The sequence below is a fragment of the Dietzia sp. Alg238-R159 genome, from assembly GCF_900537145.1.
In the GTDB taxonomy this organism is placed as follows: domain Bacteria; phylum Actinomycetota; class Actinomycetes; order Mycobacteriales; family Mycobacteriaceae; genus Dietzia; species Dietzia kunjamensis.
The window spans coordinates 115,344-229,112 of the sequence record NZ_UNRI01000004.1 but is presented as its reverse complement, the minus strand read 5'-3'; the positions used below and the strand labels follow the sequence as shown (position 1 = coordinate 229,112).

Annotated in this window: 100 protein-coding genes, 1 tRNA gene, 1 other RNA gene, 1 pseudogene and 2 riboswitches (2 of these 105 running past the window's edge); of the genes and pseudogenes, 61 read left to right on the top strand and 42 right to left on the bottom strand. The window is 71.4% G+C overall.

The window, feature by feature from the left end:
• The 3 genes from G6R20_RS12130 to G6R20_RS12120 all read right to left on the bottom strand — a co-directional run.
• On the bottom strand, positions 1–282 hold the beginning of the coding sequence (locus G6R20_RS12130; protein ID WP_163376540.1) for an iron chelate uptake ABC transporter family permease subunit. 804 nt of this gene lie to the left of the window's left edge; only the first 282 of its 1,086 coding nucleotides appear in the window; it begins with the start codon at positions 280–282; its stop codon lies off the left edge, out of view.
• Positions 283–286: 4 nt separating this feature from the next.
• Positions 287–1,330 (bottom strand): ABC transporter substrate-binding protein, encoded by a 1,044-nt coding sequence (locus G6R20_RS12125; protein ID WP_159148688.1) that lies wholly within the window; start codon positions 1,328–1,330, stop codon positions 287–289.
• A gap of 54 nt (positions 1,331–1,384) precedes the next feature.
• Positions 1,385–1,564, bottom strand: a riboswitch (cobalamin riboswitch).
• 12 nt (positions 1,565–1,576) lie between these two features.
• Positions 1,577–2,671, bottom strand: coding sequence for an alpha/beta hydrolase (locus G6R20_RS12120; protein ID WP_235027867.1), 1,095 nt, complete (start codon positions 2,669–2,671; stop codon positions 1,577–1,579).
• A gap of 59 nt (positions 2,672–2,730) precedes the next feature.
• Here G6R20_RS12120 and G6R20_RS12115 point away from each other — a divergent pair, with 59 nt between their 5' ends.
• From G6R20_RS12115 to G6R20_RS12100, 4 genes are all read left to right on the top strand, one after another.
• The gene (locus G6R20_RS12115) at positions 2,731–3,684 is read left to right on the top strand and encodes an ABC transporter ATP-binding protein (protein WP_163376539.1); all 954 of its coding nucleotides are present in this window, start codon (positions 2,731–2,733) and stop codon (positions 3,682–3,684) included.
• Complete coding sequence (locus G6R20_RS12110) at positions 3,681–5,261, top strand: hypothetical protein (RefSeq protein WP_163376538.1); 1,581 nt, start codon at positions 3,681–3,683, stop codon at positions 5,259–5,261. The genes G6R20_RS12115 and G6R20_RS12110 overlap by 4 nt, the downstream gene beginning before the upstream one ends.
• Positions 5,262–5,374: 113 nt before the next feature.
• Positions 5,375–6,250, top strand: a complete 876-nt coding sequence (locus tag G6R20_RS12105) for a serine hydrolase domain-containing protein (RefSeq protein WP_163376537.1) — start codon at positions 5,375–5,377, stop codon at positions 6,248–6,250.
• A 202-nt stretch (positions 6,251–6,452) separates the two neighbouring features.
• The gene (locus G6R20_RS12100; RefSeq protein WP_159148118.1) at positions 6,453–6,962 is read left to right on the top strand and encodes a DUF3145 domain-containing protein; all 510 of its coding nucleotides are present in this window, start codon (positions 6,453–6,455) and stop codon (positions 6,960–6,962) included.
• Positions 6,963–7,180: 218 nt separating this feature from the next.
• Here the strand turns inward: G6R20_RS12100 and G6R20_RS12095 are convergent, their stop codons facing one another.
• The 5 genes from G6R20_RS12095 to aceE form a co-directional block, all read right to left on the bottom strand.
• Positions 7,181–8,617, bottom strand: a complete 1,437-nt coding sequence (locus tag G6R20_RS12095; protein WP_096905695.1) for a carboxyl transferase domain-containing protein — start codon at positions 8,615–8,617, stop codon at positions 7,181–7,183.
• 255 nt (positions 8,618–8,872) lie between these two features.
• Positions 8,873–9,124, bottom strand: coding sequence for a meromycolate extension acyl carrier protein AcpM (acpM, locus tag G6R20_RS12090; protein ID WP_163376536.1), 252 nt, complete (start codon positions 9,122–9,124; stop codon positions 8,873–8,875).
• Positions 9,125–9,226: 102 nt separating this feature from the next.
• Complete coding sequence (locus tag G6R20_RS12085) at positions 9,227–10,153, bottom strand: ACP S-malonyltransferase (RefSeq protein WP_163376535.1); 927 nt, start codon at positions 10,151–10,153, stop codon at positions 9,227–9,229.
• Positions 10,154–10,308: 155 nt separating this feature from the next.
• Positions 10,309–11,553 carry a PucR family transcriptional regulator gene (locus tag G6R20_RS12080; protein WP_163376534.1) on the bottom strand — a complete coding sequence of 415 codons (1,245 nt, stop codon included), beginning with the start codon at positions 11,551–11,553 and terminating at the stop codon, positions 10,309–10,311.
• Positions 11,554–11,558: 5 nt separating this feature from the next.
• The gene (gene aceE / locus G6R20_RS12075; RefSeq protein ID WP_159148114.1) at positions 11,559–14,354 is read right to left on the bottom strand and encodes a pyruvate dehydrogenase (acetyl-transferring), homodimeric type; all 2,796 of its coding nucleotides are present in this window, start codon (positions 14,352–14,354) and stop codon (positions 11,559–11,561) included.
• A gap of 306 nt (positions 14,355–14,660) precedes the next feature.
• Between aceE and G6R20_RS12070 the strand changes: the two genes are divergently transcribed.
• Both G6R20_RS12070 and G6R20_RS12065 read left to right on the top strand, forming a co-directional pair.
• Positions 14,661–15,095 carry a DUF3052 domain-containing protein gene (locus G6R20_RS12070; protein WP_096905691.1) on the top strand — a complete coding sequence of 145 codons (435 nt, stop codon included), beginning with the start codon at positions 14,661–14,663 and terminating at the stop codon, positions 15,093–15,095.
• A 97-nt stretch (positions 15,096–15,192) separates the two neighbouring features.
• Positions 15,193–15,265, top strand: a tRNA-Val gene (locus tag G6R20_RS12065).
• 64 nt (positions 15,266–15,329) lie between these two features.
• Here G6R20_RS12065 and G6R20_RS12060 read toward each other — a convergent pair.
• Genes G6R20_RS12060 through G6R20_RS12050 form a run of 3 tightly spaced genes read right to left on the bottom strand, consistent with a single transcriptional unit; the run spans position 15,330 to position 17,562 of the window.
• Positions 15,330–16,361, bottom strand: a complete 1,032-nt coding sequence (locus G6R20_RS12060) for an SURF1 family cytochrome oxidase biogenesis protein (protein ID WP_163376533.1) — start codon at positions 16,359–16,361, stop codon at positions 15,330–15,332.
• A gap of 51 nt (positions 16,362–16,412) precedes the next feature.
• Positions 16,413–16,904, bottom strand: a complete 492-nt coding sequence (locus G6R20_RS12055) for a low molecular weight protein-tyrosine-phosphatase (RefSeq protein ID WP_268817100.1) — start codon at positions 16,902–16,904, stop codon at positions 16,413–16,415.
• Entirely contained in the window at positions 16,894–17,562 is a 669-nt protein-coding gene (locus G6R20_RS12050) for an HAD hydrolase-like protein (protein WP_163376532.1), read from the bottom strand. Before G6R20_RS12050 ends, G6R20_RS12055 begins: the two co-directional genes overlap by 11 nt.
• A gap of 86 nt (positions 17,563–17,648) precedes the next feature.
• On the opposite strand from G6R20_RS12050, the gene cobC reads away from it, so the two are divergent.
• From cobC to G6R20_RS12020, 6 genes and pseudogenes are all read left to right on the top strand, one after another.
• Complete coding sequence (gene cobC, locus G6R20_RS12045) at positions 17,649–18,767, top strand: Rv2231c family pyridoxal phosphate-dependent protein CobC (protein ID WP_163376531.1); 1,119 nt, start codon at positions 17,649–17,651, stop codon at positions 18,765–18,767.
• 2 nt (positions 18,768–18,769) lie between these two features.
• Positions 18,770–19,927, top strand: coding sequence for a Nif3-like dinuclear metal center hexameric protein (locus tag G6R20_RS12040; RefSeq protein WP_096905686.1), 1,158 nt, complete (start codon positions 18,770–18,772; stop codon positions 19,925–19,927).
• Between the two features lie 11 nt (positions 19,928–19,938).
• Positions 19,939–20,670: a C4-type zinc ribbon domain-containing protein gene (locus G6R20_RS12035; protein ID WP_163376530.1), complete on the top strand. Its 732-nt coding sequence runs from the start codon at positions 19,939–19,941 to the stop codon at positions 20,668–20,670.
• Between the two features lie 26 nt (positions 20,671–20,696).
• Positions 20,697–21,332, top strand: a pseudogene (locus tag G6R20_RS12030) (histidine phosphatase family protein); the annotation flags it as partial.
• A 49-nt stretch (positions 21,333–21,381) separates the two neighbouring features.
• Positions 21,382–21,808: RNase P RNA component class A (rnpB, locus tag G6R20_RS12025), an RNA gene on the top strand.
• A gap of 104 nt (positions 21,809–21,912) precedes the next feature.
• Complete coding sequence (locus tag G6R20_RS12020) at positions 21,913–22,080, top strand: SPOR domain-containing protein (protein WP_132061872.1); 168 nt, start codon at positions 21,913–21,915, stop codon at positions 22,078–22,080.
• A gap of 30 nt (positions 22,081–22,110) precedes the next feature.
• Here the strand turns inward: G6R20_RS12020 and G6R20_RS12015 are convergent, their stop codons facing one another.
• Positions 22,111–23,799, bottom strand: a complete 1,689-nt coding sequence (locus G6R20_RS12015) for a CYTH and CHAD domain-containing protein (RefSeq protein ID WP_163376528.1) — start codon at positions 23,797–23,799, stop codon at positions 22,111–22,113.
• Positions 23,800–23,912: 113 nt separating this feature from the next.
• Here G6R20_RS12015 and G6R20_RS12010 point away from each other — a divergent pair, with 113 nt between their 5' ends.
• Together G6R20_RS12010 and G6R20_RS12005 are read left to right on the top strand one after the other, a co-directional pair.
• Entirely contained in the window at positions 23,913–25,421 is a 1,509-nt protein-coding gene (locus G6R20_RS12010; protein ID WP_163376527.1) for an NAD(P)/FAD-dependent oxidoreductase, read from the top strand.
• 62 nt (positions 25,422–25,483) lie between these two features.
• Positions 25,484–26,302, top strand: coding sequence for an SDR family NAD(P)-dependent oxidoreductase (locus G6R20_RS12005; RefSeq protein ID WP_067714319.1), 819 nt, complete (start codon positions 25,484–25,486; stop codon positions 26,300–26,302).
• Positions 26,303–26,329: 27 nt separating this feature from the next.
• On the opposite strand, the gene pip is transcribed toward G6R20_RS12005, so the two are convergent.
• Positions 26,330–27,262 carry a prolyl aminopeptidase gene (pip, locus tag G6R20_RS12000; RefSeq protein ID WP_067714316.1) on the bottom strand — a complete coding sequence of 311 codons (933 nt, stop codon included), beginning with the start codon at positions 27,260–27,262 and terminating at the stop codon, positions 26,330–26,332.
• Between the two features lie 83 nt (positions 27,263–27,345).
• The gene (panB, locus tag G6R20_RS11995; RefSeq protein ID WP_067714199.1) at positions 27,346–28,224 is read right to left on the bottom strand and encodes a 3-methyl-2-oxobutanoate hydroxymethyltransferase; all 879 of its coding nucleotides are present in this window, start codon (positions 28,222–28,224) and stop codon (positions 27,346–27,348) included.
• A 199-nt stretch (positions 28,225–28,423) separates the two neighbouring features.
• Here panB and glnA (G6R20_RS11990) point away from each other — a divergent pair, with 199 nt between their 5' ends.
• The 5 genes from glnA (G6R20_RS11990) (at position 28,424) to G6R20_RS11970 (ending at position 34,845) form a co-directional block, all read left to right on the top strand.
• Positions 28,424–29,764, top strand: a complete 1,341-nt coding sequence (gene glnA, locus G6R20_RS11990) for a type I glutamate--ammonia ligase (protein WP_067714196.1) — start codon at positions 28,424–28,426, stop codon at positions 29,762–29,764.
• An 11-nt stretch (positions 29,765–29,775) separates the two neighbouring features.
• Complete coding sequence (locus G6R20_RS11985; RefSeq protein WP_067714313.1) at positions 29,776–32,865, top strand: bifunctional [glutamine synthetase] adenylyltransferase/[glutamine synthetase]-adenylyl-L-tyrosine phosphorylase; 3,090 nt, start codon at positions 29,776–29,778, stop codon at positions 32,863–32,865.
• A gap of 82 nt (positions 32,866–32,947) precedes the next feature.
• Positions 32,948–33,319: a hypothetical protein gene (locus tag G6R20_RS11980; RefSeq protein WP_240341431.1), complete on the top strand. Its 372-nt coding sequence runs from the start codon at positions 32,948–32,950 to the stop codon at positions 33,317–33,319.
• Positions 33,316–34,281 carry an endonuclease/exonuclease/phosphatase family protein gene (locus G6R20_RS11975; protein ID WP_096905679.1) on the top strand — a complete coding sequence of 322 codons (966 nt, stop codon included), beginning with the start codon at positions 33,316–33,318 and terminating at the stop codon, positions 34,279–34,281. Before G6R20_RS11980 ends, G6R20_RS11975 begins: the two co-directional genes overlap by 4 nt.
• A gap of 15 nt (positions 34,282–34,296) precedes the next feature.
• The gene (locus G6R20_RS11970) at positions 34,297–34,845 is read left to right on the top strand and encodes a DUF732 domain-containing protein (RefSeq protein ID WP_163376526.1); all 549 of its coding nucleotides are present in this window, start codon (positions 34,297–34,299) and stop codon (positions 34,843–34,845) included.
• Positions 34,846–34,941: 96 nt separating this feature from the next.
• Here the strand turns inward: G6R20_RS11970 and G6R20_RS11965 are convergent, their stop codons facing one another.
• A complete protein-coding gene (locus G6R20_RS11965) occupies positions 34,942–35,751 on the bottom strand; it encodes a DUF1206 domain-containing protein (RefSeq protein WP_163376525.1) in 810 nt (269 codons plus the stop codon).
• Between the two features lie 45 nt (positions 35,752–35,796).
• Positions 35,797–36,207, bottom strand: a complete 411-nt coding sequence (locus tag G6R20_RS11960) for a hypothetical protein (protein ID WP_163376524.1) — start codon at positions 36,205–36,207, stop codon at positions 35,797–35,799.
• Between the two features lie 189 nt (positions 36,208–36,396).
• On the opposite strand from G6R20_RS11960, the gene G6R20_RS11955 reads away from it, so the two are divergent.
• Positions 36,397–36,801 carry a hypothetical protein gene (locus G6R20_RS11955; protein WP_163376523.1) on the top strand — a complete coding sequence of 135 codons (405 nt, stop codon included), beginning with the start codon at positions 36,397–36,399 and terminating at the stop codon, positions 36,799–36,801.
• A gap of 117 nt (positions 36,802–36,918) precedes the next feature.
• Here G6R20_RS11955 and glnA (G6R20_RS11950) read toward each other — a convergent pair whose 3' ends face one another.
• Positions 36,919–38,352: a type I glutamate--ammonia ligase gene (gene glnA / locus G6R20_RS11950; protein ID WP_067714185.1), complete on the bottom strand. Its 1,434-nt coding sequence runs from the start codon at positions 38,350–38,352 to the stop codon at positions 36,919–36,921.
• A gap of 219 nt (positions 38,353–38,571) precedes the next feature.
• Between glnA (G6R20_RS11950) and G6R20_RS11945 the strand changes: the two genes are divergently transcribed.
• The gene (locus G6R20_RS11945; protein ID WP_069389424.1) at positions 38,572–39,057 is read left to right on the top strand and encodes an RDD family protein; all 486 of its coding nucleotides are present in this window, start codon (positions 38,572–38,574) and stop codon (positions 39,055–39,057) included.
• 91 nt (positions 39,058–39,148) lie between these two features.
• On the opposite strand, the gene G6R20_RS11940 is transcribed toward G6R20_RS11945, so the two are convergent.
• The 4 genes from G6R20_RS11940 to sucB all read right to left on the bottom strand — a co-directional run bounded on the left by G6R20_RS11940 (position 39,149) and on the right by sucB (position 44,143).
• Positions 39,149–39,904, bottom strand: coding sequence for a DUF4191 domain-containing protein (locus tag G6R20_RS11940; RefSeq protein ID WP_067714310.1), 756 nt, complete (start codon positions 39,902–39,904; stop codon positions 39,149–39,151).
• A gap of 85 nt (positions 39,905–39,989) precedes the next feature.
• Positions 39,990–41,006: a lipoyl synthase gene (gene lipA / locus G6R20_RS11935; protein WP_119193041.1), complete on the bottom strand. Its 1,017-nt coding sequence runs from the start codon at positions 41,004–41,006 to the stop codon at positions 39,990–39,992.
• A 21-nt stretch (positions 41,007–41,027) separates the two neighbouring features.
• The gene (gene lipB / locus G6R20_RS11930; protein ID WP_067714178.1) at positions 41,028–41,705 is read right to left on the bottom strand and encodes a lipoyl(octanoyl) transferase LipB; all 678 of its coding nucleotides are present in this window, start codon (positions 41,703–41,705) and stop codon (positions 41,028–41,030) included.
• A 101-nt stretch (positions 41,706–41,806) separates the two neighbouring features.
• Entirely contained in the window at positions 41,807–44,143 is a 2,337-nt protein-coding gene (sucB, locus tag G6R20_RS11925; RefSeq protein ID WP_163376522.1) for a 2-oxoglutarate dehydrogenase, E2 component, dihydrolipoamide succinyltransferase, read from the bottom strand.
• Positions 44,144–44,455: 312 nt separating this feature from the next.
• Here sucB and G6R20_RS11920 point away from each other — a divergent pair, with 312 nt between their 5' ends.
• Positions 44,456–44,821, top strand: coding sequence for an oxidoreductase (locus G6R20_RS11920; RefSeq protein WP_096905674.1), 366 nt, complete (start codon positions 44,456–44,458; stop codon positions 44,819–44,821).
• Positions 44,822–44,850: 29 nt separating this feature from the next.
• Here G6R20_RS11920 and G6R20_RS11915 read toward each other — a convergent pair whose 3' ends face one another.
• Entirely contained in the window at positions 44,851–46,365 is a 1,515-nt protein-coding gene (locus tag G6R20_RS11915) for a leucyl aminopeptidase (RefSeq protein WP_082923790.1), read from the bottom strand.
• Between the two features lie 142 nt (positions 46,366–46,507).
• Between G6R20_RS11915 and gcvT the strand changes: the two genes are divergently transcribed.
• On the top strand, positions 46,508–47,620 hold the full coding sequence (gcvT, locus tag G6R20_RS11910; RefSeq protein WP_061229909.1) for a glycine cleavage system aminomethyltransferase GcvT: 1,113 nt from the start codon (positions 46,508–46,510) through the stop codon (positions 47,618–47,620).
• A gap of 32 nt (positions 47,621–47,652) precedes the next feature.
• Entirely contained in the window at positions 47,653–48,744 is a 1,092-nt protein-coding gene (locus G6R20_RS11905) for a branched-chain amino acid aminotransferase (protein ID WP_163376521.1), read from the top strand.
• An 11-nt stretch (positions 48,745–48,755) separates the two neighbouring features.
• On the opposite strand, the gene G6R20_RS11900 is transcribed toward G6R20_RS11905, so the two are convergent.
• Genes G6R20_RS11900 through G6R20_RS11890 form a run of 3 tightly spaced genes read right to left on the bottom strand, consistent with a single transcriptional unit; the run spans position 48,756 to position 52,024 of the window.
• Complete coding sequence (locus G6R20_RS11900; RefSeq protein ID WP_120285787.1) at positions 48,756–49,532, bottom strand: adenosylcobinamide-GDP ribazoletransferase; 777 nt, start codon at positions 49,530–49,532, stop codon at positions 48,756–48,758.
• A gap of 6 nt (positions 49,533–49,538) precedes the next feature.
• Positions 49,539–51,287, bottom strand: coding sequence for a nicotinate-nucleotide--dimethylbenzimidazole phosphoribosyltransferase (gene cobT / locus G6R20_RS11895; protein WP_163376520.1), 1,749 nt, complete (start codon positions 51,285–51,287; stop codon positions 49,539–49,541).
• Positions 51,288–51,328: 41 nt separating this feature from the next.
• Entirely contained in the window at positions 51,329–52,024 is a 696-nt protein-coding gene (locus tag G6R20_RS11890) for a DUF3043 domain-containing protein (RefSeq protein ID WP_067714163.1), read from the bottom strand.
• Positions 52,025–52,190: 166 nt separating this feature from the next.
• Between G6R20_RS11890 and G6R20_RS11885 the strand changes: the two genes are divergently transcribed.
• Positions 52,191–52,538, top strand: a complete 348-nt coding sequence (locus tag G6R20_RS11885; RefSeq protein WP_067714160.1) for an iron-sulfur cluster assembly accessory protein — start codon at positions 52,191–52,193, stop codon at positions 52,536–52,538.
• A gap of 73 nt (positions 52,539–52,611) precedes the next feature.
• Entirely contained in the window at positions 52,612–53,589 is a 978-nt protein-coding gene (locus G6R20_RS11880) for a carbohydrate kinase family protein (protein WP_067714157.1), read from the top strand.
• An 18-nt stretch (positions 53,590–53,607) separates the two neighbouring features.
• Here G6R20_RS11880 and asnB read toward each other — a convergent pair whose 3' ends face one another.
• Positions 53,608–55,533 (bottom strand): asparagine synthase (glutamine-hydrolyzing), encoded by a 1,926-nt coding sequence (asnB, locus tag G6R20_RS11875; protein WP_067714154.1) that lies wholly within the window; start codon positions 55,531–55,533, stop codon positions 53,608–53,610.
• A 280-nt stretch (positions 55,534–55,813) separates the two neighbouring features.
• On the opposite strand from asnB, the gene G6R20_RS11870 reads away from it, so the two are divergent.
• Both G6R20_RS11870 and G6R20_RS11865 read left to right on the top strand, forming a co-directional pair.
• On the top strand, positions 55,814–56,881 hold the full coding sequence (locus G6R20_RS11870) for a cytochrome c oxidase subunit II (protein WP_119192995.1): 1,068 nt from the start codon (positions 55,814–55,816) through the stop codon (positions 56,879–56,881).
• A gap of 36 nt (positions 56,882–56,917) precedes the next feature.
• Complete coding sequence (locus G6R20_RS11865) at positions 56,918–57,334, top strand: cytochrome c oxidase subunit 4 (RefSeq protein ID WP_067714151.1); 417 nt, start codon at positions 56,918–56,920, stop codon at positions 57,332–57,334.
• Between the two features lie 101 nt (positions 57,335–57,435).
• Here G6R20_RS11865 and G6R20_RS11860 read toward each other — a convergent pair whose 3' ends face one another.
• Positions 57,436–59,082: an HNH endonuclease signature motif containing protein gene (locus G6R20_RS11860; RefSeq protein ID WP_163376519.1), complete on the bottom strand. Its 1,647-nt coding sequence runs from the start codon at positions 59,080–59,082 to the stop codon at positions 57,436–57,438.
• Positions 59,083–59,224: 142 nt separating this feature from the next.
• Here G6R20_RS11860 and G6R20_RS11855 point away from each other — a divergent pair, with 142 nt between their 5' ends.
• Positions 59,225–59,797: a DUF6512 family protein gene (locus G6R20_RS11855; protein ID WP_205475848.1), complete on the top strand. Its 573-nt coding sequence runs from the start codon at positions 59,225–59,227 to the stop codon at positions 59,795–59,797.
• Positions 59,798–59,882: 85 nt separating this feature from the next.
• Here G6R20_RS11855 and G6R20_RS11850 read toward each other — a convergent pair whose 3' ends face one another.
• Positions 59,883–61,040 carry an acyl-CoA dehydrogenase family protein gene (locus G6R20_RS11850; protein WP_067713690.1) on the bottom strand — a complete coding sequence of 386 codons (1,158 nt, stop codon included), beginning with the start codon at positions 61,038–61,040 and terminating at the stop codon, positions 59,883–59,885.
• Between the two features lie 148 nt (positions 61,041–61,188).
• Entirely contained in the window at positions 61,189–61,713 is a 525-nt protein-coding gene (locus tag G6R20_RS11845; protein ID WP_240341430.1) for a DUF3253 domain-containing protein, read from the bottom strand.
• 135 nt (positions 61,714–61,848) lie between these two features.
• Between G6R20_RS11845 and G6R20_RS11840 the strand changes: the two genes are divergently transcribed.
• A complete protein-coding gene (locus tag G6R20_RS11840; protein WP_163376518.1) occupies positions 61,849–63,417 on the top strand; it encodes an FAD-binding protein in 1,569 nt (522 codons plus the stop codon).
• A gap of 34 nt (positions 63,418–63,451) precedes the next feature.
• Here the strand turns inward: G6R20_RS11840 and G6R20_RS11835 are convergent, their stop codons facing one another.
• The 5 genes from G6R20_RS11835 to G6R20_RS11815 all read right to left on the bottom strand — a co-directional run bounded on the left by G6R20_RS11835 (position 63,452) and on the right by G6R20_RS11815 (position 70,371).
• The gene (locus G6R20_RS11835) at positions 63,452–65,917 is read right to left on the bottom strand and encodes an AAA family ATPase (RefSeq protein ID WP_240341429.1); all 2,466 of its coding nucleotides are present in this window, start codon (positions 65,915–65,917) and stop codon (positions 63,452–63,454) included.
• A gap of 95 nt (positions 65,918–66,012) precedes the next feature.
• Positions 66,013–67,635, bottom strand: coding sequence for a cytochrome bc complex cytochrome b subunit (locus G6R20_RS11830; protein ID WP_120285795.1), 1,623 nt, complete (start codon positions 67,633–67,635; stop codon positions 66,013–66,015).
• A complete protein-coding gene (locus tag G6R20_RS11825; RefSeq protein ID WP_154830749.1) occupies positions 67,632–68,822 on the bottom strand; it encodes a ubiquinol-cytochrome c reductase iron-sulfur subunit in 1,191 nt (396 codons plus the stop codon). Before G6R20_RS11825 ends, G6R20_RS11830 begins: the two co-directional genes overlap by 4 nt.
• Entirely contained in the window at positions 68,819–69,703 is an 885-nt protein-coding gene (locus tag G6R20_RS11820) for a cytochrome c (RefSeq protein ID WP_096905664.1), read from the bottom strand. The genes G6R20_RS11825 and G6R20_RS11820 overlap by 4 nt, the downstream gene beginning before the upstream one ends.
• A gap of 56 nt (positions 69,704–69,759) precedes the next feature.
• Positions 69,760–70,371: a heme-copper oxidase subunit III gene (locus tag G6R20_RS11815; RefSeq protein WP_067713706.1), complete on the bottom strand. Its 612-nt coding sequence runs from the start codon at positions 70,369–70,371 to the stop codon at positions 69,760–69,762.
• Positions 70,372–70,662: 291 nt separating this feature from the next.
• Between G6R20_RS11815 and trpD the strand changes: the two genes are divergently transcribed.
• Positions 70,663–71,721, top strand: coding sequence for an anthranilate phosphoribosyltransferase (gene trpD / locus G6R20_RS11810; RefSeq protein ID WP_096905663.1), 1,059 nt, complete (start codon positions 70,663–70,665; stop codon positions 71,719–71,721).
• Here the strand turns inward: trpD and G6R20_RS19010 are convergent.
• Positions 71,708–73,339, bottom strand: a complete 1,632-nt coding sequence (locus tag G6R20_RS19010) for a DEDD exonuclease domain-containing protein (RefSeq protein ID WP_268091943.1) — start codon at positions 73,337–73,339, stop codon at positions 71,708–71,710. The two genes, trpD and G6R20_RS19010, sit on opposite strands and share 14 nt — an antisense overlap.
• Before the next feature lie 163 nt (positions 73,340–73,502).
• Between G6R20_RS19010 and G6R20_RS11800 the strand changes: the two genes are divergently transcribed.
• The 4 genes from G6R20_RS11800 (at position 73,503) to G6R20_RS11785 (ending at position 77,190) form a co-directional block, all read left to right on the top strand.
• On the top strand, positions 73,503–73,712 hold the full coding sequence (locus G6R20_RS11800) for a hypothetical protein (protein ID WP_240341442.1): 210 nt from the start codon (positions 73,503–73,505) through the stop codon (positions 73,710–73,712).
• A gap of 79 nt (positions 73,713–73,791) precedes the next feature.
• A riboswitch (cyclic di-AMP (ydaO/yuaA leader) is annotated at positions 73,792–73,940 on the top strand.
• Positions 73,941–73,952: 12 nt separating this feature from the next.
• A complete protein-coding gene (locus tag G6R20_RS11795; RefSeq protein WP_119192985.1) occupies positions 73,953–74,564 on the top strand; it encodes a C40 family peptidase in 612 nt (203 codons plus the stop codon).
• A gap of 432 nt (positions 74,565–74,996) precedes the next feature.
• The gene (locus G6R20_RS11790; RefSeq protein WP_227022238.1) at positions 74,997–75,920 is read left to right on the top strand and encodes an NlpC/P60 family protein; all 924 of its coding nucleotides are present in this window, start codon (positions 74,997–74,999) and stop codon (positions 75,918–75,920) included.
• A 136-nt stretch (positions 75,921–76,056) separates the two neighbouring features.
• Entirely contained in the window at positions 76,057–77,190 is a 1,134-nt protein-coding gene (locus G6R20_RS11785; protein ID WP_067713719.1) for a glycosyltransferase family 4 protein, read from the top strand.
• Between the two features lie 34 nt (positions 77,191–77,224).
• Here the strand turns inward: G6R20_RS11785 and G6R20_RS11780 are convergent, their stop codons facing one another.
• Entirely contained in the window at positions 77,225–79,024 is a 1,800-nt protein-coding gene (locus G6R20_RS11780; RefSeq protein ID WP_163376517.1) for a long-chain fatty acid--CoA ligase, read from the bottom strand.
• Between the two features lie 141 nt (positions 79,025–79,165).
• Between G6R20_RS11780 and G6R20_RS11775 the strand changes: the two genes are divergently transcribed.
• The 5 genes from G6R20_RS11775 to G6R20_RS11755 are packed head-to-tail and all read left to right on the top strand — an operon-like array spanning position 79,166 to position 83,243.
• Positions 79,166–79,627, top strand: coding sequence for an SRPBCC family protein (locus tag G6R20_RS11775; RefSeq protein ID WP_096905657.1), 462 nt, complete (start codon positions 79,166–79,168; stop codon positions 79,625–79,627).
• Positions 79,624–80,511: a hypothetical protein gene (locus G6R20_RS11770; protein ID WP_096905656.1), complete on the top strand. Its 888-nt coding sequence runs from the start codon at positions 79,624–79,626 to the stop codon at positions 80,509–80,511. Before G6R20_RS11775 ends, G6R20_RS11770 begins: the two co-directional genes overlap by 4 nt.
• Positions 80,512–80,555: 44 nt before the next feature.
• Positions 80,556–81,296: a lysophospholipid acyltransferase family protein gene (locus G6R20_RS11765; protein ID WP_096907274.1), complete on the top strand. Its 741-nt coding sequence runs from the start codon at positions 80,556–80,558 to the stop codon at positions 81,294–81,296.
• A 6-nt stretch (positions 81,297–81,302) separates the two neighbouring features.
• Complete coding sequence (locus G6R20_RS11760) at positions 81,303–81,800, top strand: polyadenylate-specific 3'-exoribonuclease AS (protein ID WP_067713732.1); 498 nt, start codon at positions 81,303–81,305, stop codon at positions 81,798–81,800.
• Between the two features lie 36 nt (positions 81,801–81,836).
• Positions 81,837–83,243, top strand: coding sequence for a 3-deoxy-7-phosphoheptulonate synthase class II (locus tag G6R20_RS11755; protein WP_067713735.1), 1,407 nt, complete (start codon positions 81,837–81,839; stop codon positions 83,241–83,243).
• Positions 83,244–83,306: 63 nt separating this feature from the next.
• Here G6R20_RS11755 and pknB read toward each other — a convergent pair whose 3' ends face one another.
• Positions 83,307–85,529, bottom strand: coding sequence for a Stk1 family PASTA domain-containing Ser/Thr kinase (pknB, locus tag G6R20_RS11750; RefSeq protein WP_240341428.1), 2,223 nt, complete (start codon positions 85,527–85,529; stop codon positions 83,307–83,309).
• A 131-nt stretch (positions 85,530–85,660) separates the two neighbouring features.
• Here pknB and G6R20_RS11745 point away from each other — a divergent pair, with 131 nt between their 5' ends.
• On the top strand, positions 85,661–86,029 hold the full coding sequence (locus G6R20_RS11745; protein ID WP_067713740.1) for an Rv2175c family DNA-binding protein: 369 nt from the start codon (positions 85,661–85,663) through the stop codon (positions 86,027–86,029).
• On the opposite strand, the gene mptB is transcribed toward G6R20_RS11745, so the two are convergent.
• Together mptB and G6R20_RS11735 are read right to left on the bottom strand one after the other, a co-directional pair.
• The gene (mptB, locus tag G6R20_RS11740) at positions 85,998–87,620 is read right to left on the bottom strand and encodes a polyprenol phosphomannose-dependent alpha 1,6 mannosyltransferase MptB (protein WP_240341427.1); all 1,623 of its coding nucleotides are present in this window, start codon (positions 87,618–87,620) and stop codon (positions 85,998–86,000) included. The genes G6R20_RS11745 and mptB overlap by 32 nt on opposite strands.
• 3 nt (positions 87,621–87,623) lie before the next feature.
• Entirely contained in the window at positions 87,624–88,703 is a 1,080-nt protein-coding gene (locus G6R20_RS11735) for a polyprenyl synthetase family protein (RefSeq protein WP_159148384.1), read from the bottom strand.
• A gap of 96 nt (positions 88,704–88,799) precedes the next feature.
• Between G6R20_RS11735 and metF the strand changes: the two genes are divergently transcribed.
• Positions 88,800–89,777, top strand: coding sequence for a methylenetetrahydrofolate reductase [NAD(P)H] (metF, locus tag G6R20_RS11730; RefSeq protein ID WP_096905653.1), 978 nt, complete (start codon positions 88,800–88,802; stop codon positions 89,775–89,777).
• A 27-nt stretch (positions 89,778–89,804) separates the two neighbouring features.
• Here the strand turns inward: metF and G6R20_RS11725 are convergent, their stop codons facing one another.
• Genes G6R20_RS11725 through G6R20_RS11715 form a run of 3 tightly spaced genes read right to left on the bottom strand, consistent with a single transcriptional unit; the run spans position 89,805 to position 92,700 of the window.
• Positions 89,805–90,533, bottom strand: coding sequence for a DUF3153 domain-containing protein (locus G6R20_RS11725; protein WP_096905652.1), 729 nt, complete (start codon positions 90,531–90,533; stop codon positions 89,805–89,807).
• Positions 90,530–92,116 (bottom strand): NAD(P)/FAD-dependent oxidoreductase, encoded by a 1,587-nt coding sequence (locus G6R20_RS11720; protein ID WP_096905651.1) that lies wholly within the window; start codon positions 92,114–92,116, stop codon positions 90,530–90,532. The genes G6R20_RS11725 and G6R20_RS11720 overlap by 4 nt, the downstream gene beginning before the upstream one ends.
• Positions 92,113–92,700: a GNAT family N-acetyltransferase gene (locus G6R20_RS11715; RefSeq protein WP_163376516.1), complete on the bottom strand. Its 588-nt coding sequence runs from the start codon at positions 92,698–92,700 to the stop codon at positions 92,113–92,115. The genes G6R20_RS11720 and G6R20_RS11715 overlap by 4 nt, the downstream gene beginning before the upstream one ends.
• A 92-nt stretch (positions 92,701–92,792) precedes the next feature.
• Here G6R20_RS11715 and G6R20_RS11710 point away from each other — a divergent pair, with 92 nt between their 5' ends.
• From G6R20_RS11710 to G6R20_RS11620, 19 genes are all read left to right on the top strand, one after another.
• Positions 92,793–93,197 carry an SAV_6107 family HEPN domain-containing protein gene (locus tag G6R20_RS11710; RefSeq protein ID WP_067713753.1) on the top strand — a complete coding sequence of 135 codons (405 nt, stop codon included), beginning with the start codon at positions 92,793–92,795 and terminating at the stop codon, positions 93,195–93,197.
• A gap of 177 nt (positions 93,198–93,374) precedes the next feature.
• The gene (locus G6R20_RS11705) at positions 93,375–93,791 is read left to right on the top strand and encodes a DUF3040 domain-containing protein (protein ID WP_096905650.1); all 417 of its coding nucleotides are present in this window, start codon (positions 93,375–93,377) and stop codon (positions 93,789–93,791) included.
• 460 nt (positions 93,792–94,251) lie between these two features.
• Positions 94,252–94,728, top strand: coding sequence for a division/cell wall cluster transcriptional repressor MraZ (gene mraZ / locus G6R20_RS11700; RefSeq protein ID WP_096905649.1), 477 nt, complete (start codon positions 94,252–94,254; stop codon positions 94,726–94,728).
• Positions 94,729–94,898: 170 nt separating this feature from the next.
• Positions 94,899–95,921, top strand: coding sequence for a 16S rRNA (cytosine(1402)-N(4))-methyltransferase RsmH (gene rsmH, locus G6R20_RS11695; RefSeq protein ID WP_096905648.1), 1,023 nt, complete (start codon positions 94,899–94,901; stop codon positions 95,919–95,921).
• A complete protein-coding gene (locus G6R20_RS11690; protein WP_096905647.1) occupies positions 95,918–96,721 on the top strand; it encodes a hypothetical protein in 804 nt (267 codons plus the stop codon). Before rsmH ends, G6R20_RS11690 begins: the two co-directional genes overlap by 4 nt.
• Positions 96,722–96,750: 29 nt before the next feature.
• Entirely contained in the window at positions 96,751–98,649 is a 1,899-nt protein-coding gene (locus G6R20_RS11685; RefSeq protein WP_132063161.1) for a penicillin-binding protein 2, read from the top strand.
• A gap of 75 nt (positions 98,650–98,724) precedes the next feature.
• Entirely contained in the window at positions 98,725–100,284 is a 1,560-nt protein-coding gene (locus tag G6R20_RS11680) for a UDP-N-acetylmuramoyl-L-alanyl-D-glutamate--2,6-diaminopimelate ligase (RefSeq protein WP_067713770.1), read from the top strand.
• Entirely contained in the window at positions 100,281–101,786 is a 1,506-nt protein-coding gene (gene murF / locus G6R20_RS11675; RefSeq protein ID WP_163376515.1) for a UDP-N-acetylmuramoyl-tripeptide--D-alanyl-D-alanine ligase, read from the top strand. The genes G6R20_RS11680 and murF overlap by 4 nt, the downstream gene beginning before the upstream one ends.
• Positions 101,783–102,877 (top strand): phospho-N-acetylmuramoyl-pentapeptide-transferase, encoded by a 1,095-nt coding sequence (mraY, locus tag G6R20_RS11670; protein WP_069389453.1) that lies wholly within the window; start codon positions 101,783–101,785, stop codon positions 102,875–102,877. The genes murF and mraY overlap by 4 nt, the downstream gene beginning before the upstream one ends.
• A 5-nt stretch (positions 102,878–102,882) precedes the next feature.
• Positions 102,883–104,400, top strand: a complete 1,518-nt coding sequence (murD, locus tag G6R20_RS11665; RefSeq protein WP_163376514.1) for a UDP-N-acetylmuramoyl-L-alanine--D-glutamate ligase — start codon at positions 102,883–102,885, stop codon at positions 104,398–104,400.
• Between the two features lie 4 nt (positions 104,401–104,404).
• Positions 104,405–106,132, top strand: coding sequence for a putative lipid II flippase FtsW (gene ftsW, locus G6R20_RS11660; protein ID WP_163376513.1), 1,728 nt, complete (start codon positions 104,405–104,407; stop codon positions 106,130–106,132).
• Positions 106,129–107,271, top strand: coding sequence for an undecaprenyldiphospho-muramoylpentapeptide beta-N-acetylglucosaminyltransferase (gene murG / locus G6R20_RS11655; RefSeq protein ID WP_163376512.1), 1,143 nt, complete (start codon positions 106,129–106,131; stop codon positions 107,269–107,271). The genes ftsW and murG overlap by 4 nt, the downstream gene beginning before the upstream one ends.
• 137 nt (positions 107,272–107,408) lie before the next feature.
• A complete protein-coding gene (gene murC / locus G6R20_RS11650; protein ID WP_163376583.1) occupies positions 107,409–108,860 on the top strand; it encodes a UDP-N-acetylmuramate--L-alanine ligase in 1,452 nt (483 codons plus the stop codon).
• Between the two features lie 13 nt (positions 108,861–108,873).
• Positions 108,874–109,800: an FtsQ-type POTRA domain-containing protein gene (locus tag G6R20_RS11645; RefSeq protein ID WP_240341426.1), complete on the top strand. Its 927-nt coding sequence runs from the start codon at positions 108,874–108,876 to the stop codon at positions 109,798–109,800.
• Positions 109,801–110,006: 206 nt separating this feature from the next.
• A complete protein-coding gene (gene ftsZ, locus G6R20_RS11640; protein ID WP_163376511.1) occupies positions 110,007–111,215 on the top strand; it encodes a cell division protein FtsZ in 1,209 nt (402 codons plus the stop codon).
• 11 nt (positions 111,216–111,226) lie between these two features.
• Positions 111,227–111,949 carry a peptidoglycan editing factor PgeF gene (gene pgeF, locus G6R20_RS11635; RefSeq protein WP_163376510.1) on the top strand — a complete coding sequence of 241 codons (723 nt, stop codon included), beginning with the start codon at positions 111,227–111,229 and terminating at the stop codon, positions 111,947–111,949.
• Between the two features lie 47 nt (positions 111,950–111,996).
• A complete protein-coding gene (locus tag G6R20_RS11630) occupies positions 111,997–112,725 on the top strand; it encodes a YggS family pyridoxal phosphate-dependent enzyme (protein ID WP_119193277.1) in 729 nt (242 codons plus the stop codon).
• A gap of 77 nt (positions 112,726–112,802) precedes the next feature.
• Positions 112,803–113,498, top strand: a complete 696-nt coding sequence (locus G6R20_RS11625) for a cell division protein SepF (RefSeq protein WP_119193278.1) — start codon at positions 112,803–112,805, stop codon at positions 113,496–113,498.
• A 75-nt stretch (positions 113,499–113,573) separates the two neighbouring features.
• Positions 113,574–113,769 carry the 5' portion of a YggT family protein gene (locus G6R20_RS11620; RefSeq protein ID WP_082923774.1) on the top strand. It continues 104 nt past the right edge of the window, so 196 of the gene's 300 nt are visible here — the first part of the coding sequence; the start codon lies at positions 113,574–113,576; the stop codon falls past the right edge of the window.

Sequence of the window (113,769 nt, the reverse complement as noted above, 5' to 3'; positions counted from 1 at the left end):
CGCCATGAGGGTGCGCGGAAGCCGCAGGTTCCAGATGATCCCCTCCTGGATCCGCGTGAGCCCGGAGTCGGAACCGGTGAGGCGGGCCAGGGCGGACTGGACGACGTCGGTGGCGGTGAGTCCGGACGGGCCGATGGTGATGACGAGCGCCGTCGACACCGCCAGCAGCCCCAGGCCACCGAGCCATAGGGTGACCAGTGCGGACGGTCGCCGCAGAGCCGGCCGCCGGCGCGGTGGCGCCGGGACCACCGGGGCGGTGGTCCTCTCGGGTGCGAGGGTCATCGGGTCAGTTGGCCGGGTCCGGGGCGCCGACCGGGCCCGGCTCGGCGAGTCCCAGCTCGGTGAGCCCCGCCGCGACGGTCTCCACCCCGTAGATCGTGCGCAGCGACGGGTTCATCTCGGCACCGGTGATGTCGATGAACCGCTTCTCCCGGACCGCCGCCATCTCCCGGGTGACGGGGTTGGACTCGAGGTAGGCGATCTTGGCCCCCGCGGTCTCGGCGGTCTGGCTCTTGCGGGTCAGGTCGCCCACGACGATCACGTCCGGGTCGCGCTCGGCCACGACCTCCCAGCTGATCTGCGGCCACTCCTGGGTGGTGTCGTCGAAGACGTTCTCCAGGCCCAGGGTGGTCGAGATGAGGCCGGGGGCACCGCAGCAGCCGGCCAGGTACGGGGACTCGGAGTTGGCGAACCAGTACATCGCGGAGATCCCGCGGGCGTCGACGCTCTCGACGGCCTCGTCGAGCCGGCGCTGCAGGTCCGCCACCAGCTCGTCACCGGCCTGCTCCACGTCGAAGATCGTCGCGAGCTCGGTGATCTCGCGGTAGAGCAGGTCCGGGGTCAGTGGGGTCTCGCGGACGCCGTCCCCGGAGTCGGCGACCTTGCCCACACAGTCGGTGGGGGAGAGGTACGTACCCACGCCGAGTTCGTGGAACTGCTCGCGGGCGGCGACCCCGCCCTCGCCGAGGGTGCTGCCGAAGGAGGCGGTGACGAAGTCCGGCTCCACGTCCAGGACGGCCTCCATCGACGGCGCGTTGTCGGCCAGGCGGGGGACAGACCTGTTCACCTCGGAGAACTCGGGTAGGACCGGGTCTGTCCAGGTGGCGGTGCCGACCATCCGGTCGCCGAGGCCGAGGGCGTACAGGATCTCGGTGGAGCCCTGGTTGAGCGAGACGACCCGTTCGGGCGGGGCGTCGAGCTGCACCTGCTCCCCGCAGTTCTCGATCGGATCGGTGCCCGGGCCGGCGATCGCGGCCGGGTCGTGGGCGGTGCAGGAGGTCAGGGTGAGAAGGGTGACGCCGGCGAGGGCGACCAGGGTGGACGAACGCATGGGTGTGCTCCGAGGTCGCGGGCCTGGAACGCGAAGCCCGGTGATGACCTGGCGGTTGTCACCGCGAGGGCCAGCCGGTATTCGGACTCGGGATCACCTGGACGGAAGCGCCTTCCCAGACCGTGCGGCCCAGTGGCACCGTGCCCCGCCATCACCCTCACCGCTGCGCGTCAGCTCCGGATTCGCACCGGATTCCCGCGACCGATCGGTCTCGCTGGCGATCACAAGGTAACACGCGCTCCAGGGTCAGTACGCCAGCCCCATCCGCATCGCGCCCACCGCCTCGGACAGCGCCGAGCGCGCGAGCGGGGTGGCCCCGACGGCGTTGACGAACGGGTGGACCAGTGTCTCGTGGCGGCGCAGCGAGACCGGGACACCGGCATCGGCCATCTTCCGGGCGTAGGCCTCGCCCTCGTCGCGCAGCGGGTCGAACCCGCCCGTGGCCACGTGGGCGGGCGGCAGTCCCGAGAAGTCCTCCGCAAGCAGGGGGGAGGCGCGGGGGTCAAGCCGGTCCTCGTCGGACCGGATGTAGGTCTCCTCGTACCAGTCCATGTTGGCCCGGGTGAGGAAGAAGCCGTCGCCGAACAGCTCGTACGAGCGGGTCCGCGCGGACATGTTGGTGGCGGGGACGAACAGCAGTTGGAAGTCCGGCATCTTCTCTCCGGCGTCGCGCGTCTGCTGGCAGACCACCGCCGCCAGGTTGCCACCGGCGCTGTCACCGCCCACCGCGATGCGCGTCGGGTCCACGCCGAGTTCGTCGGCGTGGTCGCGGACGTACCGGAACGCGGCGATCGCGTCCTCGACCGCGGTGGGGAACCGGAACTCGGGTGCCAGCCGGTAGTCCACGCTGATCACCTTGAGCCGGCCCGTCTTGGCGATGTAGCGGCAGGTCGCGTCGTGCGAGTCGACGCTGCCGAGCACCCAGCCGCCGCCGTGGAAGAACACCAGTGCGGGCAGCGTCTCGTCACCGTGGACCGGCGAGTACAGGCGCGCGGGCAGGTCGGCCCGGTCCGGGTCGGTGCCGCCGAGCGGGAGGACGATGTCGGTGACGACGGCGAGGTCGATCTTCTTCCCCGAGACGGTGAACGCCGACCGCTCGACGGCCGAACGTGCCTTCTCGACGGTCAGATCCTCGTATTCGCCCTCGGACGTCATCGAGATGACCCGGAGCCCGGCCTGGAAGTGCGGGTCGAGGACCTGGCCGTCCATCCGTCGCGGGGTCCCGCCCACGAGTCGGAGTAGCGGGCCGGGCAGGCACCCGGCAGCGGTCATGACGGCTTTGGTCAGGCGATCCGGGATCGACGGGGAAAAGACTCGGTGGCCGGACATGGGAGAGCGCATGGCCACATTGTGACGCAGATCCCTGGGATGATCGGGGTAATCGGACGAAGGAGCTGATCATGCGTTCAGAACACGAGAGCGTGGTGCGGGTCGAGGGCCTGGTCAAGACCTTCGGCCGCGCCCGGGCCCTGGATGAGCTGGACCTGGACGTGCGCCGCGGCGAGGTCCACGGGTTCCTCGGACCCAACGGGTCGGGCAAGTCCACCACCATCCGGATCCTGCTCGGGCTCATGCGCGCCGACTCCGGGCGGGCGACGGTGTTCGGCGGCGACCCGTGGCGCGACGCGGTCGAACTCCACGCCCGGCTCGCCTACGTCCCCGGCGAGGTGACCCTGTGGCCGCGGCTGACGGGCGGCCAGTGCATCGACCTGCTCGGCCGGGCGCTCGGGGGACTGGACCCGGGCCGTCGGGACGAGCTGATCGAACGTTTCCGGTTGGACCCGACCAAACGCACACGTGACTACTCCAAGGGCAACCGACAGAAGGTGTCGCTGATCGCCGCGCTGGCCTCCGACGCCGAACTGCTCGTGCTGGACGAGCCCACGTCCGGCCTGGACCCGCTCATGGAGCAGACGTTCCAGGAGTGCGTCCGCGAGGCCGTCGATGGCGGCGCCACCGTGCTGCTGTCCAGCCACATCATGGGCGAGGTCGAGACCCTCGCCGACCGCGTGAGCATCATCCGCGACGGCCGCACCGTCACCTCGGGGACGCTGGCCGATCTGCGGCGTCACACGACGACCGAGGTCCACGCCGTCACCGACGCCGATCCGGGTTCACTCGGGCGCGTGACGGGGGTCGACGGCCTGCGGATCGAGAAGGCCGCCGACGGTCGGTTCGAGGTCCGCTGCCACGTGCCGGCCCCTAGGCTCGGCGAGGTCACCGGCCTCCTTCACGCGGCCGGCATCCACACGCTCACCGCGAGCCCCCCCAGCCTGGACGACCTGTTCCTCAACGCCTACTCCGGTGCCGGTGCGGCCACCGGGGGCGAGGAGCGGACAGGGGACCGGCGATGACCTCGCCGTTCGCCGGCACCGGCCTGCTGGCACGCATCGCCCTGCGCACCGGGTGGCGGGCCGCGGCCGCCTGGGTCCTCGGCCTGGCCGCGCTGTACCTCGTCACCGGGCTGTCGATCGCAGCCCTCTACGACACCCCGCAGGAACTCGCCACGTACGGCGCCTCGGTCGGCGAGTCGATGATCATGCTCACCGGCCGGGTGGCCGGGCTCGACACCCTCGGCGGCGTGATGATGAACGAGTACTCGTTCATGGTCGCCTTCGGCATCCCCGTCATGGCGATCGCCCTGACCGCGCGCGCCACCCGCAAGGAGGAGGAGTCCGGACGGTCCGAACTGCTCCTGGCGGGCCGGGTCGGCCGGCTCGCCCCGACGGCGGCCGCCCTCGTCGTCGTCGTCGGGGTCTTCACCGTCCTCGGCCTTGCGCTGTGGGCGGCGACCCTCACCGTCGACCTCGACCGCGCGGGCGCGGCGCTGTACGTGGCCTCCATCGTCGCCGCCGGCTGGGTGTACGCGGCCGGCACCGCCGTCCTCGCGCAGGTGTTCGCCCACAGCCGGACCGTGTGGGCGGCGGCGATGTCCGTGGCCGGACTGACCCTGATCACCCGCGGGATCGGCGACGTCAACCGCAACTGGTTGAGCTGGGCCTCGCCGCTGGGCTGGCACGGCCTGACCCGGCCGTTCGGCGAGTCCTCCGTGGTGCCCCTGTTCGTCGCCGTCGTCGCCGCGGCCGGGCTCGCCGCGGCCGCGCTGTGGCTCGCCGCGCGCCGCGACGTGGGCCAGGGGATGGTCCCGGCCCGGACCGGCCCCGCCACCGCGTCCCGGTGGCGGGCGTCCCGGACCGGGACCGCCGTACACCAGCACCTGGGCGCGCTGACGGGCTGGACGATCGGCGTGGTGGCACTGATGGCCATGTACGGCGCGCTGATGAACGTGGTGGCCGAGACGATGATGTCCAACCCCGACCTCGCCGTGTTCCTCGGCGATTCGGGCACCGTGGTCGACTCCATCGTGCAGATGCTGGTGGCGTTCAGCGGATTCCTCGGGGCCGGGTTCGCGTTGCAGACCCTGACCGGGTTGCGCGGCGAGGAGACCGCCGGGCGACTCGAGATGGAACTGTCCACGGGGCGTTCGCGGTGGTCGTGGCTCGCCGCCCACACCGCGGTCGTCACCGTCGGCACCGTCGTCGTGGTCCTCGCCGGCGCCGCCGCGTTCGGGATCGCCGGGGCCGCCGTGCTCGACGACCCGGACCTGGCGGGACGCATCATCGGCGCCGGGGCGTGGTACATCCCCGCCGCCCTCGTGTTTGTCGCGATCTCGATCGGACTGTTCGGCGTATCCCCACGACTGCAGGTCCTGGCCTGGGCGCCATTCGTCCTCGCCGTCGTCGTGACCCTCATGGGACCCACACTCCGGCTCAGCGAGGACCAGATGCGGCTGTCCCCGTTCGGCGCGGTGGGCACCGCGCCCGTCGGCCCCGTCAACGCGGTCGGCGTGACCGTGCTCCTCACGGTGACGGTCGTGCTGATCGCCGTGGGGCTGGCCGGCTTCCGGCGCCGCGACGTGCCGCGGACCTGACCGCGGCGTCCGACCGGACCTGACAGACTGGCTGGCACGGCCGCCACGCCTCACCGGCGGAGGCCGACACGTCCACCGGCGCCGCCGGTCGCACGCTAACCAGGGAGGAACCGATGTCGGACGAGTTCGATCGAGACAGGCTCTCCACCGCACTGTCGGTGGTCGCGGACTGGCCGGTGGACACCGTCTCGGCCGCGGTGGTCGGCCCCGACGGCGCACTCGCGGTCCATGGTGACGACACCCGCGTATACCGTCTGGCCTCGGTGACCAAGCCCCTCGTCGCGATGGCCGCGCTCCTAGCGGTCGAGGAGGAGGCCATCACCCTCGACGACCCCGCAGGGCCCGAGGGGTCCACGGTCCGACACCTGCTCGCCCACGCCTCGGGACTGGACTTCGCCGACCGCGACAATATTCGCACCGGCCCGGGGGAGCGGCGGATCTACTCCTCGGCCGGGTTCGAGGTGCTGGCCGACCACATCGCCGACGCCACCGGGATCGCGTTCGGCGACTACCTCCACGAGGCGGTGTGCCAGCCGCTCAGGATGACCTCCACGACACTCGAGGGCTCGGCCGGGCACGGGGCCTCCGCCAGCCTGGCCGACCTCATGGCGTTCGCCCGTGAACTCGTGGCCCCGCGTCTGCTCGCGCCGGAGACCCTCGAGGAGGCCGTGACCGAACAGTTCCGCGGCCTCGACGGGATCGTGCCCGGGTACGGCATGCAGAAGCCGTGCTCGTGGGGGCTGGGCTTCGAACTCCGCGACGCCAAGCACCCCCACTGGACCGGGCAGCACAATTCGCCCGCGACCTTCGGGCACTTCGGGCAGTCCGGGACGTTCCTGTGGGTGCAGCCGGAACTGTCCACCGCGCTGATCGTGCTCACCGACCGCGACTTCGGGGACTGGGCCAAGCCGCTGTGGCCCGAGTTGTCCGACAAGGTGGTCGACGCGGCAACCCGGCGTTCGCGCGAAGAGGACTCGCTCGGGGGGTGAGTCCGCCACCCGCGACACGCCCGCACTCGTGCCGGGCGCGGGAATCACCGTGCTGTAACTTTGCTGAGAGTCGAGAAGTGTCGCTGGTGTAATTCAATCACTTCAGGCACAGTGTTAACTACAAACAACAGAAGCAACATCATTCACACGATTTCGTGAGGTCGTTGGGGAAGACGTCCCTCAGTGAGTCGGGAGTGAAGTGATGTCTGACCATAACTATCTCGCGGATACGACGACCGGCGTGGTGTTCATCCATGCCGCGCCTACCGCGTTATGCCCTCACGTCGAGTGGGCTCTCGCAGCCACGCTCGACGCCAACTCAGCCATGCGCTGGGAGGACCAGCCGGCCCAGCCGGGCGCTCGCAAAGCGATCGTCGACTGGATCGGCCCGGTCGGCACCGGCGCGCGTCTGGCCGATTCGCTGGCCAAGTGGTCGATGCTGTCTTTCGAGGTCACCGAGGACCCGAGCGACCTCGTCGACGGCGAACGCTTCTCCCACACGCCCGAACTCGGGATGTGGCGGGGGCAGACGGGCGCCAGTGGCGACGTGGTGCTCAGCGAGAACCGGCTCCGGCATCTCATGAAGGCCGGACCCGCCGCCTTCCATGCCGCGGTGGAGGACGAGCTCGGCGCCGCCTGGGACCGCGCCCTCGAACCGCTGCGCGGCCACCCGGCCGCCGCCGAGGTCACCTGGCTCTCCCGGGTCGGCTGACCCACCGCACCACCGCACTCCCGCACTCCGGACAGCGCCCGCCCCAGTTCTCGGGGCGGGCGCTGACTCGTGTGCGCGACACGCTGGCGGCACCCGGCACCGGCTGCGGGTGGCCACCGCGTCGTCCCGGGACACGACTGCGCCCCCTCCCGTCAGATCGGGGAGGGGGCGCAGTCGTCGGGTGCGGATCTGCCGAAAGTGCTCCGGCCGGGGTCAGGTCACAGCGGGATGTTCTTGTGCTGGCCGCGGGTGTGCGCGGCCGCGTCCAGCGCCTCGGCGATGCGTCGGCGGGTGTCGGTGGGCTCGATGACCTCGTCGACCACACCGATGGAGACCGCGCGCCCCACGCCACCGGCGATGGCCGCGTGCTCATCGGCCAGACGGTCGTGCAGGGCCTCCCGCTCGTCCTCGGGTGCCGCCGCGAGGGTGCGCTTGTGGAGGATGCCGACGGCGGCCTTGGCGCCCATCACCGCGACCTCGGCGTCGGGCCAGGCGAACACGGCGGAGGCTCCGAGAGCGCGCGAGTTCATCGCGATGTAGGCACCGCCGTAGATCTTGCGGGTGACGAGCGTGACCCGGGCGACCGAGGCCTCGGCGAACGCGTGCAGCAGCTTGGCGCCGCGGCGCACCACGCCGTCCCACTCCTGCGAGACGCCGGGCAGGTAACCGGGGACGTCCACGATCACGACCAGCGGCACGCCGAAGGCGTTGCAGAGCCGGACGAACCGTGAGGCCTTCTCCGCGGACTCCGAGTTGAGGCAACCGCCCAACCGCAGCGGATTGTTGGCGATGACACCCACGGTGCGGCCGGACATCCGGCCGAAGCCCACCACGATGCTGGGGGCCCACTTGGCCTGCAGCTCCTCGAAGGTGGTGCTGCCGTCGAGCTCCGAGGAGTCGAGCAACCCGTGGACGAGAGGACGGACGTCATACGCGCGCTTCGGTGAGTCGGGGAGCAGGCCCGCAAGATCGGTGTGATCGCCCTCGAGGGCACGCGGGTCGAACTCACCCTGCGCGGACAGCAGGGTCACGAGACGACGCGCCCGGTGCAGGGCATCACGCTCGTCGGTCGCGGCAATGTGGCACACCCCCGACTTGCGGTGGTGCACGTCCTGGCCGCCCAGGCCCTCCATGTCGACCTGCTCGCCGGTGACTGAGCGGACCACGTCGGGACCGGTGACGAAGATCTTGCCGGCCGGCGCCATGATGACGACGTCGGTCAGCGCGGGGCCGTAGGCGGCGCCGCCGGCGGCGGGCCCGAGCACGACGGAGATCTGGGGCACGTGGCCCGATGCGCGGACCATGGCCTCGAATACGAGGCCGACCGCGTGCAGCGCCTCGACGCCCTCCGCGAGTCGCGCCCCACCCGAGTGCCAGACGCCGACGACGGGCAGATGCTCGTCGATCGCCACGTCGATGGCACGCACGATGTGCCGGCACCCGTCCAGGCCCATGGCACCACCCATCACGGTGGCGTCCGTCGCGTACGCGATGGTGGGTTCGCCGTCGATCAGGCCGCGCGCGGCCATGGCGCCGGAGGCGTCGGGCTCGGTGATGAACTCGAGCGAAGCCGGGTCGAAGAGGTTCTCGAGCCGGACGACGGGATCTCGAGGGTCGATCTGGGTGTTCTGGTCAACAGGGCTGGTGATGGTCATATGTGCAGTCCTTTCCTCGGCGCGTGTCCCTGGAAGGGAGAGCGCGCCTGCGATGGACCCCCGGACTGGCTTGTGGGCGATCGGCGTTCGGATCGGGACCCCCGTCCCGGTCCGGACCTCTCGCCCGGCACCCCGCGGTGAGCGGGGTGATCATTGCTGGGCCCTGTGTGGGGGAGGGGACGCGGGCTCGACGTGGTGCACCGACCGCACCTTCGGCCCTGACTGCGTCCCCGCCCCGGCACACGGGGCCGGATGTCAGCTCTGGTCGAGCTTCTGGATGTAGTCGACCGCATCCTGAACAGTACGCAACTTGGCGAGGTCCTCGTCGGGGATCTCCACCCCGTAGCGGTCCTCAGTCTGCACGGCGATCTCCACCATGGAGAGCGAATCGATGTCGAGATCGTCGACGAAGGACTTCTCCGGGGTCACCTCGGAGGGTTCGATCCCGGTGACCTCCTCGACGATCTCCGCCAGTCCTGCGATCATCTCGGCCTCGGTGCGTGCCATGTGGTGTCCCTTTCTGATGGGTGGTGCCGTGCCCGGCGGGCGCGACGGATGGTCTGGTCGCGATCGCCGGCCGGGGCCGACGATCGGGGGTGGGAGGAGCGGTCAGGCGCCGCTGAGTGTGGGGACCGACTCGAGGGCCAGTTCGAGGTCCTCGGGGGTGGTCACGCCGTAGCGGGGAACGTCACGCATCATGCGCTTGGCCAACCCGACGAGTGAGCCGGAGGGCGGCAGCTCGATGAACGCGTCGACGCCCAACTTGAGCATCGTCTGCGTGCAGAGGTCCCACCGGACGGGATGGGTGATCTGGGAGACGACCCTGTCGAGGGCGTCGCGACCGGAGGTGACGACCATGCCGTCGGCGTTGGAGACCAGCGTCAGCTCCGGGTCGTTGACCTCGATCGTGTCGGCCAGGTCGCGGACCTCGTCGACGGCTGAGGCCATGTGGTGGGTGTGGAACGCCCCGGCGACCTCCAGCCGGCGCAGTCGCGCCCGGCTCGGCGGATTCTGCTCCAGGGCGTCGCAGGCCTCGAGCGGGCCGGCGGCCACGATCTGGCCCGCGCCGTTACGGTTGGCCGGCTGCAGCCCGGCGGTGTCCAGCGACAGCAGGACATCGGCCTCGACCCCGCCCAGCACCGCGATCATGCCGGTGGGGCGCTCGGCACACGCCCGGGACATCGCGGCACCGCGGACGGACGCCAGACTCAGGGCGTCGGCTTCCGACACCACCCCGGCGATCGCCAGCGCGGCGATCTCGCCGATCGAGTGGCCGGCCACCATCGTGTCGCAGGGCACCTGGCCGCGCCGGCGCAACTCGGCGGCACCGAGCAGGGCCGAGGCGACGACGAGCGGTTGGGTCACCGCGGTGTCGGTGATTTCCTGCAGGGTCGCAGTCGTGCCGAGACGCTCGAGGTCGAGTCCGCTCGATGCGGACCACTCGTCGAGACGGTCCGAGGCACCGGGCAACTCGAGCCAGGGCGCGAGCATCCCGGCTTTCTGAGACCCTTGTCCAGGGGCAGTAAGGCAAAGCACGGGTATCAGAGAACACGCCCGGCCCCTCTTAGGATGATGTTCCCCAAGCCAGAAACACAGCCAGGATTTTGTGCGCTTCCCACAAATGGCGAGCTGGCTGGTCGTCCATCTCCGGACGGTTCGGTTTCGTTACACCCTGTTACGGGAGTGATTGATTACGACTCCTGAGTGCTTCGGTCGGCGAACTTCCCGAGGACGAGGGCGATTCTCAGGACAAAAGCGTCCCTCGCGTTAAGTGGATCGAATTTGGTGATTTGACTCACTCTCTTGAGGCGGTATCGCACGGTGTTGGGATGGACGTACAACTCGCGGGCACACGCCTCGACGTGCCCACCGGAGTCCAGATAGGCCCGGAGGGTGTTCTCGACCGAGGTGTCTGCGCCCCTCAGCGGTGTGACGACCCGGTCGACCAACATCGTCGCCGCGCCCAGGTCGCCGGCGAGGACCCGCTCGGGCAGGAGATCGATCGCCGCGACCGGTCGGGGGGCGCCGGGCCAGCCACAGACCGCCGCCACGCCGGAGAGCGCCTCGGTCGCGCTGTCCGGGGCCTCGGCGAGGGAGCTCACCGTGTGCCCGACGACGACCGGCGCGTCGGGTGAGAAAGAGTCGAGGACTTCGGCCGGGACCGCGGAGGAGGACTCGAGCTCCCCGGAGAGGATGACGACGAGGCGCGCGCCCTGAACCACGGCCAGTGCGTGCCGGCCGGCCGCGACCGCGGCTTTGTGGGCGGCGGGCACCGACGCCAGTCCCAGTTCTTCACGGGGCCTGCCGACGATCACCGTCGCCGCAGTGGTGGGGTCCCAGTTCAGGGCCGAGGCCCCGGAGGCGAGGTCGGCATGACGATCGCCGCGGACCACGGCGTCGACCAGCATCGCCTCCATCCGGGTATCCCAGGCTCCCCGGTTCTCCGCGGCGGCGGCGTAGACCGCCGCCGCGGTGAAGCCGAGTTCACGGCCGAACTTGAGCACCGCGGTGATCATGAGTCCGCGTTGGCGCTCGTTGTGGGTGATCCGGGGCATCACCAGCTCGAAGTACTCACACGTCGACCGGACGAGCTGGACCGTCTGCTGCAGGGTCAGCCCCTGGCCGAGCCCCTTGGGGAGCAACTTGAACCCCGCGATGGTGTCCGTGTGCGGAGCCTCGGGGTTGCGCATCCAGGTGACGAAGTCGCGCACCGCGCTCTGGATGATCAGCTGGATCTCGGCCCGCTGGTCGGCGGACAACTCGGCGAAGAACGCCAGATCCTGTTCCAACGCGCGGACCGCCTCGGTCGACAGGGTCCCCGAGTACCGGGTGATGCGCTTGAGCAGGGCATCGGAGACGGGACGATCGTCCGGCGGCGTCGCGGAGCGTCGCCGGACGGGTTGTGCGTCCCTCTCCCCGGTCCCGGGGTCGGCCATGTCTGTCACGCCACTCCGGGGTCCGTCGTCGGCTCGGGGGCGGCCATGACGTCGTCGATCCGGTACAGACGCGCCGCTTCGAGCAGGGTGGTCTTGTCGATGGTCCCCTCGCGGGCCAGGCCCGCGAGGACGGCCACGACGATCGATTCGGCGTCCGTGTTGAAGAAGCGGCGGGCGGCGGGCCGGGTGTCGGAGAACCCGAAGCCGTCACATCCGAGGACGGTGAAGTCCCCGGGGACCCAGGCGCGGATCTGGTCCGGAACCGCCTTCTGGAAGTCGCTCACCGCGACCTTCGGCCCCTCGGCCGACGCCAGTGCCGCGGTGACGAACGGGATGCGCGGCTGCTGATCGGGGTGGCGGAGCTCGTGGCGTTCGCACTCGAACCCGTCACGGGCGAGCTCCGTCCACGAGGTCGCCGACCACAGGTCGGCCGCGACGTCCCACTTGTCGGCGAGCATCTTCTGCGCCTCGACCGCCGCATACATCGCCACGCCGGACGCGAGGATGGAGGCCTTGTGGCTCCCGGCCTCCGCCGCGCGGAAGCGGTACAGACCGCGCAGGAGGGCGTCGACGTCCAGGTCCCCGGGCTCCGCCGGCTGCGGAACGGGCTCGTTGTACAGGGTGATGTAGTACGACACGTTGCGGTCGATGCCGTCGGTCTCGGTCTCGTTGGCCGCGCCGGGGCCGTACATGCGCTCGATGCCCGCGCGCATGATGTGGGCGACCTCGTACGCCCACGCCGGGTCGTAGGAGATGATCCCCGGGTTGGTCGCGGCCAACAGCGGGGAGTGGCCGTCCATGTGCTGCAGGCCCTCGCCGGTGAGCGTGGTGCGGCCGGCGGTGGCGCCCAGCAGGAAGCCGCGGGCGAGCTGGTCGGCGGCGGCCCAGATGCCGTCGCCGGTGCGCTGGAACCCGAACATGGAATAGAAGATGTACAGAGGGATCATCGGCTGGCCGTGGGTCGCGTACGCGGTCCCGGCGGCGGTGAACTCGGCGACGGACCCCGCCTCGCTGATGCCCTCGTGCATGATCTGGCCGTCCTTGGCCTCCTTGTAGCTCAGCATGAGGTCGTGGTCGACCGAGGTGTAGTTCTGCCCGTGCGGGTTGTAGATCTTCAGGGTGGGGAACCACGAGTCCATGCCGAAGGTGCGGGCCTCGTCGGGGATGATCGGCACGAAACGGTCGCGCAGGGACTCGTCGCGCATGAGCTCCTTGGCCGTCCGCACGAGCGCCATGGTGGTGGCGACGGCCTGCTTACCCGACCCCTTGCGGAGTGACTTCAGGGCGTCGATGCCCGGCACGGCCAGGGGGGTGAAGGTCTGGCGCCGCTCGGGGACGTGCCCGCCGAGGGCGGACCTGCGGTCCAGCATGTAGCGGATCTCCGGCGAGTTCGGCCCCGGGTTGTAGTAGGGCGGCTGGGTCGGATCGGCCTCCAGCTCCTCGTCGGTGATGGGGATCTGCTGCTTGTCGCGGAACAGTTTGAGGTCGTCGAGCGTCAGCTTCTTCATCTGGTGGGTCGCGTTGCGGCCCTCGAAGTTCTGGCCCAGTCCGAAGCCCTTGATGGTGTGGGCCAGGATGACCGTCGGCCGGCCGGTGTGCTCGAGCGACGCCTTGTACGCGGCGTGGATCTTGCGGTAGTCGTGCCCGCCGCGGCGCAGCGCCCAGATCTCGTCGTCCGTCATATCCTCGACGAGCTTGGCGGTGCGGGGGTCGCGGCCGAAGAAGTGCTCGCGGATCCAGGCGCCGTCGTTGGCGCGGAAGGTCTGGTAGTCGCCGTCGGAGACCGAGTTCATCAGCGAGACGAGCGCGCCCTCGGTGTCCTTGTCGAACAGGGCGTCCCATTCGCGACCCCAGACCACCTTGATGACGTTCCAGCCGGCGCCGCTGAAGTACGACTCCAGCTCCTGGACGATCTGGCCGTTCCCTCGGACCGGCCCGTCGAGACGCTGGAGGTTGCAGTTGATGACGAAGGTGAGGTTGTCGAGGGCGTCGTTCGCGGCGATCTGCAGCGCGCCGCGCGACTCGACCTCGTCCATCTCACCATCACCGAGGAACGCCCACACGTGCTGCTGCGACGTGTCCTTGATGCCGCGGTTGTGGAGGTAGCGGTTGAACCGTGCCTGGTAGATGGCGTTGATCGGCCCCAGACCCATCGAGACCGTGGGGAACTCCCAGAACTCGGGCAGCGAGCGGGGGTGGGGGTAGGAGGGGAGTGAACGCCCCGGATGGCTCTTCTCCTGCCGGAACCCGTCGAGGTCCTGCTCCCGCAACCGGCCCTCGAGGTAGGCCCGGGCGTACATGCCCGGGGAGGCGTGGCCCTGGAAGTAGATGTGGTCGCCGCCGCCGGGATGGTCCTTGCCGCGGAAGAAATGGTTGTACCCCACCTCGTAGAGCGGGGCCGCCCCGGCGTAGGTGGAGATGTGACCGCCCACGCCGATCCCGGGCCGCTGGGCGCGGTGGACCATGATGGCGGCGTTCCACCGGATCCATCGACGGTAGGTCCGCTCCACCGCCTCGTCGCCGGGGAACTCCGGCTCGAGACTCGTGGGGATGGTGTTGACATAGTCGGTGGACGTGAGGGCGGGCAGCGGAACACGCTGCTTGGAGGCCCGCTCGAGGAGACGCAGCATGAGGTAACGGGCGCGCTCGGGCCCGGCCTCGGCGAGCAGGCCGTCGAGCGAGTCCATCCACTCCTGGGTCTCCTCGGGGTCGGAGTCCGCCAGGTAGGAGGCGACCCCTTCCCGGAGAATCGGCACGTTGGTGGGTGCGGTCCCGTCCCGTGGGCCTTCGTTTCCGCTCATGCGTATCGTCCTCACTTCTGTGATTCGTACCGTGGACGCCCGGTGGGGCCACCACATGTCGTGGTACATCGTCGGGCCCGGGCCGCGGCCCGCAGGTGTGGGCGGATCGCGTCGGGCTCGGGGCGGGCCACCGTAGGCCCACCGGTTCCGATTGTGCCCCAAAGCGTGACGCGCGACACCGTCGCCTGAGCCGACACACCGCCAAATGGGCGGTAGTCGTTTCCCCGGCGGGTGTGCGCGGGTAGTGTTCCTGGTCAGCGAAAGACCCGAGAAGTAGCACGACGGAGTAGAGGGAGGAACACCACGGTGGTCGCCGCGGCGAACCAGCAGGACGGAGCGGACCAGGTAGCTGGTCAGCTCGAACTGACGGAGGGCATGCTCGTTCAGGAGGTCGGATGGGATTCCGACTGTGACGAGTCGATCAGCGAGGCCGTCGAGGACGCCGTCGGATCAGAGCTGCTGGAGGAGGACACCGATGAGGTGGTCGACGCGGTACTGCTCTGGTGGAGGGACGGTGACGGCGACCTGGTCGACCGACTCATGGACGTCATGACCCCCCTGGCGGACGACGGCTCGGTGTGGGTCCTCACCCCCAAGACAGGGCTCGACGGGCATGTGGTGCCCGCAGTGATCGCGGAGTCCGCCCAGACCGCGGGGATGCTGCAGACGCGCACCGCCGCGCTCGGGGACTGGGCCGGAAGCCGGCTCGCCCTGCGGAAGAACAGCATGCCCCGCAAGTGATCGCGGCACCCCGGACCCCTCGTGCGCCCCGGGGTGGGGCGCTGTCCCGGGTGGGATAATCTGACCGCACCGGCGCGATCGACGCGTCGGTGCGCACGCGCGCGTAGCTCAGCGGTTAGAGCTCTGGTCTTACACACCAGCGGTCGGGGGTTCGATTCCCTCCGCGCGCACCGATGATGAAGACCGACCGATGACAACCGACCGCACCCGGTGCCGAGGGCTCGGCGTAGGTGGTCAGGTCCGGAGGCGGTCCGCTCGGCGGAAAGCCCTGCGCTGCTCGGCGTCGTTGCGGTCGCCGTAGCGGGCCCGCATCGCGCGTTCACGGGCGGACGCCTCGTCGAGCTCGGTGGCTCCCCGGCCGCCGCCGTCTGAGCCGCCGCCCGACGAGTCACCGTTCGCGGGATCGCCGCCGCCGTCGCGGCCGAGGTCATCGGTGTCGCCTCCCCGGGCGTCGACCCCCGCGGTGGGCGTGGTGCCGTCATCCGGCGTCCCCGCCCCCTGATCGGCGTCGGCGTCGGCGGCCGCGACCTCGGCGTCGCGCCGCCGGGCCCGGATCTCCGCCCAGGCGAAGTAGATGAGCGCGGCCGGGGCGAGCACGCCGAAGGCCAGCCACTGCAGTCCGTAGGACAGGTACGGGCCGTTCTCGATGCCGGGGATCGGGGCGGGGGAGAGCGATCCTGGCTGGCCCCCGGCCAGCTGCAGGTAGCCCTCCGACACGAGGTCGTGCCCGAGGGTGTCGCCGATGACGACCGGGTCCACCACGCGCACCGCGGGCAGTCCGGCCATCGGGACGGGCTCGGCCTCGCCCGGCTCGGTGACCCGCAACCGGGCGGTGATCTCGACCTCGCCGGCGGGGGCGGCGGGATAGTCCGGGACCGCGTTGTTCTCCCCGACGAGCACGTATCCGCGGTTGACCAGCATGTCCGCGCCGTCCACGGGGTCGAACACCGTGAGAACCTGGTAGACCAGCTCGCCGTCCACCGACCGGAGTCGCAGCAGCGCCTCGGAGTCCGGTCGCCACTCCCCGGTGAGGGTGACCAGGCGCCATTCGCGCTCGGCGTAGGCCTGCGGGCCGTCCACCACCTGCGCCAGCGGCGCGGGCTCGGCCTCGACGGATTCGGCCAGCCGGGCGTTGCGGGCGTCGAGATCGTTGCTCTTGCCCAGCTGCCACGGGGCGAGCAGCGCGAAGCACGCCCAGGCGAACAGGGCCGCGGCGAGGACGCCGATCACCCATCCCGGGGTCAGGAAACGCCGCAGTATCCGCATGCTCCCAGGGTATCCGTCCCGGCGCGGCGGGTCCCGTGGCAGGTGTGCCCGCTACCCCGTGAGCTCGCGCACCTCGGCGACCAGCCCGGGCAGGGCCGCGGTGATCTGCAGGCGGGTGCGGGTGAAGCCGCTGTCGTCTCCGTAGTAGGGGTCGGCCACGTCGGTGCCGTCTGCGCCGTGCTCGTGTGCACGGGGGTCGTAGGACCGCAGCAGCCGGATGCGGCCCGGGTCGACACCCGCCCGACGCAGGTGGTCGCGGTGGCCGGTGTCGAGGGCCACCACCAGGTCGGCGTCGTGGTCGCCGGGGGACAGCTGCGAGGCCACGTGCCCGGTGTCGTAGCCGTGGGCTGCGAGTTCGGCGGCGGCGCGCGCGTCCATGCCGTTGCCGACGTGCCAGTCGCCGGTGCCGACGCTGGAGACGGTCACCCGGTCGCCGAGTCCGGCGTCGTGGAACGCCCGGCGGGCAATGACCTCGGCCATGGGGGAGCGGCAGATGTTCCCGGTGCAGACGAACACCACCCGCACCCGCGACTCACCACCCACGGATGATCTCCTCCAGCGCCGCGGTGTCGACGGCCGACCAGTGGGCGCGGTCCCACTCGTCGGGCCGCCCGTAGCCCCAGCGCACGATCGCGGTCGGGACGCCGTATCGGGCGGCGCCCTCGATGTCGTGTTCGCGGTCGCCGATCATGAGTGCCTGCCCGGTCCCGCCGCCGTCGACGGGCGTCGGGTCGATCCCCATCGCCGAGAGGGAGTGCGCGATGACGTCGGCCTTGGCCATCCGGCCGACGGAGATGTCCGCCCCACCGATGAACTCGAAGGGGGCGGCCAGGTCGAAGTGCCCGAGGATCCGGCGCGCGGCGACCTCGTCCTTGCTCGTGGCGACCGCCATCCGGTAGCCGTCCACGGCGAGCCGGTCGAGCAGCGCGTCCATCCCCGTGAAGACGGCGTTCTCCAGCCACCCCACCTCGTCGTAGCGCTCGCGGTAGGCCGCCACCGCCCGGTCCAGGTCGGACCCGGCGAGGCCGAGCGAGGTCAACGTGTCGACCATGGGCGGGCCGGCGATGGAACGGATGTCGCGGTCGGAGTCCCAGCGCGCGCCCACCACGCCGAGCGCGTGGTGGAGGGACTTGGCGATGCCGTCGAGGGAGTCGGTGATGGTGCCGTCGAGGTCCACGAGGAGGATCGGGCGGTCGGTCATGCCGCCATCCTCCCAGAGTCCGCCGGGCGGGTTCCCCCGCCGGTCCGGGGCCGCGCGCCGTTCGTGGTCGTCCTACGCTTCCGGGAATGAGCGAGATACCCGGAGAGCGTCCCGACCAGGCGTCGTGGGCGGCGCTGCGACACCACGGTGACGCCGAGCTGGTCCCCGGCGCCCTGGACTTCGCCGTCAACGTGCGCGGATCGGGGCCGCCGGGGTGGCTCCGCGACAGGTTGGCGGCCCGCCTCGCCGACCTGGGGGGATACCCCGGGGGCGACGACGACGAGGCCGCCGTCTCCGCCGTGGCCGCCCGTCACGGGGTCGGACGTGACCGCGTCCTGCTGCTGGGCGGGGCCTCGGAGGGGTTCCACCTACTCGCCGCCCACGCGGCCCGGAACCTGCTGCGAGCGGCGGTGGTGCACCCGTCCTTCACCGAACCGGAGCTCGAACTGCGACGGGCCGGCGTGCCGGTGGAGCGGGTCCTCCTGCCGGTTCCGTTCGACCTCGACCCCGGCCTCGTCCCCGAGGAGGCGGACCTCGTCGTCGTCGGCAATCCCACCAACCCCACCTCGGTGGCGCACCCCCGGTCCACCGTGGCGGCGCTGTGCCGGCCCGGACGGGTGACGGTCGTCGACGAGGCGTTCTGCGACATCCTCGCGGACGAGGCGGCCCACACCCTGGCCGGTGCCGACCTGCCGGGCCTCGTGGTGCTGCGGTCGCTGACCAAGACGTGGGCGCTGGCCGGCCTGCGCGTGGGGTACGCCGTCGGGGACCCGTCGGTGTTGGCCGATCTCGCCGCGCGCCGTCCGCACTGGCCCCTGGGCACTCTCCAACTGGAGGCCATCCGGGCGTGCGTCGGTCCGGCGGCCGATCCGGAACTCGAGGCCGCGCGGGCGCAGGTCGTCTCCGATCGGGACACCATGGTCCGCGCCCTCGACGCCGCCGGGATCGAGGTGGTGGTGCCCCCGTCCGCACCGTTCGTCCTGGTCCGCACTCCGGCTGGGATCGACCCGGTCGCGTTCCGGACCGGGCTCGTGCGCCGGGGGATCGTCACCCGCCGCTGCGACACGTTCCCCGGCCTCGACGCCACCTACCTGCGACTGGCGGTGCGGCCGGGCACGATGGTGGACGAACTCGTCGGAGCCTGGCTCGGACAGGTCGCGGGACGGACAGGTCCCGCTGCGGCGGGTGAACAGGAAGGGGAGTGACCATGACCACCGGCAGGCCCACCCTGGCCGACGTCATCGACCTGTTGGAGCACGCCTACCCGCCGCGGCTGGCCGAGTCGTGGGACCGCGTGGGGCTGGTCGCCGGGGACCCGGCGGCCGAGGTCGGACGGGTCGTCGTGGCGGTGGACGCCACCGACGCCGTGGTCGACCACGCGCTCGCCGAGGGCGCCGACCTGCTGCTGGTCCACCACCCGCCGCTCATGCGCGGCGTGCACTCCGTGGCCGCCGACACCCCCAAGGGCCGGCTGCTGCACAAGCTCATCGCCGGCGGGTGCGCGCTGTACTCCGCGCACACCAACGCCGACTCCGCACGGCCCGGCGTCAACGATGCCCTCGCCGACGTGCTCGGCCTGGTCCCCGGCCGCCCCCTGGCCCCCACCGGTGACGGCACCGTCGACCGGTGGGTGGTGACCGTGCCCGACGACGACCTCGACGACCTGCTGAACGCGGTGTTCGCCGCCGGGGCCGGACGGATGAGCGGCTACACCGAGTGCTCGTTCTCCGTCCAGGGCACCGGGCGGTTCCGTCCCGGCGTCGGCACCGACCCGACGATCGGCACCGTCGGCGAGCCCGAGCGGGTCTCCGAGACGCGGGTGGAGTTCGTGGCGCCGCCCGAGCTGCGGTCCGCGGTGCGGCGAGCCGTCCTGGCCGGGCACCCCTACGAGGTGCCCGCCATGGACGTGTTCGTCAACCACGCCGGACCCGGGCCGGGGCCCGAGGACACCGGGCTCGGGCGGATCTGCGAACTCGACGCACCGATGACGCTTGCGCAGTTCACCGAGCTCGTGGCCGAGCGTCTGCCCACCACCGAGTGGGGGGTCCGCGCCGCGGGCGACCCCGACGCCGAGATCAGGCGCGTCGCGCTGTGTGGCGGATCCGGCGACTCACTGTTGGGTGCGGCCCGCGCGGCGGGCGCCGACGTCTACCTCACCGGGGACCTGCGCCATCACGTTGTGGACGAGCACCTTCGCTCGGGCGGACCCTTGCTCGTCGACGCCGCGCACTGGGCGCTGGAGTTCCCGTGGTGCGCCCAGGCCGCGGCCCTGCTCGAGGAGGGGGCGGACCTCACCGCGACGGTGTGCGATCAACGGACGGACCCCTGGACGGTGGCCGCCGGGGGAGGGCGCGTGCAGCGGTAGTCTTGGCACCCATGAAGGCCGATCCCCACGACCAGCGTCGACTCGTCGACATCGCCGACCTCGACCTGCGCCTGGCGAGTCTCGAGCACCGGCGGTCGCAGCTACCCGAGCAGACGACCCTGGACGAGCTGGAGGCCGAGCGGCGGGCCGCCACCGAGTCCGTCGCCCGTGCCCGGATCCACCTGGAGGATCTCGACCGCGCACTCGCCAAGCTGCGGTCCGATCTGGAGGCCGTGCGCCGGCGCCGGGCGGCCGACTCCGATCTGCTGGCCAAGGGCGGCCTGTCCGAGCGGCAGGCCACCGAACTGGACTACGAGCTGCGTTCGCTGGCCCGCCGCCAGGAGGCCCTCGAGGGCGAGCTGGGTGAGCTGGGCGAACGTCACGAGGCCATGGAGGCCGACGTCCGCCACTCCGGGGCGATCGTCACCGACCTGGACGCGCGGATCGGGATGGCCGTGACGCTGCGCGACACCGCCCTCGCCGAGCTCGAGGACGCGGTCACCGAGACGATGGCCGAACGGGCCCGGGAGGCGGAGACCGTCGCCGCCGACCTCCTCGATCACTACACCCGTAGCGCCGCGGAGGCGGGCCGAGGGGCGGCGATCCTCAACGGAGGCCGCTGCTCGGCCTGCGCCATGGACCTGGACCGGAGTACCGTCTCGGCGTTCCGCTCCGCCCCCGCGGACGAGGTCCTGAACTGCCCCGAGTGCGGCGTGATCGTGGTCCGCACCGACAACTCGTGAGCGGCGGGCCGGGTTCCACCGGCGGGCCGGGCTGGACCGGCGCCACCGGGCGCCCCACCCGGATCGTCCTGGCCCGCCACGGCCAGACCCCGCTGTCGGTGGACCGGCGCTATTCCGGTCAGGGCGACCCCGAGCTCACCGAGTTGGGCGTCACCCAGGCCGAGCGCACCGCCGCCCGGCTCGCGGCACTGCCGGATCTCGCCGCGGTGGTCTCCTCCCCGCTGCGCCGGTGCCTGGGTACCGCCGAGCGGGCCGCCGACGCCACCGGCGTGCCCCTGGTGGTGGACGAGGACCTCATCGAGACCGACTTCGGGGGGTGGGAGGGGCTCACCTTCCGGGAGGCCGCCGAGCAGGATCCAGACCTCCACTCGCAATGGCTGAGCGACACCGCCACCGCGCCCCCGGGCGGCGAGAGCTTCGCCGTGGTGCGGGCGCGCGTCGAGCGGGGACTGCGGCGCATCGTCGCCGACCGCCCCGGCGGCGTGGTCGCCGTCGTCAGCCACGTCACCCCTATCAAACTGGCGATCCGGGCGGGCCTGGGCGCCGGTGACGAGCTGCTGTTCCGGCTGCACCTGGACCTCGCCTCCGTCTCCGACGTGCGTTTCTACTCCGACGGGCCGACCTCGGTGCACCTGGTCAACGACACCTCCCACCTCGTCTGAGCCCGCACCCCGACCGGCCCGCGCGGGCGACTAGACTCCCTGGGGCGAACGAGTCGGCCGGACGGCCGCGGACAGGGGAACCGGCGCTATCGGTGGCCAGGCCCCGGCCCGAGGAAAGTCCGGACTCCACAGAGCAGGGCGGTTGCTAACGGCAACCCGGGGTGACCCGCGGGACAGTGCCACAGAAAACAGACCGCCGCGCCTGCGGGCGCGGTAAGGGTGAAACGGTGCGGTAAGAGCGCACCAGCGCCCCGGGTGACCGGGGCGGCTAGGTAAACCCCGCCCGGAGCAAGGTCGAAGGTCGCACCGCTCGCGGTGCGGCTGCGCGGATGGCGTGCAGCGATGCACGGGAGGGCTGCTCGCCCGAGTCCGCGGGTGGACCGCTCGAGGTACCCGGTGACGGAGTGCCCAGATGGATGGTCGTCGCCCTCCGCCCGCGGAGGGCACAGGATCCGGCTTACAGGCCGGCTCGTTCGCCCCGTTCCCGGCAGGCGGTGCTGCGGCGCGCGGTGGCGGGCCCGGACCCGGATAGTAGGGTCCGAGGTGACAAGCCCGTCCCGTCGAACCGAGGAGGCCCACCGTGTCGGACGAACAATGGTACTACGACATCGCCACAGGTCAGGCGCAGCAAGGCAAGGTGACCAACTGGGACAACCGGATGGGCCCCTATGCCACGCGCGGCGAGGCCGAGGCGGCGCTGGCCAAGGCGAAGGCCCGCAACGAGGCCTGGGACGCCCAGGACGACTAGTACGAGCCCGGGAGGTCGAGCCGGGCTGTCCTACTTCTTCCCGCCCTTCTTCTTGCCGCTCTTCTTCTTGTCCTTCTTCTTCCGGCGCCGCCGTGCCGCACGCCGTGACTCGGACAGTTCGCGATAGGCGGCCGTGACCGCCGCGGCGTCGCTCTCGAACCCCTCGAGGGTGCGCTCGGAGAACGCCCGCTCGTGCTCGAAGAGCACGCCGAGGCCGAACGTCGACTCACCGGCGAACTCGGCCCGCCGCGCGATGCGCCGGATCCACTGCCGGGTGGTGACGCTGTCCTGGACCTCCCCGAGCACCGTGTGCAGCCGGTCGCAGGCCGTACGCAGCGGGGCCACCGTGAGGTCCTCCGTGTTCGGAACCGCACTGACGTTGCGGCGCAGTGCCTTGGCGCGCTTGCGCACGACGTGGGTGAGTTCCTCCCGCTGGGCCAGCGTCAGATCGAGGGAGTCCAGGTCGCGCTCGGTGCGAGTGCGGACCTTGGTGAACTTGGAGAACTGCCGGTCCACCCCGCGCAGCAGTGTCTCCTCGGCCTCGCGCCGCTTCCTACCGCCCTCCGACGGAGCACCGCCCTTCGACGGAGCACCGCCCTTCGACGGCGTGCCGCCCTGCCCCGCGGCAGGGCCGGTGCCGGCGACGCGGATCAGCTCGTGAAGTCGGTCGACCACGTCGAGGTACCGGTCGGAGAGCAGAGCCGCGGTGACCCGTTCGCCTGCGCGCTGCTCCTCGAAGTCCAACTCGGTGCGCAGGAGATGCCGGGTCCGTGCGGTCACCACGTCCTCGGGGTAGTCGGCTGCCAGCGCCCCGAGTCGCTGGTCGACCACCTGGATGTCCCGGGCCTTGCCCAGCACCGCGGCGAGCTCCTTGAGCTCGGCGAGGAGCGCGGCCGGGTCGATGTCGGTGCCGGCGGTCTCCGCCCCGAGCTCGTCGGCGTACGAGCTGATGGTGCTCCGCAGGCCACGGACCGCGACGCGCATCTGGTGGACGCCCACCACGGTGACGCGCCGGGCCGCCGGATCGTGGTCGAGGAGTTGCTGCAGGTCCTGGACAAGGGCGTCGCGCACGGGGGAGACGCCGCGCTCGTAGAGGTCGGGGAGGGGGCCGATGGTGCGGGCGAGTTTGGACGACGACGACGAGGCGTGAGCCCCGGCGTCCGCGCAGGCGGCAGCGACGGTCGCGAGGAGATCGTGTGCATCGGGTCGCGCCGGATCGACCAGTTCGGTCTCCCATTCCCGCCATCCCGCCGTTGATCCGCCGGCGACGAACGACTCGGTGGAGACCCGGTCGTCGCAGAACTCGATCACCGCGGCCCCGTCGGGGTCCCGCAGTGTGAGGACCTGCCGGCGGTTGTCGATGCGGGCGACGGGCTCGAGGGGCCGACGGCGGACCAGCCCGGCGACGGCCGTGACGAGCTCCGCGGGGACGACGTCGTCACGGGGGTCGCCGTCGCCGAGCGGGGCCTGCAGTTCGACGCGTCCCGCCCGGTCGGGGAGTTTGAGGTGCCAACCCTCGTCGTCCCCGCCGGTGCGGCGCCGGAGTGTGACCTTGTGCCGGGTGAGCGAGAGGTCGGCGGTGTCGTAGTAGGTGGCGGAGAGCTGGTGCTCCACCGGGACGTCCGCGACGAGAGGCGCCAGGGCGTCGACCGTGGGCAGCGGGGTGTGCTCGTCGACCTCGAACTTGCTCTCGACCTCGACAGTCTCGTTGATCGTCATGGTCCGGTTGTATCAGTAAAGGATGAACACCGGCAGTGAGCGCCGCCCCTTCCGGACTTACCGGCGGGTAAGGTCAGTGGCTACGGTCACACGTTCGTCGTAAGGGAGAGACTGTGGATCAGCCGAAAATCGTCGACGTCCTGGTGGTGGGGGCGGGGTTCTCCGGGCTCGGTGCCGCCATCCGGCTCGCGCAGGAGGGCTTCGACGACCTCGTCGTCCTCGAACGCGGCGCCGACGTCGGCGGGACGTGGCGCGACAACAGCTATCCGGGCGCGGCGTGCGACGTCCCGTCCCACCTGTACTCGTACTCCTTCGCCCTCAACCCCGACTGGTCACGGGCCTTCTCGCCGCAGGGCGAGATCTACGACTACATCCGGAAGGTCACGCACGAGGCCGGCGTGCGCGAGAAGATCCGCTTCGGCGTCGACGTCACCTCGGTGGACTACGACGAGTCCCGCGGCCGGTGGACGGTGCGCACCAGCGAGGAGGAGTACGACGCCCGCGTGGTGGTGCTGGGCGTCGGGGCACTGTGCGAGCCCAGGCTCCCGGAGATCGACGGCGTCGGCGACTTCGCCGGGCCCGTCTTCCACACCGCCCGCTGGGACCACTCGGTGACGCTGGCCGACAAGCGAGTCGCGGTGATCGGCACGGGCGCCTCGGCGATCCAGGTGGTGCCGTCCATCGCCCCGACCGTGGCGCACCTCGACGTCTACCAGCGCACCGCGCCCTGGGTCCTGCCCCGGATGGACCGGCAGTACCCCCGGTTCGAGCGGTCGCTGTACCGCCGGGTGCCCGGGTTGCAGCGCGCGGTGCGGGCGCTGCAGTACGCCAGCCGCGAGTTCCAGGTGGTGGGCCTGACCCGCACCCGCGCGGCGCTGGCGCCCATCAAGGCTCTCGGACGCGCGCACCTGGCGATGCAGGTGCGCGACCGTGCCCTGCGCGCGCGGCTCACCCCGCACTTCGAGATCGGGTGCAAGCGCATCCTGCTGTCCAACACCTGGTACCCGGCACTGACCCGGGACAACGTCGACGTGGTCACCGAGCCGATCACCCGCGTCACCGAGGGCGGGATCGTCACCGGTGACGGGACCGAGCACCCCGCCGACGTCCTGGTGGTGGCCACCGGCTTCCACGTCACCGATTCACCGTTCTTCGAGCGCGTCCGCGGAACGGACGGGCGCACCCTGGCGGACAAGTGGCAGAGCGAGGGGATGGAGGCCTACAAGGGGACCACGGTCGCCGGCTACCCCAACCTGTTCGTCCTGGTGGGCCCCGCGACCGGACTCGGGCACTCGTCGATGATCTACATGATCGAGTCCCAGCTCAACTACCTCGTGGACGCGCTGCGCACCATGCGGGACCGCGGCCTGCAGACCGTCGAGGTGCGTGCGGCCGTCCAGCACGCGTACAACCGCGAACTGCGCGACAGCACCGGCGAGACCGTGTGGGTGACCGGCTGTAGGAGCTGGTACCTCGACGACAAGGGCAACGCGCCGGCCGTGTGGCCGGACTACACCTTCACTTTCCGTAACCAGACCCGGGAGTTCGACCTGAGCGCCTACCGGCGGACCGCGGCCGACGCCACGGCCGCGACGCGTACCGGGCAGGAGGCCCTCCGGTGAGCGCCCCGATCAGCAGACTGTTCGGCGCCGTCGGGTCACTGGCCCGCCGCCCCCGCTGGCGGATGGACGGCAAGGTCGTCGTCGTCACCGGCGCCGGCTCGGGGATCGGGCGCGAACTGGCGCGCGAGGCCGCGCGGCGCGGCGCCCGGTTGGCACTGAGCGACATCGACGCAGACGGACTGGCCCGGACCGTCGAACTCGCGCGCGGTGACGGCGCCACCGACGTGCACTCGCAGCGTCTCGACGTCACAGAACAGGCGATGGTCGCCGAGTACGCGGGGGCGGTCGCCGAGCACTTCGGCGTGGTCCACCTCGTCGTCAACAACGCCGGCATCGCGTTCACCGGGGCGGTCGAGCAGTCCGGCTACAAGGACATCGCCCGCGTGATGGACGTCGACTACTGGGGCGTCGTGCACGGCACCAAGGAGTTCCTCCCGCACCTCATCGCCTCCGGCGACGGCCACCTGGTCAACATCTCCAGCATCTTCGCGTTCCTGTCCGTGCCCACCCAGAACGCCTACAACGCGGCCAAGGCGGCGGTCCAGCAGTTCACCGAGTCCCTGCGGATGGAGATGATGGCGGCCGGGCACCCCGTCGACGTCACCTGCGTCCACCCGGGCGGGATCAAGACCGCCGTCGCCCGGAGCGCCGGCGCGGCCGAGGGGCTGGACAGCGCGAACTTCGCCGCGATCTTCGACGCGAAATTCGCGCGCACCGAGGCGTCGACGGCCGCGCGGGTGATCCTCGACGGCGTCGAGCGACGTAGGGCGCGCGTGCTGGTGGGGGTCGACGCCCACCTGCTCGACGCCCTGGTCCGACTGTTCCCGACCGGCTACCAGAAGGGCACGGTCGCGATGACGCGCCGCTTCGGGGTGGTCTGAGCCGGGAGCGCGCCCGGCCCGGGCGCCTCAGGGCCGGAAGCGGTCCGTGGCCTCCAGCAGGTGGTGCGTCGTGCCGGGTTCGGCCATCGCGTGCCCCGCGTCGGGGACGATGTGCAGCTCCGAACCCGGCCACGCCGCGTGCAGTTCCCACGCGCTGGCGACCGGGCACACCACGTCGTAGCGGCCGTGGACGATCACGGCGGGCAGGTGGGCGATCCGGTCCATGCGGTCCAGGATCGCCCGGCCCCGCAGGAACGCGTCGTGGACGAAGTAGTGGTTCTCGATCCGGGCAAAGGCCAGGGCGAAGCGATCGGGGTCGCCGCCGGTGCCGGCGGGTCGGGGGAGCAGGGTCGAGGTGGACGTCTCCCACGTGGTCCACGCGCGGGCCGCCTCGAGTTCGACCTGCGGATCCCCGCAGTGCAGGAGCCGGTGGTAGGTCGCGACGTGGTCGTAGCCCGGCTGATGGACGGCGTCGGGGCCGTCCGCGGCGAGCAACGGCGCGAGGTAGCCCTCCCACACGTCCGGGAACAGGTGCGCGGCCCCACCGCGATAGAACCAGTCGATCTCGCTCGGGCGGCACAGGAAGACGCCGCGCAGGATCAGACCGCGGACCCTGGAGGGATGCTCCTGGGCGTACGCCAACGCCAGGGTGGAGCCCCACGAGCCGCCGAAGACCAGCCACTCCTCGACCCCGAGGTGCTCCCGCAGGCGCTCGAGATCGTCGACCAGGTGCCAGGTGGTGTTGACCGTCAGGTCCGCGCCGTCGGCGACGTGCGGGGTGCTCCGCCCGCACCCCCGCTGGTCGAGAAGGATGATCCGGTAGGCCGCCGGGTCGAACATGCGTCGGTGCTCGGGCGTCGTCCCGCCACCGGGTCCACCGTGGACGAACAGGACGGGGGCGCCGTCCGGGTTGCCGGAGCACTCCCAGTACACGTGCTGCCCGTCGCCCACGTCGAGCATCCCGCTGTCGTGGGGCTCGATCGCCGGGTACGGGGCACGGCGGGCGGCGCCGCGCCGGGGGTCGGTCGTCGGTGCCACCACGGTCAGAAGGAGTGCTCGGCGCCGGGGAAGGCCCGCGAGCGGACCTCGGTTCCGTACTCGCGGGCGGCGTCACGCAGCGTGTCGGCCAGCTCGGCGTACCGCTTGACGAACTTCGCGGTGCGGCCCGTGCTGTGCCCGGCCATGTCCTGCCAGACCAGCACCTGGGCGTCGCACCCGTTGCCGGCCCCGATGCCCACGGTGGAGATCTCCAGTTCGGCGGTCACCTCCCGCGCCAGGTCGGCGGGCACCATCTCCATCACCACGGAGAACGCCCCGGCCTCCTGGACGGCGCGGGCGTCGGCGCGCAGCTGATCCGCCGCGTCGCCGCGACCCTGGACCCGGAACCCGCCCAGCCCGTTGACCGACTGCGGCGTGAAGCCGATGTGCGCCATCACGGGGATCCCGGCGTCGACGATCGCCTTGATCTGCGGGACCATCCGCACGCCGCCCTCGAGCTTGACGGCCTGGGCGCCGCCCTCCTTCATCATGCGGGTGGCCGCGGCCACGGCCTGCGTCGGCGAGGCCTCGTAGCTGCCGAACACCAGATCCGCCACGACCAGCGCCTTCGGGGCGCCGCGGGTGACGGCCCGCACCAGCGGGATCATCTCGTCCTCGGTCACCGGGACCGTCGTGTCGTAGCCGTAGACCACGTTGGCGGCCGAGTCACCGACGAGCAGCACCGGGATCCCGGCCTCCTGGAACAACCGCGCGGAGACGAAGTCGTAGGCGGTGAGCATCGGCCACGGCTCGCCGGCGGCCTTGAGCTCGGCGAGGTGGTGCAGACGGGTGACCCGGGTCAGGCCCTGCGGCCCGTCGCCCTTCGGCGTCTGGTCCGGTGCGCCGCCGGCGCCGTAGACCGGGGAGTCGGGGGTGTCGCTCATGGGAGTGTGGCCTTCCTTCGGTGACCTCGAGGCCGGCTGGAGCGCCGGTACCCGGGTGGACAGGGGGCGGTGACGTGCGCGGCGGGATCCGTGCGCTGTCGCGGACGAGTCTGCCACGACCGGCACGGAGGGGTCCGGTGGGCGTCGAGGCGGGCGGATGTCACACGCTCGTAACACGACAGGCACTAGGTTGGACCGCATGAACCGCCAGCAGGAGTACGTTCTCAGGACCTTGGAAGAGCGCGACATCCGGTTCGTCCGGCTCTGGTTCACCGACGTCCTCGGCACCCTCAAGTCGGTCGCCGTGGCGCCGGCCGAACTCGAGGGCGCCTTCGGGGAGGGGATCGGCTTCGACGGCTCCGCCATCGAGGGCTTCTCCCGGGTGTCGGAGGCGGACACCGTCGCCAAGCCCGACCCGTCGACCTTCCAGGTGCTCCCGTGGGCCCATGCCGACGGCAAGCAGCACTCCGCGCGCATCTTCTGCGACATCTTCAACCCGGACGGCAGCCCCAGCTGGGCGGACCCGCGGCACGTCCTGCGCCGCCAGCTCAGCAAGGCCGCCGACCTCGGGTTCTCGTGCTATGTCCACCCCGAGATCGAGTTCTTCCTGTTCAAGGACCTGGACACGGACGGCGCGGAGCCGGTGCCCACCGACAACGGTGGCTACTTCGACCAGGCCGTGCACGACTCCGCCCCGCACTTCCGGCGCCACGCGATCGAGGCGCTCGAGGCGATGGGCATCTCGGTGGAGTTCTCCCACCACGAGGGCGCCCCGGGCCAGCAGGAGATCGACCTCCGCTACGCCGACGCCCTGAGCATGGCGGACAACATCATGACGTTCCGCTACGTGGTCAAGGAAGTGGCCATGAACAACGGGGTGTGGGCGTCGTTCATGCCCAAGCCCCTGCGTGACCACCCGGGCTCGGCCATGCACACCCACATGAGCCTGTTCGAGGGCGACGCCAACGCGTTCCACGACCCGGACGACGAGTACCAGCTGTCCGATACCGCGAAGTCGTTCGTCGCGGGCATCCTCACCCACGCGCCCGAGTTCTCGGCGGTGACCAACCAGTGGGTCAACTCCTACAAGCGACTCATCGGCGGAGGCGAGGCCCCCACCGCGGCCACCTGGGGCCGGGCCAACCGGTCGGCGCTCGTCCGCGTGCCCATGTACACGCCCAACAAGGCGTCCTCGCGCCGCATCGAGGTGCGTAGCCCGGACTCGGCCTGCAACCCCTACCTGGCCTACGCGGTGATGTTCGCCGCCGGGATCAAGGGCGTCCAGGAGGGGTACGAACTGCCGCCGGAGTCCGAGGACGACGTGTGGACCATGAGCCGGCGCGAGCGGCGGGCGATGGGATACACCGACCTCCCCGGCAGCCTCGAGCAGGCGCTGGACGCCATGGAGGAGTCCGAGCTCGTCGCCGAGGCGCTGGGCGAGCACGTCTTCGAGTTCTTCCTGCGCAACAAGCGGCGCGAGTGGCGCGAGTACCGCAACGACGTGACCCCGTACGAGCTGCGGCACTACCTCAACTTGTGACCGGGGGCGGCATCGTGAGCAGGGACTCCTCGCGCCCTCGGTTACCGAGCCCGGGCCGCCTCGGGCTGCTCGACGACCGGGCCGCGGACTGGCTCGACTACCTGGGGTGGACCGACGACGACGCGGTCCCGGTGCTGTGGTCGCTGTCCCGGGCTCCGGACCCCGACCTCGCCCTGGGAGCCCTGGTGCGGCTCCACGAATCACTCACCGCCGAGTCCCACGATGAGGGCCCCTCCGCGCGCGCCGGGGCCGACACCGGGGTCGCGGCATTGGACGCCGCCCTACGGTCCGATTCGCGGCTCCGGGCGAGGCTGCTGGGGCTGCTCGGATCCTCGAGCGCGCTGGGCGACCACCTCGTCGCCGAGCCCACCCGGTGGGCGCTGCTGCGCGGAGGACTGCCGACGTTCGAGGACGTTCTGGCCGACATGCTCGGGGCGGTCGAGGCCGTGCCCGAACAGGCGGTGGAGGGCGCGCCGCCGCCGTCCCAGAGGGAGGACCTGCGCAGCGTCGGGACGTATCGCGCCGGGGTCACCGGCGGCGCCGCCGTCAGCGTGCTGCGCTCGACGTACCGCGACCACGTGGCGCTGCTCGCCGCGCACGACGTGGCCGGGTCGGTCGACGACGACGAGCCCGTCCTGCCGTTCACCGAGGTGGGCCGGCGCCTGTCCGACCTCGCGGACGCGGCATTGACGGCCGCTCTCGCGGTCGCGGTGGCCACCGTCCACCCGGACTCGCCGATGCCGGCGCGGTTGGGCGTGGTGGCCATGGGCAAGGGCGGGGCGCGCGAGCTCAACTACATCTCGGACGTCGACGTCATCTTCGTGGCCGAGCCGGCCGACGCCAGGACCGGCCGCGTGGCCGGGGAGTTGATGCGCATCGGGTCCATGGCCTTCTTCGAGGTCGACGCGGCGCTGCGCCCGGAGGGCAAGTCGGGCGAACTGGTGCGCACCCTCGACTCCCACACGGCCTACTACAAGCGGTGGGCCAAGACGTGGGAGTTCCAGGCCCAGCTCAAGGCGCGCCCCATGACCGGCGACCTGGCTCTGGCGGTGGAGTATCACGACACCGTCCACCCGATGGTGTGGACCGCCGCCGAGCGGGACGACTTCGTGCACGACGTGCAGGCGATGCGCCGACGCGTGGAGGAGAACGTTCCCGAGGCGCTGCGCGAGCGTGAACTCAAGCTCGGGCGCGGCGGTCTCCGCGATGTCGAGTTCGCCGTGCAGCTGCTGCAGATGGTCCACGGCCGCACCGACGAGGACCTCCGCGTCACCAGCACCGTCGAGGCGCTCGGCGCGCTGCGCGACGGCGGGTACATCGCCCGCGAGGACGGCGCGGAACTACTCGCCGCCTACGAGTTCCTCCGCCTGCTCGAGCACCGCCTGCAGCTGCAGCGCTACAAGCGCACCCACCTGCTACCGGAGGACGACGACGAGGAGGCCTACCGCTGGTTGGCCCGCGCGGCGCACATCCGGCCGGACGGGCCCAACGACGCCGCCCAGGTGCTGCGGCAGAGTCTGCGCGAGCTGCGCCGCCGGGTCCGCCGCCTGCACTCCAAGCTGTTCTACCGCCCGTTGCTGGACTCGATCGCCTCGTACGACGCCGAGGCCCTGTCGCTCAGCACGGAGGCGATGGAGCGTCAGCTGGCCGCCCTCGGCTTCGCGGCGCCCCGCAACGCGTTGGGTCACCTGCGGGCGTTGGCGGGACAGAGCAGTCGCCGTGGCCGTATCCAGGCGCTGCTGCTGCCCACGTTCATGGAGTGGCTCGCGGACACCGCGGACCCGGACGCGGGGTTGCTGGCCTACCGGCGGTTGTGCGAGGAGAACGAGGAGATCACCTGGTTCCTGCGCACGCTGCGGGACGACAGCATCGTGGCCCGCCGCCTCGTGCGGGTGCTGGGGACCTCGGCGTTCGTCGCGGGCCTGCTCATGCGCAACCCCGAGGTGATCCCCGACCTCACCGACGGCGCGCAGGGCCCGGTGCTCGTGGCCTCCAAGGTCTCCGACATCGCCTCCGCGCTCACCGCCTCCGCCGCCCGGCACCCCACGCCCGAGCGGGTCATCGCCACGGCGCGGTCGCTGCGCCGCGCCGAGCTGGCCCGGATCGGGGCCGCCGACGTCCTGCAGATGATCTCCGTACCCGATGTCGGGCGGCGACTGTCGGCCGTGTGGCGGGCGGTGCTCGAGGCGTCCCTGGCCGCCGTGGTCCGCGACATGATGCCCGAGGGCGGTGCGGCGCCGGCTCGCCTCGCCTACATCGGGATGGGGCGGCTCGGCGGGGACGAGCTGTCCTACAGCAGCGACGCGGACGTGATGATCGTGTGCGACCCGGTCGAGGGCGCCAAGGAGGAGGAGGCGGTCAGGTGGGCCACGCAGGTGGCCGAGCGGGTGGGCAAGTTGCTGGCCTCGCCGTCGTCGGATCCCCCGCTGGACCTGGACGCCGACCTACGCCCGGAGGGCCGCAACGGCCCACTCGTGCGCACCCTGGCCTCCTACCGTGCCTACTACGCCAAGTGGGCCGAGACGTGGGAGTTGCAGGCGCTGCTGCGGGCCTCGTTCGCCGCCGGGGACCGCGAGCTCGGGCTGGATTTCCTCCACATGATCGACGAGTTCCGTTACCCGGAGCAGGGCGTGCCCCCGAAGGTCGTGCAGCAGATCCGCCGGATGAAGGCGCGGATCGACTCGGAGCGCCTGCCGCGTGGCGCGGATCCGGCCACCCACACCAAACTCGGCCGCGGTGGCCTGGCCGACGTGGAGTGGAGCGCCCAGTTGTTGACGATGCAGCACGCCGCCAGGGTGCCCGGGCTGCACACGACGTCGACCCTCGAGGCACTCGACGCCGCCGCCTCGGCCGAGTTGCTGCCGGAGTCCGAGCGCGATGCGCTGGTCGACTCGTGGCTCATGGCCGCCCACGCCCGCAACGCGTTGGTCCTGGCGCGCGGCAAGGCGGTCGACCAACTGCCGGGTCAGGGCTCGATCCTGGCGGCGGTGGCGATGATCTGCACCGGTTCGGCCGACGGCGCGGGGTTCCTCAACGAGTACCTGCGCGTGACCCGTCTCGGTCGCAAGGCGGTCGACCACGTGTTCTGGGGCGAGGACTGACGCCGGCCCCGGGGGTGAGCCGGGTCCGGGACCAGGGTCGTCCCTGATGCGGCGGGGGCTCCCACGCCGATAACCTGGGTCCATGCCTGTGACCATGAACCTCACCCTCACCCTCGACGGCGTGACCTACGGCGAGCTGTACGAGTTCGTCGACGCCGTCCGCGCCGCCGGGGTGCCGGCCGACGAGCGGGTCCGCTGCCTCGGTTCCGACGACAAGGGCGACCGCTTCGAGGTGGACCTCGGCCCGGACCGCCGTCGGGCGGGATCGGCCCGTGCGGCCTCCGGCGCGCTGGTGGGCCACCCGGTGGAAGGTCCCGCCGCGCCCGGGGCTGCGTCGTCGTCCTCACCGACCGTGGCGTCGGTCGCCGAGACGGTGCGCTCGATGGTGCGTAACGGCGACGACCTGGACCGCGTGATCGCCGCGCTGGGGGACCTGCGCAAGTTCCTGCGTTGAGCCCTCGCCGCCCGGTCGCCCGGGCCGTCGCCGTCCTCGCCGCGCTCGTCGCCGGCGCGGGTGTGGCGCTACACCACTCCCGCTCGGAGATCCCGGCCGTACCGGTGCTCGCGAGCTTCGCGGTCGCCGCCTGGGCGTTCTCCCTGGTGGCCCTGATCGCGGCACTGCGTGCGCGGTCGGTGCTGCTCGGGATCATCGCCGTCGTGTTGGTGGGTGCCGGGGTGGTCCAGTACGGGCCCCTCGTGGCACCGCCACGCCAGATCGACGACGACGAGGGCATCCCGATGCGGGTGATGGTGCAGAACCTCGAGTTCGGCCGAGCCGCCCCCCACGACGTGGTCCGGGCCGTCCGCACCGGCGGGGTCGATCTGCTCATGACCGTGGAGACGACCCCGGAGGCGGCGGACGCGCTGCGCACGGCGGGTCTCACGGGGCTGCTGCCGCACGAGGCCGCCTCGACCGCTCCCACGACGCAGGGGGTCGCGGTGTGGTCGCGGTTCCCGCTCTCCCCGCCCGAGCGGGTCCCGGGCTTCAGCCTCGGGCTGGTACGCACCGAGATGGCGGGGCCGGGCGGCCCGGTGACGGTGGTGGCCGCGCACCCGGTCGCCCCGGTGTTCGACGCCCCCGCCGCCGTGGAGGAGGCCGATCGCCTGCGCTGGTACCTCGGCAGCCTTCCCGGACCCGCGCCGGTGGTGGTGGGCGGGGATTTCAACGCCACCTGGGATCACGTACGGTTCCGTGACCTGAGGGGCCTCGGGTACACCGACTCCGTCTCCGGCGGGAGTGACGGCTGGGTGCCCACCTGGCCGGCGGGTCGACGGATCCCCCCGCTCATCGGGATCGACCACGTGCTGGCCCGCGGAGCGGTCGCGGTGGGGGACACGGACACCGTGGAGGTGGCCAGGACGGACCATCGCGGCGTGGTCGCGACGGTGCTTCTGCCCGCGCCGCGGGCGCGGTGACCTAGCATGCGCACCATGAGTTCACGCATCCGCCTGATCGCCAGCGGCGTCACCTCGGCCGCGGCGGTGGCCCTCCTCGCGGGGTGCGGCGGGGCGACGGTGGACGGTCAGGCCCCGGAGGTGTCCTCGGACCCGGCCGCGTCGGCCGCCTCGTCGTCGCCGTTCGCCGAGGAGCGGCCGGAGAAACCCACCGGTCCCGTTCCGCCCCCTCCGCCGCAGTCACCGGCTCCGGAGCCGATGCCGGGGGAGCCCGAGCCACTGCCTCCGCCCGAGGACGCGCCCGCACCCGCTCCGGAACCCGCTCCCGCGGAGACTGCGCCACCGGCTCCGGGTGCGGGGGACTTCGTCGCCCTGCTCGAGCGGCGGGGTGTCGTCCTGCCCGAGGGCGTGGACCCGGTCGCCACCGCCACCGAGGCCTGCGGCCGCTTCGACGGCGGGCAGCAGATGGACGAGGTCTCCGGATGGCTGGGTGAGCGGGCCCGCCTCGACGCGGACGGCCAGGGTTTCTTCCTCGGCGCCGCGGTGGGGACCTACTGCCCGGAGAACTTCCCCAAGCTCGGCTGAGGCACGCCCGGCCGGGTCACGCCCGGCGGGGGAGTGCTCGGCGGGGGAGTGCTCGGCGGGGGAGTGCTCTGCCGTGTCACGCCCCGCGCGGCCGGGTCACATCCGGCCGTACCGGGCCCGCCCGATCGAGTAGAGGCCGTACAGGGCGATCCCCGCGCCAGTGAGCACCAGCAGAACCTGACCGAAAGGTTGCTCGCCGACCGCCCGCAGGGCGGCGTCCAGCCCGCCGGCCTTCTCCGGATCCGCGGTCACGACGGCCGCGATCACCAGGCCCCCGAGGATCGCCAAGGCGATGCCCTTGGCGACATACCCCACCCGGCCCGTGATGATCATGGCCCGGCCGACCTCCCCGGACCCGGTGCGTTCGAGGTCCTCGACGAACTTCGTGGTGGCCCCCTTGTAGACGTGGTAGCCGCCCACCGCGAGGATGGCGAGCCCGGCGACGACCAGGGCGACCTTCCCCACCCCGGAGCCGAGCAGCCCGGCCGTGGCGCCGGAGGCGGTCGCGGAATCGGATCCCCCGCCCCCGGAGGCGAACCGCGCGGTGGTCAGTCCCAGCACCACGTACACGGCCGCCTTGGCCGCCGCCTTGATCCGGTCAGAGGTCTCCTCGGAGCCGAGGAACAGCTCGGTGATCTGCCACAGACCCAGCGCGAGGAAGCCCACGGCGCCGACCCACAGCATGACCTGACCGCCCGGTGCGCTCGCGATCTCCGCCAGCGCACCCGAGTTGGATGCCTCGCCACCGCCCGACCCGAGAGCGATCCGGACGGCGATCCAGCCGATGAGCAGATGGAGCACGCCGTTCATGACGTATCCGGCGCGGGCCAGCCACTCGAGCGCGGGATGGTCGGCGGCGGAGCGCGCGGCGCCGGAGACGGTGTCGGAACGTATCGGGGAGTTCATGGGTGAACTCTCCCACGTCGCCGCGGATTCACCACTCGAACCCGGTCACCACTCGATCTCGCCGAGCACCTCGTTGCGACGGCGCAGTTCCGCCAGCCGCAGCTCGGCCGCGCGGTGCTCCTCCATCCGCATCCGCGCCTGTTCGGCCAGCGCGTCGGCCTCGACCTCGGCGAGCAGGAGCTGGAGTCGGTCCTTCTGCTCACGGAGCGTCTCCACCGAGGTGTCCATGGCGATGAGCTTGCGGGAACCGGCCACGGCGTGGAGGAAGGGGTTGCGCTCGAGGATCAGGCGCGCCTCTTCGGGGGCCAGCACCCTCGACAGTTTGAGCAGGACCGGATAGCCCTGCCCCTGCCGGTCGGTCTCGGGGTCGTGTCCGGGATCCAGTGCTGCGGCGACGACCTTGAGCGGCCGGGCCCGGGGCGAGGAACTCCGGAAGTCGAACTCGTCGGTGTCCATGTGGTCCGGCTCCTTCCCGGCGTCCTGCCCGGCAGTGGCTGCTTACCTGCCACCACCGTAGGCGTCCCGGCCGGGACGGCCGGGCGGTTCAGGGTTTTTGCGGTCCGGAGGGGCTCAGCAGCTGTAGCGGGGTGTGCGGGACGACCGCGTCCCGGCGGCGTGCCCGCCTCGCGCCGATACACTCGAGCCGTGACTACCGGTAATGAAGGCGCAACCGACCTCGACTACCTGCTCCGCCAGATGGCAGAGGGCATCGAGCAGGCTCCCGTGAACTTCCCGATCACCCTGGTGATCAACGGGAACACCTGGGAAGGGAACCTCACCACCGAGGGTGAGTTCATGCGGATCCAGGCGGCCACCTTCGACGCGCTGACGGGTGATGAGAAGTCCGAGGAGGTGGCTGATGCCCAGGCCAGTGCATTCCGGCAGATCGGCATCACCAAGTACGAGGAGGCTCTGGACGGGGAGGACAGGGTGGCCTCGTTCATCCACGTCACGGACGCCTGGCAGCGAGGAGCGAAGGGGCCGATCCCGGTCATGCGCGTCCGGATCTCGTCGGTGGACGCGTGGACCTTCGGCCACGCGAGTAGCTAGAAAGGCGCCGCCCGCCCGGCCATCGAGATGATGACCGCGCGGGCGGCGCCCGGCACTACTACCGAAGTCGATGCCAGCCCCGGCCTGCGCGGAGGCAGGTCAGGGCGGGCATGAGGGTCAGCAGTCGTAGTAGAGCTCGAACTCGTGCGGGTGCGGACGGAGGTTCACCGGGGCGATCTCCTTCTCGCGCTTGTACGAGATCCAGTTCTCGATGAGGTCCTCGGTGAACACGCCACCCTCGGTGAGGTACTCGTGGTCCTGCTCGAGACGGTCGATGACGGCGGGCAGCGAGGTGGGCGCCTGCGGGATGTCGGCGGCCTCCTCCGGCGGGAGCTCGTAGAGGTCCTTGTCGACCGGGGCCATCGGCTCGATCTTGTTCTTCACACCGTCGATGCCGGCCATCATCATCGCGGCGAACGCGAAGTACGGGTTGCCGGACGAGTCGGGGCAGCGGAACTCGATGCGCTTGGCCTTGGGGTTGTTGCCGGTGATCGGGATCCGGACACACGCCGAGCGGTTGCGCTGCGAGTACACAAGGTTGATCGGGGCCTCGTAGCCCGGGACGAGCCGGTGGTACGAGTTGATCGTGGGGTTGGTGAACGCCAGCAGCGACGGCGCGTGGTGCAGGATGCCGCCGATGTAGTAGCGGGCGATGTCGGACAGCCCCGCGTAGCCGGACTCGTCGTGGAACAGCGGCTTGCCGTCCTTCCACAGCGACTGGTGGGCGTGCATGCCCGAGCCGTTATCGCCGAAGAGGGGCTTGGGCATGAACGTGGCCGACTTGCCGTTCTTCCAGGCGGTGTTCTTGACGATGTACTTGAACAGCTGGACGTCGTCCGCGGCGTGCAGCAGGGTGTTGAACTTGTAGTTGATCTCCTGCTGGGCGCCGGCCACCTCGTGGTGCAGACGCTCGAGCTCGAAACCGGCGTTGGTGAGATTGGTCGACATCTCGTCGCGCAGGTCGACGAAGTGGTCGTACGGGGCGACCGGGAAGTACCCGCCCTTCTCGCGGACCTTGTAGCCGAGGTTGGCCGAACCGTCGGCCTCCTGGGAGGCACCGGTGTTCCAGTGGCCGGCGCTGGAGTCGACCTCGTAGAAGCCGTGGTTCGTGCCGGAGCCGTAGCGGACGGAGTCGAAGACGAAGAACTCGGCCTCGGCCCCGAAGAAGCACGTGTCAGCGATGCCGGTGGAGAGCAGGTACTCCTCGGCCTTGCGGGCGACGTTGCGCGGGTCGCGGCTGTAGGCCTCACGGGTGAAGGGGTCGTGGACGAAGCAGCTGATGTTGAGCGTCTTGGCCCTGCGGAAGGGGTCGAGACGGGCCGTCGCGACATCCGGCAGGAGCATCATGTCGGACTCGTGGATCGACTGGAACCCCCGGATGGAGGAGCCGTCGAAGGCCAGGCCGTCCTCGAACATGTCCTCGTCGAACGCCGCTGCGGCGATCGTGAAGTGCTGCTCGTTACCCGGCAGGTCGGTGAACCGGATGTCGACGTACTCGACGCCCTCGTCCTTGACGTACTTGATGACCTCGTCCGGCGTGGAGAATGCCACGATTCGCTCCTCGTCTCTGAAGTGCGACGGGAAACCGGTGTCTCCCGTCGTGCGGTGACCTCACGATATGGGCGAGGTGTTGCCCGGCCGTCAAGCGAATGTTTCGCTGGTGTTACGTCACCGGCCGGGTGGGTCCCTCCCAATAGGGTCAGTTTAGTCACCCGAAGCGGGGTATCGCCGACATGGGGATCGGCAGGTCGCCCGGCTACCCTGGGCAGTATGCGTGACGTTGCGGGATCATGGTTGTCCGGCCCCACCTCCGGCAGTGGGCCGGAGCAGAAGTACAAGGGTGAGAATCTCGGTCTCCCGGCGTCCGGCGCGGGCTCGATCGCCCCGTTGGGCGTTCGTGTCGGCGCGCTGGCGGTGGACTGGTTCCTCGCCTACGGGCTGGTCGCCGTCATCGTGATGCTGCTCGGCCCGGAGACGCTGGGGGGCGACTCGTTCTCCGCCGTCTCCAGCTGGGCCGTGCCACTGCTGTGGGGCGTGAGCGGCGTGGTCTGCGTGTGGCTGTTCGCCCAGACGCCGGGGCAGGCGCTGGTCGGCATCGGCACGGCACGGGTCGACGCCGAGGAGCGGGTGGGTTTCGTCCGTGCGCTGGTGCGCGTGGTGTTCATCTTCTTCCTGCTGCCCCCGCTCATCCAGGACGAGGACGGACGCGGCATGCACGACCGCGCCACCGGCACCACTCTGATCCGTACCCGTTGATCCGTACCCGCTGACGAGACGACGCCCGCCGCCCGGGACGGGCGGCGGGCGTCGTGAGCCCGGTGGCTGCGACAGCCTGACGGCGGACGGCTCAGCCGCGGCGGCGGGCGCTGCGCTGGATGTTGCGCACCTTCGCGCCCTGGGGGACCGGGCCCTTGGGCATCTGGTTCTGAATGCCGGTCTTGGTGCTCAGCGCGCGGAGCCGGGTGTCGAGGGCGTCGACCTTCGCCCGGCTGATGTTCATCGGGTATCGGGTGAGCCGGCGGTTCAGCTTGCGCAGTGGCACCTGCTCGGGGGTCGCGTCCTGCTCCTCGCCGACGATCAACTCGTAGATCGGGGTGTCGCCGACGACCCGGGCGACCTTCTTCTTCTCCTGTGCCATGAGCGGCTTGAGCCGGCGCGGCTCGCCCTCGCCCACGATCACGATCCCGCACCGGCCGACCACGCGGTGGACCGCGTCGAAACTCGTCGTGGCGGCGACGGCCTGGTTGACCCGCCACCCGGACCGCAACTGGTCCAGGGCCCACGCGGCCGCGCCCGGCTGCCCCTCGGCCTTGCCGTACACCGTGTTCTGCACGCGGCGCGAGAAGATCACCATCGCGAGCATGAGGCCGGTGAGCACACCGAGGGGGAGCATCCACCACTCGCCGCCCCACAGCATGCCGAGGAGGAAGAACACGACCGTCGACAGGACGACCGCACCGATCATCAGCGGCCACAGGAGCTTGTCCTGCTTGGACTGGATCTTCAGCGCCTGCCACATCTGGCCGCGCTGTTCCTTGCCCGCCTGCCGCCGAGCGGCCCGGGCCGCCTTCTTGTCCGCCTTGGTGAGCTCGCTCTTCGCCATGGTCATCAGGATACGTGCCCGCCACCGCGGTCCGGGAACCGCGGCTGACCCGAGGGGTGCCCCGCCCCGGCCGACTGTGGGCGGGTCAGACGCGGGCGCGCTCGCGGTCCAGGACGCTCGAGGCCTCCTGGGACGCCGAACCTCCTGTCGTCAGCTGCTGCAGGTGCTCCGGAACCGCCTGCCCGCGGTGCTCCAGCGCCTGGACGTAGAGGCGGCCGGCTCGGTACGACGAGCGGACGAGCGGTCCGGCCATGACGCCGGCGAAACCGATCTCACGGGCCTGATCGGACAGCTCGACGAACTCCTCGGGCTTGACCCAGCGGTCGATCGGGTGGTGCAGCGGGCTGGGCCGGAGGTACTGCGTGATGGTGAGGATGTCGCAGCCGGCGGAGTGCAGGTCGCGCATCGCGTCGACGATCTCGTCGGTGGTCTCGCCCATCCCCAGGATGAGGTTGGACTTGGTGACGAGGCCGAAGTCGCGCGCGGCGCGGATCACGTCGAGGGAGCGGTCGAACCGGAACGCCGGGCGGATCCGCTTGAAGATCCGCGGCACGGTCTCGAGGTTGTGCGCCAGCACCTCGGGACGCGACTCGAACACCTCGGCCAGCTGGTCCGGGTCCCCGTTGAAATCGGGGATGAGGTTCTCGACCCCCGTGTTGGGGTTGAGCTCGTGGATCTTGCGGACGGTCTCCGCGTAGAGCCAGGCCCCGCCATCCTCCAGGTCGTCGCGCGCGACGCCCGTGATGGTGGAGTAGCGCAGACCCATCTCGCGCACGGACTCGGCCACGCGCCGCGGCTCGTCACGATCGAGGGCGCTGGGCTTGCCGGTGTCGATCTGGCAGAAGTCGCAGCGGCGGGTGCACTGCTCGCCGCCGATGAGGAACGTGGCCTCCCGGTCCTCCCAACACTCGTAGATGTTGGGGCAGCCGGCCTCCTCGCACACCGTGTGCAGGCCGCCGGTCTTGACCAGCGTCTTGAGTTCCTTGTACTCGGGACCCATGGTGGCCTTCGTACGGATCCACGACGGCTTGCGCTCGATCGGCGTCTCGGCGTTGCGGGCCTCGATACGGAGGAGCTTGCGGCCTTCAGGAGTCACAGTCACGGCCGCAAGCCTACGCGCGAATCACGCTACGGGCAGTCGGCCGTCCAGCGCCTCCACCATGTCGGAGGTGACCTGGTCGAGAACCTCCGACACCGGCACCACGCGACCGAGTTCGGCGCTGAGGGACGTGACCCCGGCGTCGACGATCCCGCAGGGGACGATCCGCGAGAACGCGGTCAGATCGCAGTCGCAGTTGAGGGAGAACCCGTGCATCGTCACGCCCCGCTGGACACGGATCCCGATGGCCGCGATCTTGCGCTCGGGCCTGCCGTCCGAGGCCGCACACCACACCCCGGAGCGCCCGTCGACGCGCCCGGCCTCCACGCCGAGTCGCGCGCAGGTGGAGATGAGGGCCTGCTCGACACGACGGACGTACTCGACCACGTCGATGGGGTCGGTCAGCGCGACGATCGGGTACCCCACCAGTTGGCCGGGTCCGTGCCAGGTGATCCGGCCGCCGCGGTCCACGTCGACGACCGGGGTCCCGTCGGTGGGACGGTCGGACGGCTCCGTGCGTTTGCCGGCGGTGTAGGTGGCGGGGTGCTCCAGGAGGAGGATCGTGTCGCCCCGCTGCCCGTCGGCGCGCTCCTCGGCGAGGGCACGTTGGAGCTCCCAGGTGGGGCTGTACTCGACGGTGCCGAGCCGACGGATCTCCGGGGGCGCCGGGTCACGGCGGAGGGACTGACCGGTGTGCGACATGTCCCCAGGGTAGGCCGAGGGGTGTGACGACGACGACGGGCGCCCTCCGTGAAGGAGGACGCCCGTCGCGGGGTTCAGCGGAACCTACCGATCAGCCGGCTTCACAGGTCGAGGTCACCGTCGAACTCGGCCTTCTCCAACCGGTCCTTCACCGTGGTGAGGAAGCGGCCGGCGTCGGCGCCGTCGATCAGGCGGTGATCGTAGGTCAGCGGCATGAAGCCCATCGACCGGATGGCGATCGACTCGCCGTCGGCGTCGGCATCCACCACGGGCCGCCGCACGATCGCGCCGGTGCCGAGCATCGCCGCCTGCGGCGGGACGAGGATCGGGGTGTCGAACAGGGCCCCCTCGCTGCCGATGTTGGTGATGGTGAACGTGCCGCCCTGGAGGTCGTCCGGCGTGAGCTTGGACGCCCGCGCCCGCTCGGCCAGGTCGATGATCGCCTTGGCCAGCCCCGGGATGTCCAGGTCCTGCGCGTTCTGGATGACCGGGGAGAGCAGCCCCGCCTCGGTGTCCACGGCGATCCCGAGGTTCACCGACCCGTGGTAGGTGATCTCGTTGGTCTTCTCGTCGTACGACGCGTTGACGTTCGGGTGCGACACCAGGGCCTCGACGACCGCCTTGGCGTAGAACGGCAGGTACGAGAGCTTGGCGCCGTGCTTGTCGGCGAACTGCTCCTTGACCTGCGAGCGCAGCTGCGCCACCCGGGTCATGTCCACCTCGAAGACCTGCGTGAGCTGAGCGGTCTGTTGCAGCGACTCACGGGTCTTCTGCGCCGTGATCTTGCGGATCCGGTTGGCCTTCTTGGTGGTGCCGCGCAGCTCCGCGAGCTCGGGCCGGACGCCGGCCTTCGACGGGCCGCCGCTGGGCGCCTTCTCCTCGGCCGGGGTCTCGGAACCGGAGTCGGAACCCGAGCCCTCGGCCGCCGCGAGGACGTCCTGCTTACGGATCCGGCCGCCGATGCCGGTGCCCTTGACCGAGTCCAGGTCGACGCCGTGCTCCTGCGCGAGCTTGCGCACCAGCGGGGTAACGTACGGCGAGCTCCCGGACTTGGCGGCCGCCGCGGGCTCGGCCCGCTCGGGCAGGTCGCCGGAGGGCCCGCTGTCGGACTTCTCCGACCCGCGCGGCTTCGCGGCCTTCTTCTTGCTCTTCTGCTCGGCCTTCTTCCCGGACGTCGACCCGGACCCGGACTCCGCCTTGGCGGCGGCCTTCTTCTCGGTCTCGGGGGTGTCCTCGGGGACCTCGTCCTCGTCGGAGGCGTCCACGCCCTCGTCCTTGGCGTCGGTGGCGTTCTGCTCCTCGGCCGACTGTTCGTCCGAGTCAGAGCCGGAGTCGTCGTCGGAGTCGCTCGCGGCGTCGCCGTCGCCGTCGCCTATGACGGCGAGGGTGGCGCCGACGTCGACGGTCTCGTCCTCCTCGGCCACGATCTTCTGCAGGGTGCCGGCGACGGGGGAGGGGATCTCGGTGTCGACCTTGTCGGTGGAGACCTCGAGCAGGGGCTCGTCGACCTCGACGGTGTCGCCGACGGACTTGAGCCACTTGGTGATGGTGCCCTCGGTGACGGACTCGCCGAGTTCGGGCATGACGACGTCGGTGCCCTTGCCGCCGCCCCCGCCTCCGGAGGACTTCTTGGCCGGGGCGGGCTCCTCGGCGGGCTCCTCGGCGGGCTCGTTGTCCGCGGAATCGTCCGCGGCATCCGACTCGTCGGCCTCATCGGCCTGATCGTCAGAGTCGTCAGAGTCGTCGGCCTCATCGGCGGAGTCGGAGTCGTCTGAGTCGTCGTCGGAGTCGCTCGCGGCGTCGCCGTCGCCGATGACGGCGAGGGTGGCGCCGACGTCGACGGTCTCGTCCTCCTCGGCCACGATCTTCTGCAGGGTGCCGGCGACGGGGGAGGGGATCTCGGTGTCGACCTTGTCGGTGGAGACCTCGAGCAGGGGCTCGTCGACCTCGACGGTGTCGCCGACGGACTTGAGCCACTTGGTGATGGTGCCCTCGGTGACGGACTCGCCGAGTTCGGGCATGACGACGTCGGTGCCCTTGCCGCCGCCCCCGCCTCCGGAGGACTTCTTGGCCGGGGCGGGCTCCTCGGCGGGCTCGTCGTCCGCGGAATCGTCGGCCTGATCGTCAGAGTCGTCGGCCTCATCGGCGGAGCCGGAGCCGGAGTCGTCGTCGGACTCGTCCGAGTCGTCGGACCCGCCCGAGCCGTCGTCGATGACGGCGAGTTCCCCGCCGATCTCGACCGTCTCGTCCTCATCGGCGACGATCTTCTTCAGCGTGCCGGCGGCGGGCGACGGGATCTCGGTGTCGACCTTGTCGGTGGAGACCTCGAGCAACGGCTCGTCGACCTCGACCGTGTCCCCCTCCTTCTTGAGCCAGCGGGTAACCGTGCCCTCGCTGACGGATTCACCGAGAGCCGGCATCTGTACGGAGAAGGCCATGGTGTCGTGACTCCTCAAGAGTTCTCATTCGCTGCCAGCAAGCGCGGTCCGCGCCCGCGTGAGCGGCGTCGTGGGTGTGAGTTATCTGTTCGTCGTGTCGATCCGGGGCCGGATGCGCGGTGGCGCCCCCACCCAGGATCGTCGTCCATTGTGCCCTCTGCCACCTATCGGCGTCGGCGGACGTGCCGATCCCGACCCCGGCCGGTGCCCGATTCGCCGGTCGCCCGCAGCGTGACGGGCGTCGGGCGTCGGTACGATCGTGTCCCATAGGCCGCCCTCACCCCGTACGGGGGCCCGACGGAAGGACCGACGGTGGGTATCCGTGACCTGTTCGGGCGTCGTGGGCCTCGGGTCCCGGCCGATCCGGCCGATCTCGATCACCTGCGCCGGTGGTGCCGCACCCGCGTGGGCGTGGAGGCGTATCTCGAGCCGGAAACCCTCGTCTCGGTCCCCGGCCTGTGCCTGGTGGCCTTCGACGGCGAATGGACCCGCAGGCCGGTCGGCGACGTGGCCACCGCGCGCAAACTCGCCGCGCAGTTGAAGCTGCCCCTGTTCGACGCCGCCGTCCAGGGCTACCCCCAACGGATGCGCGACTACGAGGAGGTCCGCATCAAGCGTGAGCGGCGCGAGCGGGCCGAGCGCCTCCGCGACCGGCTGCGCGAGCCCGAGGGGGGCTAGCCGCGCTGACCCCGCCGCCCGCGGCCGACTCAGGCTCCGGCGGCGATGTCCTCGAGGACGGCGAGCATGGTCCGCACGGGCACCCCGGTTCCGCCCTTGGGCAGGTACCCCTCCGGGCCACCGTCGTTGTAGGCGGGGCCGGCCACGTCGATGTGCGCCCACTCGACGCCGTCCGCGACGAATTCGGAGAGGAACAGTCCGGCCGAGAGCATGCCGCCCCACCGGTGCGGGGTGACGTGGGTCAGGTCGGCCACCTCGGAATCCAGCCCGGCACGCAACTCCTCGGGCAGCGGCATCGGCCAGCCGCCCTCGCCGACCGACCGGCTGAGGTCGGCCACCCGGTCGCGGAAGTCCTCGGTTCCCATGACACCCGGGGTCTTCTTGCCCAGCGCCACCATCTGCGCACCGGTGAGGGTGGCGGTGTCGATGAGATGGGACGGGGAGTCCTCGCAGGCCCGGACGATCGCGTCGGCCAGGATGAGCCGCCCCTCGGCGTCGGTGTTCTTCACCTCGACGGTCGTGCCCCCGTACATGGTCAACACGTCGCCGGGCCGGTACGCCGTCGACGACGGCATGTTCTCCGCCATGGGCACGGTCGCCACCACGGTGAGATCCAAGCCCAGCCGCGCGGCGAGGATGACGGTGGCGACGACGGCCGCGGCGCCACCCATGTCCATGGTCATCTGCTCCATGCCGGCGGCCGGCTTGATGGAGATGCCGCCGGTGTCGAAGGTGATGCCCTTGCCCACCAGGGCCACGGTGGGTCGACCCTCGGCGCCCCGGTGGGTGAGCCGCACCATGCGCGGGCCGCGGGAGGAGCCGCCGCCCACGGCGAGGATGCCGCCGTAGCCACCTTCGGTGAGCGCCTCCTCGTCCAGCACCTCGACCTCCAGACCGGCGTCGCGGGCCAGTTCGGCGGCCCGATCGGCGAACGATCCGGGGAACAGCAGGTTGGGCGGGGTGTTGACCAGATCGCGCGCCAGCCCGACACACTCGGCGACGGTGGCGGCGCGGGTCACGGCGTCGGCGCCGCCCTCGGCGACGAACACCTTCAGCGAATCGCTGTTCTCGTCGTCGTCGTCGTTCTTCGAGGTGACCTTGGCCGGGCGGAACGATCCGAGCCCCGCTCCCAGGGCCACCGGCTCCGCGCGCTCGGCGTCCAGCAACACCAGGGCGGACCCGAGTCCGCGGCAGGCCCGCGCGGCGGCGCCGGCCGCGCGGCGCAGGGACTCGTCGGACACCTCGTCGTCGGAGGACCCGAGCCCCACCAGCACCACGGACCCGGCCGACACACCGTCCGGCGCCGGGACACGGGTGGTGGAGGCGACCTTGGTGGACGCGCCCACCGACCGCGCGACCGCGGCGAGCGCCGCGGTGACCCCACCCTCCAGGCCGGGGGCGACGACGACGGGCGCCGCATCCTCTCCGGCCCCGGCATCGGCCGCGATACCGACCACCACGACGTCGGCGTCCACCGGCGTCGTGACCGCCTCGATCGGGGCGAGATCAGGGCTGTGGGTGAGGATCGACTGCGCGGTCGGCATAAAGCGCTCCTGGGGGTCGGCGGGACGTACGGGAAGGGTCGTGATGCCCGGACGACGCGGCGGGACCGCCACGGCGAGGGCACCATAGTCTATCGACTAACGTGGGCAGGCAGCCGGACCGAAGAGCGCGAGGAGTGGCCACATGACAGACACAGGGGACCTTCACGAGGGACCACTGCACTCCCGCCACGTGGAGGCCGGCGCCACCTTCGCCCCGTTCGGCGGCTGGTCGATGCCGGTGCAGTACGCCGGCACCGTCGCCGAACACACCGCCACCCGCACGGCCGTCGGACTGTTCGACGTCAGCCACCTCGGCAAGGCGCTCGTGACCGGCCCGGGCGCCGCGGAGTTCGTCAACTCGTGCTTCACCAACGACCTCGACCGGATCGCCGCCGGCAGCGCCCAGTACACGCTGTGCTGCGACGAGTCCGGGGGAGTGGTGGACGACCTCATCGCCTACCGGGTCTCCGACTCCGAGATCTTCCTCATCCCCAACGCCGCCAACACCGCCGAGGTGGTCCGGCGGATGCAGGCCGCCGCCGCCGAGCGGGCGCCCGGGGTCACCGTCACCGACGAACACCGTTCCCGCGCCGTGATCGCGGTCCAGGGCCCGCTCGCCGGAGAGGTGCTCGAGGCGGTGGGGCTGCCGACCGACCTCGACTACATGGCGTACGTCGACGCCGGCTGGAACGGACACTCCGTGCGGGTCTGCCGTACCGGGTACACCGGCGAGTACGGCTTCGAGGTGTTGCCCGCCTGGGACGAGGCCGGCCCGATCTGGGACGCGCTCGCCGAGCAGGTGCTGTCCCGCGAGGGCGCCCTGTGCGGTCTCGGTGCCCGCGATTCGCTGCGCACGGAGGCCGGCTACCCGCTGCACGGCAACGAACTGTCCGTGGACCTCAGCCCGCTCGAGGCACGCTGCGCCTGGGCCATCGGCTGGGACAAGCCCGCCTTCTGGGGGCGCGAGGAACTGCTGCGTCAGAAGGAGGCCGGCCCCGCCCGCCGGATGTACGCGCTCGAGGTCACCGGACGCGGGATCCCGCGCGCCGGACAGACCGTGCGCGCCGGTGGACGCGACGTGGGCGTCACCAGCTCCGGCACGTTCTCACCGACCCTCAAGACGGGGATCGCGCTCGCGTTCATCGAGTTGGACGCGGGTCTGAAGAAGGGCGACGAGGTCGTCGTCGACGTACGCGGACGAGAGGTACCGTGCCGCCTCGCGGTACCCCCGCTCATCGAGATCCGCACCCGCTGACCCGCCCCCTTCCTCCAGGAACGAGACCCGCAATGTCCGAGTTCGACGTCCGTCCGTCCGCCTCGCCGAGATCGACCGCCGAGCGCGAGGCCATCCTCGCCGCCCCCGGCTTCGGCAAGCACTTCACCGACCACATGGTCACCCTCCCGTACTCGAACGGGCAGTGGGGCACCCCGGTCGTGGAGGCGTACGCCCCCCTGTCCATCGACCCGTCCGCCGTGGTCCTGCACTACGCGCAGACGATCTTCGAGGGCCTCAAGGCCTACCGGCAGGCCGACGACTCCATCGCCTCGTTCCGACCCGAGCAGAACGCCGCCCGCTTCAACCGCTCCGCGGAGCGCCTCGCCATGCCGCAGCTGCCCGAAGAGCTGTTCATGGAGTCGTTGCGGCAGATCGTGGCGATCGACCGCGACTGGGTGCCCGCCGCCGGCGGTGAGGAGGCGCTCTACCTGCGGCCCTTCATGATCGCCACCGAGACCGGGCTCGGCGTGCGGCCGGCCGACGAATACCTCTACTCGGTGATCGCTTCCCCGGCCGGCGCGTATTTCTCCCGCGGCGTGGCCCCCGTGAGCGTCTGGCTGAGCACCGAGTACGTGCGCGCCAGCCCCGGCGGCACCGGCGCCGCCAAGTTCGGCGGCAACTACGCCGCCTCGCTGCGCGCCCAGGAGCAGGCCGCGGCCAAGGGATGCGACCAGGTGGTCTGGCTCGACGCGATCGAGCGGAAGTACGTGGAGGAGATGGGCGGGATGAACCTGTTCTTCGTCCTCGGCTCCGGCGACTCCGCCGAGATCGTGACCCCCGAACTGTCCGGCTCGTTGCTGCCGGGCGTCACCCGCGACAGTCTCCTGCAGTTGTCCCGCCACCTCGGCTACCCCGTGACCGAGCGCAAGGTCTCGGTGGACGAGTGGGAGTCGGGCGTGGCCTCCGGCGAGATCACCGAGGTGTTCGCGTGTGGCACCGCCGCCGTCATCACCCCCGTCGGGTCCGTGCAGCACTCCGGCGGCGGCTACACGGTGGGTGACGGCGGGCCGGGGGCGATCACCATGCAGCTGCGCGAGACGCTCACCGGTATTCAGCGCGGGTCCGTGGAGGACCCGTTCGGCTGGATGACGACGCTGGTCTGAGCCGCGCCCCGTCAGAGCAGGAGCACCGCCGCCACCAGCGCGGCGGCGGTGCCCGTCTCGATCACCGCTCCGAGGACGTCCCCGCTGATCCCGCCGAACCGGCGGACCGCGTGTCGGCCGAAGCCCGCCGCGGCGCCGTAGGCGGCGACGCCCGCCACGGCGCCGGCCGCGGGGGCCCACCACGTGGCGGCGGACCACCCTGACCCCGCCAGCGCGGCGCCCGCGGCCGCACACACCAGTCCGGTCACCACCACGGCGACGCGGGACTGGGAGCCGGCGACGAGCGCGCCGAAGCCGGTCGGCGACGCCGCGGGGACGCCCCGGCGCAGAAGGACGGCCGGTAGGCACCGCGAGAGGACGACGGCGGCGACCGGGGCGAGCCAGGCGCCCGAGTCGACCAGGGTGCCCAACGCTGCCACCTCGGCGAGCAGAACCAACACCAGGACGGCGGCCCCCATCGGCCCGACGGACCCGGACCGCATGATCTCCAGTGCGCGATCCGGGCCGGCGTACGACCCGAGTCCGTCCGCGGTGTCGGCCAGCGCGTCCACGTGCATCCCGCGGGTGAGGGCCAGAACGGCCGCCACCCCGATCACCCCGGACAGCAGCGCGCCGGCCCCCATCGCGTGCACACCGTGGGCCAGTGCGGTCGCGACGACGCCGCACACCAGGCCGACGACGGGCATCGCCGTCATCGCCCGGCCGGCCGCCGCGGAGTCGGGGACACCCGGTCGCCCCACGGGCAGCACCGTCATCCACGACAATGCGAGTCGGACCGCGGCGAGCACGGCTCGTCAGTCCTTGCCGGTGACCCCGGCGTCGGCGAAGGTCGCCATCTGCGTGAGGATCGCGACCGCGTTGTGGACGACGGGAAGCGCGGCGACGGCTCCGCTGCCCTCGCCCAGACGCATCGAGTGTTCGAGGATCGGCTCGAGGGACAGGTAGGTCAGCGCGGCGGTGTGGGCGGGCTCGGCGCTGCGGTGGCCGGCCGTCCACCACTGGCGGGCGCCGGGGGCCAGGGCCTCGGCCATGAGCGCCGCGGACGTGACCACGGACCCGTCGAGCAGGCACGGGGTCTTCCGGATCGCCGCCTGGGCCAGGAATCCGGCCATCGCGGCGAGGTCTGCACCACCGACCTTGCGCAACATCGCCACGGGATCCCGCAGGTCGCCGGACGCCCGGAACATGGCGTCCCGGATCGCGGCGGTCTTGCGCATCCAGCCCTCGTCGTCGATCCCGGTTCCGCGGCCGACCAACTCGACCGGCTCGCGACCGGTGACGAGGCACGTCAGCACGGTGGCGGGCGTGGTGTTGCCGATGCCGAGGTCGCCCGCGATGAGCAGGTCCGCCCCGGAGTCGACCTCCTCGTCGGCGATGCGACGACCGGCGGCGATCGCGGCCCGCACCTCCTCGGGGGTCAGGGCGTCCTCCCTGTCGATCGACCCGCTGGAGCGGCGGATTTTGTGGTCGTCGAGCCCTCCGGGACGCTCGGCCGACATCGCCATGTCGGCCACCCGGACCGTGGCGCCGGCCATGCGGGCGAGGACGGACACCGCCGCGCCGCCGCCGACGATGTTGTCGGCCATCTGCAGCGTGACCTCGCGCGGGAACGCGGACACCCCGTGTTCGGCGACGCCGTGGTCACCGGCGAACACCACCACCCTGGCGCGGTCGAGCGGTCGGGGCGGGCACGCCTCCTGGCACGAGGAGACCCACACGCTCAGCTCCTCGAGCCGACCGAGGGACGTCGCGGGCTTGGTCAACGTGAGATGCCGGGCGCGGGCCTCCTCGGCGACGGAGTGGGACGGCGGGTGAACCGGGGGGAAGGCGACGGGGTCGTCGTAGTACGACACGTCGCCCAGGCCGGGGAAGTCGTGGGGGACGGTATCGAGGTCCCGGGGCGCGGCCGCGGCCTCGGCCTCGGGCGCGCCGGCGGCGGCCACCGTCGTACCGGTGGCCACGGCGGCCGCCCCCGTCCGGGCGTCCGGGGTGCGAGTGGCGCCACCGGCGGTCGGGTGCACGGCCTCGAGGGGGAGGGGGCGACCGGCGACGACGAGGACCGCCGAGTCGCACACCCCGGCCAGCCGCCGGTTGAGCGAACCGATCACATCGGCGAACACCCGACCGGAGAGCGTGTCCGGCACGACTCCCAGACCGACCTCGGGCGAGACGAGGACGAGGGTGCCGGAGTGCTCGGCGACAGCGGTGACGAGGGCGTCCAGGTCCGCCGCGACCGCGGCACCCCCGTCGGTCCACCCGAGTGTGGCGTCCATCCGACGCGTCAACCAGCCTCCGAGGTCGTCCACGAGGACCGTCGATGTCGGGTGGTCGGCGAGGACCCGGACGATGTCCTCCGTCTCCTCGGTCACCCACCGGGTGGGCCGGCGCTCGCGGTGTGTCTCGATCCGCGCGGCCATCTCGTCGTCCCCGGGGTCGCGCCGGGCCGTGGCGACGTACACGACGTCGTCGTCGGTGGCCGCGGCCACCGACTCGGCGTGGGCGGACTTGCCCGAGCGGATACCACCGAGGACGAGCAGGCGCATGGGGGGTCAGGCCCTTCCGGGGATCAGTGGCTCTGGACGGGTCAGATGGCGTCGCCCGGGCGGACCCGGGGGCGGGGGGTGCGGAGCATGCGGGGCTGCGTCGCACGCATGACGGCGTACCACCCCATACCGAAACCGGTGTCGTCGGTGGACGGGAACCTCTCGCGGACCGCCTTGTTCACGGTTCGTCCGAGGAGGATGCCGTCGACGACGACGACCATGATGAGCACCAGGAAGAGGGTCTGGCTGTAGACCATGAGGGTCGGGTTCGGGATGAGCTGGAACACGATCACGAACAGGGCGAGCGGCATGAACCAGTTGATGAGGCGCCGGTGGGTGTCGACCCAGTCGCGCGCGAACCGGCGGACCTCTCCGCGGTCACGGGAGAGCACGTAGCGGTCGTCGCCCTCCATCATGAGCTGGCGGCGCTCCTCGCGCGCGGCGCGCTCGCCGGCCCTGGCGGCCCGACGCTCGTCCTTGGTCATGGTCGCCTGGGCGGCCTTCTTGCGCTCCTTGGCCTCTTTGCGGGTGACCGGCGCGGTCACCGGACCCTGGCGCACCCCGCGGGCGCGCTCCTGGTCGCGACGACGGGGCGTCGGCTTCCCCTTGCCCGCGGGGCGGCGCGGGTCGCCGGAGGGCTCGGAGGCAGCCGCATCCGCGGACGCGGGCCGCCCCTCGGGGGCGGGGGAGCCTTTGCCGCTCTCGTCGTCTCTGGAGCCGAATGCACGCAACTTCACACACCCAGGCTAGGCGATCGACACCGGCGCCGGACATTCACCCATGGGCGACAGCAGGCGTATCGTGTGCGGGGGAACGGGTGCCGGGGAATAGAGGACTCCCCGGTGGGCGTTGAACCTTTCACGACGCCCCCGAAGCCCTCTTCCGATCGCAAGGAGAACCGACATGACCACTGCGGAGAACACCGCTACCGGCGTACTGCTCACCGAGGCAGCCGCCGCCAAGGCCAAGGCCCTGCTGGACCAGGAGGGTCGTGACGACCTCTCGCTGCGCATCGCCGTCCAGCCCGGTGGCTGCGCGGGCCTGCGCTACCAGCTCTTCTTCGACGACCGCTCGCTCGACGGTGACGTGGTCGACGACTTCGGCGGCATCAAGCTCGCCGTCGACCGGATGAGTGTCCCGTACCTGACCGGTGCGTCCATCGACTTCGTCGACAGCATCGAGAAGCAGGGCTTCACCATCGACAACCCGCAGGCCACGGGCTCCTGCGCATGCGGCGACTCGTTCAACTGACGCCGCGGTCGCACTGACGACCGGGCGACCCGGGCCGATCACCGATCGGTCCGGGTCGTCTACTGTCTGGGGCATGCCCGTAGTCATCACAGGTTCCATCGCCACCGACCACCTCATGACCTTCTCGGGTCGCTTCTCCGAGCAGTTGCTGCCGGACCAGCTCGCGCACGTGTCGCTGAGCTTCCTGGTGGATTCGCTGCAGATCCGCCGGGGCGGGGTCGGCGGCAACATCGCCTTCGCGCTCGGCGTCCTGGGTCGGCGACCCCATCTGGTGGGGGCGGCGGGCGAGGACTTCGCCGAGTACCGCGACTGGCTCGAGCGGCACGGTGTCGATTGCTCGGCGGTCCACATCAGCTCTGCTCTGCACACGGCGCGGTTCGTGTGCACGACCGATTCGGAGATGGCGCAGCTCGCGTCGTTCTACCCCGGCGCGATGGGGGAGGCGGCGACGATCTCGCTGGCTCGCCTGGCCGAGCGGATCGGCCGTCCGGACATCGTGCTCATCGGGGCCAACGACCCCACGGCGATGCACTCCCACACGATGGAGTGCCGCGAGCTCGGTCTGGACTTCGCCGCCGATCCCTCCCAGCAGCTCGCGTTCCTCGACGGAGACGCGGCCGGTGAGCTGGTCGACGGGGCGCGGTACCTGTTCACCAACGAATACGAGTACGAGCTGCTGCTCAACAAGACCGGGTGGTCGGCCGAGGAGCTGGACGCCAAGGTCGGCACCCGCGTCACCACCCGGGGTGGGAAGGGCGTCGTGATCGTCGAGCAGGGCGCGGAGCCCATCGAGGTCGGGATCGTCCCGTCGGACAACCTGCTGGATCCCACGGGGGTCGGCGACGCGTTCCGGGCGGGCTTCCTCTCCGGTGTCCTGGACGGGTTGTCGCTGGAGCGTTCCGCCCAGTTCGGAGCCCTCATCGCCACCCACGTCCTGGAGACCACGGGCACGCAGGAGTGGACCATCGACCCGGCCGCCGCCCGCCGCCGGCTCGTCGATGCCTACGGGGACGAGGCCGCCGAGGAACTGTCGGCGCTCCTTCCCGCCTGACCGTCCCGCCGCCTCCTGCTAGAGGCGGACGGGGTACTCGCGCTGCTCGATGTCCGGGGTGATCCGGCCCTCGACGAAGATGCCGTGCCAGATCATGAAGCACAGCATGGTCCAGATGCGACGACTGTGATCGGACTCGCCGCGGCGGTGCTCGTCGAGCATCCGCAGTACCGCGGCCTTGTCCACGAACTCGTCGGTGCCGGACGCCGCCACGTGCTCGCGTGCCCAGTCGTGCAACTCCGGCCCGGCCAGCCAGTGACGGGTCGGGACGGGGAATCCCAGTTTCTTCCGGTGCAGCACGTGGGCGGGGACGATCCGTTCGAGGGCCTTGCGCAGTGCGTACTTGGTGGTGCCGTGGGCGACCTTCTCGGTGTGGGGGAGCCGCGACGCGACCTCGTAGACCTCACGGTCGAGGAACGGCACCCGTAGCTCGAGGGAGTTGGCCATGGTGACCTTGTCGGCCTTGACCAGGATGTCGCCGCGCAGCCACGTGAACAGGTCCAGGTGCTGCATCCTCGCGACGGGGTCCCATCCGCGGGACCGCTCGTAGATCGGCGCGGTGACGTCCTGGTGGCTCCACTCCGGTCGGTAGTCGCGGAGGACCGCCTCCACCTGCGCGTCGGAGAAGGAGCGGGCGTTGCCGTAGTACCGGTCCTCGAGGCTCATCGAGCCGCGGTGCAGCAGGCTCTTGCCCCGGGTGCCCTCCGGGATCCGGGTGCTGAGTCGGCCCAGCGCACGACGGATCCCACCTGGGACCTTCTCGAACGGCGCCAGCGACAGGGGCTCCTTATAGATGGTGTAGCCGCCGAACAGTTCGTCCGCGCCCTCACCCGAGAGGACGACCTTGACGTGCTTGCGCGCCTCGCGGGCGACGAAGTACAGCGGGACCAACGCCGGGTCGGCCACCGGTTCGTCGAGGTACCAGATGATTTCGGGGATCGCGGCGGCGAACTCCTCGGGCGAGACCACCTTGACGATGTGCTCCACGCCGATCGCGGCGGCCGACTCGGCGGCGACGTCGATCTCCGAGTACCCCTCGCGCTCGAAACCGGTGGTGAACGTCAGGAGGTTCTCGTTGTGGCGTCGCGCGAGGGCGGCGATGGCGGTGGAGTCGATGCCCCCCGAGAGGAACGAGCCGACGGTGACGTCGGCGCGCATGTGCTTGGCGACCGAGTCCTCGAGTGCGGCGGCGATCTCGTCGTAGCGGCGCTCGGCGTCGCCGTCGGCGACGGGCACGACGGGGAACGTGGGCTCGAAGTAGCGCTGGATCACGGGCTCGGTGCCGGGGGTGACCGTGGCATGGCATCCCGACTCCAGGCGCCGGACGCCCCGGGTGAGGGTCTCGTCCTCCGGGACGTACTGGAGGGTGACGTAGTGCTGGAGGGCGCGGGTGTCGAGGGAGGTGTCGACGACGACGAGGTCGATCAGTTCGGTGACCGACTTCTTCTCGCTCGCGAACACGGTTCCGCCGGGTCCGGTCGCCATGTACAGGGGCTTGATGCCGAAGGGGTCCCGGGCGACGAACAGCGAACGCTCGACGGTGTCCCAGATCGCGAAGGCGAACATTCCGCGGAGCCGGCGGACGGCCGAGGGGCCCCAGTGGTGGAACGCCACGACGATCGGCTCGCCGTCACCCTCGGTGGCGAACACGGCACCGTGCTCGCGCTGCAGCTCCTCGCGGAGTTCGAGGTAGTTGTAGATCTCCCCGTTGAACACCAGCGCGTAACGGTCCGGCTGCTCGGGCGGACCCCAGCGGAGCGGCTGGTGAGAGTGCGCGATGTCGATGATCGACAGGCGGTTGAACCCGAAGGCCATGTCGCCGTCGACCCAGGTGCCCACCTCGTCGGGGCCGCGGTGGCGCTGGCACCCCATGGCGCCGAGGACCCGCGCCTCGTGGGTACGGGCGGAGCCGTCGGGGGTGATCAGACCAAGCAGGCCACACATGCGTCGGGTACCTCGTCCATCGTCGTCGGGGCGTCAGCGGTGACCCGCCCGAGCGGGTCGCGACGCGATCGAATACTACTGGTCGGCGGAACCCCTCCGGCCCCCCGCCGACGGCGTGGGGGAGCGGGCGGGTGAATTGCCGGACCCGCGGCTTCCATTCTGAGAGCCGTGGTCTACTCTTTTAAGGTGTCCCGGCCACGTGGTCGGTGCCGCTGATCAGGAAGGCGTGATGGTGGAACAGCGTGACGGGCGTCGTCGGACGCGCAGGGCGACACTCGCGATGTCTCTCGGCACATTGGGCTTGCTGTTGTCCGGTTGTAGCCTCCAAACCGACAACAAGTGGTGGAACCAGACGATGAACTTCGGCTTCCCGACCGGGATCACCCCGGAGGGCGTCGCGGTCCGCGAGTTCTGGACGGGCACAGTCATCACGTCGCTCATCGTCGGCTTCTTCGTGTGGGGCCTGATCTTCTGGTCGATGGCGTTCCACCGCAAGCGGAAGAACGACGACGGCGAGTTCCCGCGCCAGACGGCGTACAACGTGCCCCTGGAGCTGATCTACACGGCTGCGCCGTTCGTGATCATCTCCGTGCTCTTCTACTTCACCGTGGTCACGCAGAACAAGGTGCTCGATCTCCGTCCGCAGGAGGAGGTCGGCGTCAAGGTCGACGTCACCGCCTACCAGTGGAACTGGAAGTTCGGCTACAACAAGGTCGACGTCGCGGGGGCCAGCATCGAGGACGGCACCAACGTCGAGGCGCAGCGCGCGGCCGAGGAGGCCGGTGTGCTCTCCGACGAGGTCCGTGAGGCCCTGGGTCAGCAGGGTGAGCCGGCGGCCGGCGGCCCGATCCACGGTCGTCTCGCCGAGGACAAGTCGTACCTCCACTACAACAACATCGAGACCGTCGGTACCTCCGAGGAGGTTCCGGTCCTGGTTCTGCCGACCGACACGCGCATCGAGTTCCGCCTCGCGTCGGCCGACGTGGTCCACTCGTTCTGGATCCCCGAGTTCATCTTCAAGCGCGACGTCATGCCGCACCCGGGTAAGAACCAGCAGTTGAGCATGTTCCAGATCGAGGAGATCGATCGCGAGGGTGCGTTCGTCGGACGCTGTGCCGAGATGTGCGGTGTCTACCACGCGATGATGAACTTCGAGCTGCGCGCGGTATCGCCGGAGGCCTTCGCCCAGTACATCCAGTTCCGTCAGGACAACCCGACCGCGTCCAACGCGGAGGCGCTGGAGTCGATCGGCCAGGACCCGTACTCGACCTCCACCGCACCGTTCAAGACCGGACGCAGCGATACCCGTGACCAGAACAACATCATCGAGACCGCGTCGGGCAACTGACGGTTCTCCCGGTATCACGCGAAGGATTCCTGAACGATGAACGCAACAGTACGAATTTTCGACGCCCTGTTTATCTTCCTGGCCGTCATGGGTATCGCGTACGCCTACCTCACCGGTACGTCTCGGACGGGCGTCGAGTGGGTCGGCGCCACGGCCTTCGTGCTCTCGGCCGGCCTGAGCCTGCTGATCGGTGGTTACCTCCGCTTCGTGGCGCGGCGCATCAGCACCCTGCCCGAGGACTTCGAGGAGGCCGAGGTCTCCGACGGCGCCGGCGAGCTCGGCTTCTTCAGCCCGCACAGCTACTGGCCCGTGCTGGTGGCCTTCTCGGTCTTCATCATCGGCTACGGAGCGGCCTTCTGGAACTGGTGGGTGCTCATCGGCGGCGCCGTCGCGCTGGTCATCACCGCCTGCGGCCTGGTCTTCGAGTACCACTGGGGTCGCGAGAAGCACTGACCGTCTGACCGTCTTCCACCGGGGCCCGGTGTCGCACGCTGCGACACCGGGCCTTTGTGCTGTCGCCACCAGGGTGTCGGCCCGGGCTCGCCGCGCGCCGGTCAGAAGGGTGGTGGGTCGGGGTCGTGGTGGTGGTCGGGTGGGGTGTCTGGTGGTGGGGCCATGGTGTTGGCTTTGCGTTCGGCGGCCAGGCGTAGGGCGCGTCGGTACCAGTGGGTGCTTTGTGGTCCGGGGTTGAGCCAGGGGCGGCGTGGAGGTGGGATGTCGGCGCCGGTGTCGGCCCCGGCCCTGGTGTCGGTCGCAGCCCTGATGTCGGTGTCGGTGGTGTGGTGGCGCCAGCGTGCGAGGGGTCCGTCGGGGTGGGTGGTGAGGGTGTGCCCGGTGTCGGTGGTGACGGTCAGGGTGCCGTCGGGGGCGAGTTTGTAGTGCCAGCCGTGGAAGGTCTTGAAGCGGTGGTGGTTGCGGCACATGGCGGCGAGGTTGTTCTCGATGGTCAGTCCGCCACGGGTGGGATCTGTGTGGTTGAAGGGGCGGACGTGGTCGATGTCGCAGGCGTCGGCGGGGACGGAGCAGCCGGGGTGGCGGCAGGTGCCGTCGCGTAGGCGGATGCGGTGGGCCAGTCGGTCGCTGATGCGRTAGCGGTGGGCGTGGTGGGGGGTGTCTGCGGCSCCGGGTGCGGTGTCGGGCACGGTGATGGTGGCGCCGGTGCTGCGGGTGAGTAGTCCGATGAGGGCGTCGATGGTGGCCGGGCCGCCTCGGGGGAGGTAGACCTCGGGTTCGCCGTCGGGGCCGGGGGGTGCGAGCACGGTGATGGTGGGGCGGATCTGGGTGGCCGGCGGGCGGTGACCCGCACCCGCACCCGCACCCGCGCTCGTACCCGTGCCTTCGCCTGTGCTGCTGTCGGGGCCGGTGCCGGGGTGGCCGAGGATGGCGGTGACGAGGGCGTCGGCGCGTAGTTCGTCCATGCTGCGGATGTTGTCGGTGTCGAGGGTGTCGGCGCCGTGGCGGCGGGTGGTCTCGACGCGGGTGCGGGTGTCGCGGTGGCGTTGTTCGGTGGCCCTGGTCTGTAGCAGGGTGTGGATGGCGAAGGCTTCGGTGGCGGTGAGGTGGGCGGTGAGGTCGGCCATGCCGTCTGGGCCGCGGCGCAGGGTGATGCGGCGTTCGCGGACCGCGGTGGTGCGGCGCTGGCGTACGCCGTCGGGGTCGTGGGCGGCGATGATGCGGTCGGTGTGGGCCAGGATCGCGTCGCGTCCGGGGCGCCTGCCGGCGGCGAGGGCGGCCAGGAGCCAGTCGATGACCTCGCGGTGGACGGCGTCGCGGTGCAGGGAGTCCACGGTGCGCATGTGGCGTGCGAGCAGGGTGGCGGTGGCTTCGTCGAGGCGGCCGGTGTCCATGGCCTCGACGAGGGAGGGGAACTTGGTGACCAGGGTGATGGCCAGGGTGAGCAGGCTGCGGGCGCGGTTGTGGTGGACGCCGTAGGTGGCGACGATCTCACTTGTGGCGATGGTCAGTGGGTCGATGACGGCGTGTTCGGGGCGTTGGTCCAGGCCGGGGCCGTAGCCGGCGGCGATGTCGCGCAGTTCCTGTTCCTCGCGGCAGGTGGCCCACAGGTCGTGGCAGGCGCGCAGTCGGGCGGCGGCCGCGCGGTTCTCGGCGTGCAACGCGGCCAGGGCCGCGGAGCTGGCGGCGGTGACGGCGGGACTGCCGGCCACCGCTCCGGCATCATCCCCGGTGGTCGTCTCCCGCATGTGCACCCCCTTGCCGGCGGTTGACCGCACGACCCTGATTCGCCTGTGTGTTCGATTGGGGAAACACTAGCAAGCAGGTCCGACACACGTCTCTGACCTGGGAAGACCGGCGGACTGCGCCGGTCGGTGGGAGGATGAGACCGTGTTGGACACGGATGCCGTCGTCTCGGTGAGTTGGTGGGCGGTCATCCCGCTGATCGTCGTCGGCTCTGTGCTCCACTTCGCCTACGACTGGAGCGGGCACCACCGGGTCGTGGCCGTGTTCGCCGCGGTCAACGAGAGCTACTGGGAGCACATCAAGATCGCCGCCTGGCCGACCATGGTGCTGTACGCGGCCCTCTTCGTGCTCGGGGGCGCCTCGCAGCCGTCCTTCGTGCCCGCAGCCACTGTCGCCCTCTATTCGATCCCGGTGACGATGATCGGGGTGGTCTTCGCCTACAAGGCGGTCGCAGGTCGCAATGTGCTGTGGGTGGACATCGCCGTGTTCGGCCTGTGTATCGCGCTCGCCCAGGCGATCTTCGTGAGTCTGCTCAACGGACTGGAGGCGGACGTCCTCGTCGTCGTCCTCTCGGTCTTCTACCTGGCGGGCATCGTCGCCGCCTACGTGGCGTTCACCCTGAGGCCCCCCGCCGAGCCCGACGTCTTCATCGACCCCATCACATACAGATACGGGGTCGAGGGGCACGCCGACTACGAGGCCGCCCCCGAGGGCTGACGGGCGTGGCGCAACCCGTCGGACGCCTCGGGCCCCGTCCGCGGGGAGCGGACGGGGCCCGACGGAGCCAGGGGGGTCGTGGGACCTACAGGCCCATGTCCTTGGCGATGATGGACTTCATGACCTCGTTGGTGCCACCGTAGATGCGGTTGACGCGGTTGTCCGAGTACAGGCGGGCGATCGGATACTCGTTCATGAAGCCGTAGCCGCCGTGCAGCTGGAGGCAACGGTCGATGACCTCGGCGGCGACCTCGGTGCAGAACAGCTTGGCCGAGGCCGCCTCGGCGGCGGTGAGCTCGCCCTCGTCCAGCGCCTCGAGGGCGCGGTCCGCGACGGCCTGCGCGGCGTCGACCTTGGCCTGGCACGCGGCCAGCTCGAACTTGGTGTTCTGGAACGAGGCCACCTCCTTGCCGAAGACCGTGCGCTGCTGCGTGTACTCCTTGGCGAACCGCACGGCGGCCGCGGCCTGGGCATACGCACCGTAGGCGATGCCCCAGCGCTCGGACGGCAGGTTCTGCCCGAGGTAGTAGAAGCCGCGGTTCTCTTCGCCGAGCAGGTCCTCGACCGGGACCTTGACGTCGGTGAAGGACAGCTCGGCCGTGTCGGAGGTCTTGAGTCCGACTTTGTCGAGCTTGCGGCCCACCGCGTAGCCCTCGAGCTTGGTGTCGACGGCGAGCAGCGAGATGCCGAAGCGGCGGTCGTCCTCACGCGGGGGAGCGGTACGGCAGGCCACGATCACGCGGTCGGCGTGGACGCCGCCGGTGATGAACGTCTTGGCACCGTTGAGGACGTAGTGGGTGCCGTCAGCCGAGAGTTTGGCGGTGCTCTTCATGCCGGCCAGGTCGGACCCGGTGCCGGGCTCGGTCATCGCCAGCGCCCACATCTCCTCGCCGGAGACGAACTTGGGCAGGTAGCGCTGCTTCTGCTCCTCGGTCGCCAGGGCCTTGATGTAGGGGAGCCCGAGCAGTACGTGGACACCCGAGCCGCCGAAGTTCACGCCGGCGCGGGCGGTCTCCTCGGACTGGATGGCCTCGAACTTGTGGGAATTGATCCCCGCGCCGCCGTACTCCTCGTCGACGTTGATGCCGAACAGGCCGAGGTCGGCGAGCTTGTAGTAGAACTCACGCGGGACGATGCCGGCCTCGAACCACTCCTGGAAGTGGGGGGTCACCTCGGACTCGATGAAGTCACGGAGGGTCTGGCGGAAGGCCTCGTGGTCTTCGTTGAACACAGTGCGGCGCAAGTGCGTGCCTTTCCGTTGGACGGTCTGCTCCGGTGGCAGGCCACCGTTGAGGGGAGCGGAGCGTCAGGTTGGTGTACTCCTACTGGTGAGTAGCCTACAAGAATTCGAACTCTCTCACCCGCCCGCCGACCCGTCCGAGGCCGCGACGTCACCTCGTCGGCGGAGTGAATTCCAGGCCGTCGTCGGCGATCAGCCTGATCGGCCCGGTCACCTCACGTCCGGTGACCCGTTCGCCACGCTGGGTCACCGCCACCACGCCCTCCTCGCGTAGGTCGAACGCGACCTCCCGGGCGACGGGCATGAGGTCGCGCCAATGGTCCCCACCCGCCACCCGGGCCGCGTCCGACGGGCAGATCGACCCCTGGCCGCGCGAGCGCAGGAGCGTCCTGATCGTCGCGGCCAGGCGGTCGCGTGTCCCCTCCCGGGTGGGTTCCCACCACGGGTCGCCGCGCTCTCCGAGCGCGACCTTGGCGTCGTGCACCATCACCCGGGCGGCATCGCCTTCGGTCTTGACCAGCCGGCGACCGGTCATCAGTGCCCGGACGAGCTCCGAGCGGAGCTTCTCGGGGATGGACGGATCCGTCGCGCGCCACCGCCGGCCCCCGACCACGATGTGTCGACCGTCCTCGGTGTGCTCCACGCCGGCGCCGGTGCTGTCGTTTCGATCGGTCACACCCAGATCCTGCACCGCCTCCCCCTCGTTCCCCACCGATCGCCGATCGAGGGTGTCGCACACCGGGCCGGTGTTAGGGTCACGACAGGAACTGGAACGTGTTCCACCGGAGCTGTATGACGACGAGGGGCTGCCGTGACGGCGCAGGACAACACATTCGACGCGGAATTCGACGTGGTGGTCGTGGGGTCGGGGGTGGCAGCCCTCTTCGGTGCCGCGACCGCCGCGGCCCGGGGTCTGTCGACCTGCCTGATCGAGAAGACCGACCGCTTCGGCGGGACCTCCGCCTACTCCGGCGGCGCCGTGTGGCTCCCGGGCAACTCCGTCCTCGCCCGGGACGGGGTCGAGGACTCCGTCGAGCGGGGGCGCACCTACTTCCGCGCCGTGGTGGGGGACCGCACCGCCGCCGACGTCCAGGACGCGTTCCTCAACACCGGGCCGCAGGTCGTCGAATTCCTTCAGGACGAGCTGGGCATCCCGACCCGCTTCCAGGCCTTCCCCGACTACTTCGACGCCCCGGGGCGCCAGGAACTGGGCCGGAGCATCTACCCCAAGCCCATCAAGGGCGAGGAGGTCGGCGACCGGGCGACCGACATCCGTCCGCCGGTTCCGGCCGACCAGTTCGGCGCGGACGACGACACCACCAAGCTCGAGGGCGGCAGGGCCTGGGTGGCGCGACTCGTGCTCGCACTCGACTCGATGGACACCGCGGAGACCCGACTGAACACCGCGGCCGAGGAACTGGTCCGCGACGACGACGGACGTGTCGTCGGGGTGGTCGTGAACGGTCTCTCCGGCCTGCAGGTGCTGGGCGCACGCCGTGGGGTACTGGTCGCCGCCGGCGGTTTCGAACGGTCGGCGGACCTCCGCCGCCGCTGGCAGGACATGCCCACCGCCGACTGGTCCTCGTCCCACCCCGCCACGGGCTCGGGCGACGCCGTCCGCATGTTCGAGCAGGTCGGCGCGGAGCTGGACCTGCTCGACCAGTCCTGGTGGTGCCCCGCCACGCTGTTCCCCAACGGGCACGCCGCGTTCACCCTGGGCTTCCGCTCCGGGATCATCGTCGATGGCACCGGCCGGCGATTCGCCAACGAACTGCTGCCGTACGACCAGATGGGGCGCAAGATGCACGCCCGCATGGCCGACGGGGCCGGTGACGAGTTCTGGTTGGTGTTCGACGACGCCGAGGCCGGCGGCTACCCGGCGATCTGTATCCCCGCACCCGAGCCCGACGCGTTGCGCGGGGCCGGCCTGTGGCACACCGCGGGATCCGTCGAGGAACTGGCCGAGGCCACCGGGCTCGATCCCGCCGCGTTGCGCGAGAGCGTGGACCGGTTCAACGGCTTCGCCGAACAGGGGCGCGACGCCGACTTCGCCCGCGGCGAGGACCCGTACGGGCGGTTCTTCCTCGGTGCCGCCACGGCCGATCAGTGCCTGCGGCCCGTCGGCGGCGACCAGCTCCACGCCGTCCGACTCGTCCTCGGCGACCTCGGCACCAAGGGCGGTGCGGTCATCGACGCGAACGGCGCCGCGCTCGACGCGGACGGGCGCCCCATCCCGGGTCTCTACGCCGCCGGCAACTCGTCCGCGTCGGTCTCCGGTGAGGCCTACCCGGGTCCGGGTGTGCCCCTGGGGTCCGGGATGACCATGGCGTACCGGGCGGTGGCCGACATGGCCGGACAGGCCCTCCCGATCGCTCCCTGAGCACGGTGCCGGCGCCGGCGACGAACCACCCCGGTCAGCGGCCGGCCCATGCGAGGAAGTCCGCGGCCGCGATGACCGGCGTGCCCCACTTGTGGGCCGCCCTCGCCTTGGTCGACTGGCTGCCCGGCTCCGCGACCACCAGGGCGTCGCAGCGACTCTTGGTGACCGCACCGACGGGCACCAGGCCACGGCCGAGGGCGAGGGCCTCCATCTCGTCCCGGGACACGAGGACGCCGCTGCGGTCCAGGGCGCTGCCGGAGAAACACACCCGCGTCCCGGGCCGCAGGACGTCCGCCGCGCCCGCCTCCGGCGGAGCCTCCAGCCCCGGCGTCAGGTCCGAGTGCACGATCTCGGAGGCCAGCCGGAGCCGCTCCAGCACGTCGGCGGTCATCGGCACCCGCTGCGCGGCGCGTCGGATCTGCCCGGCGACGAGTCCGCGCGCGCCTGCCCGGAGATCGCGGTCGCCCGGGGTGACGATCTCGTCGTCGTCGTCGTCGTCGTCGTCGGCCCCGGCCCCCGGGCGCCCACCGCGGCGGGGGCGCCCCAACAGAGCGGCCCCGACCTCGGCGCTGATACCGAGCATCGCCGACAGTTGGGGGAGTACCTCGGAGGTCGGTGGGCGGACGTCGGCGTCGCGGCTGAGCAGGTAGCCGACCGCGGCCTCGTCGACGAGGTCGGCGTCGAACGTGCCGGCCGCCGCGTCATCGAGGTGCAGCCGCCCGTGGGCCTCGAGCGCCACCCGCGCACGCGCGAGGGCCGATCCGGAGCGGCCACGTGCCCGCTCACCCGGGGTGAGGGCGTCGGTGGGGATGTCGACCCCGACCGGCAACGGCACCGTGCCTCCCAGGCGCGCGAACTCGGCGTCCAGTCGACCGAGAGTGACGTCGAGGTCCACGCCCACCGGGGTGTACCCGTCCACCAGTGGGGCGACCATCGACCACGCCTCGAGGAGCGTGGGGGCGAGAAGGACATCGGAGACGGTGATGCCGTAGTCCGTCCGCGCCCGGGCCAGGTCGCGCTGGGGATTGACCAGCGTCGTCACCGCGGTGCCGTCGGGGAAGGCGATGGCGAGCTCCACCGGCCGGGGCCGGGACCGGGGTCCGTCCTCGCCGACGGACACCACCGCGACAGCGCAGTAGCGGCGGGCCGAGAGCCCACCGTCCGGCGCCCGCAGGAACCGGATGATCCGCCGGTCCGTCTTGAGGTCCACGGGCAGCACCGGCCGGGTGAGGACGAGGCCTTCCAGGGACCGGCAGCGGCTCAACGCCACGTAGAGCTGCCCCGCCACGAACGTGCCGCCGCCGAGGTCCACGACGACCCTGTCCAGGGTCTGTCCCTGGCTCTTGTGGATGGTCACCGCCCAGGCGAGGGTGAACGGGAACTGGGTGAAGGACCCGACCACCTCGTGTCGCATACCGCCGCCGTCCGTCACCGGTCGGGTGACGTCCCAGGTGTGGAGCGCGACCTCGGCGACCTCACCGCCGGTGAATGCGACGACGACGACGGGTCCTCGCTCTCCGCGGTCGCCCCGTCGCCCGAGGGTCACATCGAGCACTCGTCCGATGGATCCGTTCACCCAACGGTCCGCCGGGTCATTGGTGAGCATCATGACCTGCGCGCCGACCTTGAACCCCAGCACCTCCCGGGTGGGGAGCTCGAACCCGGTGAGATCGCCGGTGAGCGTCGCCTCCATCGCCAGTTCCGACCCGGACAGCCGATCGAGGCGGCGTTGGTTGTGGCTCGCGGCCCTGCGATTGGTGGTGGTGAGCGTCAGCCAGAACTCGTCGTCCGGCGGATCGAAGTCCGGGTCGGTGCGGGAGTTGAGCCGTTCGCGCGCCGGGCCGACGAGAGCGCCCTCGCGGATCGAGTTGAGGATCGCGGTGAGGTCGGGATCACCGGACTGCCGGAAGACATGGGTGAGGTCGACGGTGGGGAAGTGCTCGGGGTGGTAGCGCTCGGCGGAGAAGAAGTACGGCGTCGGGTAGGTCGCCTCGAAGGACGATCTCTCGGACGCGGTCACCACCGGCGGTAGCTGGAAGAGGTCGCCGACGAGGACGAGCCGGACGCCCCCGAACGGCATCGTCGGGTCCGGGCCGAACCTCTCGAGCGCGATGGCGACCATGTCGAAGACGTCGGCCCGCAACATCGACACCTCGTCGATGACGAGCGTGTGGGCGCCGGCGAGGGCCTGGGTGAATCGCCCGGGACGGTAGGCGCTGCTGCGCACGTGGTCGACCGTGTGGTCGGGGTGGAAGCCGAACAGCCGGTGGATGGTGTAGCCGCCCACGGTGAGGGCTGCGATCCCGGTGGGCGCGGCGACGAGGGCGGGGTGGTCGGTCTCGGCGAGGAACCGGCGGATCAGGGTCGACTTTCCGGTTCCGGCCCTACCGGTGAGAAAGAGATCGTGTCCCGAGTGCAGAAGGTCGAGTGCGCGGTCGACCTCGTCGGTGAGCACGAGTCCTCCGCGTCCGGGGCCCACCGGCATCCGATCGTCGCTCATCTGTGCCTCCCCTCGGCCGCGACGGCTGGCTTCCGACGACCGCGGGCCGGACCTCCAGGTGGAGATCCGGCCCGCGGTCGGGTGCTGTCGGGGAATCAGTGCCCGTCGTGGCGACGAGTCCGGTTCTCCTCCTGCAACGTGGTGAGCATCGAGTGCTCGCGGTGGTGCTTGTCGTGGTCGGCGTCCTCGAGCAGACGGGCCTCCTCGACCGGGTCGGCCTTGAGTGCGCCCCGCGGGGGACGGCCGGCCACACCGAGCTGGTTCATCTTGGTGGGGACCTTCGCGCCGGCGTAGGCGAGCGGAACGGCGTGGCCGTGCTCGTCCATCTCGCCGAGCGGCTGGTGCACCTCGATGAACTCGCCCTGCGGCATCCGCATGATGATGCCGGTCTCGATGCCGTGCTCCAACACCTCGCGGTCCGCGCGCTGGAGACCCAGGCACAGGCGGTAGGTGGCGAAGTACACCAGCGGCGGCAGGACGATCAGGCCGATTCGACCCGCCCACGTCGTCGCGTTGAGCGAGATCGAGAAGTGGTACGCGATGAGGTCGTTGGCACCCATGAGCACCAGGATTACGTAGAACGTGATCGCCATCATGCCCGCCGCGGTGCGGACCGGCACGTCGCGCGGACGCTGCAGCAGGTTGTGATGCCCCTTCTCGCCGGTGAGCTTCGACTCGATCCACGGGTACGCGAACATCAGCGCGACCATGGCGCCCAGCATGACGGCCACCCAGGTCGTGGCGGTCACGGTGTACGGGCCGAGGTAGAGCTCCCAGGCCGGCATCACTCGCGCGCCGCCCTCTGTCCACAGCATGTACCAGTCCGGCTGCGAGCCCGCCGAGATGTGCGACGGGTTGTATGGCCCGAGGTTCCATATCGCGTTGATCGTGAACAGGCCCGAGAAGAGCATGAGCATGCCGACGGTGATGGCGCCGAAGGCGATCGACTTCACGGCGAAGACCGGGAGGATCCGGACACCGACGACATTGTTCTCCGTGCGGCCGGGCCCGGGGAACTGCGTGTGCTTCTGGTACCAGACCAGCGCCAGGTGAGCGGCGATCAGCGCGAGGATGATCGCGGGGATGATCAGCACGTGCAGGACGTAGAAGCGCGGGATCATCAGCTCGCCGGGGAAGTCCCCGCCGAAGATCATCCAGTGCATCCAGGTGCCGATGACCGGCAGGCCGACGATGATGCTCGAGGTGATCCGGAGGCCGGTGCCCGAGAGGACGTCGTCCGGCAGGCCGTAGCCGAGGAAGCCCTCGACGATGCCCAGGAGCAGCAGCACACAACCGATGACCCAGTTGGCCTCACGCGGGCGACGGAACGCGCCGGTGAAGAAGATGCGGATCATGTGGACGACCATCGAGGCGACGAACAGCAGCGCCGCCCAGTGGTGGATCTGGCGCACGAAGAGTCCGCCACGGACCTCGAACGAGATGTTCAACGCCGTCTCGTAGGCACGGGAGATCTCGATGCCGTTGAGCGGTGCGTAGGCACCCTGGTAGATCACCTTCGACAGGGACGGGTCGAAGAACAGGGTGAGGTAGACACCCGAGATCAACAGGATGATGAAGCTGTACAGGGCGATCTCGCCCAGCAGGAAGGACCAGTGCGTCGGGAAGACCTTGTTGATCTGCCGGCGCAGGCCCTTGGACATGGTGTACCGCGAGTCCAGGCCATCGCCCAGTGCCGCGAGTCTCGTGTTGTTGCTCATGAACGACGCTCCCAGAAGGCAGGTCCGACCGGCTCGATGAAGTCACCGTTGGCGACGAGGTAACCCTCGCTGTCGACGGCGATGGGCAGCTGCGGCAGTGCACGGGCGGCGGGGCCGAAGATCGGCTTCGCGTACTCGAGCGCGTCGAACTGCGACTGGTGGCACGGGCAGAGGAATCGATGGGTCTGCTGCTCGTACAGCGACGTGGGGCAGCCGAGGTGGGTGCAGATCTTCGAGTAGGCGTACAGGTCGCCGTAGTTGAAGTTCTCCTGGCCCTTGCGCTTGGTCACGCGGGCCGCGTCCTCGGGACGGAAACGGATCAACATGACCGAGTTGCGCGAACCGTGGATCGAGTGCATGTGCTCCTCGAAGTTGCCCAGGGCGCTGGCGGGGAGGGGGAAGACGGACTCGAGGCCACCGGCGGACAGGTCGTCCACACGGATGCGCTCGAGGCGACCCTCGCCGGCCGGCGGGTGCCCGTCGGGGTAGACCTTGCCGGTGTCGCGGCCGAGGTAGACCTTCTCCGGCGGGAGGCCGTCGGGACGGGTGTCGGACGCCAGGGTCCACCCGGTGGTGTGCAGCGTGCCGTCACCGGCGAGGGTCATCTCCCCGCGCTTCCACGGGTTCTTGATCATGCCGCCGAGCGGCAGGATCGCGGAGAGGCCGATGAGCCCCACACCCGCGCCGAGGAAGCCGCCCATGACCTTGCGGCGGCCGAGGGTGGAGGTCTTCCACGAGTCGTTGAGCTCGGCGACGAAGGTGCGCCGGTCGAGATCGTCCGAGGCGCCGTCGTGGCGGGTCTGGACCGAGATCTCCTCGGGGATGAACTTCTTGGTGAACTGCACCGCGCCGAAGCCCAGGAACAGGATCGACAGCCCGATCGTCAGGCCGAGCAGTGGCGTGTAGGTCATGTACAACCAGTAGCCGTCCTCACCCTCGCCGCGGTACTCCCACGGCCAGAAGATGTAGACGACGGCGAAGGCGAGGCCGAACAGTGCCGACAGCGCGAACCAGGTGGTGACGGTCAGCGCCGCGCGCTTCTCGGCGCGGGTGGTGGTGCCCTCCGGGAAACGGGCCTCGCGGAACCGGACGTCGACCTCGTCGAGTTCGGTGCCCATGCGCACGAGCTCGGCATCGCTCATCCGGTCGAGATCCGCAGGGGACGGGTTCTTCGGGGTCTCACTCATGAACGGGATCCGATCCACAGGGTCGCGCCGATGAGGGCGACGATGCCGACAAGCCACATGGCCACACCCTCGGTCACGGGACCGAGGCCGCCGAGGCCGTAGCCTCCGGGCGAGACCTTGGAATCCGAGTCCTTGACGAACGCGATGATGTCCTTCTTCTCGTCAGGGGTGAGTTGACGGTCCGAGAATTTGGGCATGTTCTGGGGTCCGGTGAGCATGGCCTGGTAGATCTCCTGCTCATTGGCAGGGTCGAGAGTGGGGGCGTATTTGCCCGACGACAGAGCGCCGCCGCGACCGGTGAAGTTGTGGCAGGACGCACAGTTGAGGCGGAAGAGCTCTGAACCGCGTGCGATCTCCTCGGCGCGGGCCTGACCGGAGGCACCGCGCAGCGACTCCTGGGCGATGGTGCCGTCCGGGTCGGTGACGACCTCGGGGCCGCCACCGTAGAGGTCGACATACGCTGCGAGCGCGATGATCTGGTGCTCGCTGTAGCGGGGCTTCTTGCGCTCCGCCTGGGCCTCGTTGTCCGCCGCCGGCATGCGGCCGGAGTTCACCTGGAAGTACGTCGCTCCCGCGCCCGTGCCGACCAAGGATGGACCGCGGTCCTTGACGCCTTGGAGATTTATCCCGTGGCAGGTGACACAGGAGACCTCGTAGAGCTGCTTTCCGTCGGCGATGAGCGCGGCCTGGTCCTGTTGAGCCGTCGCGACCTGTGGCTCGGGAATGACAGCCGTGGCGACAGCGCCCGCCCCGACGAGGCCGCCCGCGATGACTAGCGCGCCGACTGCCTTCCGGCGACGCTTCGTGGACACTGGGCGCGCTGGAGCCACAACGGGGTCCGGCGACGGCGTATCGGCAGCGGGTGGGAGAGGAGAGTTCATTGTGAGTTCCCTTTGGAGTTGGGACCCGCTGGACACAGCGTCCTGCGGCCAGCTGACTACTGAATGAAGTAGATGGTGACGAAAAGTCCGATCCAGACCACGTCGACAAAGTGCCAGTAATACGACACGACGATGGCGGCTGTGGCCTGCGCCGGCGTGAATCGCGACATCGTGGTCCGCATGACCAGTACGACGAACGCCAGGACGCCCGCCAACACGTGAAGCCCATGGAAACCGGTGGTAATGAAGAATACCGACCCGTAGACGCTCGACGAGATCGTGACGCCCTCGAGGTAGAGCATCACGTACTCGTACGTCTGTCCGATGAGGAACACTGTTCCCATCAAGGCGGAGATCATGTACCACCTGCGGAGTCCGAAGACGTCACCCTGCTCGGCGGCGAAGACGCCCATCTGGCAGGTGAACGACGACGCCACCAGGATGACGGTGATCGTCAGGGCGTACGGCACATTGAGGTGTACGGGATAGGAAGGCCAGTCACCTCCCGAGTTCGCCTTGGAGACGAAGTACATCGCGAACAGGCCCGCGAAGAACATCAGCTCCTGGGACAGCCAGACAATGGTGCCCACACTGACCATGTTCGGCCGATTCAGCGAATGAACACGCTGGGCCATGGCCGATCCTGAGTTATCTACTGCGCTCGTCACGTGGCCAAGTATGACCCCTGAGGAGGGACGAGTCTGCACGGACCCCCGAAATCGGCGTGTCTGTCCAGCGTTTCCGCAGGTCGCTTCGGAAACTCTCAGGGCAAGGGTCGGTATTGGTCCCCCTTGCAGGGGCTATCAGGGCACTCTCAGGCGAGCACCGGCCGCTCGCCGCCGCCGGAGTGCAGGGTGTCAGCGCACGGGCCGGGTCGGAACAGTGGCACGATTGACGACGTGCGGGCGGCGCCCTGTGGGGCGTGTCCGTTTCCATGACACCAGAGGAGGTCGGGACACGTGGGCAGTTCGGCAGCGTTCGACGGGGGCCGGTCGTGGCCCGGGGTTCTCGGTACCCTCACCGCGGGCGGGGACCTCGATCCGGCGGAGGCCGGGTGGGCGATGTCCCGGATCATGGAGGGTGTCGCCACCGACGCTCAGATCGCAGCCTTCGGCGTTGCCCTGAAAATGAAGGGCGTCACGGGTCCGGAGCTCGACGCGCTGGCCTCGACCATGCTCGACTACTCCCGTCGGGTGCCCACTGATCGTCCCTGCGTGGACATCGTCGGTACCGGTGGCGACCGCCAGGGCACGGTGAACATCTCCACGATGTCCTCTCTCGTGGTGAGCGCCTGCGGGGTGCCCGTGGTCAAGCACGGCAACCGGGCGGCGTCGTCCAAGAGCGGCGGTGCCGATGTGCTCGAGGCGCTCGGGGTGGCGATCGACCTCGGCCCGGAGGACGTCGGGCGGTGCCTCGACGAGGTGGGCGTGGCCTTCTGCTTCGCGCCCGTGTTCCATCCCGCGCTGCGTTTCGCCGCGACTCCCCGGCGTGAGATCGGGATCCCGACCGTCTTCAACATCCTCGGGCCTCTCACGAATCCCGCGGCACCCGCCGCGAACCTCATCGGCTGCGCCTTCGAGGGGCTGATGACGGTGATGGCGGAGGTGTTCGCGTTGCGCGGTAAGTCGGCGCTCGTGGTGCGTGGGTCGGATGGTCTCGACGAGATCACCATGACCGGTCCCACCCGGGTCCTGCGGGTCTCGGGCGGTCATGTGGACGAGGATCAGGTCGAGCCCGCCGACTTCGGGATGAGCGCCTGCTCGATCGAGGAACTACGGGGTGGGGACGGCGTCCACAACGCCGGGGTCGCCCGCGATCTCCTCGCGGGAGCGCGGGGCCCGGTCCGCGATGCGGTATTGCTCAACTCCGCGGCCGCGCTGGTGGCCTTCGACGGTCTCGAGCGTGGTTCCGACCTGGTACCTGCCATGCGGGCCGCGGTGGACCGGGCCGCGGCGGCGATCGACGACGGCGAGGCGGGGCGGCTGCTCGAGAAGTGGGCCGGGTTCAGCGTGCGCTGACGAGTCCCGTCCCGCGGTGCTCGGCGGCGGCGCTCTCGGCCAGGGCCGCCCAGCCGGTCAGCGTGTGCGCCCCGTCAAGGGGGAGCGTCCAGCAACCCTCGACCGAGACGATGCGTGTCCTGGTCGAGTCGATCCACCGGTGGACGTTCCGGATCTGGGCGGCGGTGGCACCGGCGAAGGGGCCGGGGCCGGGCTGCACGGTGGTCGCGGCGGCCCGGAGTCCGTCGATGACCGGCATCGGTGCCGCTCCCGGCGGGACGACCCCGGATCCGGCGAGTCGACCGTGGCGCACCACCGCGACCGCCCACGTCCGGCGCGGCGCCGGCTGTGCGAGAACGATCTCGGGCAGCGAGGCCGTGGCGGCGAGTTCCTGCCGTCGGGAGAGGACCCGCACGAGAGCTGCGGTCCTGTCGCGGAGCCTGGCCGCGCGTTCGAACGCGCCCTCGGCCGCGAGTACCTCCACGCGGTCGACCAGATCCCGCAGGGGGCCGGAGTCCCGTCCCTCCGCCAGCGCCGCCCAGCGATCGGATCCCGGGGCGGTGCCGAACACGCCGAGGAGGTCCTCCCGGGCGGCCCGGGCGTCCTCGGCGCGCCGGAAGGGCCCGATGGCGGCGGGGTCGTCCGGCGTTCGCACGACCTTCGGGCGGGTGGCGCGGCCGGTGGGGGGCGTGAGCCACCAGCCGCGGCGCGGGCTCCGCGACCGGGTGTTGAACGGGGGTTGAAGCGAGTCGATGAGCTGTTCCTCGACGGTCCACGCCTCGAGGAGGTGGGCGCACGCGACCGAGTCGATCGAGTCGGCCAGCCCGACCATGGTGCGCATCCGTCCGCGCGTGTCACCGCCGGAGTAGTAGGACCGGGCCCGTCTGCGGACCGCGCCGGACGAGCCGACGTACAGGGCGCCACCGGCGTCATCCCGGAACACGTAGACACCGGGCCCCTCGGTCAGCGAGCCGGTCATGGCGGCCCGCCGCCTCACCTCCGGGGAGAGACGACCGTCGTAGGCCCGTAGCTCCGACAGGGTCGAGACCCCGCAGTCGCCGACCCGCGAGATCAGTGCGTGGAGCACGTCGACCGTGGCGCGGGCGTCCTGCAGGGCCCGGTGATTGGGCTCCACGGTGGCCCCCAGGTGCGCGGCGAGGACTCCCAACCGATGGCCTCGTGTCTCCCCGCGGTGCAGCACCCGCCTCGCGAGAGCCAGGGTGCAGAGCGACGGGGGATCGGGCCACGGGCGCCCGGTCGACGCGGCGGCGGCCCGCAGGAAGCCCAGGTCGAACCGCGCGTTGTGGGCGACGAGGACGGCCCCGCGGGAGAATTCGAGAAACGTCGACATCACCTCGCCGAGACTCGGGGCACCGACGAGGTCGTCCGGAGCTATCCCCGTCAGTCTGCTGATGTGGCGGGGCAGGGCACCGTCGATCGAGACGAACGTCGACAGTTCCGCCTGCACCTCGCCGCCCCGGACGCGTACCGCGCCGATCTCGGTGATCTCGTCGCTTCCGGTCCGGGTGCCCGTCGTCTCCAGGTCGACCACGACGAACGTGACGTCGGACAGCAGAGGCTCGAGATCGTCGAAGGCTGCCTGCACCCCGGTCGAGACGGGGGAGGGGGATCGGGGCATGGCGGAGACGGTAGCCCCGCCCTCCGACACCGCCGGCCCCGCCGTGGTTGTCGGACCTTGTCCCTAGGGTGCCCCGCAGTACGACCACCCCGGGCCCGGATCGCGGCTCGATAACGAACGGGCAACACGCCCAGGACGAAGTGTGAGGTAGATCATGTTCACGATGGACTGCGTGCGGTGTCCCGCAGGACCCGCCGCATGTGACGGGTGCATCATCGCCGTTCTCGACGCCGGAAAACCGCAGGTGGACGAGCTATCTCCGGAGTCGTGCGGCTATGTTCTGGACCCGGAGGTCCGCGAGGCGATCGACGTCCTGCGCGAGGTCGGAATGGTCTCCACGGTCGAGATTCTGGGGGCTGACGTCGCCGCGTGAGCGATGAACTGGACTTCGACGAGACGGTTTCGTAACCTTTTCGAGACCTCGGAAGTCATCGCCCGCCTGCCGGCGGGGAGCCGGGGTCACACCTAAGCGCCGAAGGGCGCACCGGGGAACCAAGATCCACTGGGGTGAATCGCACGAGGGCCTACAGGTCCGAAGCGTAGGACAGACTTCCGTGTCCGAACCCGTCAGCTAACCCGGTCGGTGCCGCAGGAAGAAAGAGGAACAGTCTTCGTGGGAGCCCACAGCATCAAGACCAGCTCGACCGGCCGCCGTGTCGCCGCCGCCGGCCTGCTCGCAGCCGGAGCCGCTGTCGCCGGTTCCGGAACCGCCGCCGCCGCACCCGTCACCGTCGACGTCCCCGTCGAGCTGCGGCTGCCCGGCGTGCCGAACCAGGTCTCGTTCGACCTACCGGAGGGCATCGAGCTCCCGGCCGGCCTGGCCCAGGCCCAGGCACAGGCGGCGCCCGTCGAGTTCGCCGCCCCCGCGCCGGTGGTCTCGACCGGCCAGCGCATCCTCGACGCCGCCACCACCCGGGTCGGCTCGCCCTACGTCTGGGGCGCTACCGGCCCCAACTCGTTCGACTGCTCCGGTCTGACCTCGTGGGCCTACAAGGAGGCGGGGATCTCCATCCCGCGCACCAGCCAGGCCCAGATCGGCGGCGGCACCCAGGTCTCCAAGGCCGACCTGCAGCCCGGCGACATCGTCGCCTTCTACAGTGGCGCCAGCCACGTCGGGATCTACGCCGGCAACGGCCAGGTCGTCCACGCCCCGTACTCGGGCACCTCGGTGAGCTACGCGCCGGTGGACTCCATGCCGTTCTACGGTGCGACACGCTACTACTGAGTCGGGTCGCTCCCCGAACCTCCGCAGACCCCGTCGGCGTCCGGTCTCGAACCGGTCACCGGCGGGGTCTGTCGTCTGTAACATCCCCTCTCGGGTACCCGATTCCACCGTAGGCGTCGGCTGGGCGCCCGCGCCCTGCGTGACCCGGATCCGAGAGTTCGACGACACCAGATGACCCGCAGCCTCAGCGTGCTCGCGATCGCAGCGACCGTGACCACCTCGTTGACCCTCGGTCCCGCGCCGGCCGGAGCGCAGACCACCACCCCGGACCGGTCGTCGCCAACCGCGACCACGGCGCCTGTCCCGGGTCCGGTTACCCCGCCTGATCAGGTTTCGACTTCTCCCGCTCCGTCGTCGACCGCTCCGTCTTCCCCCGCTCCGTCGCAGACTGCACCGTCCACCACGCCGTCCGCCACAGCGGTGCCCGGCGAGATGAGCGAGGACCTGGCGGAGCTGGCCCGGTTGTCCGAGGAGGCGGGAGCATTGGGGGAGCAGCTCCACCTCGCGCGCGGGGAACTGGACCGCGCCAACGGGGAGCGCGTCCGCCTCGAACGGGCCGCCGGGGTCGCAGCCGGACGGTCCGCCCTCGCGGACGGCACCGCGCGCCGGGACCAGTCCATCGTCGATCACCTCGCGACCATGCGGTACCGGGGCGGGGACACCGGCGCCACACGGGCGGCAGTGCTCGCCGAGAGCCCCCGGGACCTGGTCGACAGGCTCGACACGCTGCGCCGACTGTCCGGGGCCACCACGAGTGCACTGGACGCCTCCAGAGCTGCGTCCCGGGATGCGGTGCAGCTCAGGGAAGAGGCCGCGCGTTCCGCGGCCGAGGCCCGGGACGCGGCCCGCGTCGCGCAGGAGCGAACCGACGCGCTCGCCCGCCGAACCGAGGAGATGCGGGTACGGATGGATGAGGTCCGTCGCCGGGTCGACGCACTGTCGGACGCACAACGCGATCTCTGGATCGGCGGACCGGTGGTGCCGGAGGGGTACGTTGCCCCGCCGGTGGACGACGTCAATTCCGCGGCGCTCCGAGTCGCACTCTCCCGGCTGGGCGCGCCCTACTCGTGGGGCGCGACGGGCCCGTCCGAGTTCGACTGCTCCGGTCTCATGGTGTGGTCGTACGCGCAGGAGGGCAAGGCGCTGCCCCGGGCGAGCCAGGCGCAGGCGGTCGCGGGCGCCCCGGTGGCGATGAACGACATCCGGCCCGGTGACCTTGTCATCTACTTCCCCGGCGCCACCCACGTCGGGATGTACGCCGGCGACGGTCTGGTCCTGCACGCCCCGACCTACGGTGTGCCGGTCCGCCTCGAGCAGGTCGACGCGATGCCGATTCACGGGATCCGCCGCTACTGACCCCGGCCGACCCGGCCAAGCACGGCCGCCCCGCGCAGACACCGGCCGTCCCCGATCGCGCTCCGCCCCTTCCCGACGAGGACGACGCACCGGGCGGGGCCGAGGCGGGCCGGGTTGTGTGGCAGGCTCGGAGCCGATGACCAAGACGCTGTTGATCACCAACGACTACCCGCCGCGCCCGGGCGGGATCCAGTCGTACCTGGAGACGTATCTGAGCCACCTGGACCCGACGGACGTCGCGGTGCTCGCCTCGACGTTCCGGGGTGGCGAATCGGCGGAGTACGACGCCGCCAAGCCCTATCTGGTGGAGAGGGTGCCCACCGAGGTGTTGCTCCCCACGCCCGACCTCGCGGCACGCGCACGAAGGCTCGCCTCGGACTTCGGCGCGACGACGATCTGGTTCGGGGCCGCCGCCCCCCTCGCCGCCATGGCGCCGGTGCTACGGCAGGGCCCCGTGGACCGCATCATCGCGAGCACACACGGACACGAGGTCGGCTGGTCGATGCTGCCGGGCTCGCGCCAGATCCTGCGACTGATCGGCGAGTCCACCGACGCGGTCACCTACGTGAGCGACTACACACGGAGGCGGTTCGCGGCGGCGTTCGGCCCCCGCGCCCGCCTGGTGCACCAGCCGGGTGGCGTCGATACGGAGAGGTTCCGGCCGGATCCCGCACGGCGAAGGGCGATCCGCGACCGTTACGGACTCGCGGACCGCGACGTGATCGTGTGTCTGTCCCGCCTCGTGCCGCGGAAGGGCCAGGACATGCTCATCCGGGCGATGCCGGAGATCGCCCGGCGGGTGCCCGGGGCGGTCCTCGTCGTCGTCGGCGGTGGGCCCTATCGGCGCACGCTGGAAGGACTGGCACGCCGCCTCGGGGTGGCCGACCGGGTCGTCTTCACCGGCCGCGTCCCCGCGGACGAGATCGTCGACCACCACCGACTCGCGGACGTCTTCGCGATGCCGTGCAGGACCCGAGGGGGAGGGCTGGACGTCGAGGGGCTGGGAATCGTCTACCTGGAGGCGTCCGCGTGCGGGGTGCCGGTCGTGGCGGGCCGGAGCGGCGGTGCCCCGGAGACGGTGCGCGACGGCCGGACCGGTCTCGTGGTCGACGGGACGTCACAGGGCGAGGTCGCCGACGCCGTCGCCGGCCTGCTCGAGGACCGGCCCAGGGCGTCGGCCATGGGGGTCCGCGGCCGCACCTGGGTGCTGGAGAACTGGCGCTGGGAGGACCTGGCCCGGGACATGGAACGCGTGCTCTCGGGGGAGTGACCCGCGAGAGCACGCGTTCCGACGCGCGGTCCGATCAGGCGTAGAGCGACTCGATCTGCTGGGCGTACTTCTGGTGCACGACGTTGCGCTTGACCTTCAGGGACGCGGTGAGCTCACCGGTCTCCTCGGTGAACTGGTCCGGGAGGACGTGGTACTTCTTGATCGACTCGGAGTGCGACACGCTCCGGTTCGCCCGCACCAGCGCCTGGTCCAGGTGCTCGATCAGATCGGCGTCCTTGAGCAACTCGTACAACGAGCCGGACTTGTCGTGGTGGGTCTTCCACCGTTCAACGGCCTCCGGGTCGAGGGTCAGCAGGGCCGAGACGAACGGCTTGCCGTCGCTCACGCACACCGCCTCCGCCACGAGCGGGTCCGCACGCAGCGCGTCCTCGAGCTGGTTGGGCGCCACGTTCTTCCCGCCGGCCGTCACGATGATCTCCTTCTTGCGGCCGGTGATCGACAGGTACCCGTCCTCGTCCAGCGAACCCAGGTCACCGGTGCGGAACCAGCCGTCGCTGAAGGACTCGGCGGTCGCCTCCTCGTTCTGCCAGTAGCCGGAGGCGACGACGGGTCCGCTGACCTCGACTTCACCGTCCTGCGCGATCCGGACCGCGCAGCCGGGCAGCGGCTGGCCGACGCTGCCGATCCGCATCCGCCCCGGGGTGTTGACCGTGATCGCCGCACAGGTCTCCGTCAGGCCGTAACCCTCGAAGATGTTGACCCCGATGCCGTCGAAGAAGTGGGTCAGACGGTCACCCAGGGCCGCGCCGCCGGAGATGGCGACCTCGCAACGCCCACCGAGCGCGTTGACGAGTTTGCCGTAGACCAGCTTCGAGAAGATCGCGTGGCGCAGCCCGAGCAGCGGACCCACCCGGCCGTCACCCCGGTTGGCCTTGGAGTACGCGACCGCGGTGTCCGCGGCCTTGTCGAACATCCACGCCTTGACCGTGCCGCCGTCCTGCGCGGTCGCCTGGGCCTTGTTGAAAACCTTCTGGAACACGCGGGGGACGGCCAGGATGTAGTGCGGCTTCATCTCGCCGAACGTCTCGACCAGGTTGGTCAGGTCGGAGGAATGCGCGATGGTCACGCCGGCGTGGAAGCCGGCGTAGGTGATGGCGCGGGCCAACACGTGGGCCAGGGGCAGGAACATCACCGAGGTGGCGTCGTCCCGCAGGATCCCGCTGAACGGCGTCTCGAGCACGGCGAGCGTCTCGGACATGAAGTTGCGGTGGCTGAGCATGACGCCCTTGGGGCGGCCCGTGGTCCCCGAGGTGTAGATCAGCGTCGCGGGGGAGTCGGCGCGGACCGAGGCCCGGCGCTCGTCGAGCACCGAGACGTCGACCGTGGCCCCCTCGGAGGCGAGGGTCTCGAGGACCGGGGTCGCGCCGTCGATCACCAGGACGTCGGCGACCTCCAGGCCCTGCACGCCCTCTCGGGCGGTGGTGGCGTGGATGTCGTTCTCGACGATGATCAACCGGGCCGCGGAGTCCTCCATGATCCAGTGGATCTGGTCGGCGCTGGAGCTGTCGTACACGGGAACGGTGACCGCGCCGACGGCCCAGATCGCGAAGTCGATGAGATTCCACTCGTACCGGGTGGAGCTCAGCAGGGCGACCCGATCGCCCGCCCGGACACCGAGCGCCACCAGTCCGCGGGCGATCGTCCGGACCTCCTCGGCGAACTCGCGGTTGGTGACGTCCGTCCACCGACCGTCGACGGGCTTCTGGAACGCCACGTTCTCCGGGGTGTTCTCCGCGCGGTCGTATGCCGACTGAACGCAGGACCAGTCGTCAGGGACGGTGAAGTTGGCGGGTACCGCGACGTATTCGCGCAAAGGGTCCTCCCGGTGGAGACGTTCAGAGTATGTCGGTGACCACACACACTATCGCCGGGACCACACGGTGGTCACGTCGCCTGCCTTCCGGGCGCCGCGGGTGGGGCGCATCGCGGAGCGGGATATGTGAAGCTTGTGGGTATGAGCGAGCACGACGGCGCCCCCGAGGTGTGGCCGACCAGAGACTCCACGGTGGTCGACGCACCGGTGGAGGACGTCATGGCGGTCATCTCCGACTTCGCCGCGTACCCGGAGTGGTCCGCGTCGATCCGCGCGGCCGAAGTGCTCTCCAGCGGTCAGGACGGCCGTCCGGACCGGGTGCGGTTCGAGCTCGAGGCGGGCGCGATCGTCGACGAGTACGTCCTCGTCTACTCCTGGTCGGCGGACGACCGCGGTCTGGAGTGGCGGCTCGAGAGCTCGGCGTTGCAGAGGGCCCAACGGGGCTACTACCGGCTCGAACCGGTGGCGGGCGGCACGCGTGTGGACTACGAACTCGAGATCGAGCTCACGGTCCCGGTGATCGGGAGCCTGCGCAGCCGCGCCGAGCGCCGGATCCTGGGCGACGCACTGAAGGAACTCAAACGCCGGGCGGAGTCGCGGTGAGCAGAACTCGTGTCGTCGTCGTCCTCGGGGGAGATCCCGAGGACCGCGCGGGCGTCACCGCCGACCTGCTCGCGGACCCCGGCTGCACGGCGTTGATCCTGACCGGCCATCCCGATGCCGTCGACCCCCGTCTCGACGTCTCGGAGGACGGGCCCGTCGAGGTCCGGGTCGACGACCCGACGGCGAGGCTCGAGACCTACCGGTCCGGCGCCGCCGATCCGGACGACGACGTACTCGCGGCGCTCGCCGCCGGAGGGGACGCCCCACTGGCCGCGGTGCTCGGGTGGGAGTACGCGCGACGGGCCGCGTCGTCCGAGTACTGGGACGTCGTCGTGGTCGAGCTCGACGGGGACCTGACCGCGGTGCGCCGGCTCGCGGCGGCCGGGGAACTGGCCGCGTTCGTGGAATCACGTTGGCCCGCCAATGTGCGCTTCGCCTCCATGGCGGCGGGCGGACGCGCCGACGTGCGGGTGCGGGAAGCGCACAGACTCGCGCTGCTCGCCGGTGACGTGGCCGGCTTCCTCGCCGGGAGGATCGAGACCATCGTGGTGGGGTCCCCGGCCGGCTCCACGGCTGCCATGGCGACTCTGGCCCGCGGCGCCGTCACCCCGGTGGTGGCGCCCGACGGCGAGGGCGGATACCGGGTCGAGTACCCGGCCCCGACCCGCCCGTCCGCGCCGGTCTCGGTCGAGGGGGACCGGCTCCGCCTGGAGTTCGACGGGTTCCGGGCGGTGGTGGCGCTGCCGCCGCTGCTGCGCCGGTGTGTGCTCACGCAGTCCGTCTTCGAGCGCGACGCGGGTCGACTGGTGATCAGCTTCCTGCCCGACCCGGATCTGTGGCCCCCGAACCTCGTACCGTCCGGATCCGCGGACCGCGCCGGGTAGTATCCGCATTCGTCGACAGCCATCACAAGAGGACCGGTGACCCGTTGCTGTACTACCTGTTCAAATACGTGCTCATCGGCCCGTTCCTACGTCTGACGAGTCGTCGGGTCGTCACGGGACGCGAGCACTTCCCCGAGCGCGGTGGCGCCCTGCTGGTCGGCAACCACCAGTCCGTCGCGGACTGGTTGTTCACCGCTCTGCTCATGCCCCGCCGGGTCACCTTCCTGGCCAAGAGCGACTACTTCACCGGAACCGGTGTCCGCGGCATACTCAGCCGGTGGTTCTTCGCCGGCTCGGGCCAGCACCCGATCGACCGCACCAACGCCGACGCCGCGCAGGCCGCCCTCGACGCCGGGCTCGAGGTCCTCTCATCGGGGGAGATCCTGTGCATCTACCCGGAGGGGACGCGCTCGCCGGACGGTCGTCTGTACCGCGGGAAGACCGGGCCCGCCCGCCTCGCACTCCGCGCCGGGGTGCCCATCATCCCGGTGGGCGTGACCGGGACCCCCGAGTACGTACGCCGGATCTCCCGGTTCCGCCCCGGGCGGCGCACCGAGATCCGGGTCATGCTCGGCGAGCCGCTCGATCTGTCCCCGTGGGCCGGGCGCGAGGGGGACCGGGACGCTGAGCGCGAGATCACCGACGAGCTCATGCGGCGGATCCAGGCGCTGACCAATCAGGAGTACGTCCACGACACGTATGGCGCCGAGATGAAGAAGCGCTACGAGGCGGTGCGCAAGGCCGGGCGGAACCTGCTCGACCACCCCGTCGAGGGACAGCGCTGATCGCCGGTGCGCTACTTCTACGACTGCGAGTTCATCGAGGACGGCACGACGATCGAGTTGGTCTCCGTGGGGATCGTCGCCGAGGACGGCCGGGAGTTCTACGCCGTGTCCACCGACTTCGACGCCTCGGCGGCCGGGCCGTGGGTGCGGCGCAACGTCCTTCCGAAGCTGCCCAACCCGTCGTCGTCCGCGTGGATGTCCCGGAGCCGCATCCGGGACGAGCTCTACGAGTTCGTCACCGCGCCGCCCACCGGCGGGGTCGAGATGTGGGCGTGGATCGGGGCGTACGACCACGTGGCCGTCTGCCAGCTGTGGGGCGACATGACAGCCCTTCCCGCCGCCATGCCCCGGTTCACGCGCGACGTCCGCCAGCTCTGGGAGACCGCCGGCAAGCCCGACCTGCCCGCACACCCGGGAGGGGAACACGACGCCCTCGCCGACGCCCGCCACGCCGCGATGCGCTTCCGCGCCATCGCGGCGAAGTCGCCCCACCTGGGTCTCTGAGGCCCGCTCCGCCGGTGGTGGCGTATCGTCGCCGGGGTGAGCAACTGGACAGTCGACGTCGACATCGCGCAACTCCCCGACCTCCCGCCGCTCTCCGCGGACCTGGATCGGCAGCTGGCGGACGCCCTCTCGCGGCCCGCCCTTCAGCAGCCGTCGTGGGATCCCGGTCACGCCGCGGCGATGCGCAAAGTGTTGGAGAGCGTGCCGCCGATCTGCGTCGCCTCCGAGGTCGAGCACCTCTCCGATCGCCTCGCCGACGTGGCGCACGGGCGTGCGTTCCTGCTCCAGGGCGGTGACTGCGCCGAGACGTTCGAGGCGAACACCGAGCCGCACATCAAGGGCGTGATCCGCACCCTGCTGCAGATGTCGGTCGTGCTGACCTACGGTGCGTCGATGCCCGTGGTCAAGGTCGGCCGGATCGCCGGCCAGTACGCCAAGCCCCGCTCGGCGGACCGCGACGGAACCGGGTTGCTGTCCTACCGCGGCGACATGGTCAACGCGCTCGAGCCGGACGAGGCGGCCCGTGAGCACGACGCCTCCCGGCTCGTCCGTGCCTACGCCAACGCGGCCGCGGCGATGAACCTGGTCCGTTCCCTCACGGCGTCGGGCACCGCGGACCTGCATCGCGTCCACGAATGGAACATGGAGTTCGTCGCGGGCTCGCCCGCTGGTGCCCGCTACGAGGCCCTCGCCGCCGAGGTGGATCGTGGCCTGCGCTTCATGGACGCGTGCGGGGTCTCGGACCAGAACCTGCGCTCGGCCGACATCTTCTCCTCCCACGAGGCGCTCGTCCTGGACTACGAGCGGGCCATGTTGCGCCTGGCCGACGACGGCACGGGCCTGACCGGCGACGCCGAGCAGGGGTTGTACGACCTGTCGGCGCACTTCCTGTGGATCGGGGAGCGGACCCGCGGCATCGACGACGCCCACGTGGCGTTCGCCTCGCTCATCCAGAACCCGATCGGCCTGAAGATCGGTCCCACCACCACGCCCGAGTTGGCGGTCGAGTACGTGGAGAAGCTCGACCCCCACAACCGGCCGGGTCGACTGACGCTCGTCTCCCGGATGGGCAACGACAAGGTCCGCGACGCGCTGCCGCCGATCGTCCAGGCCGTCGAGGCGACCGGCCACAAGGTCATCTGGCAGTGCGACCCCATGCACGGCAACACGCACTCGACGTCCAACGGGTACAAGACCCGCCATTTCGACCGGATCATCGACGAGGTACAGGGCTTCTTCGAGGTCCACCACGCTCTCGGTTCCCACCCGGGTGGCATCCACATCGAGCTCACCGGTGAGGACGTCACCGAGTGCCTCGGCGGAGCCCAGGACATCTCGGACATCGATCTGGCCGGTCGCTACGAGACCGCCTGCGACCCGCGCCTCAACACCCAGCAGTCGCTCGAGCTCGCCTACCTCGTGGCGGAGATGCTGCGCAGCTGACGCCGTAGGGGCCGGCCTCGCGCCCCGGAGGCACGGCCGGCCGCGCCGGAGACGCGGCCGGTCCTAGCCGAGCGCGTCGATCTCGACCTCGCTGCCCCTGGCCACCACCCGGCCGGGCAGCGGGGTCTGGCCGTAGACGATCCCCCTCGACGTTCCCGAGTCGATGGTGGCCTCGAGCCCGGCGTCCTGCAGCGTCCGGCGCGCGTCGGAGGCCCGCGAACCCAGCACCACCGGGACGGTCACCGCGTCCGACGGGACGACCCGCAGCACCGCGTTCGTCGGGTCGAGCCGGGTCCCGGCGGGCGGATCGGTGCGCACCACGCGGCCGTCGGAGATCTGACGATCGGTCACGGGCGATTCGCGGACGATCGTGAACCCCTCGTCCTCGAGGATCCCGGTCGCCTCGTCGAGGGGCACATCCCGGAGGTCCGGCACGGTCAGTGCATTGGAGACGAGCAGGACGACCCCGTCCCCGCGGGACACGTCGGTTCCGCTGTCCGGGTCGGTGCCCACGGCCGCGCCGCCGTCCACCTCGTCGTCGTAGACCCGTCTGACCTGTGACACGGTGAGGCCCGCGCCCTCCAGGGCCGCCCGCGCCTGGTCCTCCTCCAGGCCCACGACCTCGGGGACGGCGACGGGTGCGGGGCCGGAACTGGTCACCATGGCCACCCGGGTGCCCACGTCGACGGTCGTGCCCGCGCCCGGCTGGAGCGAGACCACCTGGCCGACGGGTACCGAGTCCGAGTACTCGTTCCCGCCCCGGACCGGTTCCAGTGAGTTCTCCCGCAGCGCTGCGGACACGGCGTCCACCGACCTGTCGGCGCCGACCTCGGGCACCACGGGGCGACCGACGGACACCAACACATCGACGGTGTCGCCGCGCGGCACCCGCTCGCCCGCCGCGGGGTCGGTGCCCACCAGCGCGGACGGGGGGACGTCGTTGCTGAAGGCGTCGCGGGTCGCGGCGGCCAACCCGACGGCGTTGACCGCCTCGGTCGCCTGCCCCGCCGACATACCCTGAACCGACGGCACCTCCACGAACCGGCCGGAACCCAGCCACCAGCCGGCCACGGCCAGGCCGATCGCGGCGGCGAGCACCACGATGAGCCACAGCATGCCGCGCTGGCGGCGGGGCCGGATGACGTCCCGGTCGGGCGCGGGCTCGATGCCGCCGGGGGGATAGTGGCCCGATCCCGCGCCGTGCCAGTGCGCAGGAGCAGGGCCGGCCCCCGCTCCCGCCCCGGGACCCGCCGCCGCCGGGGCCACCATGGTGTCCACCCGCGTCGGCGTCGGCCCGTCGCCCCGGCGCAGCGCCTCCCCGCTCTCACGGTCGGCGGCGTCGAACTCGGACTCCCCGCCCGGGGTGGCCCGCGCGGCGTTGGCCCGCGCCCGCGACCACGAGGACTGCCGTGGTGCCGGGACGACATAGTCGGGGAACCGGCCGATCCTGGCGGCCTGGTCCAGGTCCCGCAGCATCTCGCCGGCGTCGGCGTAGCGGTCCTCACGGCTGCGTCGCGTGGCGCGCAGGATCAGGTGGTCGAGGTCCTCGGCCACGGTGTCGGACTGGTCGGACGGGGCCGGCACGTCGGTGTCGAGGCGACGGTAGGCCACGGCGATGTTGTTGTCACCGCTGAACGGTGGCTCCCCGGTGAGCATCTCGTAGGCGAGAACGCCGAGGGAGTACAGGTCGGACCGGGCGTCGGTGTCGGCGCCGGAGATCTGTTCGGGGGACAGGTAGGCCGCCGTGCCCATCACCACGCTGCTCGAGGTGGCGCGGGACTCGGCCACCGCCCGGACCAGGCCGAAGTCGGCGAGTTTGACCGCGCCGCTGCCGGAGATCAACACGTTCTCGGGCTTGATGTCGCGGTGCACCAGCCCGGCCTGGTGGGCCTCCCGCAGGGCGCCGAGGAGCGGACGCAGGACGGCGGCCGCGGCGTACGGGGGCATGGGGCCGCGCTCGTCGAGCAGTTCCCGCAACGTGCCACCGGGCACGAGTTCCATCACGAGGAACGCGGTGTCGGCCTCGACGCCCTGGTCGAACACCTGGACGATGCCGGAATCCGACAGGCGGGCCACCGACCTGGCCTCGAGGGTGAAGCGGTCCACGAACGCCTTGTCCCCGGCGAGGGTCGGATCGAGCAGCTTGACGGCGACGTGGCGGTCCAACCGCTCGTCGGTGGCCAGGTGGACGGTGGACATCCCGCCGCGGGCGATGACGGCGTCGAGCCGGTATCGCCCGTCGAGCAGTGTTCCTGGGCCGGGGGGCTTCCCGTCGTAAGTGCTCATGTCGTCCATTCTGCCCCTCCCGTCCCGTCCGCGGTACGTCCCGAGCGGACGGGGTCCGTAGCCCGACGCCGTCGGCCGCGCCGGCACCGCCGGTGGGGCCCGGGTGCGCCCGTGGGACTAACCTGGGTGGCGTGAGTACTGTTCCGCACGCCGACGACGTCCTGCCCGCCGACGTCGAGACCATCAACCTCCCCGCGGTGTCCGAGCGCCTGGGCATCCCCGTGACCCGCGTGCACGATCTCCTGCGCGACGGGACCCTGCTCGCCGTGCGGCGAGCGGGCATCGTGGTGGTGCCGGCGACCTTCCTGGATGACGACGACGAGGTCGTGCGCTTCCTGCCCGGGCTGGTCGCGGTCCTGCGGGACGGCGGCTACCGGGACGAGGAGATCCTGCGGTGGCTGTTCGCCGAGGACGACAGCCTGCCCGGCCGGCCGGCCGACGCGCTACACGGTCACCGCGCCCGCGAGGTCATGCGGCGCGCCCAGGCGATGGCGTTCTGACCCCGGCGGTGGCGCGCCGCCACCACCAGACCGCGGCGAGGGCTGCCGCGAGGGCCGCCCCGACGAGCGCGGGGCTGTAGAGGCTGGTCGACCCGTTGGGTCCGATCGCCATCACGAGGAAGACGGTCACCGCAACGACGGCTGTGGTGGCGCGTCGACCGGGTCGGGCGGCGACCCAGAACGCCGCCACCCACACGTAATACCAGGGCCAGGCCAGCGAGTTGAGGATGACGAAGGCCAGCAGCGCGACCATGATGCCGCGGAGCGCCGAGCGGGTGTCACGCCGGTGGAGCCACCACACCACGACGAGGGTGACCCCCAGGACCACGCGTCCGACGCGGCGGGCGACCGCCAGGACGTCCTCGAATCCGGGGGTGTCGACCACGGCGTGGACCAGGTGCGCCGCGGCGGTGGGCGCGCTGAGGTAGTTGATGACCCGGTCGGAGACGGAGATCGCGTCCAGCCAGCCGAACCCGGTGCCCGAGGCGAGGGTCGCCAGGGCGAACGCGACGGCGGCGGCCCCCGCCGCGGCCCCGGTGTCGACGAGGGCGCCGACGAGGGGGCGCCGCGCCCCGGTCGACGCCCGCCGCCGGTCCAGGGCGATCCACAGCAGGAACGGCGCGACGATCACGGCGGTGGCCTTGAACGCCACCGCGATCCCGATCGCCGCCCCCGCCCACGCGTAGCGCCGGTCGAGCGTGAGGACCACGGCGCCGACGCATGCCACCAGCGGGAAGATCTCGTTGTGCAGCCCGCCCGCGAAGTGGATCACGGACAGCGGGGAGGCGCCCGCCATCCACACCGCGGCGCCGGCGTCCACCCCGGCGCGGCGGGCCAGGGCGACCACGAGCGCGACGAGCGCGGCCAGTGCGGCGAGCACCACCACCCCGAGGATGACGCTCCCCACCGCCGGGTGGCCGCCGGACAGCGCCACGATGACGCGCATGAGCAACAGGTGCAGCGGGCCGTACGGGGTCGCGGTGGACCGCCAGTCCGGGCTGACCTCGTCGGTGAAGGGGCCGGGGTTGGCCTCCGGTCCGTGGTGGTACGGGTCCACTCCCGCGGCGCTCATGGCGCCCTGCGCCAGGTAGGACCAGGCGTCGCGGCTGAACAGGGGGACCGCGGGCAGCATCGGCGCCGACCACAGGGCCGTGGCCCACACGGCGTCCCGGGTGGGGAGGCGGCCCGAGACCGCTCGGGGGCCGAGCGCGAGCCACGAGGTGACCAGCAGCGCGACGCCCGCCCAGCAGAGGATGAGGGCGAGGGCCTCACCGTGGCCGAACGTGTACCCGGGCAGCCCCACCGCGACCGCGACGCCGCCGTCCACGGGCAGGGCGCCCGCGCCGAATCCGGCGATGGTGAGCAGGACCGAGCCGAGGACGCCGCGCCACAGTGCCGGACCGGAGGGGCCGTTCAGGGCGGCGCGGGCCGAGGCGGTCGTCGCGGTGGTCGCCCGGCGGATCCGCGACGATGGTGTCGACGGCGACGGTGATGATGACGGTGACGACGGCGGTGATGACGGCGGTGATGACGACAATGGTGACGACGACGAGGTGGTCGTCTCCGGCCGGGGTCCGGTCGCTCCCTGCACGGATCAAGCCCGCCTGCGGGTCGCGGCCTCCGCCAGTGCCCGCAGCGTGTCCCGCCCGTGGTCGCTGATCGCGTCGGAGGCCACGGCGTCCAGGGCGCGGGTGGTCAACGCGTCGATCTCGGCCTCCACCGAGACCACGGCACCGGATTCCACGAGAATGCTGCGCGCGCGTTCGAGCGTGGCCGCGTCGGGTTGCGTCCCGAGGACGCCGAGGAGGAACTCGGCGTCCGGGCGGGGGGCGAGGGCGGTCGCACGGGCGAGCAGCAGGGTGCGCTTGCCCTCCCGCAGGTCGTCCCCGGAGGGCTTGCCGGTGACCTCCGGGTCGCCGAACACGCCCAGCATGTCGTCCCGCAACTGGAACGCCTGGCCCACGGCCACCCCGAACTCCCGCAGGGCCGAGACGGTCTCCGCCCCGGCACCCGCCAGCTCGGCGCCGATGTGCAGTGGCCGCTCCACCGTGTAGGCCGCGGTCTTGAAGCGGTTCACCCGGGCCGGGGTGAGCTCGTCTGTGGCGCCCGAGGCCTCGGCGAGGATGTCAAGCATCTGCCCCGACAGGACCTCTGTCTTCATGGCGTACCAGGGACCCAGCGCGCGGGCCAGGGCCTCGGGGGGTACCCCGGAGGTCACGAACATCTCGTCGGCCCACGTCAGGGCCAGGTCGCCCACGAGGATGGCCTGGGAGACGCCGTAGCGGGCCGCGTCCCCGTCCCAACCCTCGTTGCAGTGCGCGGCCTCGATCGTCCGGTGGACGGTGGGGCGGCCTCGCCGGGTGTCCGAGGCGTCCACGATGTCGTCGTGGACCAGCGCACAGGCCTGGATCAGCTCGAGGGCGGCGCAGGCGGTGACGACCTCGTCCGGGGCGGGAGCGTCCGTGTCGCTCGCGGCGGCCCAGCCGGCCAGGGCGAACCGCGGTCGCATCCGTTTGCCGCCGTCGAGGACGAAGTCGGAGAGCAGGCCGGCCAGGCGGTCGACCCGCTCGTCTATCCCCGCCACGACCGTGCGCCGTTCGTCGATGAGTCGGCGGAGCGCGTCGAGGACGCGTTCTCCGTCGTCGGGGCGAGTCGCCGAGACCACGGGCACCATCCCTTCCGGGCGCCGGTGTCCGGCCGCCCTCGTCGCCGACGATCCTAGTCGTCGGGCGGCGGCCGGACGTGGTGCGCGTCGGGCTACCCTGGTCGGGTGACCCAGCTACCCGACTCCGACCCGACGGACGGCGGCCGGCACCCGAGCATCGTGGAGCGGATCGCGACGTCGACCACCCCGAGGGTTCCGTTCTCCGTCGAGTTCTACCCGCCGCGAGACGAGGCCGCCGAGGACCGACTCTGGCGCGCCGCCACCGTGTTCTCCGACCTCGGGGCGGCGTTCGTCTCGGTCACCTACGGGGCCGGCGGATCCACGCGGGACCGGACCGTCCGGGTCGTCGAGCGGCTCGTCCGTGAGACCGACCTGCTGCCGATCGCGCACCTGACGGCGGTGGACCACACGGTCGCCGAACTCACCGACATGATCCGCATGTACGGCGAGGTCGGGGTGTCCAACATCCTCGCCCTGCGCGGGGACCCGCCCGGGGACCCGCTGGGCGAGTGGACGGCTCACCCGGAGGGGCTGCACTACGCCGAGGAGCTCGTCCGTCTGATCCACGAGGTGGGGGGCTTCCACGTCGGGGTGGCGTCCTTCCCCGAGGGGCACTACCGGGCCCGGGACCTCGAGCACGACTCCGAGATCCTGGTGAACAAGCTCCGGGCCGGCGCCGAGTACTCGATCACCCAGATGTTCTGGGACGTGGAGCACTACCTGCGCCTGAGGGATCGCGCCGTCGCCGCCGACCCGGAGCAGGGCGCCAAGCCCATCATCCCCGGACTCATGCCGGTCACGAGTCTGCGGCAGGTCCAGCGGATGGTCGAGCTCTCGGGCTGCGCCCTGCCCGACGACCTGGCCGAGCGGCTCCGGACCGCGGCCGGGGACGGGCCCGAGGAGAACCGGGCGGCGGTCCGTGAGGTCGGGATCGATCTCACCACCCGCATGTGCGAGCGACTGATCGCCGAGGGTGTCCCGTGCCTGCACTTCAACACCCTGAACTTCTCCAAGGCCACCCACGAGGTCCTCACCAACCTGTCGATGGCCCCCGCCCCCGGGGTGGCGGCCGGCAGGATCTGATCCGCCCCGGTGGGGGTGCGGCTCGGGTCAGCGCACCAGCCGGTCGGCACGGGCCCTGGACGTCCGGGCGGCCAGGATCGTCCCGATGGACACCAGCAGGGCGGCGCCGATCCCGACGATCATCCACACCGCGAACCCACGTGCGGCCGGGTCGGGATACGACGACGAGGCCTGCATCCGCGTGATGGACCCCGGAGCCGGGGACCAGCTGACGGAGTTGCCGGCCCCGATGGTGCCGTTGGTCTCCTTGATGCGGTTGGGGAAGGTCAGGTCGACCCGGGTGGTCGCCGTCTCGGCGCGGTCGGCGGGCAGCAGGGACAGGTCCACCGATCCGCTGAACGACACCGTGTCGCCGCTGCGGCGGAAGCCCAGGCTGTACGGCCGTGCCCCCTCGATGTCGATCGCGAGGGTGAGGGTGTCGACCTCCGCGAACGTCAACTGGGTGAAGTAGATCTCGCGGCCGGTGAAACCGTCCGCTGAGTAGGGGGTGATGCGCACCTTCTGCTCGAGCCCGGACGGCGTGGTGATCCGGTCGAGCGCGGCCGCCTGAGCGGGCTGGTCACCCGCCACGAGGATCCGGCCGGAGACGGTGTCGTCCTTGCGGACGCTCATCTGGGCGTTCAGCTGGAGGCACCCGGACAGGAGCACCAGGAGGGTGGCCAGGGCCGTGAGGCCCGCCAGTCGCCGGGGCAGTCGGGAGCGGCCACTGCTCGTGGGGGCGTTCGCTGTCGGATGGGGCGGGGTCACGGCGGTCATTGTGCCCGTGATCCCCGCCGTCGCCGCGCCGACCTGCCGAGTCGGCGGGTCACGAGCCGCGCCACCGTCCTGCCGCTGGTCCCGATCACACCGCCACCGGGGTGGGTCGAGGCCCCCGCCAGGAACACGCCGTCGGCCCCGGGCACGGCGTGACCGCGCAGATCGGGGTGGGGACGCATCGGCAGCATCTGGTCGAGGGACATCTCCACGTGCATGACGTTCCCGCCGATCAGCCCGAGTTCGGTCTCCAGGTCCTCGGGGGTCTGGACGTGACGGTGGACGATCGAGTCGGCCAACCCCGGCGCGAAGCGGTCCGCGACGGCGATGATCCGGTCGGCCTCCGCGGCGCCCTCCTCCGACCAGCCACGGCCGTCGGCCAGGTGGCGCGGGTGCCACTGTGACCACAGTGTCAGCTCGTGGCGGCCCTCCGGAGCCAGCGAGGGGTCGAGCGCGCTGAAGCTCATCGCCAGGACGGCGGGATCGGCGTCGAGGCCGCCCGCGGCGGCGACGCCGTAGCGGCGATCGAGGTGCCGTCGGTCCGTGACGAGCAGTTGCAGGCCGTGGGCGCTGGTGCTCGTGGGTACGCCGGGATACGTGGGCAGTGCATCGGTCCCGAGTCTGACGGCCATCCCCAGTCCGAAACCGGGCCTGATCCGCCGCCGCCACCCGTCCAGCGTCGCCGCCGGGAGTTCGCCGGCGAGGAGGTCCAGGGTCGTGTGGACGTGGCAGGCGGCGACGACGGCCGAGCAGTACAGGGATCGTCCGCCCTCGGTGTCGACGCGCCACCCCGAACCGGAGCGCCGGATCGAGGTGGCCCCGGCACCTGCGGTGACCGTCCCCCCGTGCGCCCGGACGGCGGCCGAGAGGGACTCCGCGAGCGCGCCCGAACCGCCGATCGCGCGCCCCGGCGGGATCCGGTGCATCAGGGCGGCGAACCCGATCATGGGGGCTGTGGCGGGGTGGGACATCGGCGGTCCCGACTGCGCGCCGAACCACGACAGTGCCGCCTTGAGGCGCTCCGAGGTGAACATCGCGTCCAGCAGCGCGTCACCGGAGGACAGGAAGGTCTGGACCGCGCCGAACGGATCGCGCAGGTCGTCGGCCCCGAGGAACGCCGAACCGAGACCCGGGGCGGTGGGGCGGACCGCGAACCCCTTCATCATCCGTCCCGCCAGGACGTCCCACCGGCGGACGAACTCCCGGTACGCGCCGGCGTCGGCCTCACCGCAGGCCGCGGCGATGCTGGCGCACGTGGCGTCGAGGTCACGGTGGAAGACGATCGGTGGCGCGTCGGATCTCGGCGGGGCGGGCGCGAAGCCCCACGGGTCGCAGTCCACGTAGCGCAGTCCGTGGGCCTCCAGCCCGAGCTCTTCCGGGATCCCGGTGTGGCGGATCATCAGATGTGCCGAGGACCCGCGGTCGGTGCGGTGGCCCGGGTACCGTTCGACCGTCGACGTGGCGCCGCCGATCACCGTGTCCCGTTCGACCACGTGCACGTCGAGCCCGGCGCGGGCGAGATAGGCGGCGCACACCAGTCCGTTGTGGCCGGAGCCGACCACCACCACGTCATGCCGGGGGGTCACGTCCGATCTCCGTTCCCGGCGAGCGGTAGCGATCGGGCCAGGACGGCGAACGGTCTCGCGTCCCCCTGGAACCGATACGAACGCAGCACATCGGTGAACCCCAACGACCGGTACAGGCGCCAGGCCGCGTTGTCCTCGCCGTCGACCTCCGGGGTCGACAGCAGCACCGTGCTCTCCGGCCGGTCGGCCAGGAACGTCCTGACGAGGGTCGCGCCGATGCCGCGCCCCTGCAGTCCCGGCGAGACGTGCAGCTCGGTCAGTTCCACGTAGTCGGGCGGGAGCTCACGGTCCCGGTCCCGCAGTCCCCGGGAGACCTGGTCGTACCACCACTGCCCGGGAGCGCCGTGATAGCCGTAGCAGATGGCGACGAGCTGCCCCCGGGTCTGACCGAGCAGGCGTCGGTGCGGGGCCTCGAACGCGGCCACACCCGACCAGCCGTCCCGGTAGCTGTGCTCCATCCACGCCGCGGCCCGGGAGCGGACCACCTGCGGCGGGTAGCCCATGGCGTCGACGTAGACCCCCAGAGCCTCGGGCAGTCGGTCTCGGAAGTCGGCTGCGTCGAGCCGGGTGATCACGGTGTCCATCCACCCCATTTGATCACGGGCGCGGATACGGGGCGTCCGGATGTGTCGTACCCCGGCGATACCGTGCGCGCAGAAGGGGAGGTGCAGGAGAGATGGACACCAGGAACAGGATGCGGACGGCCGGCGGGGGAGCGGTGGGAACCCTCGGACGGGCGAGCCGTGCGGAGCTGCACCGTGGGCGCGCGATCGCCGCCGCTGCTCCCTCCGAGCGGTTCCTCGAGTCGTACCGCGCCGCGAGGTACGCGGCCGGGGCCCTGCTGGCCCCCGGGCCGCGGCGGCGCGGTCCCGCGGACGTCTGGCACCGGCTCGCGGCGGAGGTGCCGGAGCTGGAGCGGTGGGCGACCGCCTTCAGTGGGTACTCCGCTCTGGCGGCGGCGGTCGAGGACGGGCTCCCGCGTACGGTCTCGGATCGGATGGCGGACGATTTCCTGTGGGCGGTGGGACGGTTTCTCGACCTGGTGGACGAGCGGTTGGGGGTCCTCGGCCCCGCCGCCTGAGGAGCCGGGCGGTGAGACGGGGGAATCCTCAGGTGTCAGAGGGGAATCCCGGTGGTACCCGCCGCGTTGCCCTCGTATGATGGGGGGAACCCTGACCGGCTGATCCCCATCCACGGTTGGTGCGAACCGACCGAGCCGGCCGCGCTCGTTCGTCACGAGCATCTGAAGGAGGTCGAAGTGCCCCTGTCCGAGCACGAGCAGCGCATGCTCAAGGAAATCGAGAGCGCGCTCTACGCCGACGACCCGAAGTTCGCGTCGTCTGTCCGAAAGACCGGTGCGACCGGTGCTCGTCGTCCGGCGGGCCTGGTGGTCGCGCTGGCGATCCTCGGTGTGGCGCTTCTGATCGGCGGGCTCGCCCTCGACTTCAAGCCCGGCGGCTTCCCGGTACTGAGTCTCGTCGGGTTCCTGGTGATGTTCGCGGCGGGTGTCCTCGCGCTGCGGTCCACGCCGTCGCACGGCGCCGCCGGCGCCAAGGGCACCGGCGGACCCCGGGTCCCCGGCACCGGGCGGACATCGGCCAAGCCCGCCGACGGGCGGAACTACTCCTCCCGCATGGAGGACCGCTTCCGCCGACGGTTCGACCAGGAGCCCTGACCGGCCCGTCCCACGGCCTTTCGACGAAGGGGTGAGCGCACACGCGCTCACCCCTTCGTCCATTTGTCTGACGCTCTCGGGCCGGCAGCCCAGAGCCCATCGCGACCCGGAACGTCCGTCCCCGCCGAGATGCCGGCGCTCCGTCCTTCCTCCCCACCACGCCCCACCCGTGCTCCCCACCACGCCCCACCCCTCCTCCCCACATCTCCCCACAGGGGCCGGCTCGGCTGCCACGTGAGTCGTCTCGAGTCACATGAGTCCCAAAAGACTCGCGGAAGTGGGCTCCCTCCGGGCTGTTGATCCGGTGTCGGGACGGCGACGGCAGGGTCCCTATGGCCACTGAACTGCGGTGACGCGAGGCGGTGGGGCGAAGTGGGGCGCAGGCCTTGTTTGTGGGGCGTTGTGGGGTAGAGTGGGGCACGCAAGGAGCTCGATGGGCCTGGACCCCAGGAGGTGGCGGGTGACCGACACCGATCTCGTCGACTCCGGACGTGAACGAGCCTTCGTCGGGTACGGGACACACCGTCCCAAGCTCGACGACAAGGGGCGGCTGACGATCCCCGCCAGATTCAGGCCAGGCCTGGCGGACGGGGTGGTGGTGTGTGGGTGGTTCACCAACACGCTCTCGGTTTTCCCTGAGGACGAGTTCGACGCGCTGGTCAGAAAGGTCCGGCCGACCGCCAACCTCAGCGAGAGGCACATGGCGTTCTTCCGGCTCCTGGTGAGCGGCGCGGAAGTCCAACAACTGGACTCGCAGGGACGGATCTCCATCCCGGCGAGTCAGCGGAGCTACGCGGGTCTGGACAAGGACTGCGTCGTCAACGGCCTCGGGGAGCGTCTCGAGGTCTGGGACGCCGAGGCGTGGGACCGCTACAGCGAGGAGAACCTACCCGTGTTCTCCGAGATGGAGGGCACCTCGCTCGGGATCGAATTCTGATCCGGGGAGAGGACGGACACGAGCAAGCGAGAGCACGACGGACGGAGCCCCCCGGCCCCTGCCCGGCACCACCCTGACGTACTTCCCCAACGCCAGGTGGGTACCGGACGGGGACCAGGGGGCTCCACCACAACCGGAGCACCGACGACTTCCGGACGCGAGGAGGCGAGATGGCAGACGAGTCCGACGCCGACCGCGACGCCACGCGCTCCGGGCACATACCCGTCTTCCTCGAGCGGACCATCGAGTTCTTCCGGCCCGTCGTCGAGGCGGCCGCGCAGGACGGCCGCGTCCCCGTGATCGTGGACGGGACCCTCGGGCTCGGGGGGCATTCCTCCCACCTGCTGGCCGAGTTCGGTGAGCTGCGCATCCTCGGCGTCGACCGTGACCCCGAGGCCCTCGAGATGGCGACCCGTCGCCTCACGGCCTACCGCGACCGGTTCACGCCGGTTCACGCCCGCTTCGACGATTTCGACCGCGTCGTGGCGGCCCTCCCCGGGGAGTCCCGGGACGAGGCGGGCCCCGCGATCGACGGGATCCTGCTCGACTTCGGTGTCTCCTCCATGCAGCTCGATGTGGCCGAGCGAGGTTTCGCGTACTCCGTCGACTCCCCGCTCGACATGAGGATGGACCCCACCACCGGCCCCACCGCGGCCGACATCCTGGCCGAGTACCCGCGTGACGACCTCGCCCGCGTCCTGCGCGTCTACGGCGAGGAGCGATTCGCGCGACAGATCGCCGCAGCGATCGTCCGCCGCCGGGACACCGACCCCGTCGTGACCAGCTCCCAACTCGTCGAGCTGCTCTACGACACCATCCCGCAAGGTGCCCGCCGGACCGGCGGACACCCGGGCAAACGCGTGTTCCAGGCCCTGCGCATCGAGGTCAACGCCGAGCTGGAGGCCGTGGAGAACGCGGTGCCCGGATACCTGGACCTGCTCCGCCTCGGCGGCCGTGCGGTGTTCATGTCCTACCACTCCCTCGAGGACAAGATCGTCAAACGCGAGCTGGCCACGCGGACCGCATCGCGGACTCCGGCGGGCCTGCCCGTGGAGCTCCCCGGTCACGGCCCCGAGTTCGAGGCGATCACCCGGGGAGCGGAGAAGGCCTCACAGGAGGAGATCGACCACAACCCGCGCTCGGCCTCGGTGCGGGTGCGGTGTGTCCGGCGTATCGACGGGAGAACCCCATGACGAGCACGATCGACACGCCCGGCACCGCCGGCGGGCTCGACACCCGCCCGGCGACGACACCGGGTGCCGACGCGCCCGCACCCGCGGGACGGCCCGTCGGCCTCCGACGCAAGCCCGTCACCCGCTCGGTTCGCGGCCGCCGGACCGTGGTCGTCCCGGCGGAACGTCTGAGTCCCGCCGAGCTCGCCGCGAGGGTTCCCTTCGTCGTCGTCCTCCTCCTTCTCATCGGCGCGGGGGTGGGCGGCACCCTCCTGCTGTCCGCGCAGACCACCCAGGACACCTACGACCTCAAGAACGCCCGCGACGCCAATGTGGAGTTGGTGGAACGGATGGAAGCTCTGCAGGCGTCCAACGAACGCGCCCGGTCCGCCGAGGTGCTGGCGCAGCGCGCGGAGAAGCTCGGCATGGTCGGAGTCGCCAGCGCACCCATCCTGACCAGGGGATCGGACGGCGTGCTCGAGATCGTCGGCGAGCCCGAGGCGAAGCTCGGCGCGCCGATCAAACCTCTGCAGCCCGCTCCGGTAGCGTCCGGACCGTCGAGGTCGTCCGACCGGGACGGATTCGACGCCCCGCCCGCGCAGGCGCCCCAGGACCGCACGCCCCGCGGGGTCGCCCCCGTTCCCTATCCGCCCCTCGCAGCCCCTCCGTCCCCGGTCACCCCACCGCCCGCCATGGTCGAGTCCGCCCCACCGGCTCCCGCCCCACAGGCGGACCCCGCGCCCGACCTCGTCCCGCCGGCTCCGGCACCGCCCGGTGAGGACGCCGCGACCCTCGCCCCGGTGCCCGGACCGCTCTTCTAGACACCCGAACCCCGAAAGGCCCGCTGGAGATGACCGAACGACGCAGCCCGGGAACGGGCGCCCGGGTCCCCTCGGGCGCCCCGCGCGGCACCGCGCCGGGAGCCGGACGGCCACCGAACCGGTTCGGCAGGGTCCTCACCGCCTCGGCGACCGAGCGACGCTTCACCTTCATGCGCTCCGCCTTCGCGATGATCATGGTCATCGCGCTCGTCAAGCTCTTCTGGGTGCAGACCCTCGGGGGAACGGAGCTCGCGGCCCGCGCCGAGAGCCAACGCCAGGTCCACGAGGTCCTGCCCGCCACGCGGGGAGCGATCGTCGACCTCAACGGCGACCCCATCGCGTTCACCCGCGAGGCCCGCGATCTGTCGATCCAGCCGCTGGTCGAACAGCGCAACGCCGAGGTGCGACGGGAGCTCGACAGCACCAAGCCCACCTGGGACGAACTGGTCGAGGAGATCGCCGACGAGTTCGAGACCGTGCTCGGTGACGCCGTCGACCGCGACGAGATCGAGGCCAAACTCACCTCGGAGGGTGGCTTCACCTATCTCGTCCGCAACGTCGACGTCACGCTGGCCAACGCCATCACCCGCGATTACCCCATGATCGGGGCCGAGCGGGTCGACATCCGTGAGTACCCGGGGGGCGCGCTCGCCGCGAACGTCGTCGGTGCGACGACGAAGAGCGACGAGGGCAAGCTGATCGGGCTCCAGGGCATCGAGGCACACTTCAACGACGAACTGGACGGGGAGGACGGGCGGCAGACGTTCGACCGGGCCCAGGACAACACCGTCATCCCGGGCACCCTGCGCAACGTGACCGAGCCGCGCGACGGCGACACCATCCGCCTCACCCTGGACGCGGACCTGCAGTGGCACGTGCAGAAGGCCATCCAGACCGCCAAGGACACCTCCGGAGCCGAGACCGCGTCCGCCGTCGTGCTCGATGCGCGCACCGGTGAGGTCCGCGCGATGGCCAACGACAACACGTTCAACCCGGCCGTCGGGGTCGCTGCCGAGCTCGAGCGGGGGGCGGACCTGGGCAACCCGGCGATCACCTCGCCGTTCGAACCGGGCTCCGTGCAGAAGATCATCACCGCCGCCGCCGCGATCGAGGCGGGGCTGACCGATCCGAACGAGGTCCACTCCGTGGACGGCAGCATCCGCATGGAAGGTGTCACCGTCTCCGACGCGTGGCAGCACGGCCCCACCCCGTACACCACCACCGGCATCTTCGGGAAGTCCTCCAACGTCGGCACACTCATGCTCGCCCAGCGGGTGGGCAAGGAGCCGTTCTCCGAGTACCTCGACAAGTTCGGCCTCGGCCAGCGCTCGGGGATCGAACTCGCCGGGGAGTCCGAGGGTCTGGTGCCCGACCTGCAGAACTGGCAGGGCGGCACCTTCGCCAACCTGCCCATCGGGCAGGGCCTGTCCATGACCACCCTGCAGATGGCGGGCATTTACCAGACCATCGCCAACGACGGTGTCCGCGTGCCGCCGCGGATCGTCGCCGAGCGCGTCGGCCCCGACGGCGAGCGCACCGAGACCGAGCGTCCCGAAGGTGAGCGGGTCATCAGCACCGAGACCGCCCGCACGGTGCGGGACATGTTCCGCTCGGTCGTGCAGTCCGGGGGCACCGGCCCGCAGGCCGCGGTCGCCGGCTACCAGATCAGTGGCAAGACCGGCACCGCGCAGCAGATCGACCCCGGGTGCTCCTGCTACTCCAACTCGCGCTACTGGATCACCTTCTCCGGCATCCTGCCCGCCGACGACCCACGGTATGTGATCGCGATCATGCTCGACGCCCCCTCGCGCGGCGTGCTCGGGGCCTCCGCGGCCCCGCTCTTCCACGACATCGCATCGTGGCTGGTCAATCGCGACAACATCCCGCCGTCCGCCCCCGCGCCGGAACTGGTCCTGCAGGCGCGGTGATCAGCGCCCGGCAGGGTAGCGTGTAGCGGGTTCACGGGAGGGTAGCGAGCAAGGAAGGCGGGGCGAGGACAGGCGATGACGACAGCGCGAGAGCTGGCAGACGCGGTGCGGGCCACCCTTCTCGGCGACAGGACCCGGGGTGGTGACGACCTCGTGGGTGCAACGATCCGCGCACAGGACTGCGGCCCCGGGATCCTCTTCGCGGCACTGCCCGGCACGCGGGTCCACGGCGCCTCGTTCGGTGCCACCGCGATCGAGGCGGGCGCCGACGCCGTGCTCACCGACCCCGAGGGGCTCGAGATGATGGCCGCCGTGGCCGACCGGGTCCCCGTCCTCGTGCATCCGGACCCCCGATCCGTCCTCGGCGCGGTGTCCGCGGCGGTCGCGGGAGACCCCTCCGCCGCCCTCGACGTCGTGGGGATCACCGGGACGTCCGGCAAGACCACCACCTCCTACCTCGTCGAAGCCGCGCTCGAAGGCGGCGGCCATGTCGCGGGCCTCATCGGCACCACCGGGAGCCGGGTCGACGGTCGGGCGCTGCCGAGTCGCCTCACGACCCCCGAGGCCCCCGAGTTCCAGGCCCTCCTGGCCCGGATGAGGGATGAGGGGGCCCGCGCGGTCGCGGCCGAGGTCTCCAGCCACGCCCTGCGGCTCGGGCGCGTGGACGGCACCAGGTTCGCCGTGGGTGCCTTCCTCAACCTGACCCAGGACCACCTGGATTTCCATCCGAGCATGGACGACTACTTCCGTGCCAAGTGCCGGCTGTTCGACGCCGAGGCCGACCCGGGGTCCGCGGTCCGCCCCGCCGAGCGGGCCGTCGTCGTGGTGGACGACGACTGGGGCCGGAGACTGCTCGGGATGCGGCCGGACGCGGTCACGGTCTCCGCCGAACCCGGGGCCGACGCGGACTGGACGGCGGGGGAGTCCGCGACCACCGAGCGCGGCACCCAGACCTTCACCGTGCACGGCCCCCGCGGGCTGACCGCCGACGTCGAACTACCGCTGCTCGGCCGGTTCAACGTCGCCAACGCACTGGTGGCCCTGGCGGTCGTCGATGCCCTCGGTTCGGACGTGGCAGGCGCGGCGGCCGGTCTGGCCCGCGTCCGGGTCCCCGGACGGCTCGAGCCCGTCGAGCGGGGCCAGGACTTCCGGGTGCTCGTCGACTACGCCCACAAGCCCGGCGCGGTCGCGGCGGTGCTCCGGTCCGTCCGCGCGCAGACCGAGGGCCGCATCGCCGTGGTCCTCGGTGCCGGTGGCGACCGCGATCCGGGTAAACGCCCGCTCATGGGCGCCGCCGCCGCCGAGGTCGCCGACCTGGTCGTGGTCACCGACGACAACCCGCGCAGCGAGGACCCGGCCGAGATCCGCGCGGCGGTCCTCGCGGGCGCCGAGTCCGCCGCCGGTGACGACACCCTGATCGAGGAGGTCGGTGACCGGGGAGCGGCGATCGCCACGGCGATCGACTGGGCCCGCACCGGGGACGTCGTCGTGATCGCCGGCAAGGGCCACGAGACCGGTCAGGAGAGGAACGGGACCGTGTTCCCGTTCGACGACCGCACCAGAGCCGCCGAAGAACTCATCAGACGACTCGGATACGCCGCCCCCACGGGCGAGACGGAGGACAACGCACCATGATCGACCTCACCCTCGGCGAGATCGCCGGGATAGTCGGCGGTCGGTTGGTCGGTGGAGACCCCGCGTCGGCCGTCACCGGTTCCGTGGAGTTCGACTCCCGCCGGATCGGGGAGGGCGGGCTGTTCCTGGCCCTGCCCGGGGAGCGCGTCGACGGTCACGACTACGTCGCCCGCGCCCTCGACGCCGGGGCCGCCGCGGCACTCGTCGCCCACGAGGTGGACGGGGCGGACGGCGCGCAGATCGTCGTGCCCGCGGTCGACCGGAGGCAGACCAACGCCATGGCGCTCGCCGCGGACACGGACGGCTCCGGCGCGTCGGTGCTCGCCGCGCTCGGCGCCCTCGCCCGCGCGAGTGTCGACCGGCTGGTCGCCGACCACGGTCTGGTCGTGGTGGGGGTGACCGGTTCGTCCGGCAAGACCAGCACCAAGGACCTCATCGGCGCCGTGCTGTCCGCGGCCGGCACGGTCGTCGCGCCACCCGGATCGTTCAACAACGAGATCGGGCACCCCTGGACCGCGCTGCGCGCCGACTCCGGCACCGACTTCCTCGTCCTGGAACTCAGTGCCCGTGCGCCCGGGAACATCCGCGAGCTGGCGGCCCTGGCACCGCCCCGGATCGGCGTCGTGCTCAACGTCGGCACCGCACACCTCGGCGAGTTCGGCTCGCGAGAGCTCATCGCCGCCACCAAGGGCGAACTCGTCGAGGCCCTCCCGGACGCCGCCCACGGCGGGGTGGCCGTCCTCAACGCCGACGACGAGCGGGTCCGGACCATGGCCGCACGCACCGCCGCCGAGGTGGTCTCCGTGGGGGTGGAGGGAGCCGCGGACGTCCGTGCGGAGCGGGTACGGCTCGACGACGAGGTACGCGCCTCCTTCCGTCTGGTCACCCCGCGGGGTGAGGCCGATGTGGCGCTCCGTGTGCACGGGGAGCACCAGGTGGGCAACGCCCTGTCGGCGGCCGCGGTGGGTCTCGCGTGCGGGATGTCGGTCGAGCAGGTGGCCGCGGCCCTGGGGACCGCGGAGGCCGCCTCCGTACGCCGGATGGACGTACGGATGACCGCCGACGGCGTCACCGTCATCAACGACTCGTACAACGCCAACCCCGATTCGATGCGGGCCGCGCTGAAGTCCCTGGCCGTCATGGCCCGCTCCGGCGGCGGCCACCGGCGGACCTGGGCGGTGCTGGGGGAGATGGCCGAACTCGGCGAGGACGCGGTCACCGAGCACGACCTGCTCGGGCGTTTCCTCGTCCGCCTGGACGTGTCCCAGCTCGTGGTCGTGGGCCTGGGCCGCCCCCAGCGTGCGCTGTTCCAGGGCGCGATCCAGGAGGGCTCGTGGGGTTCCGAGGCGGAGCACGTCGCCACCGCCGAGGAGGCCGTGGCGATCCTGGACGAGCGCGTGGAGCCGGGCGACATCGTCCTGGTTAAGGCCTCTGCTGCCGTCGGTTTGTGGAGCGTCGCCGAGCACCTGCTCGCGTCGCGTGGTGAGGAGAACCAGTCATGACCCAGATCATGATCGCAGGCATCGTCGCCTTCGTCGTGAGCATCTTCCTCACACCCCTGCTCATCATCTACTTCCGGCGCAAGGGCTACGGCCAGGAGATCCGTCTCGAGGGACCGCAGTCCCACATGAGCAAGCGCGGCACGCCCAACATGGGTGGCGTCGCGATCCTCGCCGCGGTGTGGCTCGGATACATCGTCGCCGGGGTGATCGGCCAGGTCACGGTCGGCGGGGGCGGGTTCACCGCCTCGGGCGTGCTCGTGCTCGGCCTGGCCACCGCGCTGGCGGTGGTGGGGATGGTCGACGACGGACTCAAGGTCTTCAAGCGCCACAACAAGGGCCTGGGCATCCTGTCCAAGACCGCCGGCCAGGTGCTCGCGGCCCTCGCGTTCGGCATCCTCGTGCTGCAGTTCCGCAACAACGACGGGCTCACCCCCGCCAGCACGTCATTGAGCTACGTGCGGGACTTCGTCGCGGTGAGCTTCCCCGTCGTCGTCTTCCTCGTCTTCATCGTCGTCCTCGTCTACGGCTGGTCCAACGCCGTCAACTTCACCGACGGCCTGGACGGCCTCGCCGCCGGCTCCATGGCGATGGTGATGGGCACCTACGTGGTGTTCACCTTCTGGCAGTTCCGCTACTCCTGCTTCTCCACCGCGGAGGGCGTCGACCTGTCCGGCTGCTACCAGGTCCGTGACCCCCTCGACATCGCGGTGGTCTGCTCGGCGGCGCTCGGCGCCTGCCTGGGCTTCCTGTGGTGGAACGCGGCCCCCGCCAAGATCTTCATGGGGGACACCGGGTCGATGTTCCTCGGCGGCATCGTCGCGGGCGTGTCCGTGGTCTCTCGCACCGAGCTGCTCATGGTGGTCGTGGGCGCGGTGTTCGTCATCGAGTTCGTCTCCGTGCTCATCCAGGTGGCCGCGTTCCGCACCACGGGCCGTCGGCCGTTCCGCATGACCCCCATCCACCACCACTTCGAGAACGGCGGCTGGGCCGAGACCACGGTGACCATCCGGTTCTGGCTGCTCGTCGCGATCTCCTGTGGTCTGGCGATCGCCCTGTTCTACGGCGACTGGCTCGCGAGCTCGACGGGATGACCGACATGACCGACACGACCCACACCGCAGGTACCGCCGGCACGGCGGCCGGCGCCGGTCCCGACGTGCGCGAGCTGACCGGCTCCCGCGTGCTGGTCCTGGGCGCGGGCGTGTCCGGCCCGGGCGCGGTCCGCATCCTCCACGCGCTGGGCGCCGAGCCGATCGTCGCCGACTCCCGTCCCGAGGCCATCTCACGACTCCGCGAGGCGCTGCCGGACGACATCGGATGTGCGGGCGTCGACCTCGACCGCGCGGCCGAGCTCCTCGACGGATCCGATGGTCCGGGCCGTGTCGACCTCGTCATCACGAGCCCCGGTTGGCGGCCGGACTCGCCGCTGCTGCTGGCCGCCGCCGACGCCGGGGTGCCGGTGTGGGGTGATGTCGAACTGGCCTGGCGCGCCGACGCCGCTGAACTGTTCGGGCCGCGACGCACCTGGCTCGCGGTGACCGGCACCAACGGCAAGACCACCACCACCTCGATGCTCGAGGCCATCTGCCTGGAGTCCGGGATGGCCGCGCGCGCCTGCGGGAACATCGGGCTGCCGGTGACGGACGTCCTGCTGGCCGAGCCCCGGGTCGACGTGCTGGCGGCCGAGCTGTCCAGCTTCCAGCTGCACTGGGCGCCGAGCTGCCGCCCGGACGTCGGGGTGGTGCTCAACGTCGCCGAGGACCACCTCGACTGGCACGGCTCCATGCAGGCCTACGCCGACGCCAAGGCTCGTGTCCTCACCGGCCGGGTGGCCGTGGCCGGCGCCGACGACGAGATCGCCGCGCGCCTGCTCGCCGCCGCGCCCGCCCCGACCGCGATCGGGGTGCGCCTCGGTGCGCCCGGTCCGGGGGAGTGCGGCGTGGTCGACGGCGTTCTCACCGCGCGGATCGGCGGTGGTGACGAGGACGACGACGACGAGGTGGCGCTGCTGCCCGCCGGGGACGTCCGCCCGGCCGGGCCCGCGGGCGTGCTCGACGCGCTCGCCGCCTCGGCCGTCGCCCTCTCCGTGGGCGCGCGACCCGAGCACGTGGCCGAGGCCCTGCGGGGCTTCACCGTGGGCGCCCATCGCGCGGAGCCGGTCGACACGATCGACGGGGTCGCCTACGTGGACGACTCGAAGGCCACCAACCCCCACGCCGCCCGGACCTCGCTGCTCGCGGGCGGGACGATGGTGTGGATCGCCGGGGGCCTGCTCAAGGGCGCCGACGTGGAGCCGCTGGTCGCCGAGGTCTCGGGCGTGCTGCGCGGCGTGGTCCTCATCGGTCGCGACCGTGGGCGGATCGCCGAGGCATTGGCCCGACACGCGCCGGCGGTGCCCGTCGTGGAGCTGGCCTCGGGAGACGATGACGATGCCGCGGGTCCCGACGAGCCGCAGCAGACGATGGACCGGGCGGTCGCCGAGGCCGCACGGATGGCCACCGGAGGCGACACCGTGTTGCTCGCCCCCGCGGCCGCGTCGATGGACATGTTCACCGACTACGGTCACCGCGGGCGCAGCTTCGTCCTCGCCGTGGGCCGCGTGGCCGGGAGGTAGGGCAATGGCAACCGACAAGGCAGCGCGCCAGAAGCCGGCGCGTGAGAAGCCGGCGCGTGAGAAGTCGGCGCGTGAAAAGTCACAGCACGAGCGCGCGGACACCGAGACGCGACCGGACCTGCTCGGGCGTATCGCCGCACCCCTGGCCGCCATCAATCGCGCGCCCTTGACCTCGTACCACGTGGTCATGGTGGTCACCGCCCTGCTCACCGTCATCGGATTGGGCATGGTGCTGTCCAGCTCCAACGTGCTCGCCTTCTCCGGCGGCGGCACGCCGTTCGACATCTTCCTGCGCCAGGCGCTCTTCGTCCTCATCGGCTGGGTCGGCTTCGTCACGGCGCTGCGCGTCCGCATCGAGCTGGTCCGGGCCGCGGCGTTCCCGCTGCTGCTGGTCGCGATCGGACTGCTCGTGGCCGTGCTGATCCCCGGGGTCGGGTCCGAGATCAACGGGTCGAAGGGCTGGATCGACCTGGGGCTGTTCTCGATCCAGCCCGCGGAGATCGCCAAGTTCGCCTTCATCCTCTGGGCGTGCTCGGTGGTCGCCAAGCGGATGCGAACGGGGTACTGGCTCGATCTGCTCTTCCCGGCCGTGGTCGGCTACCTCGTCGTGGCGGTCCTCGTCGTCGTCGCCCCCGACCTGGGCATGGCCACCGCGGTGACCATCGCCTTCCTGTGTGTGCTGTGGTTCTCCGGGTACCCCACCCGGCACTTCGTGTGGGTCATCGCGGTCGGCGTCGTGGTGTTCGGCGTACTCGCCGTGGCGTTCGCCTACCGCTTCGAGCGGATCCGGACCTACTTCGACACCTTCCGGGGAGATTTCTCCAACCCCCAGGGCGCGGCCTACCAGTCGTACCAGGGCATGCTCTCGCTGGCCGACGGCGGATTGTTCGGCGTCGGGCTGGGGCAGTCCAGCGCCAAGTGGTTCTACCTGCCCGAGGCCACCAACGACTTCATCTTCGCGATCATCGGCGAGGAACTGGGCTGGTTCGGGGCCGCGGTCGTCGTGTCGCTCTACCTCACCCTCGGGTGGGTCGGCATGCGCGTCGCGCTGCGGTCGGTCGACCCGTTCCGGCGCCTGCTCGCCGGCACCGTCACCGCGACGATCGTCATCCAGGCCTTCATCAACATCGGGTATGTGGTCGGCCTGCTGCCGGTGACGGGTCTGCAGCTGCCCCTGATCTCCAACGGCGGCACGTCGGCGGTCGTCACCCTGACCTCGCTCGGGCTGCTCGCCAACTGTGCCCGCCACGAGCCGGAGGCCATCTCCGCGATCCTCAGCTCCCCGTCGCGGCGCCGGCGCAGCTGGCTCGCGCTGCCCGACCCGCGGCCCTACACGCCCGAGCGGCCGGTCCCGGCCTCCGCCACGCCCGGACGGTCCAGCGCCGGCACCCGCCGGTTCGGGGACCCGGTGACCAGGCCGCAGCCGCCGCGGACCGGCGGTCCCGCCCCACGCGACAGGTCCGCGGGCGCCCGCCGTACGGCCCAGCCCGCCCCCGTCCCGCGGCCGCCCCGGGGGACCCCGAGGCCGCCGGCGTACGAGACGATGCCCATCCCCGCCGAGGCCGCGCGGGACCGTCGTCGCGGCGCCACCGCGATGACCGGCCGCACCGCCCGGCCCGTGCGCGGGGAGGCCGAGCGTCGCCAGCCGCGTCGCCCGGCCCCTGACGCCGGCTCCCGACAGAGCCCCGGCGCGGGTCGCCCGAGCCCGATCCACCGGGGACGGGAGCGATGAGCGCCCCACGCTCCGGCGGGCCCTCCGTCCTGGTGGTCGGCGGCGGCACCGCCGGTCACATCGAGCCGGCGCTCGCCGTCGGCGAGGCCGTCACCGCCCTCGATCCCACCGCGCGGGTCACCGCGGTGGGCACGCCGCGCGGGCTCGAGACCGAGCTGGTCCCGCGCCGGGGCGTCCCACTCGAACTCGTGGACCCCGTCCCGCTGCCGCGCAGCATCGGCGGCGACCTGTTCCGACTGCCGACCCGACTGCTCCGGGCGGTACGGGGCGCGCGGGACGTCCTGCGTCGCACCGAGGCGGACGTCGTCGTCGGGTTCGGCGGCTACGCGTGCGTGCCGGTCTACCTCGCGGCGGCGGCCCCCCTGGGCCGGACGGGCGCCGGCGGGCGACGTCGGATCCCGATCATCGTCCACGAGGCCAACTCCCGCGCCGGCATCGCCAACAAGCTCGGCGCCCGGTTCGCCGTCGCCACGCTGGCCGCCGTCACCGGCTCGGGCCTCGACGCTCGCGTCGTGGGCAATCCCGTCCGGCGTTCGGTGGCCACGCTCGACCGCGCGGCACTCCGCGCGGAGGCACGCGCCGCCTTCGGTCTCGACCCCGACGCCCCCACCCTGCTCGTGGTCGGCGGCTCGCAGGGCGCGCGCTCGCTCAACACCGCGATGGCGGGCGTCGCCGAGGAGTTCTCCCGCGCCGGCGTCGGCGTCCTCCACGCCGTGGGCCCCAAGAACGTCGCGGACGCCCCCCGGGTGCCCGCCGACGGCACCCCGTACGTGACCGTGCCCTACCTCGACCGGATGGACCTGGCCTACGCGGCCGCGGACCTCATCCTGTGTCGGTCCGGAGCCATCACCGTCGCCGAGGTCTCCGCCGTCGGACTGCCCGCTGTGTTCGTCCCGCTCCCGCACGGCAACGGTGAGCAGGCCCTCAACGCCCGCGACCTGGTCGCCGGCGGCGCCGCACTCCTCGTGGAGGACGGCGCACTGACCACCGACTACCTGCGGACCGAGGTCCTGCCGCTGCTGCTGGACCGCGGCCGCCTGGACTCGATGTCCGCCGCCGCAGTCAGCGGCGGCTCCCGAGACACGGCGGAGGTCGTGGCGCGGATCGCGCTCGACGCCGCCGGAAAGGCCCCTCGTTGACCGACCAGACCCCGCCGACCGACCAGACCCCGCCGACCGACCAGACCCCGCCGACCGACCAGACCCCGCCGACCCCGTCCGTCCCGCCGGCCACGGCGTCCGTCGATGACGTCCCCGCCACCCTCACCCGCGTCCACATGATCGGGATCGGCGGCGCCGGCATGTCCGGGGTGGCCCGGATCCTGCTCGATCACGGCGTCGCGGTCTCGGGCAGCGATGCCCGCGACTCGGCCGACCTGCGGGCCCTGGCCGATCGGGGCGCGATCGTGCGGGTGGGGCACAGTGCCGAGGCGCTCGGGGCCCACGGTGCACGGCCGGAGATCGTCGTGATCTCCAAGGCCGCGATCCCCGCCGACAACCCCGAGCTCGCGGCCGCGAGGGCCGCGGGGATCCCCGTCGTCACGCGGTCGCAGGTGCTGGGACACCTGGCACGGTCGGGCCGCTCGATCATGGTCTGTGGCACGCACGGCAAGACCTCGACGACGTCGATGCTCATCGCCGGCATGCTCGCCGCCGGCTCGGACCCGTCCTTCGCGGTGGGCGGCACCGTCCTGCAGTTCGGGACCAACGCCCGCGGCGGCAGCGACCCGGTGTTCGTCGCCGAGGCCGACGAGTCCGACGGCTCGCTCGTACACTACGACCCCGACGTGGTCATCCTCACCAACGCCGAGCCCGACCACCTCGACCACTTCGGCACCGCCGAGGCCTACTACGAGGTGTTCGACACCTTCCTCGCCCGTATCCCCGCCACCGGCGCGCTGGTGGTGTGCCTGGACGACGAGGGCGCCGCCGAGCGCGCCCGGCGGGCCGCGACGGCGGGCGTCCGCGTGCTGGGATACCGGACCTCCGACGGGCCGGTCCCCGATCTGCCGGTGTCGGGCGAACTCTCGGATATCGTCGTCGACTCCGCCGGCACCCGCGCCGACCTCATGCTCGACGGTGTCCCCCACGGCGAACTGCACGTCGGGACCCCCGGCGAACACATGGCGCTCAACGCCCTCGCCGCCCTGCTCGCCGCGCGCGAGGTGACCGCCGCCGACGGGATCGCCGCCAGCGGCATCGGCGCCTCCGGGTTCGAGACGGACGGGTTCCTCGCGGGTCTGTCCGGGTTCGGGGGAGTGGGACGACGATTCGAACCCAAGGGGGAGGCCGTCGTCGGAGGCGGGCGCGCGCGTGTCTACGACGACTACGCGCACCACCCGACCGAGGTCGCGGCGGTCCTCGGCGCGGCGAGGGAGATCGTCGAGACGGACGGCGGTCGACTGGTCGCCGTCTTCCAGCCGCACCTGTACTCGCGAACCCGCATCTTCGCCGAGGAGTTCGGCCGGGCGCTCTCACTGGCCGACCGGGTCGTGGTGCTCGACGTCTACGGCGCCCGCGAGCAGCCCGAACCCGGCATCGACGGCGGATCCGTCGCGCGGCACGTGACGGTCCCCGTGCAGCACGTGCCCGACCTGGACTCCGCGCTCGCCACCGTGCTCGGGCTGCTCGAGGCCGACGACGTGGTGTTCACCCTCGGGGCGGGGGACATCACCACGCTCGGTCCGCGAATCGTCGCCGGCCGGGCTCCGTCGGGCCAGGGTTCGTGAGGAGGGCCGCGCGGTGACCGACGTACCCGGGGACCGTCCGGACGACGCACCCCTCGATGCACGTCCCGGCGGGCCGGACGACACGCCGGATGACGTGCCGGGCCACCCGACCGCCGACGGGGGAGCGGGGGACCGGGCGTCCGAGGGAGGCCCGGAGGCCACGTCCACGGATGACCCGGACCGCCGGCTCGCCGCGGCCTCCGTCCGCAGCTCCGACGAGCGGGTCCGGCACTCCGACCCGGCCGTCCGCGCGCGGCTGCGGCGGCGCCGCCGACGCACCAACCGCATCTACGCCGGACTCGGGGTGGCACTGGTGGTGCTGCTCCTCGGCTACATCGCCCTGTACTTCCTGCCGGTGTTCTCGGTCCGCGAGGTCAGCGCCGAGGGCACCCGGTCGATCCCGTCCGAGGTGGTGACCGAGCGCGCCGCCGTGGTCCCCGGGACCCCGCTCCTCCAGGTGGACACGCATGCCGTCGCGCGGCGGGTGGCCGGACTCCCGCGGGTCGACCAGGTGACCGTCAAGCGGGACTATCCCTCGGGGCTGCGGATCGAGTTGATCGAGCGCACCGCACTGGTGGTCGTGGAGGTCGACGGGACCCGGCACCTCGTGGACGCCCAGGGCATCGACTTCGGCCCCGGTGAGCCCCCGCCCGGCACGCCCCTGCTCACCGTGGGGGACGCGGCCGGCGCGGACCTGCCGTCGATCGTCCGCGATCTGGCGACCGTGTTCGCCGAGGTGCGCGGCACCGCGGGTCAGGAGATCGCCTCGGTCGAGGTGGAGACCCCCGCGTCCATCGTCCTCACACTCGCCGACGGGCGGATCGTGGAATGGGGTGCGGCGGGACGGGATCACGAGAAGGCCGTCGCCCTGCAGATGGTGCTCGAGCAACCGGGCCAGATCTGGAACGTGTCCAACCCCGCGCTGCCGGCCTCGCGGTAGCCCGGTCGCGAGCCGGTGGACACGACACGCCCGCGAGCCTCGTGGACGCGCGGGGCTGCTGGACCTACCGTGTGTGCAGACGGCGGAAAAGGCCTCTGACCAGCAAGTTTAACCCTCAACTAGAGGGTGAGACTTTAGGCTCGCGGAACTTTCGTCGAGACAGCATGCAACCGAGCACGACACCCCCATAGGAAGGCCGGGCCTCGATGAGCTCACCGCACAACTACCTCGCAGTCATCAAGGTCGTCGGGATCGGCGGAGGCGGCGTCAACGCGGTCAACCGGATGATCGACGAGGGGCTCAAGGGCGTCGAGTTCATCGCCGTGAACACCGACGCGCAGGCCCTCCTCATGTCGGACGCCGACGTCAAGCTGGACGTCGGCCGCGAGCTCACCCGCGGGCTGGGCGCCGGCGCGGACCCCGAGGTCGGTCGCAAGGCCGCCGAGGACCACAAGGACGAGATCGAGGAGGTCCTCAAGGGGGCCGACATGGTCTTCGTCACCGCCGGTGAGGGCGGCGGGACCGGCACCGGCGGCGCGCCCGTCGTGGCCGCGATCGCCCGCAAGCTCGGCGCCCTGACGGTCGGCGTGGTCACCCGCCCGTTCTCGTTCGAGGGCAAGCGCCGCGGAGGCCAGGCCGACACCGGCATCGACCAGCTCCGCGAGGCCTGCGACACGCTCATCGTGATCCCCAACGACCGCCTGCTCCAGCTCGGCGACGCGGGCGTGTCGATGATGGAGGCCTTCAAGACCGCGGACGAGGTCCTCCTCAACGGCGTCCAGGGCATCACCGACCTCATCACCACGCCCGGCGTGATCAACGTCGACTTCGCCGACGTCAAGGGCGTCATGTCCGGGGCGGGCAGCGCCCTCATGGGCATCGGTTCCTCCCGCGGGGAGGGACGCGCGTTCAAGGCCGCCGAGGCCGCCATCAACTCCCCGCTCCTCGAGACCACGATGGAGGGCGCCAAGGGCGTGCTCATGTCCATCGCGGGCGGCAGCGACCTGGGGCTGTTCGAGATCAACGAGGCCGCCACGCTCGTGCAGGAGGAGGCGCACCCGGAGGCCAACATCATCTTCGGCACCGTCGTGGACGACTCGCTCGGAGACGAGGTCCGAGTGACCGTCATCGCCGCCGGGTTCGACGGCGGGTCCCGTCCGGTTACCGCCGGCGCGGGACAGTCGCGTCGCGGCCGCCACCACCTCGACGACGACGAGTCGGTCCCCGGCGCCTCCGGTGACACCGGCGGTGCCTCCGAACTCGGCTCGACCCCCCTCGACGGCCGGCGCCGCGACGAGTCGGCCTACCCGGGTCCCGGCTCCTCGGCCGGCAACGCGGCTCCGGCCGCGGGATCCTCGTCCCGCCGCCGTGACGAGGACGACGACATCGACGTGCCGCCGTTCATGCGGCACTGACGGTCCGATCCATGGCACCCGACGGCTCGGGGCGCGTACGCCGGGTGGTCACCGACCGCCGCGGCGGCGCGTCGACCGGAGATTTCGACTCGTTCAACCTCGGTGACCACGTCGGGGACGCCCCGGCGGCGGTGGCAGCCAACCGGGCGCGGCTCGCCCGTCGACTCGGCCTGCCCGCGACCGACGTCGTGTGGATGGACCAGGTCCACGGCACCCGTATCGCCCGCGTCACCCGCCCGACGGGCGGCACGGTCCCGGCCACCGACGGCCTGGTGACCGACCGGCCGGGCCTGGCGCTGGCGGTACTCACCGCCGACTGCGTCCCGGTCCTGGCCGCGGACTCCGAGGCCGGGGTGATCGGGGCCGTGCACGCGGGCCGGGTCGGCGCCGTCGGCGGGATCGTCCCGTCGCTCATCGGGGCCATGACCTCCCTGGGCGCCCGGGCCGAGCGCATCACCGTGCTCCTCGGACCCGCCGCGGCGGGGGAGCACTACGAGTTGCCCCCCGAGATGGTGGACGAGGTCGAGGCCGCCCTGCCCGGCAGCCGCGCCCGGACCGTCGCGGGGACCCCCGGGGTGGACCTGCGTCGGGGCATCACGCGCCAACTCGCCGGGCTCGGCGTCACCCGCGTCGACTCCGACCCGCGCTGCACGATCGCCGAGGAGTCACTGTTCTCCTATCGTCGACAGGGGCGGACCGGGCGCCAGGCCAGCGTGATCTGGCGGCAGCAGTAGAGACCCGGGGCCGGCGCACCCGCCGGCCGGGAGGAGGAAGAGGGGACATGACCGATCCCAGGGCGGACGAACTCGCCACCAGACTCGCCGCGACCCGGCAGCGTCTGGACGCGGCCCGGGCGGCCGCGGGACGGGCCGACGAGGTCGACCTCGTCGTCGTCACCAAATTCCACCCCGTCACCGACGTCGTCCGGCTCGCCCGCCTCGGGGTGCGCGACGTCGGGGAGAACCGCGTCCAGGAGGCCGCGGCGAAGGTCTCCGATCTGGCCGCCGCCGACGCCGAGCTGGCCGCGGCGGTGCGCTGGAACATGGTGGGTCACATCCAGTCCAACAAGGCCGCTGCGGTGGCCGGGTGGGCCGACCGCGTCCACTCCGTCGACTCGGCCAAGGTCGCCGACGGCCTCGAGAAGGGCCGCGCCCGCGCCGCCGGGGAGCGCGACGACGTCACCCCGCTGCCCGTCCTGATCCAGCTGAGCCTGGACGGTGACACCTCGCGCGGCGGAATCGCTCGTGAGGACCTGCCCGGCCTCGCCGACCACGTGGCCGGTCTCGGCCACCTGCGCCTGGCCGGGCTCATGGTCGTCCCCCCGCTCGAGGGCGAGGCGAGCGCCCACTTCGCCGACGCCGCCGAGGTCGCGGCCGCGCTGCGCCGCGATCACCCCGACGCGGTGGAGTTCTCCGCCGGGATGTCCGGGGACATCGAGGAGGCGGTCGCCGCGGGTTCGACCTGCGTGCGTGTCGGAACGGCCATCCTCGGCCCCCGACCAGTAGTTTGAGAGCCAGCCTCGCGGGGACACCCGCCCGCGAAGAACACACGCCCGCGACGACCCCGTTACCAGGAAGGTCCCGGAAGATGAGCGCAATCGCCCGGTTCAAGGAGTACTTCGGAATGGCGCCCGTCGCGGCGTACGACGACGAGTACCTCGACGACTACGACCGGCCCGTCCACCACGACGTGCGTGCCCCCCGCGGCATCCACGAGACGGACGACCTCGGCCCGATCGCCCGCGACCGTCGGGACGACTACGGCTACGCCGCCGACCGGTACCTGGAGGAGCCCGCCCCCCGAACCCGGATCGCCGACCTCGACCCGGTCGACGAGCGCCCGGTCGCCCCGCGTCGCGGTGACATCGACGAGCCGGCCCCCCGCCCGCGCCGCTACCACGCCGCCGAGACCGGGGCCCGCGCCACCCTGCGCGGCGTTCCCGCCACCCGCGGCGCCGTCGCGCTCGCGCCCGAGGAGGACTTCGTGGAGGACGGACTGGTGACCGTGCCCGAGACCGTTGTGGAGCGCCCCCGCGGCTTCGGCGACGGCAAGAGCCTCGGCGAGCACTTCCGCGCCGGCCGCGCCGTCGTGCTGGACCTCTCGACCATGGCCTCCGGGGATGCGCGCCGCATGGTGGACTTCGCCGCCGGACTCGTCTTCGGCCTCGACGGCCGCATGGAGAAGGTCGCCGACCGCGAGCGGACCTTCCTCCTGCAGCCCGCCGGCATGGACCTCACCGAGGCCGAGGTCCGCGACGCCGTCAACGGCGCCTTCCGGCGCTGACGCAGCCGACCCCGTTGACCACGGCCGACAGGACGCCGGTGACGGCGCGGCGTCGCGGGCCAGTAGGGTTACACCGTGCGTGAAATCCTGCTGGTCCTCTACATCATCACCCAGATCTTCTGGTACATGCTCCTCGCCAGGATCGTGGTCGAGATGATCGCCTCGTTCTCCCGCGGGTGGAGCCCCCGTGGCGTCCTCGCCGTGGTACTGGAGTGGCTGTTCACCGTCACGGACCCGCCGGTCAAGGCGCTGCGGAAGGTCATCAAGCCCG

Excerpts from the sequence above, each read along its gene's own strand:
- G6R20_RS12125 (WP_159148688.1), bottom strand. The coding sequence starts at position 1,330 with ATGCGTTCGTCCACCCTGGTCGCCCTCGCCGGCGTCACCCTTCTCACC.
- G6R20_RS12120 (WP_235027867.1), bottom strand. The coding sequence starts at position 2,671 with ATGCGCTCTCCCATGTCCGGCCACCGAGTCTTTTCCCCGTCGATCCCG.
- G6R20_RS12115 (WP_163376539.1), top strand. The coding sequence starts at position 2,731 with ATGCGTTCAGAACACGAGAGCGTGGTGCGGGTCGAGGGCCTGGTCAAG.
- G6R20_RS12110 (WP_163376538.1), top strand. The coding sequence starts at position 3,681 with ATGACCTCGCCGTTCGCCGGCACCGGCCTGCTGGCACGCATCGCCCTG.
- G6R20_RS12105 (WP_163376537.1), top strand. The coding sequence starts at position 5,375 with ATGTCGGACGAGTTCGATCGAGACAGGCTCTCCACCGCACTGTCGGTG.
- G6R20_RS12100 (WP_159148118.1), top strand. The coding sequence starts at position 6,453 with ATGTCTGACCATAACTATCTCGCGGATACGACGACCGGCGTGGTGTTC.
- G6R20_RS12095 (WP_096905695.1), bottom strand. The coding sequence starts at position 8,617 with ATGACCATCACCAGCCCTGTTGACCAGAACACCCAGATCGACCCTCGA.
- acpM (WP_163376536.1), bottom strand. The coding sequence starts at position 9,124 with ATGGCACGCACCGAGGCCGAGATGATCGCAGGACTGGCGGAGATCGTC.
- G6R20_RS12080 (WP_163376534.1), bottom strand. The coding sequence starts at position 11,553 with ATGGCCGACCCCGGGACCGGGGAGAGGGACGCACAACCCGTCCGGCGA.
- aceE (WP_159148114.1), bottom strand. The coding sequence starts at position 14,354 with ATGAGCGGAAACGAAGGCCCACGGGACGGGACCGCACCCACCAACGTG.
- G6R20_RS12060 (WP_163376533.1), bottom strand. The coding sequence starts at position 16,361 with ATGCGGATACTGCGGCGTTTCCTGACCCCGGGATGGGTGATCGGCGTC.
- G6R20_RS12050 (WP_163376532.1), bottom strand. The coding sequence starts at position 17,562 with ATGACCGACCGCCCGATCCTCCTCGTGGACCTCGACGGCACCATCACC.
- cobC (WP_163376531.1), top strand. The coding sequence starts at position 17,649 with ATGAGCGAGATACCCGGAGAGCGTCCCGACCAGGCGTCGTGGGCGGCG.
- G6R20_RS12040 (WP_096905686.1), top strand. The coding sequence starts at position 18,770 with ATGACCACCGGCAGGCCCACCCTGGCCGACGTCATCGACCTGTTGGAG.
- G6R20_RS12035 (WP_163376530.1), top strand. The coding sequence starts at position 19,939 with ATGAAGGCCGATCCCCACGACCAGCGTCGACTCGTCGACATCGCCGAC.
- G6R20_RS12015 (WP_163376528.1), bottom strand. The coding sequence starts at position 23,799 with ATGACGATCAACGAGACTGTCGAGGTCGAGAGCAAGTTCGAGGTCGAC.
- G6R20_RS12005 (WP_067714319.1), top strand. The coding sequence starts at position 25,484 with ATGGACGGCAAGGTCGTCGTCGTCACCGGCGCCGGCTCGGGGATCGGG.
- pip (WP_067714316.1), bottom strand. The coding sequence starts at position 27,262 with ATGCTCGACGTGGGCGACGGGCAGCACGTGTACTGGGAGTGCTCCGGC.
- panB (WP_067714199.1), bottom strand. The coding sequence starts at position 28,224 with ATGAGCGACACCCCCGACTCCCCGGTCTACGGCGCCGGCGGCGCACCG.
- glnA (WP_067714196.1), top strand. The coding sequence starts at position 28,424 with ATGAACCGCCAGCAGGAGTACGTTCTCAGGACCTTGGAAGAGCGCGAC.
- G6R20_RS11980 (WP_240341431.1), top strand. The coding sequence starts at position 32,948 with ATGCCTGTGACCATGAACCTCACCCTCACCCTCGACGGCGTGACCTAC.
- G6R20_RS11970 (WP_163376526.1), top strand. The coding sequence starts at position 34,297 with ATGAGTTCACGCATCCGCCTGATCGCCAGCGGCGTCACCTCGGCCGCG.
- G6R20_RS11965 (WP_163376525.1), bottom strand. The coding sequence starts at position 35,751 with ATGAACTCCCCGATACGTTCCGACACCGTCTCCGGCGCCGCGCGCTCC.
- G6R20_RS11960 (WP_163376524.1), bottom strand. The coding sequence starts at position 36,207 with ATGGACACCGACGAGTTCGACTTCCGGAGTTCCTCGCCCCGGGCCCGG.
- G6R20_RS11945 (WP_069389424.1), top strand. The coding sequence starts at position 38,572 with ATGCGTGACGTTGCGGGATCATGGTTGTCCGGCCCCACCTCCGGCAGT.
- G6R20_RS11940 (WP_067714310.1), bottom strand. The coding sequence starts at position 39,904 with ATGGCGAAGAGCGAGCTCACCAAGGCGGACAAGAAGGCGGCCCGGGCC.
- lipB (WP_067714178.1), bottom strand. The coding sequence starts at position 41,705 with ATGTCGCACACCGGTCAGTCCCTCCGCCGTGACCCGGCGCCCCCGGAG.
- sucB (WP_163376522.1), bottom strand. The coding sequence starts at position 44,143 with ATGGCCTTCTCCGTACAGATGCCGGCTCTCGGTGAATCCGTCAGCGAG.
- G6R20_RS11915 (WP_082923790.1), bottom strand. The coding sequence starts at position 46,365 with ATGCCGACCGCGCAGTCGATCCTCACCCACAGCCCTGATCTCGCCCCG.
- gcvT (WP_061229909.1), top strand. The coding sequence starts at position 46,508 with ATGACAGACACAGGGGACCTTCACGAGGGACCACTGCACTCCCGCCAC.
- G6R20_RS11905 (WP_163376521.1), top strand. The coding sequence starts at position 47,653 with ATGTCCGAGTTCGACGTCCGTCCGTCCGCCTCGCCGAGATCGACCGCC.
- cobT (WP_163376520.1), bottom strand. The coding sequence starts at position 51,287 with ATGCGCCTGCTCGTCCTCGGTGGTATCCGCTCGGGCAAGTCCGCCCAC.
- G6R20_RS11885 (WP_067714160.1), top strand. The coding sequence starts at position 52,191 with ATGACCACTGCGGAGAACACCGCTACCGGCGTACTGCTCACCGAGGCA.
- G6R20_RS11880 (WP_067714157.1), top strand. The coding sequence starts at position 52,612 with ATGCCCGTAGTCATCACAGGTTCCATCGCCACCGACCACCTCATGACC.
- asnB (WP_067714154.1), bottom strand. The coding sequence starts at position 55,533 with ATGTGTGGCCTGCTTGGTCTGATCACCCCCGACGGCTCCGCCCGTACC.
- G6R20_RS11870 (WP_119192995.1), top strand. The coding sequence starts at position 55,814 with ATGTCTCTCGGCACATTGGGCTTGCTGTTGTCCGGTTGTAGCCTCCAA.
- G6R20_RS11865 (WP_067714151.1), top strand. The coding sequence starts at position 56,918 with ATGAACGCAACAGTACGAATTTTCGACGCCCTGTTTATCTTCCTGGCC.
- G6R20_RS11835 (WP_240341429.1), bottom strand. The coding sequence starts at position 65,917 with ATGAGCGACGATCGGATGCCGGTGGGCCCCGGACGCGGAGGACTCGTG.
- G6R20_RS11830 (WP_120285795.1), bottom strand. The coding sequence starts at position 67,635 with ATGAGCAACAACACGAGACTCGCGGCACTGGGCGATGGCCTGGACTCG.
- G6R20_RS11825 (WP_154830749.1), bottom strand. The coding sequence starts at position 68,822 with ATGAGTGAGACCCCGAAGAACCCGTCCCCTGCGGATCTCGACCGGATG.
- G6R20_RS11820 (WP_096905664.1), bottom strand. The coding sequence starts at position 69,703 with ATGAACTCTCCTCTCCCACCCGCTGCCGATACGCCGTCGCCGGACCCC.
- G6R20_RS19010 (WP_268091943.1), bottom strand. The coding sequence starts at position 73,339 with ATGCCCCGATCCCCCTCCCCCGTCTCGACCGGGGTGCAGGCAGCCTTC.
- G6R20_RS11800 (WP_240341442.1), top strand. The coding sequence starts at position 73,503 with ATGGACTGCGTGCGGTGTCCCGCAGGACCCGCCGCATGTGACGGGTGC.
- G6R20_RS11790 (WP_227022238.1), top strand. The coding sequence starts at position 74,997 with ATGAGCGAGGACCTGGCGGAGCTGGCCCGGTTGTCCGAGGAGGCGGGA.
- G6R20_RS11785 (WP_067713719.1), top strand. The coding sequence starts at position 76,057 with ATGACCAAGACGCTGTTGATCACCAACGACTACCCGCCGCGCCCGGGC.
- G6R20_RS11775 (WP_096905657.1), top strand. The coding sequence starts at position 79,166 with ATGAGCGAGCACGACGGCGCCCCCGAGGTGTGGCCGACCAGAGACTCC.
- pknB (WP_240341428.1), bottom strand. The coding sequence starts at position 85,529 with ATGAGCACTTACGACGGGAAGCCCCCCGGCCCAGGAACACTGCTCGAC.
- G6R20_RS11735 (WP_159148384.1), bottom strand. The coding sequence starts at position 88,703 with ATGGTGCCCGTGGTCTCGGCGACTCGCCCCGACGACGGAGAACGCGTC.
- G6R20_RS11725 (WP_096905652.1), bottom strand. The coding sequence starts at position 90,533 with ATGACCGCCGTGACCCCGCCCCATCCGACAGCGAACGCCCCCACGAGC.
- G6R20_RS11715 (WP_163376516.1), bottom strand. The coding sequence starts at position 92,700 with ATGGACACCGTGATCACCCGGCTCGACGCAGCCGACTTCCGAGACCGA.
- G6R20_RS11710 (WP_067713753.1), top strand. The coding sequence starts at position 92,793 with ATGGACACCAGGAACAGGATGCGGACGGCCGGCGGGGGAGCGGTGGGA.
- rsmH (WP_096905648.1), top strand. The coding sequence starts at position 94,899 with ATGGCAGACGAGTCCGACGCCGACCGCGACGCCACGCGCTCCGGGCAC.
- G6R20_RS11690 (WP_096905647.1), top strand. The coding sequence starts at position 95,918 with ATGACGAGCACGATCGACACGCCCGGCACCGCCGGCGGGCTCGACACC.
- G6R20_RS11685 (WP_132063161.1), top strand. The coding sequence starts at position 96,751 with ATGACCGAACGACGCAGCCCGGGAACGGGCGCCCGGGTCCCCTCGGGC.
- G6R20_RS11680 (WP_067713770.1), top strand. The coding sequence starts at position 98,725 with ATGACGACAGCGCGAGAGCTGGCAGACGCGGTGCGGGCCACCCTTCTC.
- murF (WP_163376515.1), top strand. The coding sequence starts at position 100,281 with ATGATCGACCTCACCCTCGGCGAGATCGCCGGGATAGTCGGCGGTCGG.
- mraY (WP_069389453.1), top strand. The coding sequence starts at position 101,783 with ATGACCCAGATCATGATCGCAGGCATCGTCGCCTTCGTCGTGAGCATC.
- murD (WP_163376514.1), top strand. The coding sequence starts at position 102,883 with ATGACCGACACGACCCACACCGCAGGTACCGCCGGCACGGCGGCCGGC.
- ftsW (WP_163376513.1), top strand. The coding sequence starts at position 104,405 with ATGGCAACCGACAAGGCAGCGCGCCAGAAGCCGGCGCGTGAGAAGCCG.
- murG (WP_163376512.1), top strand. The coding sequence starts at position 106,129 with ATGAGCGCCCCACGCTCCGGCGGGCCCTCCGTCCTGGTGGTCGGCGGC.
- murC (WP_163376583.1), top strand. The coding sequence starts at position 107,409 with ATGATCGGGATCGGCGGCGCCGGCATGTCCGGGGTGGCCCGGATCCTG.
- ftsZ (WP_163376511.1), top strand. The coding sequence starts at position 110,007 with ATGAGCTCACCGCACAACTACCTCGCAGTCATCAAGGTCGTCGGGATC.
- pgeF (WP_163376510.1), top strand. The coding sequence starts at position 111,227 with ATGGCACCCGACGGCTCGGGGCGCGTACGCCGGGTGGTCACCGACCGC.
- G6R20_RS11630 (WP_119193277.1), top strand. The coding sequence starts at position 111,997 with ATGACCGATCCCAGGGCGGACGAACTCGCCACCAGACTCGCCGCGACC.
- G6R20_RS11625 (WP_119193278.1), top strand. The coding sequence starts at position 112,803 with ATGAGCGCAATCGCCCGGTTCAAGGAGTACTTCGGAATGGCGCCCGTC.